Annotated in this window: 110 protein-coding genes and 3 tRNA genes (1 of these 113 only partly in view); 50 read left to right on the top strand and 63 right to left on the bottom strand. The window is 67.5% G+C overall.

Going from position 1 to position 110,769, the window contains the following annotated elements:
- From GV832_RS05420 to GV832_RS05400, 5 genes are all read left to right on the top strand, one after another.
- A protein-coding gene (locus GV832_RS05420; protein WP_168773817.1) for an amidase crosses the window boundary here: on the top strand, positions 1-309 show its end. It extends 1,101 nt beyond the left edge of the window; only the last 309 of its 1,410 coding nucleotides appear in the window; the start codon falls outside the window, past its left edge; the stop codon is at positions 307-309.
- 497 nt (positions 310-806) lie between these two features.
- Complete coding sequence (locus tag GV832_RS05415) at positions 807-1,988, top strand: 3-deoxy-D-manno-octulosonic acid transferase (protein WP_168773816.1); 1,182 nt, start codon at positions 807-809, stop codon at positions 1,986-1,988.
- A 96-nt stretch (positions 1,989-2,084) separates the two neighbouring features.
- Entirely contained in the window at positions 2,085-2,591 is a 507-nt protein-coding gene (locus GV832_RS05410; RefSeq protein ID WP_168773815.1) for an NUDIX hydrolase, read from the top strand.
- A 130-nt stretch (positions 2,592-2,721) separates the two neighbouring features.
- Entirely contained in the window at positions 2,722-3,129 is a 408-nt protein-coding gene (locus GV832_RS05405) for a DUF1178 family protein (protein WP_168773814.1), read from the top strand.
- Between the two features lie 162 nt (positions 3,130-3,291).
- Positions 3,292-3,495, top strand: a complete 204-nt coding sequence (locus GV832_RS05400) for a SlyX family protein (protein WP_168773813.1) — start codon at positions 3,292-3,294, stop codon at positions 3,493-3,495.
- A 346-nt stretch (positions 3,496-3,841) separates the two neighbouring features.
- Here GV832_RS05400 and putA read toward each other — a convergent pair whose 3' ends face one another.
- Positions 3,842-7,273, bottom strand: coding sequence for a bifunctional proline dehydrogenase/L-glutamate gamma-semialdehyde dehydrogenase PutA (putA, locus tag GV832_RS05395; RefSeq protein WP_227754252.1), 3,432 nt, complete (start codon positions 7,271-7,273; stop codon positions 3,842-3,844).
- A gap of 105 nt (positions 7,274-7,378) precedes the next feature.
- Here putA and GV832_RS05390 point away from each other — a divergent pair, with 105 nt between their 5' ends.
- Positions 7,379-7,825, top strand: a complete 447-nt coding sequence (locus GV832_RS05390; protein WP_168773811.1) for an Lrp/AsnC family transcriptional regulator — start codon at positions 7,379-7,381, stop codon at positions 7,823-7,825.
- A gap of 29 nt (positions 7,826-7,854) precedes the next feature.
- Here the strand turns inward: GV832_RS05390 and GV832_RS05385 are convergent, their stop codons facing one another.
- Together GV832_RS05385 and tal are read right to left on the bottom strand one after the other, a co-directional pair.
- Positions 7,855-8,301, bottom strand: a complete 447-nt coding sequence (locus tag GV832_RS05385) for a thiol-disulfide oxidoreductase DCC family protein (protein ID WP_168773810.1) — start codon at positions 8,299-8,301, stop codon at positions 7,855-7,857.
- 245 nt (positions 8,302-8,546) lie between these two features.
- Positions 8,547-9,485, bottom strand: coding sequence for a transaldolase (tal, locus tag GV832_RS05380; protein ID WP_168773809.1), 939 nt, complete (start codon positions 9,483-9,485; stop codon positions 8,547-8,549).
- 126 nt (positions 9,486-9,611) lie between these two features.
- Here tal and GV832_RS05375 point away from each other — a divergent pair, with 126 nt between their 5' ends.
- Entirely contained in the window at positions 9,612-10,409 is a 798-nt protein-coding gene (locus GV832_RS05375; RefSeq protein WP_168773808.1) for an alpha/beta fold hydrolase, read from the top strand.
- On the opposite strand, the gene GV832_RS05370 is transcribed toward GV832_RS05375, so the two are convergent.
- The 4 genes from GV832_RS05370 to GV832_RS05355 are packed head-to-tail and all read right to left on the bottom strand — an operon-like array spanning position 10,382 to position 14,266.
- Positions 10,382-11,266 carry an FAD:protein FMN transferase gene (locus tag GV832_RS05370; RefSeq protein WP_227754251.1) on the bottom strand — a complete coding sequence of 295 codons (885 nt, stop codon included), beginning with the start codon at positions 11,264-11,266 and terminating at the stop codon, positions 10,382-10,384. The two genes, GV832_RS05375 and GV832_RS05370, sit on opposite strands and share 28 nt — an antisense overlap.
- The gene (locus GV832_RS05365) at positions 11,247-13,373 is read right to left on the bottom strand and encodes a PepSY domain-containing protein (RefSeq protein WP_168773807.1); all 2,127 of its coding nucleotides are present in this window, start codon (positions 13,371-13,373) and stop codon (positions 11,247-11,249) included. The genes GV832_RS05370 and GV832_RS05365 overlap by 20 nt, the downstream gene beginning before the upstream one ends.
- A gap of 1 nt (position 13,374) precedes the next feature.
- Positions 13,375-13,851, bottom strand: a complete 477-nt coding sequence (locus GV832_RS05360; RefSeq protein WP_168773806.1) for a DUF2271 domain-containing protein — start codon at positions 13,849-13,851, stop codon at positions 13,375-13,377.
- 55 nt (positions 13,852-13,906) lie between these two features.
- Positions 13,907-14,266: a hypothetical protein gene (locus GV832_RS05355; protein WP_168773805.1), complete on the bottom strand. Its 360-nt coding sequence runs from the start codon at positions 14,264-14,266 to the stop codon at positions 13,907-13,909.
- A 131-nt stretch (positions 14,267-14,397) separates the two neighbouring features.
- Between GV832_RS05355 and GV832_RS05350 the strand changes: the two genes are divergently transcribed.
- Both GV832_RS05350 and GV832_RS05345 read left to right on the top strand, forming a co-directional pair.
- Complete coding sequence (locus GV832_RS05350; RefSeq protein ID WP_168773804.1) at positions 14,398-15,060, top strand: response regulator transcription factor; 663 nt, start codon at positions 14,398-14,400, stop codon at positions 15,058-15,060.
- Positions 15,057-16,373, top strand: a complete 1,317-nt coding sequence (locus GV832_RS05345) for an ATP-binding protein (RefSeq protein ID WP_168773803.1) — start codon at positions 15,057-15,059, stop codon at positions 16,371-16,373. Before GV832_RS05350 ends, GV832_RS05345 begins: the two co-directional genes overlap by 4 nt.
- Here the strand turns inward: GV832_RS05345 and GV832_RS05340 are convergent.
- From GV832_RS05340 to GV832_RS05310, 7 genes are all read right to left on the bottom strand, one after another.
- Complete coding sequence (locus GV832_RS05340; protein ID WP_168773802.1) at positions 16,370-18,814, bottom strand: calcium-binding protein; 2,445 nt, start codon at positions 18,812-18,814, stop codon at positions 16,370-16,372. The genes GV832_RS05345 and GV832_RS05340 overlap by 4 nt on opposite strands.
- A gap of 69 nt (positions 18,815-18,883) precedes the next feature.
- Entirely contained in the window at positions 18,884-20,500 is a 1,617-nt protein-coding gene (locus GV832_RS05335) for a flotillin family protein (RefSeq protein WP_168773961.1), read from the bottom strand.
- Positions 20,501-20,527: 27 nt separating this feature from the next.
- Positions 20,528-21,178, bottom strand: a complete 651-nt coding sequence (locus tag GV832_RS05330) for an OB-fold-containig protein (protein ID WP_227754250.1) — start codon at positions 21,176-21,178, stop codon at positions 20,528-20,530.
- A 131-nt stretch (positions 21,179-21,309) separates the two neighbouring features.
- A tRNA-Met gene (locus GV832_RS05325) sits at positions 21,310-21,386 on the bottom strand.
- A gap of 52 nt (positions 21,387-21,438) precedes the next feature.
- Entirely contained in the window at positions 21,439-23,913 is a 2,475-nt protein-coding gene (locus GV832_RS05320; RefSeq protein WP_168773801.1) for a beta strand repeat-containing protein, read from the bottom strand.
- Between the two features lie 103 nt (positions 23,914-24,016).
- Positions 24,017-26,008, bottom strand: coding sequence for a hydantoinase/oxoprolinase N-terminal domain-containing protein (locus tag GV832_RS05315; protein WP_168773800.1), 1,992 nt, complete (start codon positions 26,006-26,008; stop codon positions 24,017-24,019).
- Between the two features lie 458 nt (positions 26,009-26,466).
- Positions 26,467-27,423 carry an L-threonylcarbamoyladenylate synthase gene (locus GV832_RS05310; RefSeq protein WP_168773799.1) on the bottom strand — a complete coding sequence of 319 codons (957 nt, stop codon included), beginning with the start codon at positions 27,421-27,423 and terminating at the stop codon, positions 26,467-26,469.
- Between the two features lie 78 nt (positions 27,424-27,501).
- Between GV832_RS05310 and GV832_RS05305 the strand changes: the two genes are divergently transcribed.
- From GV832_RS05305 to GV832_RS05275, 7 genes are all read left to right on the top strand, one after another.
- On the top strand, positions 27,502-29,142 hold the full coding sequence (locus GV832_RS05305; RefSeq protein WP_168773798.1) for an acyl-CoA dehydrogenase family protein: 1,641 nt from the start codon (positions 27,502-27,504) through the stop codon (positions 29,140-29,142).
- 36 nt (positions 29,143-29,178) lie between these two features.
- Positions 29,179-30,168, top strand: coding sequence for an MBL fold metallo-hydrolase (locus GV832_RS05300; protein WP_168773797.1), 990 nt, complete (start codon positions 29,179-29,181; stop codon positions 30,166-30,168).
- 144 nt (positions 30,169-30,312) lie between these two features.
- Positions 30,313-30,447 carry an aa3-type cytochrome c oxidase subunit IV gene (locus GV832_RS05295; RefSeq protein ID WP_168773796.1) on the top strand — a complete coding sequence of 45 codons (135 nt, stop codon included), beginning with the start codon at positions 30,313-30,315 and terminating at the stop codon, positions 30,445-30,447.
- Between the two features lie 52 nt (positions 30,448-30,499).
- Positions 30,500-31,135 carry a hypothetical protein gene (locus GV832_RS05290; protein ID WP_168773795.1) on the top strand — a complete coding sequence of 212 codons (636 nt, stop codon included), beginning with the start codon at positions 30,500-30,502 and terminating at the stop codon, positions 31,133-31,135.
- Between the two features lie 5 nt (positions 31,136-31,140).
- Positions 31,141-31,701, top strand: a complete 561-nt coding sequence (gene mobA, locus GV832_RS05285) for a molybdenum cofactor guanylyltransferase MobA (RefSeq protein ID WP_168773794.1) — start codon at positions 31,141-31,143, stop codon at positions 31,699-31,701.
- Positions 31,698-32,480, top strand: coding sequence for a molybdopterin guanine dinucleotide synthesis (locus GV832_RS05280; RefSeq protein ID WP_168773793.1), 783 nt, complete (start codon positions 31,698-31,700; stop codon positions 32,478-32,480). The genes mobA and GV832_RS05280 overlap by 4 nt, the downstream gene beginning before the upstream one ends.
- Complete coding sequence (locus GV832_RS05275) at positions 32,477-33,058, top strand: GNAT family N-acetyltransferase (RefSeq protein ID WP_168773792.1); 582 nt, start codon at positions 32,477-32,479, stop codon at positions 33,056-33,058. Before GV832_RS05280 ends, GV832_RS05275 begins: the two co-directional genes overlap by 4 nt.
- Positions 33,059-33,180: 122 nt before the next feature.
- On the opposite strand, the gene dnaE is transcribed toward GV832_RS05275, so the two are convergent.
- Complete coding sequence (gene dnaE, locus GV832_RS05270; protein WP_168773791.1) at positions 33,181-36,612, bottom strand: DNA polymerase III subunit alpha; 3,432 nt, start codon at positions 36,610-36,612, stop codon at positions 33,181-33,183.
- 197 nt (positions 36,613-36,809) lie between these two features.
- Between dnaE and aroQ the strand changes: the two genes are divergently transcribed.
- The 3 genes from aroQ to GV832_RS05255 are packed head-to-tail and all read left to right on the top strand — an operon-like array spanning position 36,810 to position 39,369.
- Complete coding sequence (gene aroQ, locus GV832_RS05265) at positions 36,810-37,250, top strand: type II 3-dehydroquinate dehydratase (protein WP_168773790.1); 441 nt, start codon at positions 36,810-36,812, stop codon at positions 37,248-37,250.
- Positions 37,247-38,335 (top strand): AMP-binding protein, encoded by a 1,089-nt coding sequence (locus tag GV832_RS05260; protein ID WP_168773789.1) that lies wholly within the window; start codon positions 37,247-37,249, stop codon positions 38,333-38,335. Before aroQ ends, GV832_RS05260 begins: the two co-directional genes overlap by 4 nt.
- Complete coding sequence (locus tag GV832_RS05255; protein WP_168773788.1) at positions 38,332-39,369, top strand: thiolase family protein; 1,038 nt, start codon at positions 38,332-38,334, stop codon at positions 39,367-39,369. The genes GV832_RS05260 and GV832_RS05255 overlap by 4 nt, the downstream gene beginning before the upstream one ends.
- Here the strand turns inward: GV832_RS05255 and GV832_RS05250 are convergent.
- From GV832_RS05250 to GV832_RS05235, 4 genes are all read right to left on the bottom strand, one after another.
- Complete coding sequence (locus GV832_RS05250) at positions 39,360-39,923, bottom strand: biotin transporter BioY (protein WP_168773787.1); 564 nt, start codon at positions 39,921-39,923, stop codon at positions 39,360-39,362. The two genes, GV832_RS05255 and GV832_RS05250, sit on opposite strands and share 10 nt — an antisense overlap.
- 27 nt (positions 39,924-39,950) lie before the next feature.
- Positions 39,951-40,541, bottom strand: a complete 591-nt coding sequence (locus tag GV832_RS05245; protein WP_168773786.1) for an energy-coupling factor transporter transmembrane component T — start codon at positions 40,539-40,541, stop codon at positions 39,951-39,953.
- A complete protein-coding gene (locus GV832_RS05240) occupies positions 40,522-41,235 on the bottom strand; it encodes an energy-coupling factor ABC transporter ATP-binding protein (protein ID WP_168773785.1) in 714 nt (237 codons plus the stop codon). The genes GV832_RS05245 and GV832_RS05240 overlap by 20 nt, the downstream gene beginning before the upstream one ends.
- A gap of 195 nt (positions 41,236-41,430) precedes the next feature.
- A complete protein-coding gene (locus GV832_RS05235) occupies positions 41,431-41,745 on the bottom strand; it encodes a hypothetical protein (RefSeq protein WP_168773784.1) in 315 nt (104 codons plus the stop codon).
- Between the two features lie 258 nt (positions 41,746-42,003).
- Here GV832_RS05235 and GV832_RS05230 point away from each other — a divergent pair, with 258 nt between their 5' ends.
- The gene (locus GV832_RS05230; protein ID WP_168773783.1) at positions 42,004-42,792 is read left to right on the top strand and encodes an inositol monophosphatase family protein; all 789 of its coding nucleotides are present in this window, start codon (positions 42,004-42,006) and stop codon (positions 42,790-42,792) included.
- A 348-nt stretch (positions 42,793-43,140) separates the two neighbouring features.
- Here GV832_RS05230 and GV832_RS05225 read toward each other — a convergent pair whose 3' ends face one another.
- The 3 genes from GV832_RS05225 to GV832_RS05215 form a co-directional block, all read right to left on the bottom strand.
- Positions 43,141-43,962, bottom strand: a complete 822-nt coding sequence (locus GV832_RS05225) for a 4-(cytidine 5'-diphospho)-2-C-methyl-D-erythritol kinase (protein ID WP_168773782.1) — start codon at positions 43,960-43,962, stop codon at positions 43,141-43,143.
- Positions 43,952-45,673 carry a tetratricopeptide repeat protein gene (locus tag GV832_RS05220; RefSeq protein WP_168773781.1) on the bottom strand — a complete coding sequence of 574 codons (1,722 nt, stop codon included), beginning with the start codon at positions 45,671-45,673 and terminating at the stop codon, positions 43,952-43,954. Before GV832_RS05220 ends, GV832_RS05225 begins: the two co-directional genes overlap by 11 nt.
- A 194-nt stretch (positions 45,674-45,867) precedes the next feature.
- Complete coding sequence (locus GV832_RS05215; RefSeq protein WP_168773780.1) at positions 45,868-47,517, bottom strand: electron transfer flavoprotein-ubiquinone oxidoreductase; 1,650 nt, start codon at positions 47,515-47,517, stop codon at positions 45,868-45,870.
- A 239-nt stretch (positions 47,518-47,756) separates the two neighbouring features.
- On the opposite strand from GV832_RS05215, the gene greA reads away from it, so the two are divergent.
- Both greA and GV832_RS05205 read left to right on the top strand, forming a co-directional pair.
- Entirely contained in the window at positions 47,757-48,227 is a 471-nt protein-coding gene (gene greA, locus GV832_RS05210) for a transcription elongation factor GreA (RefSeq protein WP_168773779.1), read from the top strand.
- Positions 48,228-48,313: 86 nt separating this feature from the next.
- Positions 48,314-49,327, top strand: a complete 1,014-nt coding sequence (locus GV832_RS05205; RefSeq protein WP_227754249.1) for a hypothetical protein — start codon at positions 48,314-48,316, stop codon at positions 49,325-49,327.
- Between the two features lie 230 nt (positions 49,328-49,557).
- Here GV832_RS05205 and GV832_RS05200 read toward each other — a convergent pair whose 3' ends face one another.
- A complete protein-coding gene (locus GV832_RS05200) occupies positions 49,558-50,556 on the bottom strand; it encodes a polyprenyl synthetase family protein (protein ID WP_168773778.1) in 999 nt (332 codons plus the stop codon).
- A 56-nt stretch (positions 50,557-50,612) separates the two neighbouring features.
- Between GV832_RS05200 and GV832_RS05195 the strand changes: the two genes are divergently transcribed.
- The 3 genes from GV832_RS05195 (at position 50,613) to GV832_RS05185 (ending at position 51,849) form a co-directional block, all read left to right on the top strand.
- Positions 50,613-50,834, top strand: coding sequence for a putative signal transducing protein (locus GV832_RS05195; protein WP_168773777.1), 222 nt, complete (start codon positions 50,613-50,615; stop codon positions 50,832-50,834).
- Positions 50,831-51,574 carry a tRNA1(Val) (adenine(37)-N6)-methyltransferase gene (locus GV832_RS05190; protein WP_354001925.1) on the top strand — a complete coding sequence of 248 codons (744 nt, stop codon included), beginning with the start codon at positions 50,831-50,833 and terminating at the stop codon, positions 51,572-51,574. The genes GV832_RS05195 and GV832_RS05190 overlap by 4 nt, the downstream gene beginning before the upstream one ends.
- A 110-nt stretch (positions 51,575-51,684) precedes the next feature.
- Positions 51,685-51,849, top strand: coding sequence for a YdcH family protein (locus tag GV832_RS05185; protein ID WP_168773776.1), 165 nt, complete (start codon positions 51,685-51,687; stop codon positions 51,847-51,849).
- Between the two features lie 164 nt (positions 51,850-52,013).
- On the opposite strand, the gene yddG is transcribed toward GV832_RS05185, so the two are convergent.
- The 4 genes from yddG to GV832_RS05165 form a co-directional block, all read right to left on the bottom strand.
- Complete coding sequence (gene yddG, locus GV832_RS05180; RefSeq protein ID WP_168773775.1) at positions 52,014-52,865, bottom strand: aromatic amino acid exporter YddG; 852 nt, start codon at positions 52,863-52,865, stop codon at positions 52,014-52,016.
- Positions 52,866-53,277: 412 nt separating this feature from the next.
- Positions 53,278-54,003, bottom strand: a complete 726-nt coding sequence (gene phbB, locus GV832_RS05175; protein WP_168773774.1) for an acetoacetyl-CoA reductase — start codon at positions 54,001-54,003, stop codon at positions 53,278-53,280.
- Positions 54,004-54,110: 107 nt separating this feature from the next.
- Positions 54,111-55,286: an acetyl-CoA C-acetyltransferase gene (locus tag GV832_RS05170; protein WP_168773773.1), complete on the bottom strand. Its 1,176-nt coding sequence runs from the start codon at positions 55,284-55,286 to the stop codon at positions 54,111-54,113.
- A gap of 180 nt (positions 55,287-55,466) precedes the next feature.
- Entirely contained in the window at positions 55,467-56,297 is an 831-nt protein-coding gene (locus tag GV832_RS05165; protein ID WP_168773772.1) for an EAL domain-containing protein, read from the bottom strand.
- 132 nt (positions 56,298-56,429) lie between these two features.
- Between GV832_RS05165 and GV832_RS05160 the strand changes: the two genes are divergently transcribed.
- Positions 56,430-56,990, top strand: coding sequence for a DNA-3-methyladenine glycosylase I (locus GV832_RS05160; RefSeq protein WP_168773771.1), 561 nt, complete (start codon positions 56,430-56,432; stop codon positions 56,988-56,990).
- Between the two features lie 54 nt (positions 56,991-57,044).
- On the opposite strand, the gene zapE is transcribed toward GV832_RS05160, so the two are convergent.
- Entirely contained in the window at positions 57,045-58,133 is a 1,089-nt protein-coding gene (gene zapE, locus GV832_RS05155; RefSeq protein ID WP_168773770.1) for a cell division protein ZapE, read from the bottom strand.
- A 264-nt stretch (positions 58,134-58,397) separates the two neighbouring features.
- On the opposite strand from zapE, the gene GV832_RS05150 reads away from it, so the two are divergent.
- Complete coding sequence (locus tag GV832_RS05150) at positions 58,398-60,170, top strand: calcium-binding protein (RefSeq protein ID WP_168773769.1); 1,773 nt, start codon at positions 58,398-58,400, stop codon at positions 60,168-60,170.
- A gap of 35 nt (positions 60,171-60,205) precedes the next feature.
- On the opposite strand, the gene yghU is transcribed toward GV832_RS05150, so the two are convergent.
- Positions 60,206-61,045: a glutathione-dependent disulfide-bond oxidoreductase gene (gene yghU, locus GV832_RS05145; protein WP_168773768.1), complete on the bottom strand. Its 840-nt coding sequence runs from the start codon at positions 61,043-61,045 to the stop codon at positions 60,206-60,208.
- A gap of 126 nt (positions 61,046-61,171) precedes the next feature.
- On the opposite strand from yghU, the gene GV832_RS05140 reads away from it, so the two are divergent.
- Positions 61,172-61,480 carry a TFIIB-type zinc ribbon-containing protein gene (locus GV832_RS05140; RefSeq protein ID WP_168773767.1) on the top strand — a complete coding sequence of 103 codons (309 nt, stop codon included), beginning with the start codon at positions 61,172-61,174 and terminating at the stop codon, positions 61,478-61,480.
- 184 nt (positions 61,481-61,664) lie between these two features.
- On the opposite strand, the gene GV832_RS05135 is transcribed toward GV832_RS05140, so the two are convergent.
- Positions 61,665-62,921, bottom strand: a complete 1,257-nt coding sequence (locus tag GV832_RS05135) for a mandelate racemase/muconate lactonizing enzyme family protein (protein ID WP_168773766.1) — start codon at positions 62,919-62,921, stop codon at positions 61,665-61,667.
- Positions 62,922-63,122: 201 nt separating this feature from the next.
- Between GV832_RS05135 and GV832_RS05130 the strand changes: the two genes are divergently transcribed.
- The 4 genes from GV832_RS05130 to GV832_RS05115 all read left to right on the top strand — a co-directional run bounded on the left by GV832_RS05130 (position 63,123) and on the right by GV832_RS05115 (position 66,659).
- Positions 63,123-63,806, top strand: coding sequence for a DUF484 family protein (locus GV832_RS05130; RefSeq protein WP_168773765.1), 684 nt, complete (start codon positions 63,123-63,125; stop codon positions 63,804-63,806).
- Entirely contained in the window at positions 63,794-64,738 is a 945-nt protein-coding gene (locus tag GV832_RS05125) for a tyrosine recombinase XerC (protein WP_168773764.1), read from the top strand. Before GV832_RS05130 ends, GV832_RS05125 begins: the two co-directional genes overlap by 13 nt.
- Positions 64,739-65,175: 437 nt before the next feature.
- The gene (locus tag GV832_RS05120) at positions 65,176-65,901 is read left to right on the top strand and encodes an EF-hand domain-containing protein (RefSeq protein WP_168773763.1); all 726 of its coding nucleotides are present in this window, start codon (positions 65,176-65,178) and stop codon (positions 65,899-65,901) included.
- Positions 65,902-65,951: 50 nt separating this feature from the next.
- A complete protein-coding gene (locus tag GV832_RS05115; protein ID WP_168773762.1) occupies positions 65,952-66,659 on the top strand; it encodes a CDP-alcohol phosphatidyltransferase family protein in 708 nt (235 codons plus the stop codon).
- A gap of 30 nt (positions 66,660-66,689) precedes the next feature.
- Here the strand turns inward: GV832_RS05115 and GV832_RS05110 are convergent, their stop codons facing one another.
- Both GV832_RS05110 and GV832_RS05105 read right to left on the bottom strand, forming a co-directional pair.
- The gene (locus tag GV832_RS05110) at positions 66,690-67,298 is read right to left on the bottom strand and encodes an aminotransferase class IV (RefSeq protein WP_227754248.1); all 609 of its coding nucleotides are present in this window, start codon (positions 67,296-67,298) and stop codon (positions 66,690-66,692) included.
- Entirely contained in the window at positions 67,250-68,362 is a 1,113-nt protein-coding gene (locus GV832_RS05105) for an aminodeoxychorismate synthase component I (protein WP_168773761.1), read from the bottom strand. Before GV832_RS05105 ends, GV832_RS05110 begins: the two co-directional genes overlap by 49 nt.
- 246 nt (positions 68,363-68,608) lie before the next feature.
- On the opposite strand from GV832_RS05105, the gene GV832_RS05100 reads away from it, so the two are divergent.
- Complete coding sequence (locus GV832_RS05100) at positions 68,609-70,165, top strand: amino acid permease (protein ID WP_168773760.1); 1,557 nt, start codon at positions 68,609-68,611, stop codon at positions 70,163-70,165.
- Positions 70,166-70,458: 293 nt separating this feature from the next.
- Positions 70,459-73,785 carry a carbamoyl-phosphate synthase large subunit gene (carB, locus tag GV832_RS05095; RefSeq protein ID WP_168773759.1) on the top strand — a complete coding sequence of 1,109 codons (3,327 nt, stop codon included), beginning with the start codon at positions 70,459-70,461 and terminating at the stop codon, positions 73,783-73,785.
- A 24-nt stretch (positions 73,786-73,809) separates the two neighbouring features.
- Here carB and GV832_RS05090 read toward each other — a convergent pair whose 3' ends face one another.
- The 3 genes from GV832_RS05090 to GV832_RS05080 all read right to left on the bottom strand — a co-directional run bounded on the left by GV832_RS05090 (position 73,810) and on the right by GV832_RS05080 (position 75,175).
- Positions 73,810-74,343, bottom strand: coding sequence for an EF-hand domain-containing protein (locus GV832_RS05090; protein WP_168773758.1), 534 nt, complete (start codon positions 74,341-74,343; stop codon positions 73,810-73,812).
- A 122-nt stretch (positions 74,344-74,465) separates the two neighbouring features.
- The gene (locus tag GV832_RS05085) at positions 74,466-74,852 is read right to left on the bottom strand and encodes a hypothetical protein (RefSeq protein WP_168773757.1); all 387 of its coding nucleotides are present in this window, start codon (positions 74,850-74,852) and stop codon (positions 74,466-74,468) included.
- A gap of 71 nt (positions 74,853-74,923) precedes the next feature.
- A complete protein-coding gene (locus GV832_RS05080) occupies positions 74,924-75,175 on the bottom strand; it encodes a DUF6455 family protein (protein ID WP_168773756.1) in 252 nt (83 codons plus the stop codon).
- 109 nt (positions 75,176-75,284) lie between these two features.
- Here GV832_RS05080 and GV832_RS05075 point away from each other — a divergent pair, with 109 nt between their 5' ends.
- Positions 75,285-75,512, top strand: coding sequence for a DUF8831 family protein (locus GV832_RS05075; RefSeq protein ID WP_168773755.1), 228 nt, complete (start codon positions 75,285-75,287; stop codon positions 75,510-75,512).
- Positions 75,513-75,585: 73 nt separating this feature from the next.
- On the opposite strand, the gene GV832_RS05070 is transcribed toward GV832_RS05075, so the two are convergent.
- On the bottom strand, positions 75,586-76,311 hold the full coding sequence (locus GV832_RS05070; protein WP_168773754.1) for a response regulator: 726 nt from the start codon (positions 76,309-76,311) through the stop codon (positions 75,586-75,588).
- 102 nt (positions 76,312-76,413) lie between these two features.
- Between GV832_RS05070 and mce the strand changes: the two genes are divergently transcribed.
- On the top strand, positions 76,414-76,812 hold the full coding sequence (mce, locus tag GV832_RS05065; protein ID WP_168773753.1) for a methylmalonyl-CoA epimerase: 399 nt from the start codon (positions 76,414-76,416) through the stop codon (positions 76,810-76,812).
- Positions 76,809-77,102, top strand: coding sequence for a DUF1467 family protein (locus GV832_RS05060; protein WP_168773752.1), 294 nt, complete (start codon positions 76,809-76,811; stop codon positions 77,100-77,102). Before mce ends, GV832_RS05060 begins: the two co-directional genes overlap by 4 nt.
- Here the strand turns inward: GV832_RS05060 and GV832_RS05055 are convergent.
- Positions 77,068-77,754 (bottom strand): EI24 domain-containing protein, encoded by a 687-nt coding sequence (locus tag GV832_RS05055; RefSeq protein WP_354001924.1) that lies wholly within the window; start codon positions 77,752-77,754, stop codon positions 77,068-77,070. The genes GV832_RS05060 and GV832_RS05055 overlap by 35 nt on opposite strands.
- Complete coding sequence (locus GV832_RS05050; protein WP_168773751.1) at positions 77,751-78,308, bottom strand: nitroreductase family protein; 558 nt, start codon at positions 78,306-78,308, stop codon at positions 77,751-77,753. The genes GV832_RS05055 and GV832_RS05050 overlap by 4 nt, the downstream gene beginning before the upstream one ends.
- A 126-nt stretch (positions 78,309-78,434) precedes the next feature.
- On the opposite strand from GV832_RS05050, the gene GV832_RS05045 reads away from it, so the two are divergent.
- Positions 78,435-78,686: a DUF167 domain-containing protein gene (locus GV832_RS05045; RefSeq protein ID WP_168773750.1), complete on the top strand. Its 252-nt coding sequence runs from the start codon at positions 78,435-78,437 to the stop codon at positions 78,684-78,686.
- Between the two features lie 78 nt (positions 78,687-78,764).
- Here the strand turns inward: GV832_RS05045 and GV832_RS05040 are convergent, their stop codons facing one another.
- From GV832_RS05040 to GV832_RS05020, 5 genes are all read right to left on the bottom strand, one after another.
- Positions 78,765-79,472 (bottom strand): GNAT family N-acetyltransferase, encoded by a 708-nt coding sequence (locus tag GV832_RS05040; protein WP_168773749.1) that lies wholly within the window; start codon positions 79,470-79,472, stop codon positions 78,765-78,767.
- Between the two features lie 115 nt (positions 79,473-79,587).
- The gene (locus GV832_RS05035; protein ID WP_168773748.1) at positions 79,588-80,058 is read right to left on the bottom strand and encodes a DUF1993 family protein; all 471 of its coding nucleotides are present in this window, start codon (positions 80,056-80,058) and stop codon (positions 79,588-79,590) included.
- A 58-nt stretch (positions 80,059-80,116) separates the two neighbouring features.
- A complete protein-coding gene (locus GV832_RS05030) occupies positions 80,117-80,650 on the bottom strand; it encodes an RNA 2'-phosphotransferase (RefSeq protein WP_168773747.1) in 534 nt (177 codons plus the stop codon).
- Positions 80,651-80,654: 4 nt separating this feature from the next.
- Positions 80,655-82,433, bottom strand: coding sequence for an aspartate--tRNA ligase (gene aspS, locus GV832_RS05025; RefSeq protein ID WP_168773746.1), 1,779 nt, complete (start codon positions 82,431-82,433; stop codon positions 80,655-80,657).
- Positions 82,434-82,732: 299 nt separating this feature from the next.
- On the bottom strand, positions 82,733-83,935 hold the full coding sequence (locus tag GV832_RS05020; RefSeq protein ID WP_168773745.1) for a UbiH/UbiF/VisC/COQ6 family ubiquinone biosynthesis hydroxylase: 1,203 nt from the start codon (positions 83,933-83,935) through the stop codon (positions 82,733-82,735).
- A 369-nt stretch (positions 83,936-84,304) separates the two neighbouring features.
- Here GV832_RS05020 and GV832_RS05015 point away from each other — a divergent pair, with 369 nt between their 5' ends.
- A complete protein-coding gene (locus GV832_RS05015) occupies positions 84,305-84,685 on the top strand; it encodes a lysozyme inhibitor LprI family protein (protein ID WP_168773744.1) in 381 nt (126 codons plus the stop codon).
- A gap of 42 nt (positions 84,686-84,727) precedes the next feature.
- Here the strand turns inward: GV832_RS05015 and GV832_RS05010 are convergent, their stop codons facing one another.
- The 7 genes from GV832_RS05010 to bcoG form a co-directional block, all read right to left on the bottom strand.
- Entirely contained in the window at positions 84,728-85,516 is a 789-nt protein-coding gene (locus GV832_RS05010; RefSeq protein ID WP_227754247.1) for a carnitinyl-CoA dehydratase, read from the bottom strand.
- Complete coding sequence (locus tag GV832_RS05005) at positions 85,455-87,515, bottom strand: acetate--CoA ligase family protein (protein ID WP_168773742.1); 2,061 nt, start codon at positions 87,513-87,515, stop codon at positions 85,455-85,457. The genes GV832_RS05010 and GV832_RS05005 overlap by 62 nt, the downstream gene beginning before the upstream one ends.
- Before the next feature lie 418 nt (positions 87,516-87,933).
- Complete coding sequence (locus GV832_RS05000) at positions 87,934-89,097, bottom strand: acyl-CoA dehydrogenase family protein (protein ID WP_168773741.1); 1,164 nt, start codon at positions 89,095-89,097, stop codon at positions 87,934-87,936.
- Positions 89,098-89,104: 7 nt separating this feature from the next.
- Positions 89,105-89,857: an SDR family oxidoreductase gene (locus GV832_RS04995; protein ID WP_354001923.1), complete on the bottom strand. Its 753-nt coding sequence runs from the start codon at positions 89,855-89,857 to the stop codon at positions 89,105-89,107.
- On the bottom strand, positions 89,854-91,317 hold the full coding sequence (locus GV832_RS04990) for a carnitine 3-dehydrogenase (protein WP_168773740.1): 1,464 nt from the start codon (positions 91,315-91,317) through the stop codon (positions 89,854-89,856). The genes GV832_RS04995 and GV832_RS04990 overlap by 4 nt, the downstream gene beginning before the upstream one ends.
- Before the next feature lie 49 nt (positions 91,318-91,366).
- Complete coding sequence (locus GV832_RS04985) at positions 91,367-91,798, bottom strand: hypothetical protein (protein WP_168773739.1); 432 nt, start codon at positions 91,796-91,798, stop codon at positions 91,367-91,369.
- Complete coding sequence (gene bcoG / locus GV832_RS04980; protein WP_168773738.1) at positions 91,795-92,709, bottom strand: 3-dehydrocarnitine:acetyl-CoA trimethylamine transferase BcoG; 915 nt, start codon at positions 92,707-92,709, stop codon at positions 91,795-91,797. Before bcoG ends, GV832_RS04985 begins: the two co-directional genes overlap by 4 nt.
- A gap of 68 nt (positions 92,710-92,777) precedes the next feature.
- On the opposite strand from bcoG, the gene GV832_RS04975 reads away from it, so the two are divergent.
- Entirely contained in the window at positions 92,778-93,737 is a 960-nt protein-coding gene (locus GV832_RS04975) for a GlxA family transcriptional regulator (protein WP_168773737.1), read from the top strand.
- A gap of 63 nt (positions 93,738-93,800) precedes the next feature.
- Here GV832_RS04975 and GV832_RS04970 read toward each other — a convergent pair whose 3' ends face one another.
- Positions 93,801-94,082 carry a DUF1330 domain-containing protein gene (locus GV832_RS04970; protein WP_168773736.1) on the bottom strand — a complete coding sequence of 94 codons (282 nt, stop codon included), beginning with the start codon at positions 94,080-94,082 and terminating at the stop codon, positions 93,801-93,803.
- A complete protein-coding gene (locus GV832_RS04965; RefSeq protein WP_168773735.1) occupies positions 94,082-94,720 on the bottom strand; it encodes a GntR family transcriptional regulator in 639 nt (212 codons plus the stop codon). Before GV832_RS04965 ends, GV832_RS04970 begins: the two co-directional genes overlap by 1 nt.
- An 89-nt stretch (positions 94,721-94,809) precedes the next feature.
- On the opposite strand from GV832_RS04965, the gene GV832_RS04960 reads away from it, so the two are divergent.
- Genes GV832_RS04960 through GV832_RS04945 form a run of 4 tightly spaced genes read left to right on the top strand, consistent with a single transcriptional unit; the run spans position 94,810 to position 99,618 of the window.
- On the top strand, positions 94,810-95,409 hold the full coding sequence (locus GV832_RS04960) for an amino acid synthesis family protein (RefSeq protein ID WP_168773734.1): 600 nt from the start codon (positions 94,810-94,812) through the stop codon (positions 95,407-95,409).
- A complete protein-coding gene (locus GV832_RS04955) occupies positions 95,381-97,078 on the top strand; it encodes an alpha/beta fold hydrolase (protein WP_168773733.1) in 1,698 nt (565 codons plus the stop codon). The genes GV832_RS04960 and GV832_RS04955 overlap by 29 nt, the downstream gene beginning before the upstream one ends.
- Positions 97,075-98,109, top strand: coding sequence for an LLM class flavin-dependent oxidoreductase (locus tag GV832_RS04950; RefSeq protein WP_168773732.1), 1,035 nt, complete (start codon positions 97,075-97,077; stop codon positions 98,107-98,109). The genes GV832_RS04955 and GV832_RS04950 overlap by 4 nt, the downstream gene beginning before the upstream one ends.
- Before the next feature lie 45 nt (positions 98,110-98,154).
- Entirely contained in the window at positions 98,155-99,618 is a 1,464-nt protein-coding gene (locus GV832_RS04945; RefSeq protein WP_168773731.1) for an aldehyde dehydrogenase, read from the top strand.
- 96 nt (positions 99,619-99,714) lie between these two features.
- Here GV832_RS04945 and GV832_RS04940 read toward each other — a convergent pair whose 3' ends face one another.
- The 4 genes from GV832_RS04940 to rplU all read right to left on the bottom strand — a co-directional run bounded on the left by GV832_RS04940 (position 99,715) and on the right by rplU (position 101,559).
- Positions 99,715-100,227: a GNAT family N-acetyltransferase gene (locus GV832_RS04940; RefSeq protein ID WP_168773730.1), complete on the bottom strand. Its 513-nt coding sequence runs from the start codon at positions 100,225-100,227 to the stop codon at positions 99,715-99,717.
- The gene (locus tag GV832_RS04935) at positions 100,227-100,772 is read right to left on the bottom strand and encodes a GNAT family N-acetyltransferase (RefSeq protein WP_168773729.1); all 546 of its coding nucleotides are present in this window, start codon (positions 100,770-100,772) and stop codon (positions 100,227-100,229) included. The genes GV832_RS04940 and GV832_RS04935 overlap by 1 nt, the downstream gene beginning before the upstream one ends.
- A gap of 121 nt (positions 100,773-100,893) precedes the next feature.
- Entirely contained in the window at positions 100,894-101,163 is a 270-nt protein-coding gene (gene rpmA, locus GV832_RS04930; RefSeq protein ID WP_168773728.1) for a 50S ribosomal protein L27, read from the bottom strand.
- Between the two features lie 12 nt (positions 101,164-101,175).
- Positions 101,176-101,559, bottom strand: a complete 384-nt coding sequence (gene rplU / locus GV832_RS04925; RefSeq protein WP_168773727.1) for a 50S ribosomal protein L21 — start codon at positions 101,557-101,559, stop codon at positions 101,176-101,178.
- Between the two features lie 376 nt (positions 101,560-101,935).
- Here rplU and GV832_RS04920 point away from each other — a divergent pair.
- Together GV832_RS04920 and speD are read left to right on the top strand one after the other, a co-directional pair.
- Positions 101,936-102,025, top strand: a tRNA-Ser gene (locus tag GV832_RS04920).
- A 70-nt stretch (positions 102,026-102,095) separates the two neighbouring features.
- The gene (gene speD / locus GV832_RS04915; RefSeq protein WP_168773726.1) at positions 102,096-102,497 is read left to right on the top strand and encodes an adenosylmethionine decarboxylase; all 402 of its coding nucleotides are present in this window, start codon (positions 102,096-102,098) and stop codon (positions 102,495-102,497) included.
- On the opposite strand, the gene GV832_RS04910 is transcribed toward speD, so the two are convergent.
- The 6 genes from GV832_RS04910 to GV832_RS04885 form a co-directional block, all read right to left on the bottom strand.
- On the bottom strand, positions 102,490-104,043 hold the full coding sequence (locus GV832_RS04910) for a polyamine aminopropyltransferase (RefSeq protein ID WP_227754246.1): 1,554 nt from the start codon (positions 104,041-104,043) through the stop codon (positions 102,490-102,492). The genes speD and GV832_RS04910 overlap by 8 nt on opposite strands.
- Positions 104,040-104,261: a DUF350 domain-containing protein gene (locus GV832_RS04905; RefSeq protein WP_168773725.1), complete on the bottom strand. Its 222-nt coding sequence runs from the start codon at positions 104,259-104,261 to the stop codon at positions 104,040-104,042. Before GV832_RS04905 ends, GV832_RS04910 begins: the two co-directional genes overlap by 4 nt.
- 8 nt (positions 104,262-104,269) lie before the next feature.
- Positions 104,270-104,431: a hypothetical protein gene (locus GV832_RS04900; protein WP_168773724.1), complete on the bottom strand. Its 162-nt coding sequence runs from the start codon at positions 104,429-104,431 to the stop codon at positions 104,270-104,272.
- Positions 104,431-105,699 (bottom strand): DUF4178 domain-containing protein, encoded by a 1,269-nt coding sequence (locus GV832_RS04895; RefSeq protein ID WP_168773723.1) that lies wholly within the window; start codon positions 105,697-105,699, stop codon positions 104,431-104,433. The genes GV832_RS04900 and GV832_RS04895 overlap by 1 nt, the downstream gene beginning before the upstream one ends.
- Complete coding sequence (locus GV832_RS04890) at positions 105,696-106,295, bottom strand: DUF4178 domain-containing protein (protein WP_168773722.1); 600 nt, start codon at positions 106,293-106,295, stop codon at positions 105,696-105,698. The genes GV832_RS04895 and GV832_RS04890 overlap by 4 nt, the downstream gene beginning before the upstream one ends.
- A 76-nt stretch (positions 106,296-106,371) precedes the next feature.
- Positions 106,372-106,446, bottom strand: a tRNA-Thr gene (locus tag GV832_RS04885).
- A 322-nt stretch (positions 106,447-106,768) separates the two neighbouring features.
- On the opposite strand from GV832_RS04885, the gene murA reads away from it, so the two are divergent.
- The 4 genes from murA to GV832_RS04860 all read left to right on the top strand — a co-directional run bounded on the left by murA (position 106,769) and on the right by GV832_RS04860 (position 110,197).
- Positions 106,769-108,037: a UDP-N-acetylglucosamine 1-carboxyvinyltransferase gene (gene murA / locus GV832_RS04875; protein WP_168773720.1), complete on the top strand. Its 1,269-nt coding sequence runs from the start codon at positions 106,769-106,771 to the stop codon at positions 108,035-108,037.
- Entirely contained in the window at positions 108,034-108,504 is a 471-nt protein-coding gene (locus tag GV832_RS04870) for a DUF2948 family protein (protein ID WP_168773719.1), read from the top strand. The genes murA and GV832_RS04870 overlap by 4 nt, the downstream gene beginning before the upstream one ends.
- Before the next feature lie 113 nt (positions 108,505-108,617).
- Entirely contained in the window at positions 108,618-109,346 is a 729-nt protein-coding gene (locus GV832_RS04865) for an SDR family oxidoreductase (RefSeq protein WP_168773718.1), read from the top strand.
- An 8-nt stretch (positions 109,347-109,354) separates the two neighbouring features.
- Positions 109,355-110,197: a fumarylacetoacetate hydrolase family protein gene (locus GV832_RS04860; protein ID WP_168773717.1), complete on the top strand. Its 843-nt coding sequence runs from the start codon at positions 109,355-109,357 to the stop codon at positions 110,195-110,197.
- 71 nt (positions 110,198-110,268) lie between these two features.
- Here the strand turns inward: GV832_RS04860 and GV832_RS04855 are convergent, their stop codons facing one another.
- Positions 110,269-110,622 (bottom strand): hypothetical protein, encoded by a 354-nt coding sequence (locus GV832_RS04855; protein ID WP_168773716.1) that lies wholly within the window; start codon positions 110,620-110,622, stop codon positions 110,269-110,271.
- Positions 110,623-110,769: the final 147 nt, after the last annotated feature.

The raw sequence follows: 110,769 nt of genomic DNA, 5'->3' as shown, positions 1-110,769 counted from the left end.
CTGTTTGAACGCTTCGACGCGCTGGCCCTGCCGACTGCCCAGGTCTGGCCCTTTGCCGTCGATGTCAGATGGCCGACTGAGATCGCGGGCGCCCGGATGGACACCTATCACCGCTGGATGGAGGTGGTGATCCCGGTCTCGCTGGCAGGCCTGCCCTGCCTGTCGCTGCCGGTGGGCTTTGGGGCGCAGGGCCTGCCGATGGGGATGCAGCTGGCGGGGCCTATGGGGTCGGACGCGGCGGTGCTGGCCATGGGGCAGGCCTGGCACCTGGCGACGGATTGGCCGGGGCAACGGCCTCCGCTGCTGTGAGGTGGGGCTTTTGAGCGCTGACCTGAGAGCGCGGGTCCATGACCTTGCGCCCCTGGTTGATTGGCCTGATTGACTGCCCTGGTGACGTCCTGACCCGGTAACTTCCTGAAACGGTAGCTTCCCGACCCGGCAACCTCCTGGCCCGGCAAAGTCCTGCCCCGGTAGCTTCCTGACCCAGTCGCTTCTTGGCCTGTCAACGTCTTGACCCTGTGATTTCCCGTCCGATCACCTCTCGCCCCCGTCATCTCGATCCGCAGGACCTCCGGACCCTGCCTTCCCCAGCCCCTTGTCCCGCCAAGACCGTGCCGCCCGGGCCCGTGGTCCAGTCGGCGGGGCTGCGGCACGACGGAAAAGCGCGCCGGTGCAGTCGGCAGAGCCTAGGCGCCAACAGTCGGCAGGGCGCGGGCGCCAAGCTGGCGCAAAGGGTCCAGTCGGCAGCACCGCCCCCGGCGCCAAAGCGCATTCCCATGGCGCGCTTCCCGGGGTAAGCCTGCGCCATGACCCTCCTTCTCCGCCTCCTCCTCTGGACCGCGCCCCGGCTCATGCTGGGCCTGGCCCTCTGGCGGGCCCTGACCGGGCGCGAGACCTGGGCCGATTTCGCCGAGCGACGCGGCGCCGTTGGACCGAATGGCGCCATCTGGGTCCATGGCGCCTCGAATGGAGAGCTTACGTCGGCCCGCTGGGTCATCGAGGCCCTGGCCGCAGAGCATCCCGTCCATGTCACCGCCTCGACCGTCACCGGGCGCGCCCTGGTCCGGCAGAGCCTGCCCGGCGTCACGACCAGCCTCGCCCCCCTCGACCTTCCTGGGGCGCTCAGACGCTTCGGCCGCCCCAGGGCCTTCGTCAATCTCGAGGGAGAGTTCTGGCCCGCCCGCTTCCGCCACTTGCAGGGTCTGCCCATCGCCCTGGTGGGGGCGCGGATGTCCAGGCGCTCGGCGCGGTTCTGGGGCGGCGCAGGCGCCGGGTTCCTGAGCCATGTCACCCTGGCTTCGGCCCAGGATGCGGGGTCGGAGGCGCGGCTCAGGGCGCTTGGCGTTTCGGGCTGGCTGCCGCCCTGCGACCTCAAGGCCGAGGCCATGGCGCGCAGCCGCCTCGCCCCTCCCCGCCCCAGGGCCGAGCGCGCCGGGGTGCTTCTTGCGGCCTCGACCCATGCGGGCGAGGATGGGCCCCTGCTTGACGCCTTCATGGCCTCGGATTTCACCCTGCTGATCATCGCCCCTCGCCATCCAAGGCGCGGCGACGAGATCGCAAGCCTGATCGCTGCCCGGGGTCTGGCCTTCTCCCGGCGCTCGGCCGGGGCGGGAATCCCGCTGACGCCGGGCAAGCGGGTCTACCTGGCCGACACCCTGGGCGAGATGCCGCTTTGGTATGCGATGGCGGGGGCCTGTTTCGTCGGCGGCTCGCTGGTGGATAAGGGCGGCCATACGCCCTGGGAGCCCCTGGCCCATGGCGCGGCCATCCTGCACGGGCCGCATGTGGCGAATTTTGCCGCGACCTATGCGGGCCTCGACGCCGTCGGCGGGGCCAGGGTCTGGGGGCCCGAGGCGCTGAGGGGTCTGGATGGCGCGACGCAGGACCGCATGGCCGAAGCTGCACGCAGTTTGAGCACGACAGCGGGAGGAGAGGCGCTTTTGACCGCCCTGCGGGCCGCGATCCTGGGCCCGGAACGCAAAAAGTGACGCAAGCGGGCTTGCACAAGCGCGACAACCTGCCACAGTGACGACAGGGGCGCCGGACTGAGAAGCGCTCCATGTACAGTGCGATCGAGCAGCCTCATGTCCATTGCCTTTGACGAACCCGGTCCTCACCTGTCTCCCGTATCGCCTGCGGCGCTGGGGCAGATGGCGGCGCTGTGCTGGCGGCTGAAGAAGGGAAGGGTCGAGGTCCTGATGGTGACCTCGCGCGAGACGCGGCGCTGGGTGATCCCCAAGGGCTGGCCGATGGCGGGCCTCGCGCCCGAGGAGGTGGCCGCGCGCGAGGCCTGGGAAGAGGCCGGGGCGCTTGGCAAGGTCTCGGGCGATCCGCTGGGGCGTTTCGTCTATGACAAGGTGCTGAATGACCGCTCGGTCCGGTCTTGCTGCGTGACGGTCTATCCCCTGCGGCAGCGCGAGGTGAAGGCGCGCTGGCCCGAGCGCAAGGAGCGGCGGCGCAAGTGGTTCGGCGCCGAAGAGGCGGCGGGCCTGGTGGCCGAGGCGGGGCTGGCGGAGCTCCTCGTGGCCCTGGCCCAGGACCCCGGGCTTCTGGCCCCCGCGGCGCGGCATCGCAAGGGGCTCAAGGCCTGACGTCCGAGGCGGGGTCGGGTGGCCTTTCGGGTCGTGAAACTTTTCGGTAAACTCCATGTCTCATGCTGGGGCCATGGCGGAACCCTTGGCGCCATGCAGGGTGCAAACAGAAGTCGGGATTGGGTCGCAAATGATCCGTTACACGCTGAAATGCCCGAAGGGGCACGGGTTCGAAAGCTGGTTCCAGTCGGGCGAGGCCTTTGAGGGGCTGCGCCGGGCCGGGCATCTGTCCTGCCCGGACTGCGGCGCGACCGAGGTGGACAAGGCGCTGATGGCGCCTCAGGTGGCGCATGGCACGGCGCGGGCCGCCGACCTCGCCCAGCGCGAGGCCGCCCTGGCGGAGTTGCGCCGCAGGGTCGAGGAGAATTCGGAATATGTCGGCATGAATTTCGTGACCGAGGCGCGGGCCATGCATGCGGGCGATGCGCCCGAGCGGGCGATCTATGGCGAGGCGCGGCCCGAAGAGGCCATCGCGCTTCTGGAAGAGGGGGTCCCGGTGGCGCCCCTGCCGTTTTTGCCGACGCGCAAGACGAATTGAGGGATTGCGCCCGGCCTTCGGCCGGTCGCCCAGGGCGGGGGGGCTTGCAGCCCCCCCGCACCCCCCAGATCGGGGGGCTTTCGCCCCCCGAGCCCCCCAACCAAAGGGGCGCAGGCGCCCCTTTGGAAACCCCGTGGATATTCCTGGACCAATGAAGGACGGATGATGGAACGCCTGGATGCAATGGAAGAGCGAATGGCGCATCTGATCCGGGCGGTCGAAGACCTGTCCGATGTCGTCGCCGCCCAAGCCCGCGAGATCGACCGCCTGACGCGGCTCTCGACGCTTCTGGCCGAACGCGAGGCGGAACGGGAAGCCATGGGTCACGAGGCCCCCGCCGCCAATGTCCGCCCGCCGCATTGGTGAGCGCAGGGGCCCAGGTCGGGACATGGAGCCCTGCGCCCCGGGCCGCAATCTCTCCAGAGTGCCCCTTCCCCCGGGACCACGACCTGCCGATCCGCTGCGCCCCGGGTCGCAATCCCGCCGGGCAAGATCCTGGATCATGGGGCAGAGGACAGAGCCAAGGCGCATGACGAAGGCGCTTTGCTGTCCAGCGCCCTCCTCACGCCGATTGACTGCCCGGGGCCCTGTGACAACTGCGGCGTGACCATTCCCCCCGGATGAGCCCGAGACCCGAGACGGTTGGGCCGCAGGCCCAGAGGCGAGATGACCGCTTGCGGGCCCCCATGGGGCCCGCTCCGCTTGACGCCGCTCAGTCGCCCCCGACCTCCGCCAGAAGCTGCGCATTGCCGCCCGAGGCCGTGGTGTCGATGCAGATATGCCGCTCCTGCAGCACATGGCCAAGGTCGGGCGCCCCGGTGATCAGCGGCAGGATCGGTCCCTGCCGCGCGGCCAGGGCCTGGACATAGGCCCGGGCCTGGTCCGCCTCGCCCCACCACAGCGCGCCCGAAAAGCCCTCGAGCCGCTCCAGCGCCTTGGGCTCCAGCCCCTCCGCCGCGACGCCCCGCCCCCCCAAGGCCCCAACCGCCGCCACCTGGCCCGCCACATCCGGCCCCAAGCACAAAAGCGGAGCCCGCGCGATCAGCGTCAGGCGGTTCGACTCCCCCGTGGGTCCGGGAAGGTCCAGGGCGCGCAGGACCGCCGCCGCCACCTGCGCCGCGCTGGCCGCCAAAGAGCCCCCCGCCACGCGCGCGCCCCCCGCAGTCGGCAGGGCGCCGCTCGCCGCCTCGGGCGCCCCCCCCACAGTCGGCAGGGCCCCCGTCACGAAACGGCCCAGGTAATGCGGCCCGCCTGCCTTGGGACCGGTGCCCGAGAGCCCCTCGCCGCCGAAGGGCTGAGACCCCACCACCGCCCCGATCTGGTTGCGGTTCACATAGACATTGCCGACATGGACGTTTGAGACCACCTCTTGCACCCGGTCGTCGATCCGGGTGTGAAGACCGAAGGTCAGCCCATAACCCGTCGCATTGATCGAAGCGATGACCGCAGGGATCTCGCCCGCCTTGAAGGTCGCCACATGCAGGACGGGGCCGAAGATCTCGCGCGGCATCTGCGCGATGCCCTTGACCTTCAGGACCACCGGGGCCACGAAGCTCCCCCCTTTCGGCGCGGTAAGTTCGGCCAGGACCCGCCCCTCGTTGCGGGCCGCTGCGATGTAATCGGCAATCCCCTTCTGCGCCTCGGCATCGATCACCGGGCCGATATCGGTCTCGAGCCCCCAGGGGTTGCCCAAGGACAGGGTCTCCATCGCGCCCTGCAGCATGGTCAGGACATGGGGGGCGATATCCTCTTGCAGGTAAAGGCAGCGGAGCGCCGAGCACCTTTGACCGGCGCTCTGGAAGGCCGCAGCGATCACGTCGCGCACGGCCTGTTCGGGCAAGGCCGTCGAATCCACCAGCATGGCGTTCAAGCCCCCGGTCTCGGCGATGAGCGGCGCACCGGGGTCGAGATGCGCGGCCATGGACCGCCGGATCAACAGAGCCGTCTCGGTCGAGCCGGTGAAGGCCACGCCCTTCACCCGCGCATCCCGCGTGAGCGCCGCCCCCACCGCGCCATCGCCGGGCAGAAGCTGCAAGGCGGCCCTTGGCACCCCCGCCTGGTGCAAGAGGTCCACGGCCAGGGCCGCGATCAGCGGCGTCTGCTCGGCCGGCTTGGCCAGGACCGCGTTCCCCGAGGCCAAGGCCGCCGCCACCTGGCCCGTGAAGATCGCCAGCGGGAAGTTCCAGGGCGAGATGCAGGCGAAAACCCCGCGCGGGGTGCCTTGGGTTCCGCCTGCGTAATAGCGCAGGAAATCCACCGCCTCGCGCAGTTCAGCCACCGCATCGGGCAGGGTCTTGCCCGCCTCCCGCGCCAAAAGCGCGAAGATGGCGCCGAAATTCGCCTCGTAAAGGTCCGCGGCGCGGTTCAGGACCTCGGCGCGGTTGGGCGCGCCCCAGGGGGTGGCCGCCGTCAGCGCGGTCTCGACATCGGCCAGGGAGGCGGTCACGACATGGCCCGTCAGGCTCCCATCGGCGGAGTTGGGCACGCCCAGCCGCTTGTCCCCTTGCACGGCGCCCGCAAGGCGGGGGCCCGCCTCGAAGATCGTGGCGCGGAAGGGGGCGCGGGCAGCCTCGATGGCGGCCAGGTCGGTGGCATCGCTCAGGTCGAAGCCGCGCGAATTGCGGCGGGGGGCGAAGAGATCGGGGCCGGAGGTCACGGGCTGCTTGCGCGGGGTCTCCATCGCGGTCAGGGGGCAGGCTGCGACCTTTTCCGGCGGGATCTCGGCATTGACGATCTGGTTGACGAAGGAGGAATTGGCGCCGTTCTCCAACAGCCTGCGCACGAGATAGGCCAAAAGGTCGCGGTGGGCGCCCACCGGCGCATAGATCCGGCAGCGCGTGCCGCGTTCGGTCAGGACCAGGTCGTGGAGCCGCTCTCCCATGCCATGCAGGCGCTGGAACTCATAGGCGCCTTTCGGCAGGCCTTCCGCCATATGCAGGACGGCGGCGACGGTATGGGCATTGTGGGTGGCGAATTGCGGATAGATGCGGTCGGTCATTCCCAAGAGCTTGCGCGCATTGGCCATATAGGAGGCATCGGTAGCCTCCTTGCGCGTATAGACCGGGAAGGAGGTGAGGCCCATGACCTGCGCCCTTTTGATCTCGGCATCCCAATAGGCGCCTTTCACGAGGCGGACCATGATCTTGCGGTCAAGGCGCGTTGCGGTCTGGTAAAGCCAGTCGATCACCGCACCCGCGCGCCGCCCATAGGCCTGGACCACGACGCCAAACCCGTCCCAACCCTTCAGCGAGGGGTCCGAGAGCACCGCTTCGATGACCTCGAGCGAGAGGGTCAGGCGGTCGGCCTCCTCCGCGTCGATGTTCAGGCCGAGGCCTGCCGCCTTGGCGAGGCCCGCCAGCGAGGCGAGGCGGGGGACCAGCTCCTCCATCACCTGCGCGCGGCGGGCGACTTCATAGCGGGGGTGGAGCGCGGAGAGCTTGACCGAAATCCCCGGGTTGGTGCGGATGTCGCCATGGGTGGCGGCACGCGCAATGGCGGTGATCGCGGCGGAATAGGACAGGTGATAGCGGTGGGCATCGGCTTCGGTCCGCGCGGCCTCGCCCAGCATGTCGTAGCTGTAGGTGTAACCCTTGGATTCCAGCTCGCGGGCGCGGTCCATCGCGGCCTGGATCGTCTCGCCCAGGACAAAGGCGCGGCCCATCTCCTTCATGGCGCGCGAGACGGCGGTGCGGATCACGGGCTCGCCCAGGCGTTTCATCGCGCCCTTCAGATGGGCGACGATGCCGGGCTCGCGGTCCTCCAGCACCTTGCCGGTCAGCATCAGCGCCCAGGTCGAGGCGTTCACCAGCGAGGAGGAGGAGCGCCCCAGGTGGCGGCCCCAATCGGCCGGGGCGATCTTGTCCTCGATCAGGGCGTCCATCGTGGGGGCATCGGGGACGCGGAGAAGGGCCTCCGCGAGGCACATCAGCGCGATGCCCTCGTCGGTGGAAAGCCCATATTCGGCCAGGAAGACCTCCATCAGCCCGGGTTTCGCGCTGGAACGGATGCGGGCGACGAGGGCGGCGGCGTCCCTCGTGATGGCGGCGCGGGCGCCTGCGTCCAGCGCGGCGAGGGAGAGGTTCGCGGCGGTCAGGGTGGCTTCATCGGCCAGGGTGCCGTGGCGGAGGATGGTCAGGGCGTCCATGATGCTTCCCATGCTGTTTCAGCCAGTATATCAGGGAACATCCGGGCGATTTTCCCGGGCTGTGGGTTTTCGCAGGCCGTTTGGCCTGAAATGAGGGGTCATGACATGCCAAACGACCTGGACAGCTTTGACCTTGCCATCCTGGCCGTGCTGGAGGGCGAGGGGCGGCTCTCGGCCGCCGAGATCGGCGCGCGGGTGGGGCTCTCGAAAAGCCCGGTCCAGGCGCGGATCAAGCGGCTGGAGGCCTCGGGCGTGATCCGGGGCTATGGGGCGCGGCTCGACCGCGTGGCCATGGGGCAGGCCCATGTCGCTTTCGTCGAGGTCAGGCTGTCGGACACCCGCGAGGCGGCGCTCCAGGCCTTCAACCGCGCGGTGCTTGCGGTGCCCGAGGTCGAGGAATGCCACATGATCGCCAGCCGCTTCGACTATCTCTTGAAGGTGCGGACCAGCGACATCCAGGCCTATCGCCGGGTCCTGGGCGAGAGGATTTCCGCCCTGCCCCATGTGGCGGGGACCTCGACCTATGTGGCGATGGAGACGGTGAAGGACTAGACGCGGCGGGGTGAAGCCCGCCTGCCGCCTCAGCCCCGCAATATCCGCGCCTGGAGCCCCGGATCGGGCAGACCGCAGAGGTCGCCCCGCCCGAAGATCCTGTAGCGGTTTTGGGCGAGCCGCGCATAAAGCCAGTCGCGCGGGCGCTTGGGGATCAGCCGCAGGACCGAGGTCAGCCGGCCAAAGCCGCCGAAGCTCTCCCCGGCATGGATGACCGCGTCGAAATCGGCATGGGCGCGGCCCCGGTCGATGTAAAGCCAGGAGGAGGGGTCGCGCGGCTGGAACCCGTGGTGGCGCAAGAGCGCCGCGCCCAGCGGGCTCTGGACCGGGCAGATCCGCACCCGGCCCGAGCGGTCGAGCCGGTGGATCATCCGCGCGCCAAAGGAGCAGATGGCGCATTCGGCATCCATCACCGCAACGGGGACGGAATCGTCAAAGGCCGGAACCTCGGGGTCCTGGCGCCAGCTGTAATCCATCGCATCCCCCGTGCAGAGGTCCGGGACCCGCGCGCAGGTCCCGGAGCGGTCCGAACCTTGGACCCGGGGTCAGTCCTTGGGCTTGGAGGTCAGCTTGACCGCCGAGACCGCCGCCTTGGCCGCGACCTCTTTCTTGGGCTTCTTCACGTCCTTGCGCTTGTTCAGTCCCTTGGCCATCACACCCTCCTGGCGTTGCATTCCACACCCGCGACGGGCTGCCCCGGACTTGATCCGGGGCCTCCCTCTCAGGCCAGTTTCTCGGCGATCATCTTCTCCAGCTTGATCGCGTCAAGGTTGAAGTTGCGGATCCCCTCGGCGAGCTTCTCGGTGGCCATGGCGTCCTCGTTGTGCTCCCAGCGGAAGGCCTCTTCCGAGGTCGGCGCCGCTGCCGCCCCCGCCGCCCCGGCGGTCAGCTTGCGCGGCAGATCGCCCATGTCCTCACCCAGCTTCGCCAGAAGATCGGGCGAGATGGTCAGCCGGTCGCAGCCCGCCAGCGCCTCGATCTGGCCGGGGTTGCGGAAGCTTGCGCCCATGACCACGGTCGGGATGCCGTGCGCCTTGTAGTGATCATAGATGCGGCGCACCGACAGGACGCCCGGATCGGTCTCGGGCGTATAGGTCTGGCCGGTGGCCTTGGTGAACCAATCGGTGATCCGCCCGACGAAGGGCGAGATCAGGAAGGCGCCCGCGTCCGCACAGGCCTTGGCCTGGGCCATCGAGAACAAAAGCGTCAGGTTGCACTGGATGCCCGCCTTCTCCAGCTCGCGCGCGGCCTGGATGCCTTCCCAGGTCGAGGCCAGCTTGATCAGGATGCGGTCTTTGCCCACGCCCGCCTTGGCATAGGCCTCGATCAGCTGATGGGCCTTGGCGATGGAGGCCGCCTTGTCGAAGGAGAGGCGCGCATCGACTTCCGTCGAGACCCGGCCCGGGACGATGCCCGCAAGCTGGGTGCCGAGCGCGATGGTCAGGTCGAGGATGATGGCTTCGACCGGGTTGGCCACGCCCTTCAGACGCGCCACGGTCTCGGTCACGCGCTCGGCCATGGCGGGGCTTTGCACCGCCTTCAGCACGAGCGAGGGATTGGTGGTGCAGTCCTGGGGGGCCAGGCGGCGCACGGCGTCGATATCGCCGGTATCGGCGACCACGACGGTCATCTGGCGAAGTTGGTCAAGTTTGCTGGACATAGGTTCCTCCGACATAACGCTTTAACGTGGGCCGCGGTCTTTATGGGCCGATTTCGCCCCGGGGAAAAGCGGCAAAAGGCTTTTGCGGGGCCCGGACTGCGCTAGACTGGGCGAAAAGGAGAGGTCATGGAATTCACGACGGGCGGGGTCCGGCTGCATTACCGGGATGAGGGCGAGGGGCTGCCGGTTCTCTGCCTTGCGGGCCTGACGCGGGAGGGTCGGGATTTCGATACGCTCACGGGGCTGGGGCTGCGGCTGATCCGGCTGGACTCGCGGGGTCGGGGGCTGTCGGACTGGACCCCGCCCTATACGGTCCCGCAGGAGGCGGCGGATGCGGTGGCTTTGCTCGACCACCTGGGGATTGGACGCGCCCATGTCATCGGCGCCTCACGCGGGGGGCTTTTGGGGATGGTCATGGCGGCGCAGGGGCGGGTGGCGAGCCTCTGCCTCGTCGATATCGGGCCAGTGATCGAGCGGCAGGGCTTGGCGCGGATCGGGGATTACCTCGGCCGGACGCCCACGAGCCTCGAGGCTGCAGCGGAGGCCCTGTCGCGGGGCCCGGGGTTCTCCGATGTGCCCATGGCGCGCTGGCGGACGGAAGCCGAGCGGCTTTTCCTGCGGCCCGACGGGAGCCTGGGGCTGAACTATGACCCCGCCCTCCGCGAGGCCTTCCTCGCCGCTTTCGATGCCCCCCTGCCCGACCTCTGGCCACTTTACGACCTCCTGCCCGCCAACCTGGCGGTGATCCGGGGCGCGGGGTCGGATCTTCTGTCGGCGGAGACCCTTCTTGAGATGCAACGCCGCCGCCCCGACCTGATCGCGGCCGAGGTGCCGGGGCGCGGCCATATGCCCTTCCTCGACGAGCCCGAGGCCGTCGAGGCCCTGCGCCTCTGGCTTCAGGCGGCGAAGACCCCGGTCGCATAGGGCCTGGCCCCAAGGCTCAGGACCGAGACCCCGTTCAGCGCGGCCAGGGTCAGGGCGCGGTCTTGCGGCAGCACCATGAAGACCTTGGCCCAGGCATCGGCAGACATGCAGTCCTTGGCCAGCACCGTCACCTGGTCGGGCGGGTTCAGCAGGGGCGCCCCGGTGGCAGGGTCGATCAGATGCGACAGGCGGCGGCCCTGGACCGTGACGAAATGCCGATAGGTGCCCGAGGTTGCCACGGCGGCATCGGTCAGGCCCAAGAGCGAATGGGCGGCGCGGTGGCCCACGAGGGGGGCCTCGACGGCGACGGGGAAGGCGCGCGGACCGATGGCGCGCAGCTCTCCGTCGATGGCGAAAAGGCCCGAGGTCACGCCATGGGCCTTTGCCACCTCGGTCAGGCGGTCGACGCCATAGCCCTTGGCGATGCCGTTCAGATCGACCGAGAGGGGGGCGTGTTTCATCGCGCGGCCCCGGGCGGGGTCGAGCTCCAGAAGCTCATGGGCCGGGCTTCGGGCATGGCGGGCGGCGCGGATGGCCGCCTCGGAGGCCGCACCGGGCCCGAAGCCCCAGGCCGCCACCGCATCGCCGAGGCCGATGTCAAAGGCCCCACCGCTGGCGCGCCCGATGCCGAGCCCCGCCTCAAGCACGGTCATCAGATGCGCGGGCAGGTCCACCCAGACCCCGGGCGCGGCGGCGTTCAGCCGGCAGAGGTCGCTGTCCGCCCGCCAGAGCGACATCTGGGCATCGATCTCCTCCACCGCGGCTTGCAGGGCCTCCTGGGGCACGGGGTCCTGGGTCAGCGCCTGCCAGCGGGTGCCCATGGTCGCGCCGTTCGTCTTAATAGGTGTCTTCCGCATAACGGCCCTCCTTGGCCAGTCGGTCCAGCGTCAGGGGCGAGAGGATGTCGGAGAGCGTGGCGCGCACGCCTGCCCCCATCTCGCGCCCGCCGCAGACCATGATCCGGGCGCCCCTGGCCACCGCCTCGCGCAGGGCCTCGGCCTCGAGCCGCAGGGCGTCCTGGACGTAATGCGGGCGGTTGCCACGGGAAAAGGCCAGGTGCAGGCCGGTCAGGCGGCCCTGGGCCTGCCACTCGGCCAGGTCCTCGGCATAGTAGTAATCGCTGGCGGCATGGCGCATCCCGAAGAAGAGCCGCGCGGGCTGGCGGGCGCCCCTTATGATCCCGGCCAGGGGCCCGATCCCGGTGCCCGCGCCGATCAGGATCAAGGGGCGGTCCCCCGCATGGAAGGCCGGGTTCGGCCGGACAAAGGCGCGGACCTGGTCGCCGGGCTTCATGGCGTGAAGCTGGCCCGAACAAAGGCCGCCCTCATGCCTGCGGATGCAGATCTCCACGAAGCCATCCCGTGACCCCGAGGCCAGGGAATAGAAGCGCGGCACGGTCGAGCCCTCGGGGAGGATCCCCAAGAGGTCGCCGGGCTGGAACGCACCCTGCCCGGTCAGCCGAGCCCAAAGGCCCCGCTTGGGCGCAGCAAAGCGCAGGATGGCGGCGGGCATCTGCAAGTCGGCGCCATAGTCGCGGCGCGAGATCAGGGCCAGGCGGTCGGTGGCCGGCAAGGGGGCCTCGTGGTCAAGGCTCAGCTCCATCCCCAGGGCCGCTCCAAGGTCGCGGCCCCAGCGGGCGAAGTCCTGCGCCGATTGGCGGTCGACCGAGGCCAGGGGCATCAGGCGCGGCCAGCCCTTGGCATGGGCGGCGGCGGCCAGCTCTTCGGCAAAGGCGCAGAAGCGCGGGAAGGAGCGGTCGCCGAAGCCCAGGACGGCGAGGGGGATGGCTGGTGCCTTGGGCAGGGTCTTGATCCGCGAGAGGACATCCCCGGCAGAGGCGGGGGCCTCGCCGTCGCCATAGGTCGCGGTCAGGACCAGGAGGCGCTTGGCCTGGGGCCAGGTCTCGGGCGCGAAATCGGACAGCGGGGCCAGATGCGGCTGGCCGCCCTTGGCCCTCAGCGCCCGGGCGAGGGTCTGGGCGAAACCCCAGGTCGAGCCGCCCTCGGAGCCCACAAGGATGACCGTGTCGGCGGCCTGGGCCGAGGCAAAGCTCTGGCGGCGGCCCAGGCTGCGCATCAGGGCGCCCGAGACCGCGAGGAAGGGCGTCGTCAGGGCGGCCAGGCCCAGGACCAGCCCCAGGACGGCGGCGCCCTGCCCGGTGTGCAAGAGCTGCGCCCAGGCCGAGACACGGTCGGCCCAGGTCGGGGCCACCCAGGCCAGGGTCGCGCCCGTGCCCTGGTCGATATAGCCCGAACCCTCGGTCGTGGTCAGGGCAAAGGCGTCCTGCGCGTCACGCGGGAAGGTCAGGTCGCGCAATTGGCTGGCGGGGAAGTCCAGGGGCAGCGCCGCCCCGGTCAGGCCCGAGACCTGGGCCGGGAAATCCGGGCTTTCGGCAGCGGGCAAAAGGTCGAAGGTCGAGGCCGTCATCCAAAGCCCGGTCAGCGAGGAAAGGACCAGGGCCAGGGCCGCCGCACGGGCGACCTCGGCATGGGTCCGCGCCCAGCCCCGACCCTTTTGCGGCGCCAGCACCGCGCGCCAGCCCCCCGCCCGCCGCGCCAGGAGCCGCAGGCCGGTGGCCGACAGCCCCAGCATGGCCGCCGCCAGCACCGCCACCGCGATCCGCCCCGCATCGCCAAGGAACAGCGACCGGTGCAGGTTTTCCGCCCAGGTCACCCAGGCGCCTGGCGCGGGCACCGGGCTGCCCGCCCCGGTCACCGGATCCACCACCAGCGTCGCATCGGCGGTATAGGCCGTGACCCGCCCCGCAGCCGAGACGAGGATCTCTTCCACCCCCGGATTGGCGGCGGTGACCCGGGAGACGAGCTCTGCCGCCGTCATGTCCAGCCCCCCCGCCCCCCAGCTCTCCAGCGCCGGAAGGACGGAAAGCGCGGCGCCCGAAAGCGCCACGACCGTGAGGAAAAGGCCAAGGATCAGCCCGGTGAAGCGGTGCAGGGGGCGGGTCATGTCAGGACTTGTAGCTGAGCTTGGCGATATAGGTGCCGCCCTTGGCCGAAACCCCGGCGGCGGTCAGCGGAACGGCGATTTCGTCGGGGCTGTCGCGCATATGCTCGACGGCGGCATCGACATGCAGGACATAGCCCGCGTCAAACAGGCTGTCGGCCAGGTCCAGCGTCAGGGTCAGGGTCTGGCCCTGGCCGACCGAGGCGCCGGTGATGCCCGCGACCTCGGCCGGATCGCCGCCCGAGGCCTGTTCCCAGCCCGAGAGGTGGCGGTAATACTTCGACCGCCCCCCCGACATCCAGAGCGAGCCCATGTATTTGCCCGAGGCATCGGTGACATAGAAGGCCAGGTAAGCGCCGTCGCCGCCATAATTGGCCAGCTCGGTCGTCAGGGTGACCTGCCGGGCCTCGGCCAAGCCGGGCAGGACAAGGGCACCGGCAAGCGCGGTGGAGGCGGTGAGGACTTGGGAAAGCGTGGTCATGGCAAGCCTTTGGTTTTGGAAGGGCGCGCCGGGCTCATGTCCGGCGCGAAGAGGTTCAGTTCACCTGGGCCTTGGGTGCGGCGCCGTTGAAGAGCCCATTGGCGGGCGGCGAGGCGCTTTGGCCGGTCTGGCAGCGGCCATCGGCATCGGTCGCGCCCCGGCAACCGCCCTCTCCGTCGTCATCGTCGTCATCGTCATGGTCGCCGCGCTCATGGTCTTCGTGGTCGCCATGGCCGCGACGGTGGCTGAACCAGCCTTCGCCCTCGTCGTCGTCCTCGTCATAGTCGACGGCAACAAGCGGGGCCTCGGGCGCCGTCAGGTTGGGGGCGATGGGGGCCTGGGCCTGGGCGAGGCCCGCAAGGCCGAGGCTCAAGAGGGTCATGGCGGCCAGCAGGGCCTTGGACGTGGTCTTCATGGATCGTCTCCTTGGCTATCCGATGAGACCGATATGCGCCCGGGTTCTGACGACTTCCTGACGGGGCGCAAAAACCTGCTTCAGCTTTCCGTCAGCTTTGCCGCGCATTACACAGGGACAAAGGAGACCCCATGCGCATCCTCTTGATCGAAGACGACTCCGTCCTTGGTGCCGCCGTGCGCGACCAGATCGCCGCCGATGGCCATTCGGTCGATTGGGTCACCCGGCTGGACCTTGCGGGCGCCGCGATCCGGACGACGGGCTTCGACCTGGTGCTTTTGGACCTGATGCTGCCCGACGGGCGCGGCCTGCCCTTCCTGCGGTCACTTCGGGGGAGGGGCGATGTCACCCCGGTCATCATCCTGACCGCGCTGGACCAGGTCTCGGACCGGATCGAGGGGCTGAACGCGGGCGCCGATGACTACCTGGTCAAGCCCTTTGACCTGACCGAGCTTTCGGCCCGAATCGGATCGGTGGCAAGGCGCTATGCGGGCAACCCCAACCCGCTGATTTCGCTGGGCGGGCTGGAAATCGACCTCGCCGCCCGCAGCGTGACCCTGGGGGGGCGCCCCGTGACGCTGACCGCGCGGGAATGGGTGCTCTTCGAGGCCTTCCTTCAGCGCCCGGGCCAGGTCCTGTCCAAGGCGCAACTGGAAGAGCGGCTTTACACCTTCGGCGACGGGGTCGAAAGCAATGCGATCGAGGTCCATGTCTCGCGGCTGCGCAAGAAACTGGGCGCCTGGGCGATCAAGACCGAATGGGGCCTGGGATACCGTTTGGGGAAACCGTCATGACCTCGATCGAGCGGCGGCTTGCGCTGATCGTGGGGCTTGGGGCGACGCTCTTCTGGCTCTTGGCGGCGGGTCTGACGGCCGACCGCGTCAGCCGCGAGATCCGCACGCTGTTTGACGAAGACCTGCGCGCCACGGCCGAGCGCCTCTTGCCCCTGGCCAGCAGGGGCTTCGGCGAAAGGTCGCATGACGGCGAGGACGACGACCATGACGAGCGCCGCGAGGAGCATGACCGCGACCGCGACGATCTGCGCGCGGTCCAGGTCTTCGTCGTCCGCGACGGGGCGGGACAGGTCGTCCTGCGCTCGCCCGGGGGGACGGATGCGATCCTTCCCCCGGGCCTGGCGCCGGGCTTTTCCGACAGCGCCACGCATCGGCTTTACACGGCAGAGGGCGGCGGGCTGACGATTTCGGTGGCCGCTCCCCTGACCGGCCGGACGGCGCTGGTCCAGGCCTTGATGCTGCGCCTTGTCCTGCCCCTGGTCGTGCTTTTGCCGCTGAGCCTTTTGGGCATCGCCTGGGCGGTGCGGCGCGGCCTTTCGCCCCTGCGCGCCCTGCGGGCCGAGGTCGCGGCGCGCGGGGTGCAGGACCTCTCTCCCCTGCCCGAGACCGGGCTGCCCAGCGAGTTGCAGCCGATCACCCAGGCCCTGAACGGGCTTTTCACCCGGCTGGGCGCGGGGTTTGAGGCCGAGCGCAACTTCGCCTCCCATGCCGCCCACGAGCTGCGCACCCCGGTGGCGGGCGCCATCGCCCAGCTGCAACGCCTGCGCGCCGAGACGCCCGAGGCCGCCCCGCGCGCCGCCGAGATCGAGGCCACGCTGAAACGGCTGATGCGGACCTCCGAGAAGCTGATGCAGCTCGCGCGGGCCGAGGGCGGGCGGATGCGGGGTGCCTCCAGCGACATTCGCGCGGTTTTGCGGATCGTGGTGCAGGATGCCACGCGCGAGGGCGGCGACTGCCGCCTGGCCCTGCCCGAAGAGCCGGTCCTGTCGGTGATCGAGCCCGATGCCCTTGGCATCCTGGCCCGCAACCTCGTGGAAAACGCGCTCCGCCACGGCGCCCCGGATCAGCCGGTGACGGTCACGCTTTCGGCCAATCGCCTGACGGTGACCAATGCGGGGCCGGTGCTGTCGGCCACGGATATCGCGCGCCTCGGCCAAAGGTTCGAGAAGGGTGAGGGCAGCCAGGGCACGGGCCTTGGCCTCGCCATCGTGCGCACCATCGCCGAGCGTGCGGGGGCGGGCTTGAGCGTGACCTCTCCGGCCCCGGGGCGGGCGGATGGGGTCGAGGTCGCGCTGAGCCTGCCGGGGGCCTAGATCACGAAGAAATTGTCCGCGGTGATCTTGGGGGCGGCAACCATGCTGACCCAGGCGATGAGGAAGCCGTCATAGACCTGTCCCGAGCCATCGGGGTCATACCAGAGGCTCCCAGCCGCATAGTCGATGTAGAACCGGGTTCGGGCGGTGATATCCGGTGCTCCCGTGCGATGCGACACGAAGGCATCGGCGGCAAGCTCCCCCTCGGGCAGGTCAAAGGCACCATCCGCGCCCCCTTCGATCAGGAAGATGTCCGAACTGTCGCCCAAGGCCACGAAACTCGGCAGGTAATCGGCCACAAGATCGGCGCCCCAGAAGTAGAAGGCGTCATGCCCGCCACCGCCAAAGAGGCGGTCCGCCCCGGCTCCGCCGTCAAAGATATCGTCTCCGTCGCCGCCATAGAAGGTCTCGGCAATCGCATTGCCTGCAACCGTCGCCCCGACGCCCAGGGTCTCCACGGCTTCGATGCCCTCTTGCAGCTGGAAGAAGTCAGAAACCACGATGCGGATCCGGTCATCCGTTCCGCCGGTGTCGGAATAGACATCGTCGACACTGTCCAGCACGAAAGTGTCATTGCCCACCCCGCCGATCAGAACATCGTTGCCGAGGCCGCCGTCTAGGATATTCGAAACCTTCGAGGTCCCGTGCATCGTGTCATTGCCCGCGCCGCCCTCGACATTGAAGCCCCAGATCTCGTTGTCCAGCGCATTGCCATGCGCCTGGGCGATGCCGCCGGTCTGGACCATGTCCTCGATATTGTCCCAGAGGACGAAGTTCGCCGGGGCCCTGATGTGCAAGGTGTCGTGGCCGCCATCCGCGTTCTCGAAGGCACGCATGGCCGGGCTCGACCATGAGACGTAATAGGTATCGTCCCCCTCCCCGCCATACATGGCTTGGGCGTTGCTCAATGTGTCATTGCCCGCGCCCGAGGTGACGGACAGCGCCCTGGACCAGCCATTGCCGGTGAAATTGCCGCTGCCCGTATAGACCAGGTGCTCGATGTTCAGCGGCAGCATGACATAGGACAAGTCGGTGCGGAGCGTGTCGATACCCCCATTGGCATTCTCGAAGATCTCTGCCCTGGCGTCGTTGATGATATAGGTGTCATCGCCCAGGCCGCCGGTCAGGCTGTCCCGCGCGCCCTGCCCGTCCAGCGTGTCGTTCCCCACGCCGCCGGTGATCAGGTTGATCACCGAGGTCCCGGTCAGGCTGAGCCCGACGCTGCCCAGAGCAGCCAGGCTCTCGACATTGGGGATGTTGCGCAGGTCGATGCTGACCGTGGTATAGATCGTCTCACCGCCCCCGGCGGCGATCTCGATGATCTGGACCGAGGCATCCGAGATGTAATAGCGGTCGTTCCCTTCGCCGCCGACCAGCGTGTCGCGGCCGCTTCCTGCGACCAGCGTGTCACGGCCAAGGCCGCCGTCGATGTAGTCGTTGCCCGCCCCGCCGCGCAGGAGATCGTCGCCGCCCATGCCGAAAAGCCGGTCGTCCCCGGTGCCGCCATCCACCGCATCGAAGAGCCAGGCCCCGGTGAAGCTGTCATTGCCCGCGCCCAGCCGCCAGCAATCGGCCAGCTCGGGATTGGACGTGGAGAGTTCGGAATGCCAGGCCAGGTTCAGCGTCAGCAGCTCGATCACGTCATCGAAGGCCGAGAAGCTGATCTTGTCGTCGAAGCGCAGCGTCTCGATCCCGGTCAACAGGGGCAAGCCGAGATCCGCGCGCGAGGTGATATGCACCGGTGCCGCCAGGGGCTGCGGTGCGCTGGTCACGATCAGGACGTCATTGCCGCCCGCATCCGTCAGGGCGGCGAGCGTCTGGCCCAAGCCCACGACATAGGTATCGTCGCCAAGCCCGCCATCCAACGCATCCCGCCCCGCACCCGCTTGCAACAGGTCATTGCCCGCGCCGCCAGAAAGCGTGTCGTTGCCGATCCCGCCCTGCAGCGTGTCGTTCCCCTCCCCTCCGTCGATCAGGTCGTTGCCGTCGTCGCCCTGGGCCTGGTCATTGCCCGCGCCGCCATAAAGCCTGTCGCTGCCGATCCCGCCCGTGAGCGTGTCGTTGCCATCCCCGCCATGGATCAGGTCCGCGCCCGCCTCGCCCTGAAGCAGGTCCTCGCCCAGGCCGCCAAAGACCGTGTCCCTGCCCGCTCCGCCAAAGACCGTGTCCTTGCCGCTGCCCGTGTCCAGCCAGTCGTTGCCGCCAAGCGCAAGGACCCGGTCGAACTCGCCGCCGAAGGTCAGGTGCCAGCTGCCATTGGCCAAGGTGAAGGTGGTGACCTGCGAGGGGACGCGGGCCCCCAGGTTCGCGGCGCCGGGGGTGGTCAGGGTGATGGAGATCGGCACCCAGGGCGTGGCCAGGGAATGGACGATCCGGTCCCATGACAGGAATTCGGCCAGGGTCATCGTGACCGCAGCGCCATTGGTTTCCAAGATCGCCATCAAAAACTCCGCCACTCATATCCGGCCATTTGGCGCAGCCGCAGGGCCGGGGTCAAGCCCTGCCCCGGCTCAGGTCGACGGCGGTTGGGTGGGCTCGTCCAGAAGCCCCGTCAGGCCGTTGTCGAAGTTCAGCCCGATCTCTTCACCCAGCTTCTTCATCGCCGGAAGCTGCAGGGCCGCCCCCAGCATGGCGTCAAAGGCCTGGTTGACCGGCGCCTTGTGGCCCTCTCCGCCCGACGAGGCCCCACCCAGGCCCGAGACCTGGTTGATGCGGATCGACTGGATCTTTTCGGCCGGCTTCACCATCTCGGCCACGATCCTCGGCAGGGCTTCCAGACGGGCGACGGCCAGGCGCAGCGCGATGATCTCGGGCGAGAGGGTGTTTTCCGAATTGGCGAGCGCCTGCTTGCCCTCAGCCTCGGCCAGAAGGTCGGCCTTTTTCGCCGCCGCCCGGATGGTGATGGATTGCGCCTCGGCCTCGGCTTCGGAGAGACGCGCCTCGGCGCGGTCGGCGGCGACGGCCTTTTCGGTCTCGGCCTCCAGGCGCAGTCGCGTGGTCTCGCGTTCGGCCTCGCGGCGGGCCTGGATCAGGGCGATTTCCTTCTCCCGCTCGGCAGCGGCAACGGCACGCGCCGTCTCGATGGCTTCCGAGGCCTTGATCGCCTCGGCCCGCGCCGCATCGGCAGAGGCCCGGGCGCGGCTTTCGGCCTCGGACTTCTGGGCGATGACGATCTGGCGGTCCTGGTTGGCGACTTCGATCTCGCGTTCCTTGGTGATTTGCGCCTCTTCCATGGCGCGTTCGCGGGCGATTTCGGCCGACTTGATCTCTTGCTCGCGCAGGATGCGGGCGCGTTCCTTTTCCGATTCCGCCTGTTCGCGGGCGCGGGTGATCTGGCTGTCCTGCGCCGCCTTCATCTGCTCGATTTCCTGGGTGCGGGCGATGCGCGCCTCTTCCTCGTCGCGCACGATCTGCATTTTCAGCTTTTCCGCCTCCATCGCGGCGCGGCGCACAAAGACCTCGGCATCGGCGTCGATCTGGGCGCGTTCCTTCTTCGAGGTCGCAATGACCTCGGCCAGCTTGCGCATGCCGACCGCGTTGAAGGCGTTGTTTTCATCCAGGGCCGCAAAGGGCGTCTGGTCCAGGGCGGTCAGCGACACGCTTTCCAGCTCGAGCCCGTTCTTCAAGAGGTCATTCGAGACCGCATTCTGCACCTCTTGCACGAAATGGGTGCGGTTTTCGTGGAGTTCATCCATCGACATCCGCGCGGCCACGGCGCGCAAGCCGTCGATCAGCTTGCCTTCGATCATCTCGCGCAGCTGGTCGACGTTGAAGGTCCGGTCGCCCAGCGTCTGGGCCGCGCGGCTGATCCCGTCCTCGGTGGCCTGGACCGAGACGTAGAACTCGACCCCCACATCGACGCGCATCCGGTCCTTGGTGATCAGCGCGGCTTCGGCGGCGCGGTGAACCTCCAGCCGCAGGGTCTTCATGTTGACCTTGCTGATCTCATGCAGCAGAGGCAGGACGATGACGCCGCCGTCCATGATGACCCGCCGCCCGCCTGCGCCGGTCTTGACCAGGCTCATTTCCCGCGTGGCGCGGCGGTAGAGCCGCGCCAGGGTCAGGCCCAGAAGCAGGAAGAAACACAGGACGGCCAGGGCGATGATGGCAAGGCTTTCCAGGGGCATTGGCATGGGAATTCCGTTCCGAAAGGGTCAGGTTGTGGCGATGATGCGCAAGATGAAGCTGCCGTCGGGGGCGCGGCGGCGGATGGTCAGGACCTCGGCGCCCTCGGGGATCACGTCGTCCTCGCGATAGGGTTCGCAGCGCAGGTGATGGAGGTTGCCATGGCGGTCGCGCAGGCGGACCTCGGCGGCCTGGCCACGCCGCGCGGTGCCCTGGGTGACGATGCCGCGAAGCCCGCCCATGAACTGGGTCGAAGTGGCCGTGGTCTCGATGCGCGGGATCAGGCGGGCGAAGGCCCGGCCAAAGGCGCGGGCAAAGCCCAGGCCCGCGACCAGCGCCAGGGGAAGCGCCCCCCAAAGCGGCAGGGGCGCGGAGAGCGCGGCCGCCAGCGACTGGATCATCACGCCCGCAGCGCCAAAGCCCAGAAGCGCCGCCGCAAGCCAGATGATCAAGGGCGCGCCACGCAGGCCGAAGCCATCGGGGGCCAACTCGGTCTCGGGCCCGCCCGCCAGAAGCGCGTCGATATCGGGCTCGGCATCCAGCCCCGGGTCAAGATCGACCTCGGGCGCATCCGACCCGATCAGCGAGCCGCCCAACAAGAGCGCAACGAGCTCCAGAAGCACCAGTCCAGCAAGCAGGACGAAGGCGAAGGTAAAGGGAAGAAATGCCGTTGAGAGCAAGGGATACCGAACTTTCGAGGGGGGTCTGACCCCTTGGGTGAAAGTGGCAATCAATTCCGCTGCGGTCAAGGACTGCGCAAAAGAGAATTGGACAGCCCCCGGAATGGGACGCTTGCGCGAAGATGGAATGATGGTGGCGAGGGGGGGACTCGAACCCCCGACCCTGCGATTATGAGTCGCATGCTCTAACCAACTGAGCTACCTAGCCACTGGGGCGCCTGATACGGCCCCCCCCAGCCAGCGTCAAGAGGGGAAACGCATCAGTCGAAAATCTGGACATTGACGATCTGGTTCGCCGTCACCCCCTGGACGATGCCCAGGAGCCGGATCGTATCCCCCCCCTCCAGGAGCCCGTCGCCGTCGTCGATCCAGTGATAGATCCCGGTCCGTCGCACCGCCGAAGTCTCGGCATTCGAGATGAAGAGGATCGCCGTCGAGCCGGGCGCCGAACCCGTGACGGAAAAGTTGTCCGCGTTGAAGGTGAAGAGATCGGCCATCGAGACGAAATTGTCGGCCAGGATCGTGTCGGCCGATCCCGTGTCGCTTTCAAAGAGGAAGACCGCCGCGGAAGAGGGGTTCCAGGCCCCGTTGGCGGCCACCCGCGTGACACCGCCCGCATTCAGCCCAAGGTCGCTGCGATCGAAGACGAAGAAATCCCTGGCCGGGTCGAAGAACATGATCTTGTCCGCCTGGGCCTCGGTCACGATGCCGGGGTCGAGGTCGGCGGTGCCGTCATTGGCCGAGGTATAGATGACCGTGTTGATGCTTTCGGTGAAGGAGGTGGCAAGATCCAGGATGTCGCCCCCGGCCCCGCCGGTATAGCTGTCGCGGCCAGCGTCGCCGAAAAGGCTGTCATTGCCTGCGCCGCCCAGAAGCGTGTCGTCGCCGTCAAAGCCGCGCAGCGTGTCCGCCCCTCCGCCGCCGTTCAAGAGATCGTTGCCCGCAGCGCCGTTGAAGAAATCGTTGCCCGCCCCGCCCAGCATCGTGTCCTTGCCGGAAAAGCCGGAACTGCCGACATTGACCACCAAGCGGCGGCTTCCGGTCACCAGGGAGCCGTCGATCAGCGTGTCCCCGCTGGAGCTGAGCCCGGTGATCCACAGATCGCCCCGCAGCCCGTCGCGGTCGCCATCGGCAAAGCCCACGACCTGGTCGTCCAGCCGCAGGACGCCCTGGCTGTAAGAGGTGAGGTTGAAGTTGATCCGGTCGATGCCGCCCACTTCATAGGGGGCGAGGTCCAGCTCGAAGAAGCCCGCCCCCTCTGCCCCATTGCCCAGAACCAGCACGTCATTCTCGGTGTCGAAGATGTCGTTGACCGCATTTCCGCCGATGAAGCCCAGGGCCTGGTTGCCCAGGCTTCCAAGACTGGCGGCGCGGATTTCGAAGATATCCGCCCCGGTCCCCCCGATCATGGCCTGGCCCTGGCCCCAGACCCGGAAGATATCGGCCCCGGCATTGCCGAAGATCTGCGCGAAACGGGCGCGGGAGGAGATGTCGTCGGCCACACTCGAACCCTGGATCTCGGTGATGCTGTCATTGCCGATCAGCGTGGTGGCATAGTTCAGGTTCAATGCCTCGACCCCGACGACAGTGCCTGATTGGGTCATGTCGAGGACCCCGCCCGAGAGCAGGCCGATGCGGTCATAGCCCCGCCCGCCCGAGATCATCGCTCCGCCCATCAGGTGGATGACCGTGACCCCGACCAAATCGGCACCGCCGCCCATGTCGACCACCTGGCCCGAAGCGCCAAGGAACACGGTGTCGGTGAAGCGGCTGCCCTGGACCACGGTTGCGGCGTTGTTGCTGAGGTTGAAGGAACCGCCGTTGCGCAGGACGATGTCGGTCTGGTTGGCCCCGAAGATGACGGTGCTGGAGGTGTTGCCCGAACCATCGCCCACCACGACCCGCTCGAAGCCGGTCACGATGGCCCCGCTGCGCAGGTTGAAGTTGCCGCCGCCCTCCAGCACCAGGACATCGCGGTTGACTTGCCCCCCGCCGTTCAGGAAGGCGCCCGCCAGGGTGGTGGAGGTCACCCTCACCTCGTCATCGCCAAGGTCGGCATGGACGGTCTGGCCTGCGGCGCCCAGGGTGATCACGTCGCGCGCGACCGAGCCCTCCAGGCTTTGCCCCACCTCTGCCGCCATCGTCAGCGTCGTGGCCTTGGAGAGGATGACCTCTTCGAAACCCGCATAGGAGGCGACATTCCAGGCCCCGCCCGCCAGGATCTCCAGCCGGTCGTCGCCGATCCCGCCCCGCAGCGTCCCGCCCGATGCCGCGATATTGCCCAGGCGCAGGATGTCGTCGCCCTCGCCCAGGTCGCCGAAGATCGCGGCCGAGGCCTCGATGATCTCGCGCCCCTGGCCGCCCGTCACCGTGTCTCCGCCCCCGAAGGCGCGGTAGGTCACCACCATGGGGCCGGTCGAAAAGATCGAGACCGCGTTGCCGATGTCATTGCCCTGGATGGTGAAGCGGCCCCCGTTGGCCGCCAGGAAGACCGTGTCCAGCGTCAGGTCATTGCCCGCGGCCGAAAGATTGATCTGCTCGAGCCCGGATTTGTTGGCCAAGAGCGCGGCGGTCACCGTGCCCGCCGATGTCAGGCGCAGGATATCCCCCGAGCCGGCGCCGCCATCCACCGTATCGCTGCCCGACAGGTTGGCGAAGCTGAAGTTGAACGTATCGGCGACGTCGGCCGCGCCGACGAAATTGTCCGTATTGGCCGTTCCCGTGAACACCGTCATGCCTTGGCTCCAATTGCTGAAGCTGCCGGAATACGTCCGGGATGGACCCGGGGCAGCATCACGTCAGGCTGAGGCCAAGGCGGTTTTCTGTCAATGCCCCGCTTCAGGCCCCATGCGCCACGCGGGGCCGGCCCGAGGCGGTGACGGTGATGGCGGCCTCGATGAACATGGGATGCCCCTCGACCACGGCTTCGCGGATGTCGCGTTGGGCGGTGACGCGCAGGTCTTCGGCCCCTGCGGCCCGAGCGCGGGTGGCGGCCTCGGCGCGCAGGGCGGTCTCCAAGGCGTCCAGCGCCGTGTCGCGGTCATGGAAGACGCTCAGGCCCGAGGGCAGATGGGCGACGAAGCGGCCCTCTCCGGGGGAGGTCACGATGCCTTGCGCCTTTTGGGAGACCTGGCCCACCACCGCGCCGATGGCATTGGCGACGCCCGCATGTTCGGGCAGGATCATCGGGCAGCCCAGCACATCCCCCACCGCGCCGTAATAGCTGGGGGCCGAGGCGCCAAGGCCGATGACCGGCACCGAGAGCGAGAGCCGCAGGTCCAAGACGCCCTTGTGGCCTTTCAGCGCCGCACGGGCGAGGGGATGGGTCACCGCCGTCTCGGGCAGACCATCTTCGCCGAAAGCGGCCTCCAAGAGGCAATCGACGGTCTGGGCGGTCAGTTGGTCGATCACCGCTTGCGCGAGCGTCGCCCCATCCGCCGCGATCCGGTCGCCCGAACCGCCCCGGCGCCGCGCCAGAAGCCGCAAGGCCTTTTCCGCCGCCGTGGCGTCCCAGGCGTCGAGCCGCCCCAAAACGTGGCTGGCATCCGACGGCGTCACGCCCGAGAGCATCACCAGCCCCCGCGCCACCAGCCGCTCCATCGCCGCAGCCTCGAGCCTGGACGAGAGCGCCTGGGCCTGGGGCATGGGCTGGGTGATGCGGGAGAGCACAGCGGCCTCGCGGGGGGTGAGGCCCTCGGTGCTGGTCGACATGGGGATGACGAAGCGGCCGTCGAACTCTCCGGCCGTGTCGGTGGAAAGCCAGCGGTCCAGCGCGGCATGGACCATGGCGCCATGGGTCGTGGCCAGGAGGCTCACCGGGATCAGGCGGCGCGGGCCGAGGCGGAGCCCCGCCTGCAGGCCCTCGGTGATCGGATGGACCTCCGAATCGCCGCCAAGGCCCGTGGTGCGCATGGCCACCGCCTCGACCATGGTGCGGAAGCCGCCAACACGGGCGCCCTCGGGGTCGATCTCGGGCAGGCCATTTCGCAAAAGCGCCACATCGGTCGTCGTGCCGCCGATGTCCGAGACCAGCGCATCCTGGGCCTGGGTCAGCCAGCGGGCGCCGACGATCGAGGCGGCGGGGCCGGAGAGGATGGTCTCAATCGGCCGCTCGCGGACCTGGGCGGCCGAGATCAGCGCGCCGTCGCCGCGCACGACCATCAGGGGGGCGGTGATGCCCGCGCTCGCGATATGCCGCTCGCAGGCCGAGACGAGGCGGTCGATCATCCCGATGAGCCTTGCGTTCAAGACCGCCGTCAGGGCGCGCTTTGGTCCGTTCAGCTTGGCGGAAAGTTCGTGGGAGCAGGTGACGGGGCGGCCCGTCACACGGCGGATCAGGTCGCGGGCGGCGATCTCATGGTCGGTGTTGCGGGTGGCGAAACGGGCGGCCACGGCAAAGCCCATGACCTCGGGGCCCAGGGCCGCGACCTGGGTCTCCAGCGTGGCAAGGTCCAGGGGCGCAAGCTCGGTGCCCGCATGGGAATGGCCGCCTGCCAGTTGCAGGACCGGGTCGCCCTTCAAGGCCTCGGTCAGGCCGGATCGGCCAAGGTCGTCCGCATCGAAGCCGATGAAGATCAGCGCGACCCGGCCCCCCTGCCCCTCCACCAGCGCATTGGTGGCCAGCGTGGTCGAGAGCGAGACCATCGAGACCTCGCCCGGCGCGATCCCGGCGGAGGCAAGTGCCGCATCGACGGCCAGGCCTATCCCCTCGGCCAGGTCATGGCGCGTGGTCAGCGACTTGGCCTTGCCCAGGACCTTGGAGGCTTCCTCGTCCAGGATCACCGCATCGGTATAGGTGCCACCGGTATCGACGCCGAGGAAATAGGCCATGACTGCTCCATGCGCTGGTTCGGGGGGAGTTTTAGGGCGAAGGGGGGCGGGGGAACAGGTCGAAAGCGACAAGTTGCGGCGCGGGCGGGCCAAGGGGGAGGGTTTCCTGGGCGGGCGGGTCTCTTGCGGCAAGCCCGGGAGGGTTTCACACCCTCCCGGACCCTCCCGTGGGATATTTGGACCAATGTGAAAGCGAAAAGGGGGCTGGGGCGGAGAGGGGGACTTTGGCGGAAAGCCCGGGAGGGTTTCACACCCTCCCGGACCCTCCCGTGGAGTATTTGGGCCAAGGTGAAAGGGGAAGAAGGGGCGCGCTTCTGCGGGTGAGGCTTGCTGGGCCTTGAGCGGGGTGAATGGACGGGCGGAAGAGGCTGCACCTTTTGGCAGGATTGCTGGCGCGGTTGCGGGTCACCCGTCCCGGGGTTCGGCGCGGCCCCGTAGCCCGGGGTATACCCCGGGGCCTAGGGTCGAGGCGCGGCGGCGCGGGCCAGGCGGTCGTTGATGGCGCGGCCGAGACCCTGATCGGGGATCGGGGCCACGGTGATCGGGCGACCCTGGGCCAGGCGGTCGGCCTCGCGCAGGAAGTGAAAGAGGTTGGCGGCGGCCTCGGTCAGGTCGGCCCTGGGGGAGAGGTTGAGGGTGACCTCGCCGGGGGGCATGTCAGGGCGCGTCTCCGGGCCGAAGCCGATATGGACGGCGCCCGGGGTCGTGGCGTTCAGCGTGATCGGCGCCTCGGGGGCATAGTGGCTCTCCAGCTGGCCCGGCGCATTGGGCAGCGTGGTCTTTTTCGGGCGGGCGAGGGGGCCCACCAGGGCCTCGATCGCCTCGACCGCCAGCCCACCGGGGCGCAGGAGGGTGATCTCTTCGAAGACCCCCAGGATCGTGCTTTCAACCCCCACGGCGCAGGCCCCGTCGTCGATCACCGCCGCGATCCGCCCCGAAAGCCCCGCCAGAACATGCGCGGCCCGCGTGGGCGAGACCTTGCCCGAGGGATTGGCCGAGGGCGCGGCCACCGGACGCCCGAGCGCCGCGATCAGCGCCCGGGCCGTGGGATGAGCGGGAAAGCGCAAGGCCACAGTCGGCAGGTCTGCGGTCACCAGGGGAGAGACCCGCCCCACAGTCGGCAGGACCAGCGTCAGGGGGCCGGGCCAGAATTCCCGCGCCAGGGCCAGGGCGCGGGCGTCGAAACGGGCGATCTCTTCGGCCATCTCCAGCGAGGAGACATGCGCGATCAAGGGGTTGAAGCGCGGGCGTCCCTTGGCGGCGAAGATCCCCGCCACGGCCAGGTCATTGGTCGCATCCGCCCCGAGCCCATAGACCGTCTCGGTCGGGAAGGCCACCAGCTGACCCTCGGCCAGAAGCCGGGCCGCCTCGGCGATCCCCGGGGCATCTGGTCGCAGGGTTCGGGTCGCATTCATCTGACGCAGCGTCTTCCTTGTGGGCGGGATCGGTCCTATGGCTGATGGGATTACCGCGCCATGAGGGGGATTGGAAGCATGGGATATCGAGCGCCTTTGGAGGACCACCGGCTCTTGATGCAGATGCTGGGCTTTGGCGAGCTCGCAAAAGGGCGCTTTGCCGAGGCCACGGCCGAGACCGCCGAGGCCGTCCTGACCGAGGCCGCGCGGCTCTCCGAAGAGATCCTCGCGCCCCTGAACCGTGCGGGCGACCTGCATCCTGCCCGGCTGGAGAACGGCGTGGTCCGCACCTCGCCCGGTTTTGCCGAGGGCTTCCGGGCCCTGGCCCAGGGCGGCTGGATCGGGATTGCCGCCGACCCCGTCCATGGTGGCATGGGCCTGCCGATGACCCTGGCCACTGCGGTCAACGAATTCACCGGCTCGGCCTGCCTGGCCTTGCAGCTCAATCCCCTGATGACGCAAGGACAAATCGAGGCGCTGGAGCATCACGCCAGCCCCGAGATCCAGGGCCTGTATATCCCCAGGCTCATCTCGGGCGACTGGACCGCCACGATGAACCTGACCGAGGCCCAGGCGGGCTCGGATGTGGGCGCGCTGCGGACCAGGGCGGAGCCCCTGGGCGACGGGACCTATGCCGTGACGGGTGAGAAGATCTTCATCACCTGGGCCGACAATGACTTTGCGAGCAACATCTGCCACCTGGTCCTCGCCCGCCTGCCCGATGCCGCTCCGGGGACCAAGGGCATCTCGCTCTTCATGGTGCCCAAGGTGATCCCGAACCCCGACGGCTCCCTGGGCGCGCGCAATGCCCTGCGCGTCGTCCGGCTGGAGCACAAGCTCGGCCTCCATGGCTCGCCCACCGCTGTCATGGCCTTTGACGGCGCCAAGGGCTGGATGATCGGTGAGCCCGGAAAGGGCATGGCCGCCATGTTCACCATGATGAACAACGCGCGGCTTGGGGTCGGCGTCCAGGGCGTCTCGGTGGCCGAGGCCGCCTGCCAGATGGCCGAGGACTGGGCCCGCGCCCGGGTCCAGGGCCGCACGGCCTATGGTGACGCCACGATCATCGGCCACCCCGATGTCCGCCGCATGCTGGCGGAGATGCGGGCCGAGACCTTTTCGGCCCGCGCCATCGCCTTGGCCTGCGCCATGGCCATCGACCGCGCCAAGCTCGGCGACAGCCCCGCCCGCGCGGCCTTCCTGACGCCCATCGCCAAGGCCTATGGCACGGAAACCGGCCACCATGTCGCGCAACTGGGCATCCAGGTCCATGGCGGCATGGGCTTCATCGAGGAGACCGGCGCGGCGCAACTGGCCCGCGATATCCGCGTGACGCTGATCTACGAGGGCACCAACGGCATCCAGGCGCTCGACCTCGTGGGGCGCAAGATGATGGACGAGGGCGCCGAGGCCCTCTCGCTCATCGCCGAGATGCGCGCCTCGGGCCATGCGGCGCTGACCCCGGCGCTGGAGGCCCTGGAGGCCGCCACCCACCACCTGCTGGCCCAATCCCCCCTGGACCGGGCCGGAGCGGCCACGGCCTATCTGCGCGCCTATGCCCAGGTCCTGGGGGCCTATTACCACCTTCAGGCGGCGGCCCTGGACCCCTCCCGCGCGGGCCTCGCGCGCTTTGTCACGGGCCGCCTTCTGCCCCGCCATGCGGCCTTCCTGGCCGAGGCGCGGGTGGGCTCTGCCGATCTTGACCCTTTCCCCGGCTGACCGGACGTGGCAGCGTCTGGCCAACTGGAGCCTGCCATGATCACCTATCCCTACGATGCGCCCGAGGGCTTTGCCGCCGTCGAGGTCGCCCCCGGCATCCGCTGGCTGCGCCTGCCGCTCCCCTGGGCGCTGGACCATGTGAATGCCTATGCGCTGGAGGACGCCCATGGCTGGACCCTGGTCGATACGGGCATCGATTCGAAACGGATGCGGGCGCATTGGCAGGGGATCCTGACCGTGACCCTGGGCGGCAAGCCCGTGACGCGCCTCATCGCCACCCATCACCACCCCGACCACATCGGCCTTGCCGGCTGGTTCCAGGGCCAGGAGGTCGAGCTTCTGACCTCGCGCACCGCCTGGCTTTACGCCCGGATGCTCACGCTGGACACCCAGCGCGACCTCTCGCCCGAGAGCCTGACCTTCCAGGCCCGCGCCGGGGTCGATCCCTCCACCCGCGGCGACCGTTTCGCCTTTTCCGATGTCGTGGCGCCCATGCCCCTGGGCTTCACAAGGCTGGAGGAGGGTGACTGGATCACGGCAGGCGGGCGGCGCTGGCAGGTGCGGCTGGGCCAGGGCCATGCGCCCGACCATGTGACGCTGTGGTCTGACGATGTGGTGATCATGGGCGACCAGGTCCTGCCCTCGATCTCGCCCAATATCGGCGTCTATCCGACCGAGCCCGAGGCCGACCCCCTGGGCGAATACCTCTCCACCCTTCAGCGGTTCGCGCCGCTCGCGGGGGATCAGCTGATCCTGCCCGGCCACCAGCGCCCGTTTTACGGCCTTGCCCCCCGGATCGAGGCCCTGATCGCGGAACACGAGGCGGGCCTCGACCGCCTCGCCGCCCATCTTTCGACCCCCCGCACCGCCGTTGGCTGCTTCCCCGCGCTTTACCGGCGCGAGATCACCCCGGGCGAGTTCGGGCTGGCCCTGGCCGAGACCCTGGCCCATCTGAACCGCCTTCGCGTCCTGGGCCGTGCCCAGCGGCGCCTGGGTCCGGATGGCGCCTTCGCCTGGTCGGCCTGATCCGACATATGCCTGTCGCATCGGCGCGTTACTTCTGCCCATGCCGAGGCGCCGAAGTGAACAGACCCCCGTGACAGGCCGCACCTTATCGGCTAGAGCCAATCCGAAGGCGGAAAGCGCCAGAACCAAGGGAAGGACCGAGAGATGAGCGACCACGTTCCGGGCAAGATGGACATCCGCGCACAGGAAAAGACCTTTGCGGGCTTCATCAAGATGATCATCTGGGGTTGTGTCGCCGTGACCCTGACCCTGATCGTGATGGCCCTGGCCAACGCCTGAGCCTCGCGGCCCCGCCCGGGGCCTGTCCTTTCCCCTCTCCGAAGGTTCCGCGATGTTGCGCCGCCTGATGCTCCTGGCCTTCGTGGCCCTGGTCTCCGCCTGCACGGCCGATCACAAATGGGCCAGCGATGCCGAGGTCGCGGCCGCCCGCCATGTCGCAGCCCCGCCCGCGACCGTGACGCTGATCACCTCGGTCAACAACCGCTCGGGCGAGGGCGCGCATTCCGGCCTCTTGATCTCGGGCAGCGAGCGGGTGCTTTATGACCCGGCCGGGTCCTGGACCCTGCCCGCCCCCTGGGCGCCCGAACGGGAAGACCTGCATTACGGCATGAACGACGCGGCCCTGGCCTCTTACATGACCTATCAAAGCGGCGAGATGTTCCGCGCCGTGGTCCAGACCGTCGAGGTCCCCGTCGAGGTCGCCGATGCCGTCATCGCGGCGGCGGTCCGCGAGGGCTCGGCCGGCAAGGCCTTCTGCGCCAATTCCATCGCCAGCGTGCTGCGCGATGTCCCGGGCTTCGAAGCGGTCAAGTCCACGATGTTCCCCAAGGCCCTCTCGCGCAGCTTTGCCGAGGTGCCCGGCGTCTCCGAGACGATCCATGCCGAGACCGGGGGCCGCGTGCGTCAGATCCCGGTGGCCACGGGCACCGGCATCCTGGCGCAGACCTGGGCCCGGGTCGGCTCCTGAGCCCCATGCGGATCGCGGGCCTCATCCTGGCGGGGGGGGAAAGCCGCAGGATGGGCCGCGACAAGGCCCTGGTGACCCTTGCGGGGCTGCCGATGATCGCCCATGTGATTGCGCGCCTCGACCCCCAGGTCGGGGCGCTGGCCATTTCGGCCAATGGCGACCCCGCGCGCTTTGCGGCTTTCGGCCTGCCGGTCCTGCCTGACGATGCGCCGATGGGTCCGCTCTCCGGCATCCTCGCCGGGCTGATCTGGGCCCGGTCGCAGGGCTTCACCGCCCTGGTCAGCGCGCCCTGCGACGGGCCGATCTTCCCGGGCGACCTCGTCCCGCGCCTGTGCCTGGCGTCCGAGGGCCACAACGGCGCCCTGGCCACGACGGAGGAGCTGCACCCGACCTGGGGCCTCTGGCCCGTCTCCCGGACCGAGGCCCTGGCCGCCTTCCTCGCCTCGGGCGCCAAGCCTCGCCTGCGCGATTTCGCTTCGGACGCGGGCCTGGCGCGCTGGCCCGAGGGCAGCTTTGCCAATGCCAACCGGCCCGAGGACCTCGGGCCCTTGGGCGCGCTGCTATGACCTTCGACCGCGTCATCGTGGTGGATTGGTCGGCGGCCAGCCGCCCCCACCCCACCCCGCGCAAGGATGCGGTCTGGATCGGCGTGACCGATGGCAAGACCGAGGCGCAAGAGTTCCACTCCACCCGCGCCAGCGCCGAGACCCGGTTGCAGGCGCTTGTGGCCGAGGGGCGCCGCGACCTCATCGGCTTTGACTTCCCCTTCGGCGCCCCCCTCGGCCTCGCCCATCGCCTGACGGGCACGGAAACGGCGCCCGCGCTTTGGGCCTGGCTGGCCGCGCGCATCACCGACGGGCCAAGGAACGCCAACAACCGCTTTCAGGTCGCGGCCGAGATGAACCGGACCCTCGGCGCCCCGGCCTTCTGGGGGCGCCCCGCGACCTGGGACATCGCGGGCCTCCCCACAAGGAAGCTCTGCGATTACAAGACCCTGGGCCTGGACGAGCACCGCGCCTGCGAGAAGAAATGGCCCGGCACCCAGCCCTTCTGGAAGCTCTTGGGCGCTGGCTCCGTCGGCTCCCAGGCCCTGATGGGCCTGCCCGTGATCCACCGCCTCTCCCAGTTGCCCGGCGTCACCGCCTGGCCCTGGGACGCCACGGGCCGCGTGGTCCTGGCCGAGGTCTGGCCCTCGGTCCTGGCCCCAAAGGTGCGCGCCGAGGCCGACCCGATCCCCGACCGCGCCCAGGTGAAGCTTCTGGCAAGGGCGCTCTGGGCCATGGGTGCGCTTCCGTCAGCGCCCTCGGATGCCGAGGGCTGGATTCTGACCCCGGGGCGCCCATGAGCGCCCATCTGCAACTGGGCCTGCCCTCCGCGCTCCGCCCCCAGGCGGCGGCGCTTTACTGGCAGGCCTTCGGGGCCAAGCTTGGCCGCGTCATGGGGCCCGAGCGCCGGGCGCTGGCCTACCTGGAACGGGTGATCCGCGAGGACCATGTCATCGTGGCGATCGACGGCGACCGGCTTCTGGGCCTGGCAGGCTTCCGCACCCCCCAGGGCAGCTTCGCCGTGGGCGAGCCCGCCGACCTGGTCGCCATCTACGGCAAATGGGGCGGCGCCTGGCGCGGCGCCCTGATGCGCCACCTTTCCTCCGAGGTCGACAATGTCAATTTCCTGCTCGACGGGCTCTGCGTGGCCGAGGGCCACCGCAGCCAGGGCCTCGGCGGCGCGCTGATGGGCGCCATCGCCGCCGAGGCGCGCCTGCGCGGCTATCCCGGCGTAAGGCTGGATGTGATCACGGAAAACACCCGCGCCCGCGCGCTTTACACCCGCCTCGGCTATGCCGAGACCAAGACCCAGGGCATCGGCCTCCTGCGCCCCTTCTTCGGCTTCTCCGCCGCCGTCACCATGGTGCGGCAGCTTTAGGCCCGAGGCCAGGGGCGAGACCCCTAACCTGAAGCCGGTTGGCGGAAGGCCAGAGGCAAGACCAAAACCTGAAGCCGGTTGGCCGCAGGCCAGAGGCGAGGCAAAATCTTGCGAAGCTCCGCTTAATTCAGGTCTTCCACCATGACGACACCCTGCATCGCCTTGATCGCCCCCTTGATCTGCGGCGTCACCGGGAATTGCCCCGGCAGGACCACATCGACCTCGTCCCCCTCGGGCCCGGGAACACACAGCGTCACCGAGGCCTTGGACCGCCCCTCGACCTTGGCCAGGAGGCTGGCCAGCGAGCCCACCGCCTCCACCTGGTTCAGATGCACCCGGATCGCCTGGGCGCCTGCGGCCTCCGCCACCCGCTCCACCGGCTCCGCGCCGCGACACAACAGCTTCAGGGTCTCCCCCTCCAGCGTCGCCTCGACGGTCAGGACGACATTGCGACCCGGCTCCAGGTTGTCCCGCGCGGCCTCCAGAGTGTCCGAAAACACCGTCACCTCGTAAAGCCCCGTGGGATCGGACAGGGACACGAAGGCAAAGCGGTTGCCCCGCGCCGATTTGCGTTCCTGCTTGGCACTGACCGAGCCCGCGATCTTGGCCACCATGGGGCCGCGCTCGGCCTCCCGCGTGATCTCGGTCAGGGTCTTGACCTGCTTGCGCCGCAGCGCCGGCATGTAATCGTCCAGCGGATGGCCCGAGAGATAGAAGCCCACCGCCTGGTGTTCATGGCCCAGGCGCTCGATGGGTTGCCAGTCATCGCGCCCCATCAGCCGCGGCTCGGGGATATCCGAGCCCGCCTCGCCGAACAGCGAGACCTGGTTGGACGCGCTCGCCTCATGCACCGCCGCCGAATAGGCCACCAGCGCATCGAGGCTCTCGAAGACCCGCGCCCGGTTGGGGTCCAGCGCGTCAAAGGCCCCGGCCCGCGCCAGCATCTCCAGGGGCCGCTTGCCCACCCGTTTCAGATCCACCCGCCGCGCAAAGTCGTAAAGCGTCGCAAAGGGCTTGTTCCCGCGCGCGGTGACGATCATCTCCATCGCCTCGACGCCCACGTTCTTCAAGGCGCCCAAAGCATAGACGACCTGACCGTCCCGGACCGTGAACTTGGCCAGCGAGGCATTGACCGAAGGCGCCACCGTCTTGATCCCCAGCTTGTCGACCTCGCGCTTGTAGACGGCGAGCTTGTCGGTCAGATGGATATCGCAGTTCATGACGGCCGCCATGAACTCGACCGGGTAATTGGCCTTCAGGTAAGCGGTCTGGTAAGACACCACCGCATAGGCCGCCGCATGGCTCTTGTTGAAACCATAGTTGGCGAATTTCTCCAGCAGGTCAAAGACTTCGCCCGCCTTCTTGACATCGATGCCATGGGTCTTGGCCGCCCCTTCGATGAACTTGGGCCGCTCCTTCGCCATTTCCTCGGCGATCTTCTTGCCCATGGCCCGGCGCAAGAGGTCGGCGCCGCCCAAGGAATAGCCCGCCATGACCTGGGCGATCTGCATCACCTGTTCCTGGTAGACGATGATGCCTTGGGTCTCTTTCAGGATCGGGTCGATGGTCGGATGCAAGGACTCGAGGTCCCGCAGCCCGTTCTTCACCTCGCAATAGACCGGGATATTCTCCATGGGGCCGGGGCGATACAGGGCCACCAGCGCCACGATATCTTCGATGCAGGTGGGCTTCATGCGCCGCAGCGCATCCATCATGCCGGTGGATTCGACCTGGAAGACCGCCACCGTCTTGGCCGAGGCGTAAAGCTCATAGGTCGGCTTGTCGTCCAGGGGAATCAGGCTGATATCCACCTCGACCCCGCGCAGCCGCAACAGGTCCAGCGCGTTCTGGATCACCGTCAGGGTCTTGAGCCCGAGGAAGTCGAACTTCACCAGGCCCGCCGCCTCCACCCATTTCATGTTGAACTGGGTGGCGGGCATGTCCGAGCGCGGGTCCTGATACAGAGGCACCAGCTGATCCAGCGGCCGGTCGCCGATCACCACGCCCGCGGCATGGGTCGAGGCATTGCGGTAAAGCCCCTCGATCTGCTCGGCATAGTTCAGAAGCCGCCCCACGATCTCTTCCTTCGCCGCCTCGCGCAGGCGCGGCTCATCGGCGAGCGCCTTGGTGATAGAGACGGGCTTCACCCCCTCCAGCGGGATCATCTTCGACAGGCGATCGACCTGGCCGTAAGACATCTGCAAGACCCGGCCCACATCGCGCACGGCGGCCTTGGAGAGCAGGGCGCCGAAGGTGATGATCTGCGCCACCTTGTCGCGACCGTATTTCTCCTGGACATAGCGGATCACCTCTTCGCGGCGGTCCATGCAGAAGTCGATGTCGAAGTCGGGCATCGAGACCCGTTCGGGGTTCAGGAAGCGTTCGAACAGAAGGGCGTAGCGCAGGGGATCAAGGTCGGTGATGGTCAGGACATAGGCCACAAGGCTGCCCGCCCCCGAGCCCCGCCCCGGCCCCACCGGGATGTTGTTCTGCTTGGCCCATTTGATGAAATCGGCCACGATGAGGAAGTAACCCGGAAAGCCCATCTTCTCGATGATGCCAAGCTCGAAGCGCAGGCGCTCTTCATAGACCTCGACCGGGGCGGCATGGGGAATGACCTTCAGACGGGCCGCAAGCCCCTCCCAGGCCTGGCGGCGCAGTTCTTCCACCTCGTCATCGGCGAATTTCGGCAGGATCGGCTTGCGCTTGGACGCGGCATAGGCGCAGCGGCGGGCGATTTCGACGGTGTTCTCCAAGGCTTCGGGCAGGTCGGCGAAAAGCGCCGCCATCTCGGCCTCGGACTTGAAATAGTGCTGCGGGGTCAGACGGCGGCGGGGCTGCGGCTGGTCCAGGTAGGCGCCCTCGGCAATGCAGATCAGCGCGTCATGGGCCTCGTACATGTCGGCCTTCGGGAAATAGACATCGTTGGTCGCCACCAGAGGCAGGCCAAGATCATAGGCCAGCGCGATCAACCCGGCCTCGGAGCCCGCCTCGGCCTGGGTCAGGGCCCCGCCCTCGCCCGGATGTCGTTGCAGCTCGATGTAAAGCCGGTCGCCAAAGGCGCGGCCCAGGCGTTCGGCCAGGGCGCGCGCCTTGGGCATGTGGCCCGCGCAGATCAGCTGCCCCAAGGGCCCCTCGGCCCCGCCGGTCAGCGCGATGATGCCCGTGGCATTGGCCTCAAGGTCTTCCAGCGTCACCTGCGGCAACTGCCCCCCCTTGTCGACGTAAAGACAGGTGTTGAGCCGCATGAGCCCCATATACCCCGCCTCGTTCTGGGCCAGGAGAACCATGGGCGCCGGAGGCCGCGCCTTTTCGCCCGGCGCCGGGGTCTCGCAGGCGACCGAGATCTGGATGCCGACGATGGGCTGCACGCCCTCGCCCATGGCGGTCACGCTGAACTCCAGCGCGGCGAACATGGCATTGGTGTCGGTGATGGCGATGGCGGGCATGTCCATCGCCTTGGCCATCTTGATCAGTTTCTTGACGGGAACCGCGCCTTCCAGGAGGGAGTGCTCGGTATGGGTGCGCAGATGGATGAATCGGGGGGCTGACATGGGTCCGACCCTAGCGCTGGCGAGGGCCGGGGGAAAGCCCCGGGGTATACCCCGGGCTACGCAAGCGCCACCAAAGCGGCAACCAGGGCCCCGCGCCGCGCGCGACCGGGACAGGGGGAAGCGCTCTCGCCCCGCCGCGTAGCCCGGGGTATACCCCGGGGCTTGCTGCGCCTGGCGCGGGCGGCTAGGCTGACCCCATGAAACCGATCTTCCTCCTCAATGGCCCGAACCTGAACCTGCTTGGCCAGCGCCAGCCCGAGATCTATGGGCGCGAGACCCTGGCCGATGTCGAGGCGCTTTGCACGCGGCTGGCGCAAAGCCTGGGGCATGAGCTGCGCTGTCACCAGTCCAACCACGAAGGCGCCCTGGTCGACCTGATCCAGGAAGCGCGGGTCGAGGGCTCGGCCATCATCATCAACCCCGGGGCCTATTCGCATACCTCCGTGGCGATCCTCGATGCGCTGAATGCTTTCGATGGGCCGGTGATCGAGGTCCATATCTCGAACATCCACAAGCGCGAGACCTTCCGGCATCATTCCTTCGTCTCCTCCCGCGCCGATGGGGTGATCGCGGGCTGCGGGACGCAGGGCTATATCATGGCGCTGCACCGGCTGGCGCATCTCCTGTCGGCCAAGTGAGCTTTCGCTGGCACAAGCAGGCCAGGCTCTTTGCGGGGGCGGAACTGCGCCCCCTTGGGTCCATCGCCGGAGCCCTGCCCGATGAGCCGCAGTCACTCTGCCATATCGGCGCCGAGGATTTCCGCATCGGCGGTGAGGGCGCGCCCATCGGGTTCGAGACCCTGACCGGTGGCACTTCCGGCGCCCCCCGCCGCATCCGCCGCACGGCCGAGAGCTGGCACGCCTCCTTCGCCGTCAATGCCGGGCTCTTTGGCATCGGACCGGGGGTCAGGACCGCGATCCTGGGGCGGCTTGTCCATTCGCTGGCGCTTTATGGCGCGCTGGAGAGCCTGCACCTCGGGGCCGCGCTGCATGTCCTGTCGCATCTGTCCCCCCGGGCGCAGGGGGCGGCGCTGGCCGGGATCGACCTGCTTTACGCCACGCCCGCCCAGTTGCGGCTGATCCTCGAGGCGCCGGGGCCGGAGCTTGGCCTGCGGACCCTGCTCGTGGGCGGGTCGAAACTGGACCCGGGCTTGCGGGCGCGCTGGCGCGAGAGGGCTCCTGCCTGCGTCCTCCACGAGTTCTACGGCGCCTCCGAGGCCTCCTTCATCACGCTGTCGGATGCCCAGACGCCCGAAGACTCGGTGGGGCGACCCTATCCCGGGGTCTCGTTGCGCATCGAAGACGGCGAGATCTGGGTCAAAAGCCGCTATCTCTTTACGGCCTATGCCTCTGATCCCGGCCCCGCGCGCTGGCACGGCGACTGGCTGGCCCTGGGCGAGCGGGGCCAGATGCGCGACGGCTTCCTTTACCTGCAAGGCCGCATGTCGCGCATGGTCAAGGTGGCCGACCAGGCGGTCTATCCCGAAGAGATCGAGGCCTTCCTTCAGGCCCTGCCCGGCGTCTCCCGCGCGGCGGTCACGCCCCTGCCCGATCCCTTGCGGGGCGCGCGGCTGGTGGCCCATGTCGTGGCCGAGCCCAGCGACGCCGCGCTTTTGACGGCGCTGCGCCAGGCCTTTGGCCCTCTGAAAGCCCCGCGCGAGATCCGCAGGCCCGCCACCTGGCCGCTGCTGCCCTCCGGCAAGACGGATCTGGGGGCGCTATGAGCTGGATCATCGCCGCCCGCCGCAGCCCGGTTGCGCCCTCTGGCGGGGCGCTGGCGGGGCTCTTGCCGCACGAACTGGCCGCCCCGGTGATCCGCGCGGCGCTGGAGGATGCGGGCATCGCCGCGGCAGAGGTCGACGAGTTGATCCTGTCCAATGCCCTGGGCGGCGGCGGCAATCCGGCGCGGATGGCCTCCCTGGCCGCTGGCCTGCCCGAGCGGGTGGGCGGCCTTTCCATCGACCGGCAATGCGTGGGCGGGCTGGATGCGATCCTCCTGGCCGATGCCCTGGTGCGCGCCGGCGCCCGGATCGTGGTGGCGGGCGGGGCCGAGAGCCACTCCCGCCGGCCCCATCGCCTGACGCGGCCCGGGGGGGTGGAATATGACCGCCCCGCCTTCTCGCCCTTCCCTTCCCGGGACCCTGACATGGCCGAGGCTGCCGCGCGGCTGGCGGCACAAATGGGCTATGGCCGGGAGACCTTGGACGCCTATGCGGTGGCCAGCCATGCCAAGGCCCTGGCTCACCCGCCAAGCGGTCTGTTGGCGATGGAGGGCCTTGACCGCGACGCCTTCACCCGCGCCCTGACGCCTGCGCTTGCGGCACGGGCCAAGGCGATCCATGGTCCGATCTCGGCGGCCAATGCGGCGGTTTCGGCGGATGGAGCAGCCTTTGTCGTCGTCTCACGCGATCCCATCGGGCCGCGTCCCGTGCGGCTGGTGGGCGGGGTCACCTTGGGCGCCGCGCCCGAAGACCCGGGGCTGGCGCCCTTGGCGGCCATCGCGGCGCTGGGGCCGCAGCGGCTGGACCGGATCGAGCTGATGGAGGCTTATGCGGCCCAGGCCATGGCGACCATCGAAAAGGCCGGGTTTGACCCCGGCCTTGTGAACCCCCAGGGCGGCGCCTTGGCGCGCGGCCATCCGATCGGCGCCTCGGGCGCGGTGCTGGCCGTCAGCCTCTATCACGGGCTGGAGGGCCTGGGTCTTGCGGCCATCGCGGCGGCCGGGGGCCTTGGGACGGCGCTGCTGTTTCAGAACTGAGCGGAAGCAGGCTCTTTCGCGCCCGCCACCAGGCCCGGACGCGCGCGGGCCAGCGCCGTGGTCACCAGGGCCGCCACCGCCGCCTTGATCACGTCACCCGGCACGAAGACCATGGCCGACCAGAAGGCCTCGGTCAGCGACAGGCCCGCCTTGGCCGCGATCCCCGGGATGCCGAAGAGATAGAGCGTGACGATCCCGCCAAAGACGGCGGCGTTGAAGGTCGCGACGGTCGAGACCTGCTTGCTCCAGGTCATCAGCCAGCCGGTGACGAAGGCCGCGACGGGAAAGCCCAGGAAAAAGCCCACCGAGGGCGAGGCGAGGGCGGCAAAGCCATTGCGGCCCCCGGCCAGGATCGGCAGGCCCAGAAGCGCCAGGGCCATGAAGAGAAGGACGGCCAGCGCCCCGCTGCGCGCGCCAAGCACCGTGCCGCAAAGCATCACGCCCAGGGTTTGCGCGGTGATCGGGACACCGAAGCCCATGTCGATCTTGGGAACAAAGCCCAGGGCCGCGATCAGGGCGGCAAAAAGGGCGATGCGGGCGAGGCTGCGTTCCATGGGGCTCTCCTGTTTGCCGTCGCTGGCTTAGCCGACCCCGCCCCTCGCGCGCAAGGCCTCTGCGACATGTTCGGCATCGTCCAGCGCCGCAAGGGTCACGGCAAAGACCAGCGCCCAGCCGATGCGGCGGCGCGAGCGGGCGGCCCAGGCCTGGGACAATTGCTCGGCCCGCAGCGACAGGACGGGGAGGAAGCGGATCATCAGCGCCATGGCAAGGGCCAGCCTTGCGGGCGGAACCAGGGGGGAAAGCGGCCGGGCCAGCCAGAGGAAGACCGCCTGCATGTCGGAAAGCCGGGTCGTCATCGTCACGAGGTTGGCCGCACCAAGCGCCGCGACCATCCGCAGGACGGCAATGACACCGGGCTCCGGCGTTCCCCGGAAGCCGTGCCAGGCCAGGATGACTGCGCCCACCCACAAAAGCGGCCGCAAGAGCCTGAGCCAGTCGCCGACCAGCCCCAGGGCTGTCGCCAGGGCCAGGGGCAAGGCCAGGCCAAGGGCGGTCAGGGTCACTCCCGGCAGGGCAAAGAGGATCAATGTGAAGAGGACGAGAAGCCCGAGCTTGACCCCGGCAGGCCAGTCATGCGCCCAGGTCTGGCGGCTAGAGGTCAGTGTCAGCATCGACCGCCCCCCGGCGCGCCATCTCGGCGCCGAATTCCGGCAGGACCTGGTCGGGCGCCCCATCGGCCCGCAGCCTGCCCTCCTCGAGCCACAGGACCCGCTGGCAGGCCTGAACCGCCTCGGGCGCATGGGAGATGGTGACCAGCCGCTGCGGCAGGGCGTCGAGCCTGCGGCGCAGGCGCGCCTGGGTGGGCAGGTCCAGCGCCGCGAAGGGCTCGTCCAGGAGGAGCCAGCGCGGCTGCATCAAGAGGACCGAGAGGAGGCAAAGATACTGCCGCTGGCCTTGCGAGAGGCTGTGGGTGGGCGCGTTCTCCCAATGCGCCCGGCCCTCGGCGGCAAGGGCGGCACGGGCGCGGGTCAGGGCCTGGGGTTTCGGGATGCCCTGCTGGATCAGGCCGAAAGCCAGTTCCTCGATCACGGTGGGGAAAAGGATCTGGTGGTCGGGGTTCTGGAACAGGATGCCCAGGGCCCCAAGCATGGCCTTGCGGTCGGAGGGCCTGGCGCCCTCGACCCTGAGGCTGCCGGAGGTCGGCGCCACAAGCCCCGCGATCAGCCGCAAAAGCGAGGTCTTGCCCGATCCGTTGCGGCCAATGAGCCCGATCCGCGGCTCGGTCAGATGCAGGGTGATCCCGGCCAGGACCGGCTTGCCCTGGAGGGTCAGGCTGACGTCTTGCAGGTGGATGCCGCTTTCCATGGGCCCCGGGTTAACGGGAAAAGGGCCCGGGGTCAAAGGGAGAGGGGGCGGGGCGGGGGCGGCAAACTTTCGCAGAAAACGCCGGGGAGGGGGGCGGATTTCCGGCGAGACTCCGATCTGGCGCGGGCGCAGAGTCCCCGCGGCGAACCGGTTTGGAGGAGGCCCGAGTTCTCGTGAAGATTCGGGTGCCCCACCTCACATCGCGCAGGCGCAGGCCTCGGCCAGGCGCTGGAAGCTCTCGGCCGTCAGGGCAACCCGGTCAAAGGGCTGGTGACCGGTGATCGGCGCGCGGGCGCCCTCGGCCAGGAAGCCCCTGTCCGCGATGGCAGCGGCCAGGGCATGGAGTTCGACAAGGGCCGGGGCGGGGCCCTGGGGCAGGCGCCCGGCCAGGGCTACGGCAAGCTGGTTGAAGATCTGCGGCTCGACCTCGGCCCTTGCATGGCTGCGCCGCGAGACCCTGGCCCAAAGGCTGGTCAGTTCCGTGAAATCCTGAAGCGCGGGCTCGGCCATGGCTCACCCTAGGCCGCAAGACGCCCGCCGCCAATCCGCCCAAATGGCGCCACAGTTTTTCCATAATCGCACCAATCGCCAACCGACCCGCGCGTCGACCGGGCGCCAGGAAAGGGGTGGCGGCTTTTTCGGCACAACCCTTGCGCGGGCCAAGCGGTTTACCGCCTCCGCAGCTTCTTGCCCTGCCCCCTTTCCTTTCTGCCCATTCCCCTGTATGGCCCCATCGTTCCACGAGATGCCCAATCAAAAAGGTGCCCGATGCAAGGCAGCGCCAATATCAACCTGATGATCAAGGCCGCCCGAAAGGCAGGCCGCTCGCTGGTCAAGGATTTCCGCGAGGTCGAGAACCTCCAGGTCTCGACCAAGGGGCCGGGGGAATTCGTCTCCAAGGCCGACCGCGAGGCGGAGCGGATCATCCGCGAGGACCTGATGGAGGCGCGGCCGAATTACGGCTGGGTGGGCGAGGAATCGGCGCCCGTCGAGGGCACGGACCCGACGCGGCGCTGGATCGTCGATCCGCTGGACGGGACGACGAACTTCCTGCACGGCCTGCCGCATTGGGCGATTTCCATCGCGCTCGAGCACAAGGGCGAGATCGTCGCGGGCGTCATCTTCGACGCGGCCAAGGACGAGATGTTCTGGGCCGAAAAGGGCTCGGGCGCCTGGATGAACGACCGGCGCCTGCGGGTCTCGGGGCGCAAGTCGATGGCCGAGGCGGTGTTTGCGACCTCGGTGCCCGCGATCTCCAAGCGCACCCTGCCCGGCACGATCGCCGATTTCGCCCGGCTGATGCCGCAGGTGGCGGGGGTGCGCGAATGGGGCGCGGCGGCGCTGGACCTGGCCTATGTCGCGGCGGGGCGTTTCGACGGCTTCTGGGAGCGCGAGCTGAAGATCTGGGACATGGCGGCGGGGCTCTTGCTGGTCAAGGAAGCCGGTGGTTTCGTCGAGAGCATCCGCGAGGGCATGGCGCCTTTCGAACATGGGTCCGTGCTGTGCGCCAATGGCGAGATCTTCGACAGCTTCGCCAAGGTGATCCGCAACGACTGAGGCCATTGGCAGGTCAGAAGCGCGCCGGTTCCGCAAGGGGCCGGCGCTTTGCTTTGGTGGCACGGGGAACCAAAGGAGCGGCTGCGCCGCATTCCTTTGCCTCGCCTCTGGGGCTGAAGCCCCAACCGGCTCGAGATTTGGAACCTGCGCCCCAGGCCCATGCCGCGCTGCCCTTTTGCCCAGGCTTGGGGCCTCCTCCCAGGCGCAAGGGGCCAAGGGACCGCCACCACAGTCGGCGGAGCCCAAGTTTCCGGAAAGAGCGCAACCCTGCAGTCGGCAGGGCCCTCCCGCAGTCGGCAGGGCCCAAGCCTCCACGGGCGCGCTGACCTTGCAGTCGGCAGGGCCTGCTCAGGACAGCGCCGCCGCCCTCACCCACCAACCGGGGCGGGTCAGGGACAGGGCTGCGGACTTTGCCGCCTCCGCCTCGGCGAAAAGCCCAAAGCAGGTGGCGCCTGAACCCGACATGCGCGCCAGAAGACAGCCCTCTTGCGCGGTGAGCGCGGCCAGCACCTCGGAAATCCCGGGCCGCAGGCGCAGGGCGGCAGGCTCCAGGTCGTTGCGCGTCCTCGCCAGCCAGGCGGCCAGCGCAGCCACATCGACGAAGCGGGGGATACCGGCCAGGGGCGGGTTCTCGCGCGAGGTCAGGGCGCGGAAGACCTCGGGCGTCGATATGCCGAAGCCCGGGTTCACCAGGACCAGATGCGCGGGGGGAAGGGTCACCGGGGTCAGGTCCTCGCCAATGCCGCGCATCCGTGCGGGGCTTCCCGCCAGGCAGACAGGCACATCGGCGCCGAGGCCCAGGACCGCGCCCGCTTCGGGCAGCGGAACGCCGTGGAGCTCGGCCAGGGCCAGGAGCGTCGCCGCCGCATCGGCCGACCCCCCGCCGATGCCCGAGGCCAGGGGCAAGTGTTTCTCCAGCACGATGGCCGCCGAAGGCATCAGCCGGGCAGCGCGCAGGACCAGGTTGTCCTCTCCCGCCGTCAGGCCCGCGCCCATCGGGCCCGTGACTTTCAGCGACAGGTCTTCGGCACGTGCGACGCGGATCACATCCCCGACCTCGGCGAAGCAGACCAGCGAATCGAGCAGGTGATAGCCATCCCCCCGCCGCCCCGTCACATGCAGCGCCAGGTTGATCTTGGCCCGCGCCAGGCGCGAAACCTCAGCCGCCATTCTTGGCTTCATCCGCCATGACCGCATCGAGCCCCTTTTCCAGCTTCAGCCGGATCCGCGCCGCATCCTTCTCGGTCGGAGAAAACGACAGCGCCCGGTGCCATTGATACTCGGCCTCGCGCTTGCGCCCCACCATCCAGTAGATGTCGCCCAGGTGATCGGTCACCACCGGATCGACCGGCATCAGCAAAGAGGCCGCCTCTTGCGGCACCACGGCCTTGTCATATTGCCCGAGCCGGAAATAGGCCCAGGCCAGGCTGTCGAGGATATAGCCCTGGTCCGGCGCGGCCCGAACCGCGCGGCGCAGCATGTCCAAAGCGCGGTCCAGGTTCTCGCCCCGGTCGACCCAGGAATAACCCAGCTCGTTCAAGAGGCGCGGCTCGTCGGGGGCGAGCGTCAGGGCGAACTCCAGGTCCTTTTCGGCCGAGGCCCAGTCGCCCTCGACCTGCGCACAGCCCGCGCGGCGGTAGTAAAGCGGCCAGTCGCCGGGGCCGGGTTCTGCCAAGGTGGCAATCGCATCGCCATAGGCCAGGATGGCCAGGTCGCATTTCTCCTGTGCCCGCAGCGCATCGCCCAAGGAGGCCAGGATCGTCCGATCGGCCGGGTGGCGCTTGGAGAGCGCGGTCAGAAGCTCCACCGCCTGTTCGGGGCGCTTGGCCTGGATCGCGGCATTGGCCTGACCCAGGACGGCCGAGATCGCGGCCGGGTCGTTTTCGGGCACGGCGGCAAAGGCCTCGATGGCCAGGTCATGCTGGCCCATCTCGTCCAGGATGCGGGCCACCATCAACTGCGCCTCGACATGGTCGGGGCGCAGGCCCGCCGCGATGCGGGCCGACAGCAAGGGCGAGAGAAGGTCGTTCTCGTCGGTGGTCAGCGTGGCCCAGGTGAAGAAAGCCTCGGCCAGGCCCTCACGCGCATTGCGGGCGATGTCGAAGGGGATGGGCTCTCCGGCCGCTGCCCGGCGGCGCAGGTCTTCCATGCCGGGATCGAGCACCAGGCCGAAGCGCTTGTCGATCAGCGCCACGGCCTCCGGCCCGCGCTCGAGCTGGCTCAGGACCTGGACCTGGGCGATGATGCCACGCCGCAGGCCGGAGACTCCCTCGGCCCCGGGGTCGGAGAAGAGCTTCTGCGCGCCCTCGAAATCGCCGGTCTGTGCGAGCGCCAGGGCCTTGTGATAGAGCCACATCGCCGTGGGACCACCGCTTTCGGCGATCATCTTGTCGAAAGTGACCGAGGCTTCGGACATCTTGCCCTCGCCCACCTTTGCCCAGGCGCCGATCAGCAGGTCAAGAAGCGGGAAGATCTGCCGCCCCTTGTCCTGCTCGGTCAGCATCTGGCGGTAATCGTCCTTCATCGCCAGGTCAGCCAGGTAAGCCAGGTTGGTGATCTGGCTTTGATGGCCCGCCTTTTCCATCGCCTGGGCATAGGCGCCCGCCTGATCGAGGTGGCCCATGGCGAGCTCTGCCGCGATGGCGCTTTCCAAAAGGTCGGGGTTGGCCGGGTCGGCGGCAATTGCCGCACGGAACCATTCGACGGCGGCCGGGAAATCGTCCTGCGACATGGCCGAGCGCGCGGCGAGATAGGCCCCGGCGCCGCCCCGGTCGGGGCCCGGGGTCTGGGCCAGGGCGCTGCCCGCCCAGACGCCATGCGCGCCAAGCGCCAAGGCCAGGACGGAGGCAAGGTGAAAGGCGCGGCGCGGGGTAAGCGGCATCGGGGTCTCCTCCATGGGCTCAGGCTAGAGGGCGGCGCGGCAGGTTGCAAGGAAGGGCCCGGGGGTTGCGCCCCCGGGCCAGCGGAATTCCCTGCAAATTTCGGTGACCGGGGCGCGAGCGCGCCGGCCGGTTACATGTTGGGCCCAAGCGGGCTTGCCCCGCTCACATGTTGGGCCCGAGCGGGCTTGCCCGCTCACATGTTCGGGTAATTCGGGCCGCCGCCGCCCTGGGGCGTGGTCCAGGTGATGTTCTGCGACGGGTCCTTGATGTCGCAGGTCTTGCAATGGACGCAGTTCTGGAAGTTGATCTGGAAGCGCGGGTCGCGGCCCTCTTCGCGCACCACCTCGTAGACCCCGGCCGGGCAATAACGCTGCGCCGGTTCGTCGTATTCGGGCAGGTTCACGCGGATCGGGATCGAGGCGTCCTTCAGCTTCAGATGGGCGGGCTGATCGGCGTCATGGTTGGTGGCCGAGAAGGCGATGTTGGTCAGCCGGTCGAAGGAGAGGACGCCATCGGGCTTGGGGTAATCGATCGGCTTGAACTTCGAAGCCTTGCCGGTCGCCTGGGCATCGGTCTTGCCGTGCTTCAGCGTGCCGAAGATCGTCAGGCCGAAAGTATTGGCCCACATGTCGGCGCCGCCGCCGAAGAGCGAGGCCACCAGGCCATAGCGGCTCCAGAGCGGCTTGACGTTGCGGACCTTCTTCAGGTCTTTCCCGATGGCGCCACCCCGGACATCGGCCTCGTAAGAGGTCAGCTCATCCCCCCGACGGCCCGCCTTGATCGCATCATGGGCCGCCTCGGCCGCAGCCTTGCCCGAGAGCATGGCATTGTGGTTGCCCTTGATGCGGGGCACGTTCACCAGACCCGCCGTGCAGCCCAGAAGCGCCACGCCCGGGGCCACCATCTTGGGGATCGACTGGTAACCGCCCTCCGAGATCGCCCTTGCGCCATAGGCCACCCTTTTGCCGCCCTTCAGGAGGTCGGCGACCATCGGGTGATGCTTGAAACGCTGGAACTCCATGTAAGGATAGAGATGCGGGTTCTCATAGTTCAGGTGGACGACGAAACCGACGTAAACCTGATTGTTTTCGAGATGATAGATGAAGGAGCCGCCGCCTGCATTGCTCCCCAAAGGCCAGCCCATCGTATGGGTCACGCGGCCCTCGTGATGCTTGGCGGGGTCGATCTGCCAGATCTCCTTCATGCCAAGGCCGAATTTTTGCGGGGAATGGCCCTTGGAGAGGTCATATTTCGTGATAACCTCTTTCGCCAGCGACCCGCGCACGCCCTCCGAGAGGAAGACATATTTCCCCGCCAGGACCATGCCAGGCTCGTAAGACGGCCCCGGGGTGCCATCGGGGTTCTTGCCGAACTCGCCCGCGACCACGCCGCGCACCTCGCCCGAGGGCCCATAGACCAGCTCCGAGGCCGACATGCCCGGGAAGATCTCGACGCCCAAGCCCTCGGCCACGCCCGCCATCCAGCGGCAGACATTGGCCATCGAGACGATGTAATTGCCGTGGTTGTTCATCAGGGGCGGCATGGGCCAATTCGGGATGCGCATCTGACCGGCCGGCCCGAGGATATAGAAGTTGTCCTCCTTGACCTCGGTCTTGATCGGCGCCCCCATGCTCCGCCAGTCGGGCAGCAGGGCGTCCAGCCCCGAGGGGTCCAGGACCGCGCCCGAGAGGATATGGGCGCCAACCTCGGAGCCCTTTTCCAGGATCACCACCGACAGATCGGGATCAAGCTGCTTGAGCCTGATCGCGGCGGACAGGCCCGAAGGCCCGGCGCCCACGATGACCACGTCATATTCCATCTCTTCACGAACGATCTCGGTCATCCCGGCCCCCTTCTGTTTTGCTTTTCCTTGCCGCAAGCGCAGCATGAGGTCAACGCCCGACGCAAGGAAACAGCCTGTCATGGCAGGGCAAACGCAAGAATCTATCGCTGCCCCGACCGGCTTCCGCCTATTCGCGCCTTCCCTCTTGCATTTCAGCCCCATCCTGCCTTTAAAGGGGGCAATCGCAAGGTCATGGCCCGGTCAGGGCTGTGACCTTGTTCTTTGCGAAAAGCAGGCTGATGGAAAAGATCCCGATGACGCGCGGCGGCTATGACGCGCTGGACGACGAGTTGAAGAATCTGAAGTCGGTGGAGCGTCCTGCCGTCATCCGCGCCATTGCCGAGGCGCGCGAACATGGCGACCTGTCGGAAAACGCCGAATACCATGCCGCCCGCGAGAAGCAGAGCTTCGTCGAGGGCCGGATCAAGGAGCTGGAATCGATCCTCGGCCGCGCCGAGGTCATCGACCCCGCCAAGATGTCGGGCACGGTGAAATTCGGCGCCACGGTGACCCTGGCCGACGAGGATTCGGGCGAGGAAAAGACCTACCAGATCGTGGGCGAGGTCGAGGCCGACCTGGAACGCGGCCTGTTGAACATCCGCTCTCCGCTGGCCCGGGCCCTGATCGGCAAGGACGAAGGCGATTCGGTCGAGGTCAAGACGCCCGGCGGCCAGAAGAGCTATGAAGTCCTGAGCATCCGCTACATCTGAGGGCCAGGGGTCCGCGGTCAGGCCCTTTGGGGGCCCGGATCGCGGGCCGGGACCTGTGACAGGCATCTGACGAGGCGGGCGGGACCATGGCCGAGACGACACGCGACGAAGAGGACCTGAGCCTGCGGCCCGAGGTTGGCGGCGCGCAGCGGCCTGGCCCTGCGCGGCCGCAGGCGCCTGCGGTCTCGCCCGCGGCCTATCTGCTGGCCCTGGGACTTTCGGTGGCATGGATCCTGCTGGGCGTCTTCGTCTGGTATGGCACGGCGCCCGAGGGCCTGGTTGCGCGCGGCCTCGCCCTGGTCTCGGTCGTGGTGCCGGTCGCGATGATCTGGGTCCTTGCGCTCTCGCTGGACCAGGTGCGGCTCTTGCGCGCCGAACGCGAGCGGTTGCAGATGGTCATGGACCAGATGCGCCTGCAAGCCGCCAATGCCCCCGCGCCCCGAACCGCGGCGCCCCCTGCCGCGGCGGCGCCCGCAGCCCAAGCCCGGGCGATCCCCGTGCCCGCCCCCCCGGCTCAACCCGAGGAAGCGCCGCGCCTGACCTTTCAGAGCCGCCGCGAAGGCAGCGCCCAACCGCGCTTCGAAGAGCAACCGGGTCTGGGCCTCGATGCGCCCGAGGACATGGGCGCGCCCCTGGGGATGGAGGATTTCCTGCGCGCGATCCATTTCCCCGACGGCCCCGAGGATGTGAAGGCCTTTGCCGCGCTGAAACTGGCCCTGGCCGACCGGCTGACCTCCAAGCTGATCCAGGCCTCGCAGGATGTGCTGAACCTCCTGGCCGAGGACGGGATCTACATGGACGACCTCGCCCCGGACCGCGCGAAGCCTGAACTTTGGCGCAAGTTCGCGGCCGGAGAGCGCGGGCGGGCGATTGCGGCGCTGGGTGGAATCCGGGACCGGTCCTGCCTGGCCCTGACGGCGGCGCGGATGCGGGAAGACGAGATCTTCCGCGACGTGGCGCACCATTTCCTGCGCAGCTTCGACAAGGCTTTCGTGGCGATGGAGCCCAAGGCGAGCGATGCCCAGCTCTCGGCCCTGTCCGATACCAGGACCGCGCGGGCCTTCATGCTCTTCGGTCGCGTGACCGGAACCTTCGACTGAAGGAGCGGCTGACGCCGCAAGCCTTTGCCTCGCCTCTGGGCCTGGCGGCCCAACCGGCTTCGGGCCTGGGCGGCAAGGTGCCACCAAGTGCGGCGAGCGCCGGGTCTTGCAGTCGGCAGAGCCGTGCCATGGCCCTTTGCGCCCGGGTGCAGTCGGCAGGGCCCATCCTGGCAGTCGGCAGGGCCGGGCCCGAAAGCGGTCTGCCCGGGGGCAGTCGGCGGAGCCCCCCCTCAGTTCAACCGGCTCACCACGTAATCCGCCAGGTCCGACAGAATGGCGCGCAACGGGTGATCGGGGAGAAGCGAAAGCGCCGCACGCGCCTTGGCGGCCCAGGCGAAAGCGTCAGCCCGCGCCGCCTCGAGCGCGCCGCTGGAGGTCAAGAGCGCCAGCGCCCGTTCCAGGTCGCCGTCCCGTTGGTCGCCCTTCTCGATCACCCGGACCCAGAAGGTGCGCTCTTCGGCCGAGGCGCGGGCCACGGCCTTGATCACCGGCAGGGTCACCTTGCGCTCGCGGAAATCATCGCCGGTGTTCTTGCCGATCACAGCCGAGCTGCCGCCGTAATCCAGAAGGTCATCGGCGATCTGGAAGGCCACCCCAAGCGCGTCACCATAGTCGAAGAGCGCCTTGACCTCCGCCTCCGGCGCGCCCGCGATCACGCCCCCCGCCTCGGTCGCGGCCGAGAACAGCGCCGCCGTCTTGCCGCGCACCACTTGCAGATAGATCCCCTCGTCGGTCTTCAGATCCTGGGCGGCGGTCAATTGCAGGACCTCGCCCTCGGCTATCGTGGCGCTGGCATTGGCGAGGATGTCGAGCACCCGCAAGGACCCGGTTTCCACCATCAACTGAAAGCTGCGGGCGAAGAGATAGTCGCCCACCAGGACCGAGGACTTGTTGTCCCACAGGAGGTTGGCCGTCGGCCGCCCGCGCCGCTGGGTGCTTTCATCGACCACGTCATCATGGAGAAGCGTCGCGGTATGGATGAACTCCACCGTGGCCGCCAGCTTGACATGGTCGCCCCCCTGGTAACCGCAGAGCCGGGCCGCGGCCAGGGTCAGCATCGGCCGCAGCCGCTTGCCCCCGGCTTCGACCAGGTGAGCGGTCACCTCGGGGATGCGGGGCGCATGACGGCTGGCCATGCGCTCGCGGATCAGGGCGTTGACCGCCTCCATGTCAGCTGCGAGGTGGGCGGCCAGGGCATCCTGGGGTTTCAGCGCGGCGGTCACGTTCATCCTTACACCTCGACGGGCCCTCGACGGGCGGGCGCTTGCGGGTTAACCATCGGATCATGCGGCTTCTTGTCTCGACCACAGACCCCACGCTGATCCCCTTCGCGCAGGCATTGCTTGCGGGCGAGGATATAGCGGCCTTTGAGCTGGACGTCCACATGAGCGTCTTCACGGGTTCGAGCTTCCTCTTGCCGCGCCGCTTGATGGTGGCCGAGCGGGATTACTTCGTCGCCCGCGCGGTCCTGGTCGACAATGATTTCCCGGCCGAGGCGCTGAAGTGAGCCTGACCCATGATGCCTTTCTTTGCGGCCGCCTGCATCTGTGGCAGCCGGAAAAGGGCTACCGCGCGGCCAATGATGCCGTGCTTCTGGCGGCGGCCTGCCCGGCCGAACCGGGGCAAAGCGTCTTGGACCTCGGCTGCGGGGCGGGGGCGGCCTCCTTGTGCCTTGGCGCGCGGGTGCCGGGGCTTTTGCAGGCGGGGCTGGAGCTGCAGGAGGATTACGCGGCGTTGGCCCGGCGCAATGCCACCGAGAACGGCATGGCGCTGGAGGTGGTGACCGGAGACCTGACGGAGATGCCGCCGAGCCTCCGGCGCGGCTTTGACCATGTCATCGCCAACCCGCCCTTCTATCCGCGCGGCGGCACGCAATCGCCGGTCACGGGCCGCGACATTGCGCTGCGCGCCGAGATCGGGCTTGCGCCCTGGGTCGAGGCTGCGGCGCGGCGGCTGGAGCCCGGGGGCTGGCTGACGATGATCTTTTCGACCGAGGGCCTGCCGGAAGTGCTTGGCAGCCTTGGGAAACTCGGCTCGGCCCGGCTCTTGCCGCTTTTGCCGCGCGAGGGGCGGGAGGCGAAACGTCTGATCCTGCGGGCGCGGAAGGGCGGGCGGGCGGGGTTCCGGATGCTGGCGCCCCTGGTCCTGCACCGGGGCGCGGCGCATGAGGGCGACCGCGAGGGCTATACGCCGCGCGCCAACGAAATCCTGCGCATGGGCGCCGGGCTCTTGGCGGAATTTGGCTGATTAACGCGCTCTTTACTCAACTTTCGGCAGAGTAACCGTGAAGTTTTGATGACAGACTCGGATTTTCATGGCTCACTGGGGTCCTGAGCAACCAGAATGAGGAGAAGTCCATGTCCGTTGCCTCGCATATCGCCGAGCTGAAGCGGAAGCACGAAAACCTCTCGACCGCGGTGGAGGTGGCCCAGCGGAGCCCCGGCACCAGCGATCTGGACATCGCCGAGATGAAAAAGCAGAAGCTGAAGATCAAAGAGGAGATCACGCGGCTGTCGCAATAAGGCGCAGGACCCGCCGATCGTGCCCGATGCGGGCTTGCGATGGCTTGGGGTCCGTTCCAGCGAAGATGCGAAAGGGCGGCCCCCGGGTCGCCCTTTTTCATTCTGGGCCCTGCCGACTGCCCCCGCAGCGCCTCCGCCCTGCCCCGGCCCTGCCGACTGCGGGGTCAGGCGCGGGCGGCCAGGCCCGCCCCGGCGGTGATCAAAAGCGCAGAGAGGCCAAGGCTGATGGTGGGCTCGGCCCCGCCGGTGGCCACCAGGATCAACGTCGAGAGGAGAGGGGCTGCGTAAGAGAGCGTGCCCAGGAGCTGGATGTCGCCGCGTTTCATCCCGATGTCCCAGGTGAAGAAGGCGAGCCCCACAGGACCGAGGCCCAGGGCCGCGACCGAGAGCCAGCCCTGCCCCGTCGCGGGCCAGGCGGTGGTCTCGAGCCCCAGGTGACACAGCGCCGACAGGAGGGCGGTGGCCAGGCAATAGAGGGTGACGGCCTCGGTCGGGACTTCTCCGAGGCGGCGGGAGAGGATGGAATAGCCGGCCCAGGTCAGGGCGCAAAGGAAGGCCAGCGCCATGCCGAGCCCGGCTCCGGGTCCCGTTGCGGCGCCGCGTCCGAGGACGATAAGCGCAGCGCCCGCAAAGGCCACGGCGGCGCCGACCAGGTGGAGCGGGCGCAGGCGCTCTCCGGGCAGGAGGCCGGAGAAGAGGACAATGAAGAGCGGCCAGAGATAGGCGATGAGGCTGGTCTGGGCATAGGGCGCCAGGCGGAAGGCGGTGAAATAGATCAGGTGATAGCCGAAAAGCCCAAGCGTGCCAAAGGCATAGACCTTCCAGGAGACGCCCCTCAGGCGGCCAAAGCCACCTGTGGCAGCCATCCAGATCAGGCCGATGAGCCCACCCAGGCCAAAGCAGATCGCGTTCAGTTGCAAGGGCGGCACGGGGGCTGTGCCGATCGTCAGGGCCGCAAGCGCACCCCACATCAGAACGGCGGTGAACCCAATCCAGGTGGCTCTTGTCTTGGTCATTTGGCTATTGAGCCGAAGTTTCGCCATGACGCAAGGTGAGGCGGGGGCTCATGCCACTTGTTTCTCGAACCCGTGGCGAAACAAATGGCATACCCCCGCCCCCCCGCCTCAAGAGGGCCGGGGGCCCCCTTGAGAAACCCTCGTCAGTCTTGGCCAGAATGAAGGACAAAAGGCGTCCCGATCCGGGCGACTCTTTCATTTTTTCTGGTCAAAAATATCCACGGGGTTTCCAAAGGGGAGCGTGCTCCCCTTTGGGCGGGGGGTTCGGGGGGCGCCCCTGCCGCGCAAGGCGTTGCGCGGCGTTCTTCGCTGAAAACCTTCCACTGGAAGGTTTTCCGGGCGCTCATCACCCCCGGCGTCCTCCTGGAGGCTTCGCTGGCATTTCATGCCTGCAAAACCTCCCGGACCCCGCTCAGACGAAGAACTGCCCGCCGTTGGCCGAGATGGTCGAGCCGGTGATGAAGCCCGCGTCTTCCGAGGCCAGGAAGACCACGATCCGCGCGATCTCTTCCGGTTCACCCAGGCGGCCGACGGGGATCTGCGGGATGATGCGCTCGGCCAGGACCTTCTCGTCGATGGCCTTCACCATCTCGGTCGCGATATAGCCCGGGCAGATCGCGTTGACGGTTATCCCCGCCCTTGCGCCCTCTTGCGCCAGCGCCTTGGTGAAGCCCAGGTCCCCCGCCTTGGCGGCCGAGTAATTCGCCTGGCCCGCCTGACCCTTTTGACCGTTTATGGACGAGATATTGACCACCCGCCCGAACTTGCGATCCCGCATCCCCGACCACAGCGGATGGGTCATGTTGAAGACGCCCGACAGGTTGGTGTCGATGACCTCTTTCCACTGCTGCGGGGTCATCTTGTGGAACATCGCGTCGCGCGTGATGCCCGCATTGTTCACCAGGACCGAAACCGGGCCCAGCTCGGCCTCGACCTGGGCGATCCCCGCCTTGCAGGCGTCGTAATCGGCGACCGACCACTTGTAGGTCTTGATCCCGGTCTCGGCGGTGAACTTCGCCGCCGCCTCGTCATTGCCCGCGTAATTCGCGGCGACCGTATAGCCCGCCGCCTTCAACGCCACCGAGATCGCCGCGCCGATCCCGCGCGAGCCTCCCGTCACCAGAGCCACTTTCGACATGTCATCCTCCCTCTACAGGAAATCAGTTACAAGAATTCAGGCCCCTTGCGCAACTTTATTGCGCAAGGGGAGATGTGACAGATTTTCGCACCCGAAATTCGGAAAGGTCAGAGACCCTCGAGGCACATGGCAACGCCCATGCCGCCGCCGATGCACAAAGTGGCGAGGCCCTTCTTGGCGCCGCGACGCTTCATCTCGTGGATCAGCGTGTTCAGGATCCGGGCGCCCGAAGCCCCGATCGGGTGGCCGATGGCGATGGCGCCGCCGTTCACGTTCACCACATCCGGGTTCCAGCCCATGTCCTTGTTGACCGCGCAGGCCTGGGCCGCGAAGGCCTCGTTGGCTTCGACCAGGTCGAGGTCGGCGGCGTTCCAGCCCGCCTTGGTCAGCGCCTTGCGGCTTGCGAAGATCGGGCCCACGCCCATGATCGCGGGGTCCAGGCCAGCCGTCGCATAGGAGGCGATGCGGGCGAGCGGCTTCAGGCCCCGGCGCGCAGCCTCGGCCTCGGACATCAGCAAAACCGCCGCCGCGCCGTCGTTCAGACCGGAGGCATTGCCGGCCGTCACCGAGCCATCCTTGGCGAAGGCCGGGCGCAGCTTGGACATCGACTCCAGCGTCGCGCCATGGCGAATGTATTCATCGGCATCCACCGTCACATCGCCCTTGCGGGTCTTGATCAGGAAGGGGACGATTTCCTCGACGAAGCGGCCGGCCTTCTGCGCGGCCTCGGCCTTGTTCTGCGAGGCCAGGGCGAAGAGGTCCTGCGCCTCGCGGGAGATCTCCCACTGCTTGGCGACATTCTCGGCGGTGATGCCCATGTGATAGCCGTTGAAGGCGTCCCACAGACCGTCGCGGATCATCGAGTCGATGAAGTTCAGGTCGCCCATCTTCTGGCCCGCGCGCAGATGCGCGACATGGGGGGAGAGGCTCATGTTTTCCTGGCCACCGGCCACCACGATCCCGGCATCGCCCAGCTGCACATGCTGCGCGCCCAGGGCCACCGCCCGAAGGCCCGAGCCACAAACCTGGTTCAGACCCCAGGCCGAGGCCTCCTTGTTCAGACCGGCCTTGATCGCGGCTTGCCGCGCCGGGTTCTGCCCCTGACCGGCGGTCAGCACCTGGCCCAGGATCGTCTCTTCGACCTCGGCCTTCTCGATACCCGCCCGCGCCACGACGGCCTCGATCACCGCGGCCCCCAGATCATGCGCCGGAGTGGCGGCAAAAGCCCCGTTGAAGCTGCCGACAGCGGTCCGCGCCGCCGAAACGATCACGACATTGGTCATGGTATCCTCGCCTTTTCCATCCTGGCGCGGCTGGCTCCTCCATGCCGCTCTGCAGCATGGCCTAGACGGAACAGGGTTAAAAATCAACTTTTGCTTGGGGCCGGGCTATGGCCAGATTGCCGCAGCGTCATGCACGAAGCGCAAACCCTGTCATGTCAGCGCAAGGGTCAGGACTGGGGTTCAGGCCAGCTTCCGCGCGGCGAGGTCCGGCGCCCAGGGCGGCTGGACCGAGGGCGCGCCGAAGAGGAAGCCCTGCATGCAGTCGACCCCCAGCTCTTGCAGGCAGGCGGCTTCCTCGGGCGATTCCACGGCCTCGGCCACGGTAAACATCTCGAAATGCTTGCCGATTGACACCATGGCGGCCATCAGCGCCCGGTTGTCGGGGTCGCGGTGGATGCGGCGGGCGAATTGGCCGTCGATCTTCAGGATGTCAAAGAAGAAGTCCTTGAAGTAGCGGATCGCGGTGTTTCCGGCGCCGAAATCGTCCAGGGCAAAGGCCACGCCCTTGCGCTGGTAATCCTCCATGAAGGCCACGACCAATTCGGGCACGGTCATGGCCGAGCTTTCGGTGATTTCGAGAATCAGGCGTTCGCCCACGGTCGGGCCCGCATCGATCCCGGCATTCAGCACCCGCAGCCAGCGCGGATAGCCGATCGACCGCGCCGACATGTTGATCGACAGCCGCAGGTCGGGATGCAGAGCCAGTTCGCGCAGGCCCAGTTCCAGCGCGGCGCAGTCGATCTCGCGGCCAAGCTGATGCGCCTCGACCACGGGCATGAATTCCCCGGCCGGGATGATGCGGCCATTGGGTTCCAGCACGCGGATCAGGCCTTCGTGAAAGGCCACGCGGGAGGGGTCGCGCGACAGGACCACGGGCTGATAGGCCAGGGCCACGCGGCGAAGGCGGATCGCCTCTTCCACCATGACCATGGTCTCACGCTCGGCCATCGAGACGGCCACGCCCAGGGGGCTGTCGAACCCCGATCCATTGCTGATGTCCGTCAGTTTCATCGCGTCCCTCTTGCGCCACAAGCGCGTTGGACCTTATCACGCTGCCTTGGTCATCTGCGCAATCTCTGCGACATTCGTAAATGGCCGGTGAATTTCCGGTTTTATGCAAAATACGAAACAATAAGGCCCAGGATGTCCCTGCCCCAAGACCTGAACCGCTGCCCCTGGTGCGGAAGTGACCCGCTGTACATGGCCTATCACGACCAGGAATGGGGCGTGGCGGAATACGACCCACGCGCCTTGTGGGAGAAGCTGATCCTGGACGGGTTCCAGGCCGGGCTCTCCTGGATCACGATCCTGCGCAAGCGCGAGGCTTTCCGCGCCGAGTTCGAGGGCTTCGACCCGGCCCGCATCGCCCAATGGGAGGAGGCCCGGATCGAGCGCGCCTTGCAGAACCCCGGCATCGTGCGCCATCGCGGCAAGATCGCGGGCGCGGTCAAGAACGCCCGCGCCTATCTGGATATCCCCGATTTCGCCGCCTTCTGCTGGCGCCATGTGGGCGGCAAACCCCTGGTGAACCGCCCCGCGACCCATGGCGATATCCCGACGGAGTCCGAGATCTCCCGTGCCCTGTCGCGCGATCTGAAGAAGGCGGGCTTCACCTTCGTGGGGCCCACCATCGTCTATGCCTGGATGCAGGCCTGCGGGCTGATCGACGACCACCTCGTCACCTGTCACAAGTCGCGACGGTAGGGGAGGCCCCCGGGCGCGGGTGGGTGGGTGGGGCGACCGGGGGCCTCCCCGGGGTCAGTCCTGGCGATCCGCGCCCCACTCCGCCCCCTGCATCTCGCGCAGACGGCTTGCCGTGCGGGCGAATTCGAAGGACCCCGTGCCCTCGAGGTAAAGCCGCTCCGGCTCATCGGCGGCCGAGGCGATGAGCCGCACCTTGCCCTCATACAAAGCGTCCACCAGGGTCACGAAGCGCTTGGCCTCGTTGTAGTTCGAGGCCGAGAGCTGCGGGATATCCTCCAGCACCAGGACCCGCACGGCCTGGGCCAGGGCCAGGTAATCGCCCGGCCCCAGCGGCCGCCCGCAGAGCTCCCAGAACGAGGCCCGCGCCGCGCCATTGGCAAAGCGCGACAGCTCCAACTGCCGGCCATTGACGGCCAGGACCAGGGGCCCGACCTCGGCCCCCCGCGTCAGGTCGGCCCAGATCGCTGCGATCTCGCCCCGTGTGGCCCCTGCGGGGTGGAAATAGACCTGAGCCCCCGCCAGCCGGTTCTGGCGGTAGTCATGCGGGCTGTCGAGCTCCATGACCTCGAACCGCTCGCGCAGCATGGCGATGAAGGGCAGGAAGAGCGCCCGGTTCAGCCCGTTCTTGTACAACTCCTCCGGCGCGCGGTTCGAGGTCACGACAATGACCACACCCCCCGCCAGAAGCTTCTCGAACAAGCGGCCCACGACCATGGCATCGGCGATATCGGTGATCTGCATCTCGTCGAAGGCCAAAAGCCGGATGTCGGCCACGAGGGCTGCGGCAAAGGGCTCCAGCGCGTCCTCGATGTTCTTTTGCCGGGCGATATGCATGGCCTTGTGGGCCTCTTGCATGAAGGCATGGAAATGCACGCGCCGCTTTGCGCCAAGGTCGGTCGCGTTGAAGAAAAGGTCCATCATCATGGACTTGCCGCGCCCGACCCCGCCCCAAAGGTAGACGCCCTTCGGCGGCTTTGGAGCCCGCGAAAACAGCGCCTTCAGCCCGGATTTGCGCGGCCCGTGCTCTTCCAGCCAGGCGCGCAAGGGCTCCAGCGCGCCAGCCAGCGCGGCTTGCAGCGCGTCGGGCTTGATGTCGCCCCGCGCCACGCGGTCGGAGAGGATCTCGGGCAAGGTCTGTCGCATACCGTCGCATACCAAATCGGTCCGGGGCTGGAAAGCCACCCTGACCGGGCCAGGGCAAGGGCCCGCTGGGACAAACTGCGGCAAATCCACCCAAAATCCCAGCTAAATCCCTCGCGAATCCCAACCAAATCCGCCTCAAATCCGCGTCAAACCCCGGGCAGATTCTGAACCGATTCCAAGGCCAATCCCCGGGGGGATAAAGGAAATCCTAGGCCCGGGATGGGATGCCCAAGGATGCGGAAGCCCCCCTTGCCGGAGCATCGGATGTCCTCCTTCGTCATATCCACCAACACGACCTCGGGCCAGGTGCTGGCGGGCGGCGAGTTCGGCATGGTCGCGGCCTCGGGCTCGATCCTGGCCACCACTGGCTCCAGCGTCACCATGACCGGCACCGCAACCCTGATCGCCTATGGCGCCATCGCCGCCACCACGGCCAGCCCGCTTCTGCTGAACGCCGTCAGCTCGACCTCGGTCACCGTGGCCTCGACGGGCTCGGTCATCGCGGCCGGGATCAACCTGCCCGCGATCTCGGGCAGTTTCTCGGGCAATTTCGCCCTGGCTAATGCGGGCCATATCAGCGGAGGCCAGGCGGTGACGCTCTCTGCCGCCGCGACCGGCAGCCAGATCAACATCGGCAATACGGGGCTCTTGCAGGGCCTGGGCAACACGGCGGGGGCGGCGCTGTCGCTGGCCCTGAACACGACCTCGCGCGCGATCATCACCAACAATGGCACGCTGTCGACCGCAGGCACCGGGGCCACGATCCTGGTCACCGGCAATGGCGCGGTCAACCTGACCAACACGGGCAACCTCTTGAATGCCTCGATCCTGGAGGCCGCCATCCAGGTGGACGGAGCGCTGACCTTGCGCAACTCTGGCCTGATCGAGGGCAATGTTACGGCCACGCTGTCGGGCAATATTTTCAACTCGGGCACGATCAACGGCAATATCCGCCTGAACTCCAACAACGACGTGGTGCGGGTCAGCGGGGTGGTCATGGGCGATGTGACGCTGGGCAACGGCGTCAATGTCTTTTGGCAGACCGGAGGCCGGGTCATGGGCTCGGTCTTCGGCGGGGCGGGGGCGGATACCTATCATGTCGACCGCACCGATACGGTGATCGTCGACACGGCCGGGGGATATGACTGGATCTGGGCCTCGTGCAACTTCCGCCTGGCCAATGGGATCGAGAAGCTGACCCTGATCGGCGCCACGGGGATGCTGGGGATCGGCAATGGAATGGACAATTGGCTGATCGGCGATTCGGGCGACGACATCCTGCGCGGGCTTGCGGGCAATGACAGCCTGGAGGGTGGGGTGGGCGCCAACCGGCTCCAGGGCGGGATGGGCAACGATTCGCTGCGCGCAGGCGAGGGCGAGGACCTTTTGAACGGCGGCTCGGGCGATGACGTGATCTTTGCGGGCTATGGCAATGACACGATGATGGGGGGGCTCGGCATCGATACGCTGCGCTTTGACCTGATCACCGACCCGGCCGGGGTGGTGGCCAACCTGGCCACCCTGTCCATCATCTACAAGGATGTGGGGCTCCTGACGGTCTCGGGTTTCGAGAACCTGTCGGGCGGGGCGCAGAACGACCAGTTGACCGGAGACAGCTTCGACAATGTGCTCACCGGCCTCGGAGGGGCGGATGTTCTGTCGGGCGGGGCGGGCAATGACACGCTGAACGGGGGCGCGCGGGCCGATACGATGGAGGGGGGGGCGGGTGCCGACCTTTTCGTCTTTGCGGCCTTCACCGATTCCAACACGGCCCTCGGCATCGACCGGATCAATGGGTTCGTCGCGGGCGAAGACCGGATCGACCTTTCCGCCATCGACCCAGTGGCGGGGGGGGCGGATGATGCCTTTGCCTGGCGCGGTCAAGCGGCTTTCACCGGCACCCAGGCCGAGATCCGCTGGTTCCAGGACGCGGGCAATACCGTGATCGAGATCCGCCGCGCCGGGGTCGTGGTCAATGACATGCAGATCGTGCTGGGCGGCCTGGTCACGCTGTCGGCCAGCGACTTCGTCCTTTAGGGCCCGCCACCAGGCAGCGGGCCCCGAGGGTCAGATCACAGCTTGCCCGCGAAATCGGCGGGCGAGTGGCGCTCGGGCACCTGGCCTTCGTCGCCCCAGTTCTTGTTGACCATGCGGCCCCGGATCACCCCCGGCCGCGCGCTCAGCTGCTCGGCCCAGCGCTTGACATTGGTATAGGCGGCCGCGTCGAGGAACTCACCCGCGCGGGGATAGGACTTGTCGAGCGCGAGGTTGCCATACCAGGGCAGGATCGCCATGTCGGCGATGGAGTAGTCGCCCGCGACGAATTCGTTCTCGGCCAGGTGGCGGTCCAGCACATCCATCTGGCGCTTGGATTCCATGGCATAGCGGTTGATCGCATATTCGATCTTTTCCGGCGCATAGGCGAAGAAATGGCCAAAGCCGCCGCCGAGGAAAGGGGCCGAGCCCATCTGCCACATCAGCCAGTTGAAGGTCTCGGTCCGCTTCGGCCCCGATACGGGCAGGAAGGCGCCGAATTTCTCGGCCAGGTGGACCAGGATCGAGCCGCTTTCGAAGACCCGCAGCGGCTCGGGGCCCGAGAGGTCCAAAAGTGCGGGGATCTTGGAATTGGGGTTCACCTCCACGAAGCCCGACCCAAACTGGTCGCCCTTCGAGATCGAGATCAGCCAGGCGTCGTATTCCGCCGCAAAGCCCGCCTCGATCAGCTCTTCGAAGAGGATGGTGACCTTGACGCCATTCGGCGTGGCCAGGGAGTAAAGTTGGAAGGGATGGGCGCCGCGCGGCAACTCGGCGTCATGCGTGGCGCCTGCGATGGGACGGTTCAGCGAGGCGAACTGCCCGCCGTTCGGCTTGTCCCAGGTCCAGACTTTCGGCGGCGTATAGGTCTCGGTCATGGCGGCTCCTATGGGCGGAAACATGCTTGAAAGGGGTAGGCTTCGCTCACGATGAGTTCAATGGGTCTTGCAGTGCAATTCCGCCATCCCATCTGTGCATGAGTGAAGCAAAGGAGGATAGGTTCGATGAAATGTCCCGTGGACAACGAGACCCTGGTGATGGCCGACCGTTCGGGGGTCGAGATCGACTATTGCCCGAAATGCCGGGGCGTCTGGCTGGATCGCGGCGAGCTGGACAAGATCATCGAACGCGCGGCAGGCCCGGCGGTCGCGGCCCCTCCGCCCCCGCCGCCGCAGGCCGCCCAGCCGGTCTATCGCGAAGAGCGCCGGGATGAGCGCTATGAAAAGGACCGCTACGAGAAGGATCGCTACGACGATCGCTATCACGGCAAGCGCAAGCGCGAGAGCTTCCTGGGCGAGCTTTTCGACTTCTGAAGGCGCTCCGCCGACTGCACCGCCGCGCATCCCGTCAGGGGCGGCCCTGCCGACTGCAAGGACGGCGCCGGGGGACCGGGGCCCCAAGTCGGCAGGGCTTCGGTCGGCCGGACAGGTTGCGCTCGCAGTCGGCAGGGCCTATCCCACAGTCGGCGGGGCGACGCCAAAGGCCTCGCCGTCCGGGTCAGTCGGCAGGGCCTTGCTTCGGGTTATCGGCCGGAGCCCCGCCTTCAAACCTGTTGCCGTGGCGATAGTCGCAGGCTGCCTCCTGCATCTGCAGGTGCAGGCCGGTCCCCTTGTATTCATGCCCCCGCGCCAGGTCCTCGTCGAAGTCGATGCCAAGCCCCGGGCCCTCGGGCGGCAGGATATAGCCGTCCTCCCATTTCAGTGAATGCTTGATCAGCGCCAGGTGGAAGGCGCCCCCGGTCTGGATCGTCTCGGCCATCAAGAGGTTCGGGATCGAGACCGCCAGATGGATATTCGCCGCCCATTCCACCGGCCCGGCATAAAGATGCGGCGCCATCTCGGCGTTGAAGATCTCGGCGATGGCGGAGAGCTTCTTGGCCTCGAGGATCCCCCCCAGCCGCCCCAGCGCCGGTTGCAGGATCTTGACCCCGCCCGCGCGGAGCAGGGTCCCGAACTCGGCCTTGGTCGTCAGACGCTCGCCCGTGGCCAGGGGAATGCGGATATGGCGCGCGACCTCGGCAAATTCCAGAAGGTTGTCGGGCGGGATCGGCTCTTCGTACCAAAGGGGATTATAGGGCTCGAGCGCCTGGCCCATGCGGATCGCGCCCGGGGTGGTGAACTGGCCATGGGTGCCGAAGAGCAAATCCGCCTTGTCGCCCACCGCTGCCCGTATCTTCCGGCAGAACTCGACGCTGCGGGAGATATCCGACATGGCCGGCTCATGCCCGCCCCGGATCGTATAGGGGCCCGCAGGGTCGAATTTCACCGCCGTGAAGCCCTGTTTCACCGCCCTTGCCGCCGCCTCGGCCGTCATGTCGGCATTGACCCAGAACTCGGCCGCATCCTCGCCGGGCTCGGGGTAGAGATAGGTGTAGGACCGCACCCGCTTATTCATCCGCCCGCCCAAGAGAGCCCAGACCGGACGGTTCCGCGCCTTGCCGAGGATGTCCCAGCAGGCGATCTCCAGCCCCGAGAAGGCGCCCATCACCGTGGGGTCGGGGCGCTGGGTGAAGCCGCTGGAATAGACGCGGCGATACATCAGCTCGATGTTTTCGGGGTTCTCCCCCGCCATGTGGCGGTCAAAGACGTCCTCGATCACCGCCTTCATCGCCTTGGGGCCCACGGTCGAGGCATAGCACTCGCCATAGCCCGTGATCCCGTCATCGGTGGTCAGCTTGGTGAATATCCAATAGCGCCCGCCCCAACCGGGCGCGGGGGGCGCCACGACGAAGATTTCCAGGTCTTTCAGTTTCATCCGCGCCTCCCGAGGTTTCCCCAAGCCTAAGGCGCCAAGCCCCGCCCCCCTTGGCGATCCGCGACACCCCATGTCGCAAACCGGCAAGGCCCTGTGGCGCCTTGGACTCACCCCGGGCTTTCCCGCATTTTCCGCCGCGACAGCGCCGGAAAAGCGCCTATACTGCGCGCCAAACGGCCAGCAGAGCCGCAAAGAGGCACCATGATCGACCCCGACACCCGAGACCGCATTCTCGCCTCGCCCGAGGCATTGTTGGAAGACCGCGACGTCATGCAGGCGCTGATCGGCGCCAATGACCGGGCGGCGGGCACCAATGTCGTCGACCTGCGGGGGCTCGCGATGGAGCGGCTGAACCAGAAGCTCGACCGGCTGGAGGACACCCATCGCACGGTGATCGCGGCGGCCTATGAGAACCTGGCGGGGACGAACCAGGTCCACCGCGCCATCCTGCAGCTTCTGGAGCCCGTGGATTTCCCGGGCTTTCTCGCCACCCTGACCGGGACCGTGGCCCAGACCCTGCGGGTCGAGGCGGTGCGGCTGATCCTGGAGACCCGCTCGGAGGGTCCGGTGCCCGAGCCGGTCTCGGGCGCGATCCTGGCGGTGCGGCCGGGCTTCGTGAACGACTACCTGACGCGGGGGCGCGCCATGGCGCGGCCCGTGATGCTGCGCCAGACCCTGCCCGACCCGGGCGGCATCTATGGCGAGGCGGGCGACTGGGTCCGGTCCGAGGCGCTCTTGCGGCTTGACCTGGGCGAGGGGCGGCTGCCCGGCCTTCTCGCGCTTGGCGCCGAGGACCCGCACCAGTTCAAACCCACCCATGGCACGGACCTGCTGGCCTTCTTCGGCGGCGTGTTTGAAAGGGTGATGCGGAAATGGCTGGCCTAGATCTCCAAGGCTCCGAGGTTCAGGCTTCCGAGGGCCAGCAGGCGGCCCTGGCGCGCTGGCTGGATCACCTGAGCGCCGTCAAGGGCGCCTCGCCGCGCACCTGTGCGGCCTATGCGACCGACCTGCGGCGCTTCCTGGGGTTCCTGGCGGGCTATCGCGGCGGGGCCGAGGGGGTGAAGGTCCTGGCCACCGTCTCCCAGACCGACCTGCGGGCCTGGATGGCCTATGAGCGCGACAGGGGCCTGTCGCCAAGGTCGCTGGCGCGGGCGCTGTCTTCGGTGCGCAACTTCATGCGCTGGCTGGCCGATCGCGACGAGATCGACCCGACGGTGGTTCTGTCCGCCCGGGGGCCGAAATACCTGCGCAAGCTGCCGCGCCCGCTGTCGGTGGATGGGGCGCAAGAGGTCATCGCCGATATGGGCGAGGCGCGTGAAGGCTGGATCGGGGCGCGGGACCTGGCAGTAACGACGCTGCTTTACGCCTGCGGCTTGCGGATCTCCGAGGCGCTTGGCCTGACGGGTCAGGCCCATCCCCTGCCCGACGTCCTGCGCATCAAGGGCAAGGGCGGGAAAGAGCGGCTGGTGCCCGTCCTGCCCGTGGCCCGCGAGGCCGTGGCCGATTACGTCCGGCAATGCCCCTACCCGGTCGAGCGCGACGCGCCGCTCTTTCGCGGGGCAAGGGGAGGCGCGCTGAACCCGCGCCTCATCGCCCGCGCGATGGAGGCGGCACGGCTGCGCCTCGGCCTGCCCTCGACCGCGACGCCCCATGCCCTGCGCCATTCCTTTGCAACCCATCTCCTGGCGGCTGGGGGCGATTTGCGCGCGATCCAGGAGCTGCTGGGCCATGCCTCCCTCTCGACCACCCAGGCCTATACGGCGGTCGATGCGGCGCGGCTGATGGAGGTCTATGCGGCCTCCCATCCCAGGGCCTGAGGGGGGCTCTGCCGACTGCAAGGGCGCGGCCTTGGGGGCCCAAGCCCGGCCCTGCCGACTGTGGGACCTTGGCGGGTGGCACGGTGTCTGCGGCGTCACGGGACAGGGATGGTTGGGGGGCGGCGGCGAGACAGCGTTCGGGAAGCTGCCGCAGCGGCGGCCCGATCCGCCCCTAGTGCTCCTCGCGGCCGGCCCTGCCTGGCGCGACTCATAGCCGGAGGGCCTGCGCGATGGGACTTTCAATGCGGACCAGCTTGCGGCGGGAGTCTCGGCCGGGCGGGATATGGTCTGAGGGGCTTTGGGTGATTCTTCCGGGCGTTAGCGCATTTCGTGGCCTTCAGGGGTGAAAGGATTGCATTTTAAGTATTCAACTTGGCGGCTTAGGGCTTTGTAAACCAGCCTGTGGAAAAGTGATTGTCAGCCCGCCTCAAACGGGCATGGTCCAGAAAGGAACGGTCATGATCTCTGCCCTGTCCGGTGCCGGAAGCCGCGCGCTTCTGTCGCTGTTCGGAAGGCCGAAGTCGCAAGCCCCGGCCGATGAAATCAGCCCGGTCGCTTCGCGCCAGGCTTCCTCCAATGCCCCGCCCGACACCGCCCGCGGTGCCTCGCCCGAAAGCCTTTTCGCGGCCCTGGTCGATCAGACCGGCGCGCCCGCCGACCTCTCGTCCCGCGCCATCTCGGCGCTGGATCGCGACGGGAGCGGCACGCTCAGCGCGGCCGAACTGTCGCAGGCCTTCCAGGCCGTGGCCAGCAACGGCACTTATTCTGGCGTCGCGGGCCTTGTTTCCAGCATCGTCGCACGGGTCGATGGCGACGGCGATGGTGCGATCTCGGCCAACGAGCTGACGACGGCCGTCGCGGGCCTGACCTCGGCCGCCCGGCCCATGGACGACCGTTTCAACGGCCTCCTGGATCAGGTCATGGCCCAACTCGACGCCGACGGCAACAGCACGCTCTCACGGGCCGAGGTTGCTTCGGCCCTGGGCCTGGGCTCCGGTGGCCTGCCCGGTGCGGACATCGGCATCGTGGCCCGGCCCGAAACCGCGCCGAAATCGATGTACGAGGCGATCTTCTCGATGCGCGTCAATCCCGAGGGCGGCGCCTCCTCCGAGCAAGAGCGTGAGGCCATAGCCGCCCGTCTGCGCGCCACCTTGATGGGCTGATCTGCGGCTGAAAGCTTGCATTGCGCCGGTTTTGCGGGCATCAGGCGGCTATGTCGATGCGCATGAAAGCCCTGCTTGTCCATCTCTTGACCGCCACGGGCGCGGTCCTCTCGATGCTGGCCATGCTGGCCGCGGTCGAGGGGCAATGGAGCATGATGTTCCTTTGGCTGCTCGTCGCGCTGATCGTCGACGGGGTCGATGGGCCCCTGGCGCGGCGCTATGACGTCAAGACCAACTGGCCGATCCATGACGGCGAGCTGATGGACCTGATCGTCGACTACCTGACCTATGTCTTCATCCCGGCCTATGCGCTTTGGGCCAAGGGGATGCTGCAAGGCCCGCTGGGCGCCCTGGCCCTGGGTGCGCTGATCTATGGCTCGGTCATCTACTTTGCCGACACCCGCATGAAGACCAAGGACAAGAGCTTTGCGGGCTTCCCCGCCTGCTGGAACATGGTCGTCCTGGTGCTGTTCGCGCTGAACCCCGGGCCGAATGTCGTCCTGGCGGTGATCGTGCTTTTGACGGTGGCGATGTTCCTGAACCTCAAGTTCATCCACCCGACCCGGACCCCGCGCTGGCATCCCTTGAACCTCTCGGTCTCGATCCTCTGGCTGGTGACGGCGGCACAATCCGCCTGGGTCGAGTTCAACGAGGGCGGGATCGTGCATTACCTGCTGCTCGGCTCATCGCTTTACCTCTGCCTCGCAGGCATCGCCCAGCAGATCCTGCCGCAGAAATCGATCGACCGGATCGTCTGAGACAGGACTGACAAGGGCCCGGGGCGGGTTTCAGCCCGCCTGTCCGGCCAGCCGCGCCGGGATCAGCCCGCGCAGCGCATTGCCCACCCAGAGCCGCACCCGCCCCAGGTCCTCCACCCGCAAGACCTCCTCCGGGACACTAAGCTCGGCCCGCAGGACCCCCTCCAGCAACCCGCAAGACAGGGGCGGCGTGCGCATCCCCTGCCCCCGGTCGAAGAAGACCGAGGTGATCGTCCCCTCGCAGACCTCGCCCCTTGCGTTCACCATCAGGGCCTCGTCCCAGGTCATCCCCGCCCGCGCCGCCTCGTAATCGGCCCGCTGGTTGGTCTTGAACCGCCGCAATGGCCCATCTTGCAAGACCACCGAAGAGACCCCGACCACCCATTCCGCCTTGGCATCTGGCAGGGCAAAGACCTCCGCCACAGCCTCCCCCGAGGCCCCGACCAGCAGCCGCACCCGCGCCGGAGCCTCGGGCGCAGGCAACGCCACCTGGGGCGCGCGCCAACCAAAAGCCCGCGCCGAACGGCTCAGCCGCGCCATGTGCAAGGCCAGCCGGGGGTAGCCAGCCCCATCCCAAAGCATGGTCTCGATCAGCCGCAGCCCGGGGTCACGAGCCCGTTCAGATAGCGCGCTTTCCAATGCGCCTCCTCCCATTCGCCCTCTGCGGTCGAATCCTGCACCACACCGCCGCCGACGTTCAGCCTTATCTGGTCGCCGGTCAATTGCAGGGTCCGGATCGCCACGTTGAAACACGAGGCCCCATCCGGGCCCATCCAGCCGATCGCCCCGCAATAGGGGCCGCGGCCATGGGGCTCGACCTCGGCGATGATCTCCATGGCGCGGATCTTCGGCGCCCCGGTGATCGAGCCGCAGGGGAAAAGCGCCTCCATCAGGCGGCTCATGGAGGGCGGCTCGACCAGGTCGCCCACGACACGCGAGATCATCTGGTGGACCGTCGCATAGGCCTCGACGGCGAAGAGTTGCGGCACGCGGACCGAGCCCACCCGGGCGATGCGGCTGATGTCGTTCCTCAGCAGATCCACGATCATCAGGTTTTCCGCCCGGCCCTTTTCGCTGGACCGCAGCTCCTCGGCCAGCTCCATGTCGCGCATCGGGTCAGGGTCGCGCGGCGCCGTGCCCTTCATCGGCCGGCTCTCGATCCTGCCGCCCGCATCGGTCTTCAGGAACAATTCCGGAGACCGCGAGACCAGGACCGGCACCCCCGGCAGCGCGCAATAGGCGCCGTAACCCACGGCCTGGGAGCGCAGGGCGGCGTAGAGCTCCAGCGCCGTGCCCTCCAGCAAGCGGCTCTCCATCGGGAAGGTCAGGTTGATCTGGTAGCAGTCGCCCGAGGCGATATAGGCCTTCACCTTGGCCATGGCCGCCGCGTAATCGGGCCAGGAGACCAGGGGCCGGGGCGCCGTGATCCGCACCCGCCCGGAACTGGGGCTCACGGCCGGGCGCGGCGCGTCATAGACCCCGAAAGCCAGCAAGGGACCATCCACCGCCAGCCGGGCGAGCTTGGGCTCCAGCGCGAAACCCGCCTCATAGGCGATCCAGCCCGCGACCCATTTCCCCCGCGCCCGCGCCGCATCCAGCGCCGCGAGGGCTGGGCGCAGCTCCTCGGGGCGCCGGGCCACGATCAGCTCTGACGCATGTTCGAACTGCACCGGCCCGCCCGGACCATGTTCCAAAAGGATCATCGCATTCTCCATCGCCCCAGACCTAGAGCGCCAGCCTCCGCGATGCCAGTGCGGAAAAGCCTGGTTTGCACCGGAAAACGACCCTTTGGCCCCGGGAAAGCCACAGGGGTCTGACATAGGCCTGTAAATTTTTATTCAGTGCTGGACAGATTGAAAATTCGTGGCTTCACTGGGTCCAGGGCAGACAAAATGTCGCAGGCCCAAACCAAGCCGCAGTCAAAGCGGCAATAAATACATGGAGGGACCATGGCGGACGACTATTCCGACCACGAGAAGCACGAGGACATGAAGGTCCTCCACGGCATGGGCTATGCGCAGGAACTGTCGCGGTCGATGTCGAAGTTTTCCAATTTCGCGATCTCCTTCTCGATCATCTGCATCCTGTCGGGCGGGATCAACTCCTTCGCCCAGGCGATTTCCTCGGTGGGTGGCGCGGGCGCGGGCATCGGCTGGATCGTGGGCTGCCTTCTGTCGGGCATGTTCGCCCTGTCGATGGCGCAGATCGCTTCGGCCTTCCCGACGGCGGGCGGGCTCTATCACTGGGGCTCGATCCTCGGCAACCGCTTCGTGGGCTGGATCACGGCCTGGCTGAACCTTCTGGGCCTGATCACGGTTCTGGGGGCCATCAACATCGGGACGGCCTATTTCTTTGCGGGCACCTTCGGGCCGATGTTCGGCTTTACCGGCACCGATGGCCAGGTCGTGGCCTTCGTGGCCGTGATCACCATCGTCCAGGCGATCTTCAACCATGTCGGCATCAAGGCCACGACCTTCCTGACCGATGTCTCGGGCTATGTGATCTTCGTGACGACCGCCGTGCTGGTGGTGGCTTGCCTCTACTTCGCGCCCGCCATCGACATCTCGCGGCTCTGGACCTTCACCAACTATTCGGGTGAAGCGGGCGGTGGGGTTTTCCCGGCAAGCGACAACATGGGCTATCTCTTCCTGCTGTGCCTGCTTCTGCCGGTCTATACGATCACCGGCTATGACGCCTCGGCCCATACCTCCGAAGAGACCAAGAACGCCGCCCATTCGGTTCCGGCCGGGATCATCTCCTCGGTCTTCTGGGCCTCGCTGATCGGCTGGGTCATGATCTGCTCGATCACCCTGGCGATCCCGGACATGAACGTGGCCGCGGGCCAGGGCTGGGCGATGTTCTTCGAGACGATGAACGCCGTCCTGCCTGCCGGGCTGAAGAATGTCATCTACCTGGGCATCTTCATCACCCAGCTGATGTGCGGCCTGGCCACGGTGACTTCGGCCAGCCGGATGCTCTTCGCCTTCTCGCGCGATGGCGGCATGCCGGTGGGTTCCAAGGCGCTGGCGACCGTGTCGGCCAAGTACCGCACGCCGGTCAATGCGATCTGGACCTCGACCGTGCTCTGCATCCTTTACGTGGTGCTGGCTCTGTCGATCAAGCTGGATGGGACCTCGATCTATGTGATCGTGGTGAACTCGACCCTGGTCTTCCTGTTCCTGTCCTTCTCGGTGCCGCTGGTGGCGGGGATGCTGGCTTACGGCGGGCCGAAGTGGCCGCAGCCCGGCCCCTGGGCGATGAGCACCGGGGTCTACAAGCTGGTCACCGTCCTGTCGGTGGTCGGCATGGCGGTGATCCTCTTCATCGCCGTGGCGCCGCCGAACGAGCGCGTGCTTTACGTCGTCCTGGGCTTCCTGGTGCTGGCCATGGTGCTTTGGGTCGCGGTCGAGAACCGCCGCTTCGAGGGCCCGCCGACGGGCGACCGCATCGCCAAGCGCAAGGCGGCCATCGCGGCGGCCGAAGCGGCGGTGGGCGAAAAACTCTAAGCTGACAGTGAAGATTGCCAAGGGCCGGGGTCACTCCCGGCCCTTATCCATGGAAGCGGCGCCCCGGCCTTGCGTCTGGCCCCACCCTTGGCCTTGCGCCGCGCGTCCCGCTGGACCTCTCGCCCCGCCGTCCCGGAGACCTGCGCGCCAGACGCAACGGCACCAGGCGGCGCAAGCCCGCCGGGTCGGGCCAGACGACCGGCCGGGGCGCCGCCACCGATTCCGCCTTGCGCCGCGCCGCATTCCGCCTATAACCCCGCCAGTTTGCCCAGGCCCGCCCTCAGGAGATAGACATGCCCAAGAGAACCGATATCAAATCCATCATGATCATCGGGGCCGGGCCCATCGTCATCGGGCAGGCTTGCGAATTCGACTACTCCGGCGCCCAGGCCTGCAAGGCCCTGCGGGAAGAGGGCTACCGGGTCATCCTGGTCAACTCGAACCCCGCCACGATCATGACCGATCCGGGGCTCGCCGATGCCACCTATATCGAACCCATCACCCCCGAAGTCGTGGCCAAGATCATCGAGAAAGAGCGCCCCGACGCGCTCTTGCCCACCATGGGCGGCCAGACGGGTCTGAACACCGCTTTGGCACTGGATGACCTCGGCGTGTTGGAAAAGTTCAAGGTTGAGCTCATCGGAGCCAAGCGCCATGCCATCGAAATGGCAGAAGATCGCAAGCTCTTCCGCGAGGCCATGGACCGCATCGGCCTCGAAAACCCCAAGGCGACCATCATCGCGGCCCCCAAGGTGAACGGCAAATACGACATCGCGGCGGGCCTGCGCGAGGCCATGGCGGCCATCGAATATGTGGGCCTGCCCGCCATCATCCGCCCCGCCTTCACGCTCGGCGGCACCGGCGGCGGCGTGGCTTACAACCGCGACGACTATGAGGCCATCGTGAAATCGGGGCTCGAGGCCTCGCCCGTCGCCCAGGTCCTGATCGACGAAAGCCTCTTGGGCTGGAAGGAATACGAGATGGAGGTCGTCCGCGACAAGGCGGACAATGCAATCATCGTCTGCTCCATCGAGAATATTGACCCGATGGGCGTCCATACCGGCGACTCGATCACCGTGGCCCCTGCCCTGACGCTGACCGACAAGGAATACCAGATCATGCGCAACGGCTCGATCGCCGTGCTGCGCGAGATCGGGGTGGAGACCGGCGGATCGAACGTGCAATGGGCGATCAACCCTGCCGATGGGCGCATGGTCGTCATCGAAATGAACCCGCGCGTCTCGCGGTCCTCGGCCCTGGCCTCCAAGGCCACCGGCTTCCCCATCGCCAAGATCGCCGCGAAGCTGGCCATCGGCTACACGCTCGACGAACTCGACAACGACATCACCAAGGTGACGCCCGCCTCCTTCGAGCCCTCCATCGACTATGTCGTCACCAAGATTCCGCGTTTCGCCTTCGAGAAATTCCCCGGATCGGAGAACAACCTGACCACCGCCATGAAATCGGTGGGCGAGGTCATGGCGATTGGCCGCACGATCCATGAGAGCCTCCAAAAGGCGCTGGCCTCCCTGGAAACCGGCCTGAGTGGCTTCGACGAAATCGCCATCCCCGGCGCGCCTGACCGTGCCGCCATCACCATGGCGCTGTCCAAGGCGACCCCCGACCGGCTCCGCGTCATCGCCCAGGCCATGCGCCACGGGCTGAGCAATGACGACATCCAGGCCATCACCGCCTTCGACCCCTGGTTCCTCGCCCGCATCCGCGAGATCATCGAGGCCGAGGCCGAAATCCGCAAGCAGGGCCTCCCGGTCGAGGCTGCGGGCCTGCGCAAGCTGAAAATGATGGGCTTCACCGACAAGCGCCTCGCGACCCTGACGGGCCGCGACGAGGCGCAGGTCCGCCGCGCCCGCCGCAACCTGGGCGTCACGGCAGTCTTCAAGCGCATCGACACCTGCGCCGCCGAGTTCGAGGCCCAGACGCCTTACATGTATTCCACCTACGAAGTCCCCGCGATGGGCGATGTGGAATGCGAGGCCCGGCCCTCGGCTGCCAAAAAGGTCGTCATCCTCGGCGGCGGTCCGAACCGGATCGGCCAGGGGATCGAGTTCGACTATTGCTGCTGCCATGCCTGCTATGCCCTGACCGATGCGGGCTATGAAACCATCATGGTCAACTGCAACCCCGAGACGGTTTCGACCGACTATGACACCTCGGACCGTCTGTATTTCGAACCGCTGACCCTGGAGCATGTCCTTGAAATCCTTCGGGTCGAGCAGGAAAACGGCACGCTGCACGGCGTCATCGTCCAGTTCGGCGGCCAGACGCCCCTGAAGCTCGCCCAGGCGCTGGCGGATGAGGGCATCCCGATCCTCGGCACCACGCCCGACGCCATTGATCTCGCCGAAGACCGCGAGCGCTTCCAGCGTCTGTTGCAGGACCTAGGCCTCAAGCAGCCCCACAACGGCACGGCGCGGAGCCGTGACGAGGCCTTTGCCGTGGCCAAGGATGTCGGCTATCCGCTGGTGATCCGGCCCTCCTTCGTGCTGGGTGGCCGCGCCATGGAGATCGTCCGCGACGACGCCCAGCTGGAGCGCTATATCTCCACCGCCGTGCAGGTTTCGGGCGACAGCCCGGTCCTCTTGGACAGCTATCTCTCGGGCGCCATCGAGGTGGACGTGGACGCGCTTTGTGACGGTGAAAACGTCCATGTCGCGGGAATCATGGAACATATCGAGGAGGCGGGCGTCCATTCGGGCGATAGCGCCTGCTGCCTGCCACCCCATAGCCTTTCGGCCGAGACGGTCGCCGAGCTGAAGCGTCAGACCGTTGTCATGGCCCGTGCGCTGCATGTCGTGGGCCTGATGAACGTGCAGTTTGCGATCAAGGACAGCGTGATCTTCGTCCTCGAGGTCAACCCCCGCGCCTCGCGCACCGTGCCCTTCGTGGCCAAGGCGACGGACTCGGCCATTGCCTCCATCGCCGCCCGGCTGATGGCGGGTGAGCCCCTGTCGAACTTCCCCGAACGCGCGCCCTATCCGCAGGGCGTGGGGCCGGACAGCCCGCTGCCCTTGGCCAATCCGATGACGCTGGCCAACCCGCAGACGCCCTGGTTCTCGGTCAAGGAAGCCGTCCTGCCCTTCGCCCGCTTCCCCGGCGTCGACCCGGTCCTGGGGCCGGAAATGCGCTCGACCGGCGAGGTCATGGGCTGGGACCGCACCTTTGCCCTGGCCTTCCTCAAGGCGCAGATGGGCGCAGGCGTGACCCTGCCCGAGACGGGGCGCGTCTTCCTCTCGATCAAGGATGCCGACAAGTCCGACGCCCTGGCCCAGGCCGCGCGGGACCTGGTGGCGATGGGCTTCGAGATCGTGGCAACCCGGGGCACCGGCGCCTGGCTTGGCGGTCTGGGCATTCCGGCCACGGCTGTCGCCAAGGTCTATGAGGGCCGTCCGAACATCGTGGACCGGCTGAAGAACGGCGATATCGCCGTGGTGATGAACACGACCGAGGGGACGCAGGCCATCAACGACAGCCGCGACATCCGGCGGTCGGCCCTGATGGACAAGATCCCCTATTTCACCACTGCCGCCGCCTCGATTTCGGTCGTCGCCGCCATGAAGGCGCGGGGCGAGGGCTATGGCGTGCGCACGCTTCAAGGGTAAGAGGGGGCCCGAAGGCCCCCTCCCTCAGGCCGCGCAAAGTGCCGCGGCCTGGTCGATCCTTTCCTGGACCTTCTGGTCCAGGAGCAGGTCGAACAGCAATTCCTGCAAAGGTTTGGACGTCTTGTCCCGCATGAAATCAGCGATTTCCCCGGAGCTGATCTGCTCGTCGAGATCCTTGTCGCCCAATGTGATGATATGCTCGGCCAGACGCTCGGCCGAGGGCGGGGGCAGCGCGGCGACGATGGCATGCCCCCCGGCCAAAATCGCCCCCGCGCGGATCGTGGCATCGCCATCGGGTTCCAGCGCGCCGATGATCGTCTCGACCATCTGCTGAAGGCTCTCTCCACGGTCCGGCTCCATCTCGTCCCACAGGCCGTTTGCCAGCTCTGCAAGGCCGAGTTTGCCGTCTTGGTCACTGTCCAGCTTGGACATGGCATCGGCGAAGGACTCCTCGCCCAAGAGCGCGGCGAAACGCGACAGCGACCCGGCGTCAGGCGACGGCAGGGGCGCAGCGCGGGCCGCTTCATTGACGAGGGCCGCTCCGACAGCGGGTATCATGAAACCGTCCTTCTGGATGACGCCATGTCTCAGGTCAGCGCCATCTTGAAAGGGTTTGGTTTAGAAAGCCTTGGAGAAGGACGGAAGACCGCCAAGAATCTCCGACCGATTTTCGCCAAGTTTCAGAGATCACCGCCCCGGGCCCAAATCCGCAGCGCCTCGATGCGCTGCATGGTGGGGGCCATGGCCGCGGGGCGGTCGAGCGGCCCCGCGCCGGGCCAGGCGCCCTTGCGGCGGAAATGCACGATCTCGGTGACCACTTTCGACCCGGTGTTCATCAAGGGACCAAAGGCCGCGAAGACGACGAAGATGAAGAGCGTGGCCCCCGTGGCGCCGAAAACCGGGTCCAGCAGCGGCGTCTTGACGAGAAAGACCAAGATCGCGGCCAGGATCGGCCCATAGCCGATGACCAAGGCCCCGCGTAAGGGGCCCAACCGCATCGCAAGATCATACAGTGCCAGATAAAACCGGGCGATCCCGCGCCCCAGGCCCATGCCCAAACCTTGCATCCCGTTCCTCCCCTTTGCGCCATTCTGCGCCAGGCCCAAGTGCCGGGGCAAGGCCCGAAACGTCGCAGGCCTCAGGGTTGCAGGGCGTGAAGGGCCCTTGCATTGGGGCAGAAGGTGGGGAGGTCCTTGCTGTCCAGCGTCACGGCGAGCCATGAGGTGCAGCGCTGGGACTGGTCGCAAGCCTCGCAGCGTTCGACGAGGTCGGCCAGCTCTGCCCGGCTCAGCCAGCCCTCGACGACGGCGCCCACGAGGTCGAGCCCGACCGAGCGCGCCATGCCCCGCGTCAGCGCCCAGGCGCGCGGAGCCTCGATATAGCCCATCATTCGATCCTCCAACGTGGTCTGCCGCAAGTGTGCGCCCATGGAAGGGGCCCGCCTTGATCTGGATCAAGCCCCCCTTTTCCCCGCGCCAAGGGCGGCCTATGCTGGGTCCATGTTTACCATCGAGCACGAATTCGACCACACCGCCATCACGCTGATCGACGAGGGCGAGGAGCCCCGCGCCGAGGATGCCGTGATCCTGGCCTTTGAAGACTGCGTCGTCGTCGAGCAGATCGACCCGATGCTGGACGAGCCGGTGCGGGTCACCTTCTCGCTCTCGCAGATCCGCGACCTGATGGCTGCCCTGAACCTGCCGGAAGGGGTTTACCCGAAGAAATAGGGCCGCGCGCGTCGTGGTTGCGACGCGGGATCGGGCCGGGACACCGGCTCTGGATCAGCAAGACCGCCGGACCCTAGCCGCCAAAGGCCGGGCCGCTGCTTTTCAGCCGGGCCAGGAGCGCGTTGCGCAGCGAGGTCAGGTCGGACTTCCCCGCGCTCAACGCCTCCAGCGCCGCATCGCCCGAATCGACCGCGAGCCCATGGACAAAGCCCGCGACATAGGCCTCCCCCTCGGGGCCAGGCAGGTGGTCGAGCATGTCGACCGCATGGACCAGGTCGTCGCGCAGTGCCAGGCGGTCGGGCACCACCCCTTCCCCCCCCGAGGCCAGGCGCCCGGCGCGATCGGGGAAAAGCCGCTGCAAGAGGCTTGCGAAATCCTTCAAACCGGAGATGGGCTTTTCCAGGAAGGCATCCGCCCCCTCGGCCAAGGCCGTCTCGCGCAGGTCGCCATCGCCCGAAATCGCGATGATCGCGGGCCGGGGCTGGCGCGAGGCCAGTTGGTTGATCAACGCCTCCCCCCGCCCGTCGGGGAGGCCCAGGTCGACGATGGCCACATCGGGCCGATACAGCCGCAAATGCGCCGCCGCCGTCTGCAAACTGTCGGCCCGCCGCAGTCGCGCCCCCAGCTTGCGACAGATCAGCCGCAGCGATTCGGAGGCGAAGCGGCTGTCTTCGACCGCCAGGATCGTCACCCCGCGCAAAGGAAGGTCGCCCATGTCTTCGGACATCAGGTTGATGGGCAGTTCCGGCAGTTCCAAGGTCGACAGATGCGGCATGACATTCCCCCAGATTCCCTTCACCAGACCACATCATCCCTAAGCGTGCGTTAATGCCGCACTGGACAGAGCGAAAACCGCCCCGCATAACCCCTAAAAATTCATCAACACCGCAGGGAGCTCCAGATGATCGGTCGCCTAAACCATGTCGCCATCGCCGTCCCCGACCTGGCCGCCGCCGCCGCGCAATATGCGGGCGCCCTGGGGGCCGATGTCGCCCCGCCGCAGGACGAGCCCGCCCATGGCGTGACGGTGGTCTTCATCACCCTGCCCAATACCAAGATCGAACTTCTGACCCCCCTGGGCGACAAATCTCCCATCGCGGGCTTCCTGGAAAAGAACCCCTCGGGCGGCATCCACCATATCTGCTACGAGGTGGTGGACATTCAGGCCGCCCGTGCCAAATTGGTGGCAGAGGGCGCGCGGGTCCTGGGCGAGCCCAGGATCGGGGCCCATGGCAAGCCGGTGATCTTCTTGCACCCCAAGGATTTCAACGGCACCCTGATCGAGTTGGAGCAAGCATGACCATCACTGGCGCCCTGGTGCTGTTTTCCGTCACCTGGTTCATGGTCTTCCTCTGCATCCTGCCGACGCGGCAGGTCAGCCAGGCCGATGCCGGAGAGATCGTGCCGGGCTCTGCGCGCTCGGCCCCGGTCGATCCGCAGATCGGCCGCAAGGCCAAGCTCACGACCTGGATCACCCTGGTCGTCTGGGGTCTGATGTGCGGCGTCATCATGTCCGAGGTCATCTCGATCCGGGACACGGATTACTTCGGCCTGCTCAACTATTTCTCAGGCCTTGAAAGAGGTGAGTGAAGGTCGCGGCGCCCAGCACCGGGATGAAGAGGCTGACCAGGGGCAAGGACAGGGGCGCGGCCATCAGGGTCCCCGCGATCCAAAGCTTGCCCCGGTGACGTGAGGCCAGCGCCACGGCCTGGTCGCGGGGCAAGTGACGGCGCGCGGCCATCAGGAAATACTCCCGCCCCAGAAGCCAGCCGTTGACCGCCCAAAAGAGCATCGGCCCCAGCGGCCCCAGGACGAAGGACAGCGCCAGGGCCACCAGGTTGACCGCGACCATGACCGCGAAAAGCAGGGCGGAATCGGCGATGCCCTCGGCCAGGGGCAGGGGTTTGCCGACCTGGCCCGGGTAATGGCTGGCCTCGACCGCATCGGCGACCTCGTCGAGGAAGATGGCCGAGAAGGCAGCCGCCACCGGCACCATCAGGAAGACCGAGGCCACCAGCATGGCCACCGCCACACCGATGGCAGCGGCGATACCGAGGCCTCCCACCGTGCCGATGAAGGGCAAGGAGACGCTGCCGGGCAGGATCATCTCGACCAAGATGCCAAGCGCCAGTCCGATGGCGATGAGCAGGCCCAAGGACAGGCCGACCCCGCGCCACAAGACGCGCATGAAGCGCGGGTCCGACATCTGGCCAAGCGCGGCGAAGAAGGCCTGGAAGATCACGCCCGCCACTCCACCACGCGAGAGAGGTCCGGGCGCGGGCGGTCCGGCGCCTCGGGGCCGGGCGTGCCGATATGGATCAGGCCCGCGACCTCTTCGCCCTCGGTGCAGCCCAGGGCGCGCGCGGCCCAGGCCTTGTCATGGGCAGGCCAGCCGGTCAGCCAGCAGGCGCCCCAACCGCTCGCCTCGGCCGCATTGACCAGGTTCATGCAAAGCGCATGGGCCGAGGCGCGCTGTTCGACCTCGGGCACCTTGGGCGAGGGTTTGGGAGAGGAGATCACCGCCACGGCCAGCTGGGAGCTCTGGTAGATGGCGCTGCCCTTGGCGCCGGCCTCGGCATCGGGGGCAAGCTCGGCCGCGATATCACCCAGGGCGCGCAGGGCGCTGCCGGTCAGGACGACCAGCCGCCAGGGCTCCAGCTTGCCATGGTCGGGCACGCGCAGAGCGGCTTGCAGGATGGGCTCCAGCGCCTGCCGCGAGGGGACGGGCCCCTTGGGGTCGAAGAACTTGGCGGGATGGGAGCGGCGGCGGGCGAGGAAGTCGAAGGCGGCGGTCATCGGGTCTCCTTGGGGCTGACGGGCTTGACGCGGTGGCAGACTGCGGCCAAGCCTGTCTCTCATACGACGGGACGCAGGGGTTCCGTCTCGAAATATGCGCGACGGGACAAGAGGAAAAGGGCTGCGATGAAGAAAGGCGCCTGGGCAGAGCGGGCGGTGGCGGGCGCGGTCTTCGTCACCCATGTGACGCCACGGGCGCGGCGCAATGAACTGACCGATGGCGCGCCGATCAAGGCCGAGGTCACGGCCCCGCCCGAGGATGGCCGCGCCAATGCGGCGGTGGGGGAATTGCTGGCCCAGGCGCTTGGCGTGGCCAAAAGCCGCCTGACGCTGATCAAGGGCGCGACCTCGCGCGACAAGGTCTTCCGCCTGGACTGAAACGATTTTGCGCAGCAAAATCGCCCCCTCCGGGAGAGGGCGATTTTTCTTTGAAAAATTGGCCCTCTCCCGGACAGGTTACAGGGCCGGATCGGACGAGACCCTGACCAGCCGCGTCAGATCGCCCAGGCTTTCCTTCTGCCGCCCCTCGGCGTCGAAATTGGCGGGTGAGAGCCAGACCCGCCAGGCCTCTTTCAGCGCGGGCCAGTCCTGGTCGATCACCGCAAACCAGGCCGTATCCCGGTTGCGCCCCTTGTAGACCGTGGCCTGCCGGAAGATCCCCTCATAAGAGAACCCCAGCCTTTGCGCCGCCCGCCGCGAGGGGATGTTCAGCGCATCGCATTTCCACTCGTAACGCCGATAGCCGTTGCGGAAGGCCCAATCCATCATCAGATACATCGCCTCGGACGAGGCCCTTGACCCCGCGATCTCGGGGGCGAGGTTGATATGGCCGACCTCGATCGACCCCGACCCCGGCGTGATCCGCAGGTAAGAGGCCACCCCGCCGCAGGCCCCGGTCATACGGTTGCGCAGCACATAGAAGAGCGGGTCGCTGCCCGTGGCGGTCTCCTTGGCCCAGCGGTGATAGGCGCTGGCCGAGGAGAAGGGGCCGTAAGGCAGGTAATCCCAGACTTGCTCCGCCGAAGAATAGGCGCGGAAGAGGTCGGCCGCATGGGCATCGGGGTCCATGCGTTCAAGCTGGACCCAGGTCCCGGTCAGGGTCTCTCCGACCGGCGCCTGGGGCGGGGTCCAATTGGGGAGCGGAAAGCCGAAGGTCTTGGTCATCGCGGCACCTTGAAGCGGAGTTTCGCCAAAGACTGCGCCGGAGCGCGGCCCTCTGCAAGTGGGGTTTGATCAAAAACCTCCCAAAGCCATGGGGGACTGGGTCGGAGGCGCCCTCCTAGAAGTGGAAATCGGCGGGATAGGCGTGGAACCCGTCGAAATCCGCCTTTCCCAGGGGGACGCCCGCGCCACGCAGGGCCGCATAGCCCATGGTCATGTGAAAGAAGAAATTCGGCAGGCCGTAGAGGTAAAGGAACTCCTCGGCACCTTGATCCAGCTCGGCGAAACCGGCCCTGTGCTGGATGCGGCGGGTCTCGGCGCCGATGAACTCTTCGGGCCGCATGGCGCCCAGGGTCGCCCGCACGACGGCCAGGCGCGGCGAGAGCGCGCGCGGCAGGTCCGGCATCTCGCGCCCCGCCAAGGGGCAGGCCACCCGCAGCGCAAAGCCCGCCGCAGTGGCGAAGTGCTGACCCGCCGGGAAACTGTCGGCAATCCGCGCCTCCAAGGCCTCGGGATGCCCCTCGGCCATCTCCTGCGCCCGGGCGAGGTAGTGGCGAAAGACCGGGACGGAGGCGGTGTAAAGCGACATGGGACCCCGAAGGAAAACGGGGCGAGAGTGGCCCCGTTTCATCGGTTTGGCAAGCGGCCTAGGTCCGGGAAAGGCCGGAGGGCGGCACGGGACCCGTCAGCCAGACGCGATTTTCCGAGAGATAGAAGGGCTGCCCGCCCCGATGCAAGACCCCCGCGGCAACCGCCAGGACCACGGGTCGCCCATGTCGCCCCCCCACCTGCCGCGCGGTCTCGGCATCAAGGGAGAGGTGGACATGCTGGCGCTCCATCGGCCGCAGCCCCTCGGCGAGGATGGCGGCCAAGCTGGCCTCGGAGGTTCCGTGGTAAAGAACCTCGGGCGGCGAAAGGGGGACAAGCCCCAGGTCGACCGCAACCGAATGGCCCTGGTTGGCGCGGATGAAGCCGCCATCCTCCGAGATCGCAAAGCGCTGCTTGCCGCTGTCGCGGACGATGGCCTCCAGGGCTTCGCGGTCGGGGATGAGTGGGGTGGCGGCCAGAAGGGCCGGGATCTCGACCCAGCCCTGGGCATCCATCGCAAGCCCCGCGCTGGCGGGGTCATGGCGCAGGACGAAAGACAGCCACTTGCTGGCCCCAACGTTTTCCTGCGCCATGGCCTCAGTCCTTCGGGATCACGCGCAGGCGGAGTTCCCGCAACTGCTCGTTCAAGGGCTCAGACGGCGCCCCCATCAAGAGGTCCTCCGCCCGCTGGTTCATCGGGAACATGATGACCTCGCGGATGTTCATCTCATCGGCCAAAAGCATCACGGCCCGGTCGATCCCCATGGCGCAGCCACCGTGGGGCGGGGCGCCGTATTTGAAGGCCTTGACCATGCCGCCAAAGCGCTTGTCCACCTCGGAGTTCGGGTAACCCGCGAGTTCAAAGGCCTTGTACATGATCTCCGGCTTGTGGTTGCGGATGCCGCCCGAGATGAGCTCATAGCCGTTGCAGGCCAGGTCATACTGATAGGCATAGACCTGCAAGGGATCGCCGTTCAGCGCCTCCAAGCCCCCCTGCGGCATCGAGAAGGGGTTGTGGCTGAAGTCAATCTTGCCCTCGTCGGTCTTCTCATACATCGGGAAATCGACGATCCAGGCGAAGCGGAAAGTATCGGTCTCCGAGAGCCCCAATTCCCTCCCGATTTCATTCCGAGCACGGCCTGCCACGGCCTGGAAGGCCTCGGGCTTGCCGCCGAGGAAGAAGGCGGCATCGCCCATGCCCAGACCCAGTTGCTGCCGGATCGCTTCGGTCCGCTCGGGCCCGATGTTCTTGGCGAGCGGACCGGCGGCCTCCATGCCCGAGCCATCTTCCGCCTCGCGCCAGAAGATATAGCCCATGCCCGGCAGACCCTCTTTCTGGGCAAAGGCGTTCATCCGGTCGCAGAACTTGCGCGAACCGCCCTTCGGCGCCGGAATGGCGCGGATCTCGGTGCCTTCCTGCTCCAACAGTTTGGCGAAAACGGCAAAGCCCGAGCCGCGGAAATGCTCCGAGACCACCTGCATCTTGATCGGGTTGCGCAGGTCGGGCTTGTCCGAACCATACCACAGGAGCGCATCGTTATAGCGGATGCGCGGCCAGTCGGTGGCGGTCTTGCAGTCCGGGCGGAACTTCTCGAAGAGGCCCTGGATCACCGGCTGAACGGCGGCAAAGACATCCTCCTGCTCGACGAAGGACATCTCGACATCGAGCTGATAGAAGTCGGTCGGAGACCGATCCGCGCGGGGGTCTTCATCCCGGAAACAGGGCGCGATCTGGAAGTAACGGTCAAAGCCCGCCACCATGATCAGCTGCTTGAACTGCTGCGGCGCCTGGGGCAGCGCATAGAACTTGCCGGGGTGCAGACGCGAGGGCACCAGGAAGTCGCGCGCGCCCTCGGGGGAGGAGGCCGTGATGATCGGCGTCTGGAACTCGTTGAAGCCCTGGTCCCACATGGCATTGCGCAGATGGCGCACGACGTTTGACCGCAGCATCATGTTCTTGTGCAGCTTCTCGCGGCGCAGGTCGAGGAAGCGATAGGTCAGGCGGGTTTCCTCGGGATATTCGACATCGCCAAAGACCGGCAGAGGCAGCTCCTGCGCCTCGCCCAGGACCTTCAGCCCCGTGGCATAGACCTCGATCTCGCCGGTGGGCAGCTTGGGGTTCACGAGGGCCGCATCGCGCGCCTTCACCCGGCCGTCGATCTGCACGACCCATTCCGAGCGGACCTTCTCGATCTCGGCAAAGGCAGGGCTGTCGCTGTCGGCCAGCACTTGCGTGATGCCGTAATGATCGCGCAGGTCGATGAAGAGAACCCCGCCGTGGTCGCGGACCCGGTGGACCCAGCCCGACAGGCGGACGGTCTGCCCCACATGGGCGGTGTTCAAGGCGGCGCAGGTGTGGCTGCGATAGGCGTGCATGGGCATCCCCTTTGCGAGGCATGAGATTTGGCCCCCGATAGACCCAAGGCCAAGGGGGAAGTCAAGCCCGCGCCCTTTCATACTTGCCCAAATATCCCCGCCGGAGGCTCTGACCGGAGTCCTCGCGGCAAGGTCGCCGAAGGGGCGCTGCCCCTTCACCCCGGGATATTTGCGCCAGTATGAAAGAGAAGGGGCGCTGCTTTCAATTTGGCTCAAGTATCCCCGCCGGAGGCTCCGACCGCAGTCTTTGCGGCAGGGCTCAGACGCTCCGCGGGGGATATTTGGACCAAGTTGAAAGCCTAAAGCCCCTGCCCGGCCATGAGCTTCGGGAGCCGACCCGAGAGCCCCGCCGCTTGACGCAGAAAGCCGCGCTTCACGCCGGGAAGGGCGTTGATCAGCCCCATGCCAAGGTCACGGATCGCCCTCAGCCCGCTGTTTTCATTCGAGAAGAGCCGGTTGATCCCATCCATTCCAAGCGCCAGGGTCGTCGTGTCGAAGCGGCGCCAGTGCTCGTAGCGCTCCAGCACGTCGAGCGCCCCGATATCCTCGCCGCGCCTCTTGGCCTCGACCAGGACCTCGGCCAGGGCCGCCACGTCCCGGAGGCCCAGGTTCAGGCCCTGGCCCGCGATCGGATGGACGCCATGGGCGGCGTCGCCCACCAGGGCGAGGCGCGGTTTGACCCAATGCTCGGCCAGGGTCAGGGTCAGGGGATAGGTAAAGCGCGCGCCTGCGAGGCGGATCGGGCCGAGGAAGTCGCCAAAGCGGGGGCGGAGCGCGGTCATGAAGCCTTCGTCGTCAAGGGCCGCGATCCGGTCGGCCTCGGCCTCGCGTTCGGACCAGACGATGGAGGAGACATGCCCGCCCGCGAGCGGCAGGATGGCCAAGGGCCCGCCGCCCATGAAGAATTGATGCGCCACGCCGTTGTGGGGCTTTTCATGCGCGATGGCGGCGACCAGGGCGGTCTGGTGATAGCTCCAGCCCTGCCGCTTGATCCCGGCCCTTTGCGCCGTGCCTGAGGCGCGGCCATCGCAGCCCGCAACGACCGCTCCGGTCAGCCTGCGGCCCGAGGCGAGCTCCACCCAGCCCTCGCCCTGGGCCGTGACCGTCTCTGCGGGCAGATGGGTGATCAGGGGGTGTTGCAAGGCGGCGAGGAAGGCCGCGTAGAGGTGGCGGTCCTCGACCATGTAGCCGGCCGGGCCCTCCTCGAGCTCGGCCCCGTCGAAGCGGAGCGCGAAGGGCGAGGCGCCGTCGAAGGCGCGTCCATCGGAGGCCACGACCTTGAGGATCGGCTGCGCGGTCAGGCCCTTCCAGACACCGACGGCGGCCAGGAGGCGCTGAGAGGCGAGCGAGAGCGCATAGGAGCGCCCGTCGAAGCCCGCCTCGGCCCGGGCCTGCGGTTGGCGCGCATCGATCACGACAGAGGAAAGCCCCCCCTGTGCCAGGGCCAGCGCCAGGGCCGGCCCGTTGAGCCCGCCTCCCACGATCAGAACATCGGCATCCATGTCGCACCTCTTTCAAGAGGCAATCTAGGGCAAAGGGGGGCGGCTCGCCAGTGGACGGACTGTCCCATCTTGGGAGAGGAGGCGGCCGTCGGGGGCATCGAGCCCCCTCCGCCCGCGTTGCCACGGGAGGGGGAGGGGGCCGCGCCAGGCAAGCAACCGGTCCAGTTTGCCGATGGGGCGGACGTTGTCTCCCCTCCATGTCTTACCGCCATGGCGCCCGGCCAAGTCCGCCCGCGAAGTGCCCCTGAAGACGCCCCCCCCATGACTATGCCCTGCCCCATCGCGCATGGACTTGCCAGGACCCTGGTGCCCGGCCGCTCTGGCCTTGTCCAATGCGCCATGCCAAACAGCGGCAGAGGAGACCACCGCATGACCCGATTCCTGGCCGCCCTGGCCCTTGCCCTGACCCCGACCTCTGCCTTGGCCTTGACCGAGGACGAATGCATGGCCCTTCACCCCGAAATCACCTCGGCGGTCGAGATGGTCGATTGCACGATGGAAACCGAAGCCGGGGAGAAGGCCCTGGCCGAGGCCTTGACCTCCCTGCGTGCGGTGCTGCCCGAGGATCTATGGGCGCAGCAAGAGGCGGCACAGGCCGCCTGGTCGGCCTGGCGCGACGCGGAATGTGCCTTCGAGGCGGCCCCCTATCCGGGCAGCGGCGGCACTGGGGTCGAGATCCAGTGCCGCGCCAACCTGACCCTGGCGCGTCGGCAGCAGCTTGTGGACGCGGCCGAGCTCTGGAAGCCCTAGGGGCCTTCTTTCCGGGGCCCCGGTTACCCAAGTGGCCGGGGCTTACTTGCCCTTCCAGACCGGATCGCGCTTTTCGGCAAAGGCGCGGGCCCCTTCGAGCTGGTCTTCGCTGGAATAGAGCCTGTCCACAGTCGGCATCTGCCTTTTGGTCACCCGGTTCAGGGCGTCCTGGAAGCGCAAGGCCTCGGCCTCCCGCACGACCTCCTTGATCGCGGCATAGACCAGCGGCGGGCCGCTTTCCAGGAGCCGCGCCAGGTCCCAGGCCTTCGAGAGCAGGGTCTCGGGGGTGGTGATCTCCTTGACGATGCCCCAGCGGTGGGCCTCTTCGGCGTCGAACCAGCGGCCGGTCAGAAGCAGGTCCATGGCGACGTGATAGGGGATGCGCTTCGGGAGCTTGATCGAGGCCGCATCGGCCACGGTGCCCGAACGGATCTCCGGCAGGGCGAAGGTCGCGTTGTCGGAGCAGAGGATCAGGTCGGCGGAGAGCGCAAGCTCCAGGCCCCCGCCGCAGCAGATGCCGTTGACGGCGGCGATGACCGGCTTGTTGAGGTTCGGAAGCTCTTGCAGGCCGCCGAAGCCGCCCACGCCATAGTCCCCGTCGACCGCATCGCCTCCGGCGGCGGCTTTCAAGTCCCAGCCGGGGCAGAAGAATTTCTCGCCCGCCGCCCGCAGGATGCAGACCCTCAGGCTGTCATCGTCGCGGAAGTCGCGGAAGGTCAGCCCCATGATCCGCGAGGTCGCGAGGTCAATGGCATTGGCCTTGGGGCGGTCAAGCGTCACCTCCAGGATGGCGCCCTCGCGCCTGGTCTTGATCGGGCCTTCTGTGCGCATTTCCATGGGGTAAGCCTTTCCTGACAAGGGCATCGACGGCAATGGCGCCTTGGGCCCTCACCATCACCGGGTTGATTTCGATTTCTTCGAGGGAGAGGTCCTCGGCCATCCGCCCCGCCAGGGCCAGGGCCACATCGGCCAGCGCGCCGACATCGGCGCGGGCGCGGCCACGATAGCCGTCCAAGAGCGGCCAAAGCCTGAGGCGACGCAGGGCGGAGAGGATATCCTCCTTGGTGGCCGGGCAGACCAGCGTCACCGTATCGGCCAGGACCTCGGCGGTCACCCCGCCCATGCCAAGCGTCAGCGTCACGCCGTAAACCGGATCGCGGCGCAGACCCAGCAGGATTTCAGCGACCACCCCCGTCACCATCTCTTCGACGAGATAGCCCGTAGCCCCCGCCATCTCGGCCTGGCCGTCGAGGCTGGAAAGCCCCAGCCGCACCGCCCCGGCCTCGGTCTTGTGGGCGAAACCCAGGCCTTTCAAAGCGTAGGGTGCGCTTAAGCGCACCGCCCCCGCCCGGACCTCGTCCCAGGTGCCGCTGATCGCGCGGGGCACGGGCACCCCCGCCTCGGCCAAAAGCGCCTTGCCCTCGGCCTCGGTCAGAAGGCGCGTCTCGCGCGGCGGCAAGGCCGCCAGTGGCCTCCAGCCGGGCGCGCCCTGGGGCGTCTGCGCGGCCTTGATCGCGGCCAGGGCGGTCTCGAGCCCCATCAGCGTGACGACGCCCTGATCCATCAGGGCCTGCGCCCGGGCCTCGCCGAAGTTCTCGGCCATCGAGGCGACGGGGAAGGCCGGGTGTCCGCTGGTCCTCTGCGCCGCGACGATGGCATCGAGCGCGGGCTGATAGCCCGAAGGGTCGCAGCGGTCGTCGCGCGGCGGGTCGATGATGTAAAGCCCCGCGTCATAGGCCTCCAGCATCGCCGTGAAGACCTCGGTGGTCTTGGGTCCATCGCCCCAGATGAAGGTGTGATAATCCAAGGGGTTGGAGATCGTGGGGATCTCGCCCAGCACGGCAAAGAGCCGGTCATGGGTCTCTTGCGGCACCTTTGGGAAGTCGATGCCATAGGGCGCGGCGAGGTCGGCCACCAGCCCCGCCTCACCGCCCGAACAGGACAGCGAGCAGATGCGCCGCCCCAGCCCCGGCCCATGGACATGGAAGATCTTCAGCGTCTCGATCAGTTCCGAGGGCGTGTTGACCTCGGCCACCCCGATGCGCGCCAAAAAGGCGCTGGAGGCCGCCCCGCCCCCCGCCAAGGAGGCCGTGTGACTGGCCGCAGCCGTCCGGCTGAGCTCGGTCTTGCCCGACTTGATCGCGACGATCCCCTTGCCAAGGGCGCGCGCCTTTTCAGAGAGCGCCGCAAAGGCCGGCGCATCGTCGATCCCCTCGATATAGAGGCCCACGGCGGTCACCCTTGGGTCATCCAACAAAGCCCCGGTCAGCTCCGCCAGCCCCACGACCGCGGCATTGCCCAGACAGGCGACATAGGCCACCGGCAAAGCGCGTTTCTGCATGCCAAGGTTGATGACGATGTTGGAAGATTGGCTGACCAGCGCCACCCCCTTCTCCACCCGAACCCCGCCATGCTGATCGGGCCAGAGAAGCGCGCCATCGAGGTAGTTGATGACGCCGTAGCAATTGGGCCCGAGGATCGGCATCTCCCCCGCCGCCTCGACCAGACGGGATTGCAGCTCCGGCTCCCCCGCCTCGGTCCAGCCAGAGGCAAAGCAGATCGCCCCGCCCGCGCCCATGGCGGCCAGCTCGCGCACCACGTCGATGGTCGCAAAGCGGTTGACGCCGATGAAAGTCGCATCCGGGACGCCGGGCAGGTCGGCCAAGGAGGCATAGGCCTTGAGCCCGCCGATCTCGGGTTTGGAGGGATGAACCGGCCAGACCGGCCCGTCAAAGCCCATCTTGCGGCATTGCTCGATGACATTCAGCGCCCAGCCCGCGCCAAGGACGGCGATGGATTTGGGGCGGAGGAGGCGGGAAAGGGAGGTCATGGCGTTGCTCCGGCGGCGAGAGCCGGGGGCGCTGCCCCCGGACCCCCGGGATATTTATGAAAAGATGAACAGGACGGTGCTCGGCCTTTTGACCATGGGAGCGAGATTGGCATGCCTTCTTTTCGGCAGGCGGCGCGGAGAGGCCGGAGAGACAATTGCGTGACGCGGCAGCGCATGGAGCCGCGTTCAGGATATGCCTGCGCGGAGCATTTGACCCGTCGTCGATCAACCTCGTGACGCCCTGTCCCGAGCCAACGGGACAGGGAATCTTCACCTTTTGCCGTCATCGGGATCCCTCCCTGTTCGGCTTCGCCAGCTTCGGACAAGATGGTTAACATTTGGTTTCATCTTTTCACAAATATCCCGGGGGGTGAGCCCGAAGGGCGAGGGGGGCAGCGCCCCCCTTTGGCGGGTTGGATTACGCCCCCAGGGGCCGCAACAGCTCGCGGCTGATGATGTGGCGCTGGATTTCCGAGGTGCCCTCCCAGATGCGCTCGACGCGTGAGTCGCGCCAGATGCGCTCCAGGGGCAGTTCATCCATCAGCCCCATACCGCCGTGGATCTGGATGGCCTCGTCGGCGATCATCGCCAGGACCTCGGTGGCCTTGAGCTTGGCCATCGACATATCGGCCTCGGTCACCGTGCCCTGGTCGTATTTCCAGGCGGCCTCGCGGGTCAGGAGTTCGGCCGCCTTCAGCTCCATCGCCATGTCGGCGAGCTTGAAGCTGATGCCCTGGAACTTGCCGATCTGCTGGCCGAATTGCTTGCGTTCGGCCGCATAGCTCAGCGCATGGCCGAGCGCGCGCTCGGCGCGGCCAAGGCAGGTGGAGGCCACTTGCAGGCGGGTCGCGCCCAGCCAGGAATTGGCGACCTCGAAGCCCTTGTGGACCTCGCCGAGGATCTGGCGCTTGTTCACGCGGCAGTCGTCGAACTCCAGCACGGCGTTGGTGTAACCCCGGTGCGAGACGTTGCGGTAGCCGTCGCGCACCGTGAAACCCGGAGTGCCCTTGTCAACGAAGAAGGCGGTGATCTTCTTCTTGGGGCCGCGCGGAGTGTCCTCTTCTCCCGTCGCCACGAAGACGATGGCAAAGCCCGCCATATCGGCATGGGAGATGAAATGCTTCGTCCCGTTCAGGATCCAGTCGTCGCCATCCTGGCGCGCCGTGGCCTTCATGCCGCGCAGGTCGGAGCCCGCGCCTGGCTCCGTCATGGCGAGGCAATCCCAGGTCTCGCCCCGGATACAGGGCATCAGATACTGTTCTCTCTGCTCGGCATTCCCCGCCAAGAGGATGTTCGAGGGCCGCGCCACGCAGGTCCAGTGCAGGGCGTAATTCGCCCGCCCCAGTTCCTTTTCATACAAGAGCCAGGTCAGGGTATCGAGCCCCGCGCCGCCGACCTCCTCGGGCATGTTGGCGGCGTAAAGCCCTGCCGCCATGGCCTTCTTCTGGATCTCGCGGATCAGCTCCAGGGGCAGGTGGTTTGACCGCTCCACCGCCTGTTCATGCGGGTAAAGCTCGGTCTCGACGAAAGCCCGCGTGGTTTCGACGATCATCTTCTGCTCTTCGGTCAGTCCGAAATCCATCTTGTCCTCACGGGTCTACGTTATAGGTCATGCCATCCACCGCCAGCGCCTGGCCCGAGACCATGCGCGCAGCCGGAGAGGCCAGGAAGACGGCCATCGCCGCCACGTCTTCGGGGTCAGAGAGCCGCTTCAAGGCCGTGCCGGAGGCATAGCCCTGGCGCACGGCCTCCGGCGTCATGCCCTTGGCCTCAGCCTCGGCCTCGATCACACGGTCGATGCGGGGGCCATTGACGGACCCCGGACAGATCGCATTGGCGCGGATGCCGAAGGGGCCAAGCTCCATCGCCACAGTCTTCATCAGCCCGATCACCCCCCATTTCGCGGCCACATAGGGCGCGCGGAAGGGCGTGCCATAGAGGCCGGAGGTCGAGGAGGTGAAGATCATCACCCCCTCCCCCGCCGGTTTCATCAGCCGCGCGCCGTATTTGGCCGCGATCATGGCGCCATCCAAGTTCACGGCCAGGCATTGGTGCCAGGCGCCCAGGTCCATGTCCTCGATGGCAGAGGTCGGCCCCTTGATCCCGGCATTGGCGCAGAGCACGTCAAGTCCGCCCCACTCCGCCGCGATGCGGTCAAAGAGCCCCGCCATGGCGGCCTCGTCCGAGGCATCCACCACATCGCCCCTGATCCCCTCGGGCAAGGCCGCGATCTGCGAACGGTCCACATCGGTCACCCAGACGCCATAGCCCTCGGCGGCGAAGGCTTGCGCCATCACCAGCCCGATGCCATTCGCGCCTGCGGTGATCAGGACGCGCTTCACTTCTTCTGCCCCACGGCGCGGCCTGCGCCTTCGGGCAGGGCCAGCCCCGCGTGACCCTCGGCGATGGCCTTCAGATTGGCCCAAACCTCCGGCGAGGCGGCCACGGTTTTCCCCGCCGCCATATCGACATGCAGGCAGAGCTGTTCCACGGTCGCCACGACCTCATCGCCCTTCATGATCCGCACGAAGGACCGGAAGCGCTTTTCATCGGCCGAGATGATCTGGATCGTGCCCACCAGACGATCCCCCAACTTGGCCTCGCCCAAGTGGCGGATATGGGTCTCGGCGGAGTAATAGGAGTGCCCACCCGCGACGTAATCCATCCCCGCGCCGATCAGGCGGAGGAAGGCATCCACCGTCTCGGAGTTCGCAAAGTAATAGCGGCTTTCGGTCATATGGCCGTTGTAGTCGATCCAGCCGGGCAGAACCTGCATATGGGCCATGGTCAGCGGCTCGGCCTTGGGCGCCGTATCGGTCTGGGCGTGGAAGACAGCCGCCCTTGCCGCGTCGTGGTCGCGCAGCACCTTGCCCGCGCCCCAGTTCCGCTCTTTCAGCGCGCGCAGGAAGCCCACGAGGTTCTGATCCCGGATGCGCTCCAGCTCGCGGATGCCATAGGCCCCGGATTGCGCATCGGACTGGTTGGCAACGAGGTCCACCAGCTCATCGTTGAACTCGGGGACGTCCATCAGCTTGGTCCAGGGCCATTTCAGCGCCGGGCCAAATTGCGCCATGAAGTGCCGCATCCCGGCCTCGCCGCCCGCCACGCGGTAGGTCTCGAACAGCCCCATCTGCCCCCAGCGCAGGCCAAAGCCCATGCGGATCGCCTCGTCGATTTCCGACGTGGTGGCGATGCCGTCCTTCAGCATCCACAGCGCCTCGCGCCAGACGGCCTCGAGGAAGCGGTTGCCGATGAAGGCGTCGATCTCCTTGCGGATCACCAGGGGATACATGCCGATGTCGCGCATGATCTGGGCGGTGCGCTCGACGGTCTCGGTGGTGTTGCGGGGGCTCCCGGAGACCTCGGAGAGCGGCAGGAGGTAAACCGGGTTGAACGGGTGGGCCACGATGATGTTTTCGGGCGCCGGAGAGCCCTCTTGCAGGTCAGAGGCCTTGAAGCCCGAAGTGGAGGACCCGATCAGCACCCCCGGATTGGCCTGCTGAAGTTGCGCGTAGACCTTCTTCTTCAGCTCGATCCGTTCCGAGACCGACTCCTGCACATATTCCGAGCCCTGGACCGCATCGAAGATCGTGTCGTGGAAGGAGAGCTTGCCCTCCACCGGCATCGGCACATCGCTGAGCGCCGGAAGCGCGAGGCGGGCGTTGGACAAGACCGCATTGATCTTGCGCTCTGCCTGCGGATCGGGGTCGAAGACCTGCACGTTCCAGCCATTGAGCAAGAACCGCGCCGCCCAGCCCCCGCCGATAACGCCGCCGCCGATGATGGTTGCTGTTCTGGTCATGTCGTCGTCCTTGATCCTCGCGCCCTAGCGCAGTTCGTTTGTCGGCGGGTTACTCGATGTATCCGCCCGTTACTCTGCCGTTTTCATCCAGCATGTCGCCGCCAAGTTCCGACTGCCGACAGGTCCGCGTTTCGGCATCGCAAGCCCCCCGGCAGTCCGTGGACTTGCTGCACGCCTTGCCGACATCGGCATAGGGAAAAATGCAACCGGCTTCATAGATGTGGCTTCCCGGGAAAATCGGATACGAAGCCGACGCCGAGACATAGACATTGCCGCCGTCGGCCTTGCACTTGGCCTGTTCGACCTCAGAAGTGTCGATCTTGCGCCATAAGCAGGTGTCGGGTCCTCCGCCAGGCGTCAGCTCATGTGTATCGCAGGTTGCGCTTTGGAAGACCTGACCCTTCGGCGTCACCCAGGTCTGCTGAACGCCACAAGCGACAACCAGGGCGGCAAGGGCGAGTAGAGCGAACCAAACTCTCACTTCCCCACCGGCGCCCGCTTCTCCAGCTTCAGCTTGGCCCGCACCTCTGCCGGCGTGATCACCCGCGCCCCGAGGTTCGAGATCACCGTCACCGCCCGCTCCACCAGCTGCGCATTGGTCGCCAGGACCCCCTTGTCGAGCCAGAGGTTGTCCTCCAGCCCCACCCGCACATTGCCGCCCGCCAGAACGGAGGCCGCGACATAGGGCATCTGGTGCCGCCCCAGGGCAAAGGCGCTGAAGGTCCAGCCCGCAGGCACATTCGCCACCATGGCCATGAAGGTATGCAAGTCATCCGGAGCGCCCCACGGAACGCCCATGCAGAGCTGCACCAGCACCGGGTCGGGGATTACGCCCTCACTGGCCAGCTGCTTGGCGAGCCAGAGATGGCCGGTGTCAAAGGCCTCGATCTCGATGCGCACCCCCGCCGCCGTCATCCGCTTGGCCATATCCCGCAGCATCCCGGGCGTGTTGACCATCACGTAATCGGCCTCGTTGAAATTCATCGTGCCGCAATCGAGCGTGCAGATCTCGGGCCGGCATTCGACCACATGCGCCACCCGTTCCGTCGCCCCCGCCATATCCGACCGAGGCCCGATGCGGCCCATGTCCTCGGTGCCCTCGAAATAGATGTCGCCGCCCATCCCCGCCGTCAGGTTCAAGACCACATCCGTCCCCGAATCACGAATGCGCTCCGTCACCTCGCGATACAAAGCCAGCTCGCGCGAGGGCTTGCCGGTTTCCGGATCGCGCACATGGCAATGGACCACCGCCGCCCCCGCCTTGGCCGCCGCAATCGCGCTTTCGGCGATCTGGGCGGGCGAGCGCGGCACATGCGGAGAGCGGTCCTGCGTGCCGCCCGATCCGGTCACGGCACAGGTGATGAAGACTTCGCGATTCATGGTCAGCGGCATGATGGGACTCCCTTTGATGCCACCATAACGCCCTTGGCAAGGCGCGCTTGACGATTTACGCAAGTTTCATGTCGATTTCCGCACCAATCTTCGCCCCTGCCCGCAGCCCCCTGACACTGGCGCTCCTGGTCCTGCCGCAGGCGTCGATCCTCGAGGTCGCCTCGACGCTCGACCCCTTGCGCTCGGCCAACCGGCACCTGGGGCATGAGGCCTATCGCTGGCGCGTCGTGACGCCCGATGGCGCCGCAGCACCCTTGACCTGCGGGCTGGAACTCCCCTCCCACGGGCCGCTGACCGCCGCCGAGGGCGCCGATGCGCTGATCGCCATCGTGGGCTTCCGACAGTCCGAGGTCGCCACGCCGCAGCTGATCCGCGACCTGAACCGCCTCGCCCCGCGCTTCCAGGCCGTCGGCGGCATCGACGCCGGGCCCTGGGTCCTCGCACGGGCGGGGCTCTTGAACGGCTACCGGGCGACGGTCCATTGGGAGGATCTCGAGGACTTCGCCGCCGCCCACCCCCAGATCGACACGCAGCCCGATCGCTGGATCATCGACCGCAACCGCTTCACCGCGGGCGGAGCCGCCCCCGCCGCCGATCTCATGCTGCACCTGATCGCCCAGCGCCATGGGCAGGCCCTGGCCCGCCAGGTCGCCCAAAGCTTCCTGACCACGCCGCGCCCGGGTCACGAGCCGCAGGTCCTGGCCCCGGCGCCCGCCCTCCTCGACCCGCGCGTCGCCGCCGCCATCGCCCGGATGGAGACCCGCCTCGACGCGCCCGAGACCGCAGCCCAGACCGCACGCGCCGTGGGCCTCTCGCCGCGCAGGCTCGAGACGCTGTTTGCCCAAGGGCTCCAGACCACCCCCGCCGCCCATGCGCTGTCCCTGCGCCTGGCCGCCGCCCGGCGCCTCGTGACCGACACGCGCCACCCGCTGGCCGAAATCGCTCTGCGCACGGGCTTCTCCAGCCCCTCCGCCCTGTCGCGCGCCTTCAAGGCGAAATATGGCACCAGCCCAAGCGCCCTGCGCTGAAAACCTTTCAACTTGGCACAAATATCCCGGGGGTGAGGCCGCAGGCCGAGGGGGCAGCGCCCCCTAGACCCCCTCCACCAAGACGACGGCCACCTCTGCCGCGCCCAAACGCGCCGCCCGCGCCGCCTGGTATTCCGCGCTGTCATAACAGGCCCTTGCGGCCTCCAGCGAGGGAAACTCGATCACGACGTGCCGAGGCGCCTCCGGCCCCTCCAGCACCTCGCCGGGCCCGCGCGCCAGGAACCGCGCGCCATGGGCCGCAAAGGCCGCAGGCGCCAGGGCCTGATAGGCCTTGTAGGCCTCGGCATCCGTCACCGTCACATGGGCAATCCAATAGGCCGCCATCACGCCTCCAATATCTTGCGCGCGATCTGGGCCGCCTCGGTCAGATGGGCGCGCACCGCCGCCTCTGCCCCCGGCCCATCCCCCGCGACCACGGCTTCCGCAATCCGCGTCATCCGGGACAGCCCCGAGACCTTGCGGTCGCTGGCCGCCAGCGTCAGAGCCCGCAGACGCGAGATCCGCCCGTTCAAGCGGCTGACAATCTCCCAGGCGATGTCATGGCCCGCCGCCTTGAAGATCACCTCGTAGAACCGCGCCGTGGCCTCCAAGGCGCCGTCGCCGCCGATCTGGCCCAGGGCCGCCCGCAGATCGGCCCGCACCGTGTCATCCGCCCGCCCCGCACATTCCCGCGCGGCATGGGCCTCCAGCATCAACCGGATGTCGTAGATCTGCCGCGCCTGGGCCCAGTCGAGCCGCGCCACCATGGGCCCCCGCGTGCCCTCTTCCACCAGCCCCTCGGCCTCGAGGATGCGGATCACCTCGCGCACCACCGACCGGGAAACCCCCAAAAGGTCGCAGAGGTTGCGCTCCACCAGCCGCTCACCGCTGGCAAAACGGCCCGAGACGATGGCGGCGCGCAGCCGCTCCAGCACCACATCCCGCAGTCGCGCCGGGGCTTCGATCTTCAAATCGCTGTCCATCGCCCGAGCCTATCCGCAGGCCAGGCCAGAATCAAGGTTGACATTCCGTCTTATGGTATACCAAACTCAGCGAAAGCCTGGAGAGTCCCATGACCCTGATCCGCAAGACGCACCTTCAAATCGAAACCACCCTGGTCGAGGGCGGGAAATCGGCCGAGCAGCCGCTGAAGCTCATCGCCGCTGCCGCCGTCATCAAGAACCCCTGGGCGGGTCGCGGCTTCGTCGAGGACCTCAAGCCCGAGATCTGGAAGGTCGCCCCGATCCTGGGCGAGACCCTGACCGCCATGATCCTTGACGCGGCCGGAGGCGGCGACAAGGTCGAGGGCTATGGCAAGGCTGCCGTCGTGGGTCTGGATGGCGAGGTCGAACATGCCTCGGCGCTCATCCACACCCTGCGCTTCGGCAATCACTACCGCCAGGCCGTCGGCGCCAAGACCTACCTGGCCTTCACCAACACCCGCGGGCCCGCCAATTGCCCCATCATGATCCCCCTGATGGACAAGAACGACGAGGGCCGCCGGTCCCACTACCTGACCATCCAGTTCGCCCTCCCCGATGCCCCCGCCGCCGACGAGATCGTGGTGGCCTTGGGCGCCTCGATCGGAGGCCGTCCGCATCACCGCATCGGCGACCGTTACCAAGACCTGAAAGACCTCGGCCATGATGTCAAAAACCCTGCCGGGGTCTGAAACCCTCACCTGGATCGAGGCAGGGGCTGGAGAACCGCTCCTCCTCCTCCACGGTGTCGGCATGTGCGCCGAGGCCTGGGGGCCGCAGATCGAGGCGCTGAGCCAAACCCACCGCGTCATCGCGCTGAACATGCCGGGCCATGGATCCAGCCTGCTGCCGGACGGCGCGCTTTTGCCCGATTACGTGGCCTGGGCCGCGAGGGCCATCGACAGCCTCGGCCTGCAAAAAGTCTCCGTCGCGGGCCATTCCATGGGCGCCCTGATCGCGCTTGGCCTGGCCGTCGAGCATCCCGCCAAGATCGCCCGCGTGGCGCTGTTGAACGCCGTCCACCGCCGCGACCCCGCCGCCCGCGCCGCCGTCCTGGCGCGCGCCGAGGCCATCGCGGAGGGTGAATTCGACCTCGACACCCCCCTGAACCGCTGGTTCGAGCCCGGCGACCCCGCCCGCGCCCTGGTGGCAGGCTGGCTGCAAAATGTCGACCGCAAGGGCTATGCCATGGCCTACCGCGCTTTTGCCCTGGGCGATTCCACCCATGCCGAGGGCCTGGCAAAGCTCCATTGCCCCGCGCTTTTCCTGACGGCGGATGGCGATCCGAACTCCACCCCCGCCATGGCCGAGGCCATGTCCAAGGCCGCCCCCGATGGCCGCGTCCTTGTCATCCCCGGACATCGGCATATGGTTTCCCTGACCGCACCCAAAGCCGTGAGCGCCGCCCTTCGGGATTGGCTGAAACGGCCCGCCAAAGGACAGGACCAGATGACCCAGGACCAACGCCGCGCCCTGCGTGACGCTTTCGGCACTTTCATGACCGGCGTGACCGTCGTCACCACCATGGATGCCACAGGCAAGCCCGTGGGCTTCACCGCCAACAGCTTCTCCTCGGTGTCGCTGGATCCGCCCCTGCTTCTGGTGTCGCTGGCCAAATCCTCCTCGAACTACAAGACCTTCACCGAAGGCGCCCATTTCGCCATCAACATCCTGGCGGAAGATCAGCGCGACATCTCGACCACTTTCGCCAGGCCTGTGGCCGACCGCTTCGCCACCGTGGCCTGGCATGCCGCGCCCCAGGCCTCGCCCATCCTGGAAGGCGTCGCGGCCTGGTTCGACTGCACCACCCACCAGGTCGTGGACGCGGGCGACCATGCGCTCTTGATCGGGCGCATCGACAGCTTTGCCTCCACCGCCGCCCCGGGGCTTGGCTATTACCGGGGCAGCTATTTCACCGCCACGGCGGCGGTCCGCACCGGGCCCGAGGTCGTGGTCTCTGCCGTGATCGAGCAGAACGGCGCGGTCCTTCTGGTCGATGACGGCCTGGGCGGCCTGACGCTGCCCACCGCCAAGGTCGGCGCCAAGGGGGCCTCGGCCACCGTCTGCGACCTGATCGAGGCGCTTGGCCTGACCGCCGCCCCGGGCTTCATCTACTCGGTCTTCGAGGATGTCGCCCGCAGCCACCAGCACATCGCCTTCCACTGCCCCTGTTCGGGCGGCACCCCCACCCGTGGCGCCTTCGTCGAGCTCTCCCCCGCGAGCCTGACCGACGTCACCGACCAGGCGCTCCGCACCATGCTGGAGCGCCTCTCCGAGGAATCCGCGCAAGGCAACTACGGCATCTATTTCGGCAACCAGACCCAGGGCCGCGTCGCCCGGGTATCAGGAGAGACCCCATGAAATTCTCGCTCTTCGTCCATATGGAGCGGATCGACCCGGCCCAATCCGAGGTCCAGCTCTACGAGGAAATGGTGGAACTGTGCCGCATCGCCGACGAGGGCGGCTTTCACGCCATCTGGACGGGCGAGCATCACGGCATGGCCTTCACCATCGCGCCCAATCCCTTGTTGAACCTGGTGGACCTGGCGCGGCGGACCAAGAATGTGCGCCTTGGCACCGGCACGGTGATCGCCCCCTTCTGGCATCCGATCAAGCTGGCCGGAGAGGCCGCGATGGCCGATATCATCAGCGGTGGCCGGATCGACCTTGGCGTGGCGCGCGGGGCCTATGGCTTTGAATATGAACGGGTTTCGCCCGGCCTGGACGCCTGGACGGCGGGCCAGAAGATGCGCGAGATGATCCCGGCGCTGAAGGGGCTCTGGGCGGGGGATTACGCCCATGACGGCCAGTTCTGGAAATTCCCGAAAACCACCTCCTGCCCTCGGCCCCAACAGGCCGAGCTGCCGATCTGGGTGGCCGCACGCGACCCGAACTCCCACGAATTCGCCGTGGCCAATGGCTGCAACGTCCAGGTGACGCCGATGGCCCTGGGCGACGATGAGGTCCAGAGCCTCATGGACAAGTTCAACGCCGCCTGCGCCAAGTTCCCCGAGCAGCCCCGCCCCAAGATCATGTGCCTGCGCCACACCTATGTGGCCGACAGCGAAGAGGACGCGATGGAAGGCGCCCGCGAGCTTTCCGTCTTCTTCAACTACTTCGCCGCCTGGTTCCGCAACGACCGCCCCATCGACGGCGGTCTGATCGCCGAGATGTCGGCGGCGGAGATGGAGGCCTTCCCGCAATATGCGCCGGAGGTCCTGCGCAAGAACCACATCGTGGGCCAGGCGCCCGAGGTGATCGAGCGGGTGAAAAGCTACGAGGCCATGGGTTACGACGAGTTCTCGATCTGGATCGACTCGATGATGCCCTTTGAGCGGAAAAAGGCCTCGCTGGAGCGGTTCATCAAGGACGTGATGCCCGCCTTCTCGTAAGCCCCGGGGTATACCCCGGGCTACGCGGCTGAACTGGAGCAATAGATGGACGAATTCCACCTCTATATCGACGGCGCCTTCGTCCCGGGGGCGGCGACCTTCCCCTCGCTCGACCCCGCCACGGGTGAGCCTTGGGCCCTGATGCCCGAGGCCCGCGCCCCGCAGGTCAACGCCGCCGTCGAGGCCGCCCATCGCGCCTTCCACGGGCCCTGGTCGCGGCTGACGGCCTCCCAGCGCGGCAAGCTGCTGTTCAAGCTCGCCGACCTGGTCCAGGCCGCCGCCCCGCGCCTGGCCCAACTGGAGACCCGCGACACCGGCAAGATCATCCGCGAGACCTCCGCCCAGATCGCCTATGTGGCCGATTACTACCGCTATTACGCGGGCCTCGCCGACAAGATCGAGGGCGCCCATCTGCCCATCGACAAGCCCGACATGGAGGTCTGGACCCGCCGCGAGCCCCTGGGCGTCGTGGCCGCCATCGTGCCCTGGAACTCGCAGCTTTTCCTGTCGGCGGTCAAACTCGGCCCCGCGCTGGCGGCTGGCTGCACCGTGGTGGTCAAGGCCTCCGAGGACGGCCCCGCCCCCCTGCTGGAGTTCGCCAAACTCATCCACGAGGCAGGCTTCCCCCCCGGCGTGGTCAATATCCTCACCGGCTTTGGCCCCGACTGCGGCCATATCCTGACCACCCATCCCAAGGTCGCCCATATCGCCTTCACCGGGGGCCCCGGCACCGCCCGCGCCGTGGTGCGGAACTCGGCCGAGAACCTGGCCTCGACCTCGCTGGAACTGGGCGGCAAATCGCCCTTCATCGTCTTCGAGGACGCCGACCTCGACTCCGCCGCCAATGCCCAGGTCTCGGGCATCTTCGCCGCCACCGGTCAATCCTGCGTGGCAGGCTCCCGCCTGATCATCCAGGCCAGCGCCAAGGACGCCTTCCTCGCCAAGCTCAAAGCCAAGGCCGAGGCGATCCGCATCGCCTCCCCGCAGGAGATGACCACCGAAGTCGGCCCCCTCTGCACCCAGCGCCAGCGCGACCATATCGAGGCGCTGATCGAAGCCTCGGTCACCGCAGGCGCGACACTCATCACCGGAGGCGCCCCGCTCCCCGGCCCCGGCTTCTATTTCCCGCCCACGATCCTCGATTGCAGCACGGCCCCCGATGCCCCCGCCATCAAGGACGAGTTCTTCGGCCCCGTCCTCTCGGTCGTCAGCTTCGACACCGAGGAAGAGGCCCTCGCAATCGCCAACGACACCGCCTACGGCCTGGCCTCCGGCGTCTTCACGGCCTCCCTCACCCGCGCCCACCGCATGATAAGGGGCATCCGGGCGGGCGTCGTCTGGGTCAACACCTACCGCGCGGTCTCTCCCATCGCGCCCTTCGGCGGTCACGGGCTTTCCGGCCATGGGCGAGAGGGCGGCCTCGCCGCCGCGCTGGACTACACGACCACGAAAACCGTCTGGCTGCGCACCTCGGACGACCCGATCCCCGATCCCTTCGTGATGCGCTAGGCTTTCATACTGACCCAAGTATCCCGGGGGTGAGGGGGCAGCGCCCCCTCTCTGCCCGCACCGCAAGAGCCCACCCGGGGCCTCCGGCGGGAGTATTCAAGCCAAATTGAAAGCAGAAAGTCGGAAGGCCCTTTCGGTCAGACCAAGCGTCACATGCGCCCGGTCCTGCCCCAACGCGCGGCAGAACTTCACATCCCGCCCGGTCTCGGCGAAACCCAGCTTGCCCAATACCCGGGCCGAGCGCTGGTTGCCCTCGAAATAGCCCGAGACCAGGTCGCCCCCTCCCGCCGCGAAATGCGCGGCGAGGACCGCGCCGGCCGCCTCGGTCGCAATCCCGCGCCCATGGGCCGAGGGCATGAGCCAATAGCCGAGCGCCGCATTCTCCAACCCGACGATGCCCGCGAAGACGCCGGCCTCCTCGATGGTCCAGGTCCTGCCGGGCCGCGCGATCTCGGTCACGAAGTGCTCGAAATCCTGCGGCCCATAGGGATGGGGCACGACCGACAGCCAGCCCGAGACGGCGAGGTCGTTCAACCCCGCCACCACCGGCGCCTGGTCCTGCGGCGCAACGGGCCGCAAGGTCAGGCGCGGGGTGACGATGCGTTCCATCACGGTTTGCAGATATAGGTCCAGGTCGGCACGCGCGCCCCGCGTGCGACCGAGTAAGTCTCTGCATCGCCAAGATATTCGAAGCCGCAATTGGTCAGGACACGGGCGGAACCCGGGTTGTCCTGGAAGACCTCGGCAAAGATCGTGCGGTTCTTCTGCGGGTTCGCCGTGACCAGGGCCCGCACGGCCTCCGACGCGATGCCGGTGTTCCAGAAGGCGGGCGCGACCCAATAGCCGATCTCGCTTTGCCCCCGGTCGAAGCGGCTTTCGTCCATGCGTTTCAGCGAGATCACGCCCAGCACCTCGGCCAGGCCGGATTCGGCGCCATCCATGACCCAGACATCTTCGTCCGTGGCCTTGGCCGCGCGGGCGACAAAGGCCTCCGCCGCGCCGGGTGGCAGCGGATGGGGGATCGAGCGCGTCGCCTCGGCCACCCTGCGGTCCCCCGCGTAAAGCGCGAAGAGCCCGGCGTCCGAGCGCCGCACCGGCCGCAGGCAGAACCGCCCCGCCGGGATCGTCTGGGTCATGGTCAATTCGATGTTCATGGCTTCCTCCTCGAAGCGCATGGGGCCCCTTGGCCTGAAGATGGGAACCGGGAACCCGAAAAACCACGGGGGACCGGCGTTTGCCGATCCCCCGTTTACACGACTTATGTAAAGGTTCGGCTTACTCGGCCGCTTCGGCCACCGGGAGCACCGAGATGAAGGTGCGGCCCTTGAAACCCTTCTTGAAGGTCACCTTGCCATCGACGACCGCGAAGATCGTGTGGTCGGTGCCCATGCCAACGCCCTCACCGGGGAACCACTTGGTCCCGCGCTGACGGACGATGATGTTGCCCGGGATGGCCGACTGGCCGCCATAGAGCTTGACGCCAAGGCGACGGCCCGCGGAGTCACGACCGTTGCGCGAAGAGCCGCCTGCTTTTTTGTGTGCCATGGGAGGATCTCCTTACGCGTTATGGGCGGCGCGGCGGGCGGCCGCGGTGCCGGTTGCGGCGGTCACACCGGTGGCATCGCCACCCGAGGCCAGGACTTCGGTCACGCGGACGAGGGTCCACTGCTGACGGTGGCCCTTGGTGCGCTGCGACGAGTGCTTGCGGCGACGCTTGACGAAGTGGATCGTCTTTTCGCCCTTGATCTGGTCGATGACCTCGGCCTGGACGGCAGCGCCAGCCACGAGCGGCGCACCGACGACCGTGGACTCACCGCCCACCATCAGGATTTCGTTGAACTGGATCTTTTCACCAGCGATGGCGGCAAGCTTTTCGACACGCAGGACATCGCCCGCGCGCACCTTGTATTGCTTGCCACCGGTCTTGAGGACGGCGAACATGGTCTTCCCTTTTCAGTTCCGCGCCCTTCGGTCCCCGTTTCCGGGCGTTGCCGGGGTTTCCCCCACCTTCGGACTGCGCGCCCCGCTTGGAGCGACAAAACAAAATACCCGGGTGACGACTCGTGTCCTCCGGGTGGCGCCTTATGGTCCAATCCGGCCCGGGAAGTCAAGCGCAACAGCATCCCCTGCGCCCGGGCCGCTCCGGGCTCGACCCGGAGCCTCACCCGGGGGGGCAGGAGGCCCCGGGTCAAGCCCGGGGCAGCCCTGGCCCGGCGGAAAGCCTCGCGCAAAAAATCCATCCCGGAGGCGAAAAGGGGGCTTGCGCCGGGCGGAAGGCTTCGGTAATTCACCGCCCCATAGATGACCCCTAGGCCTTGGAGAGGTGACGGAGTGGTCGATCGTGGCGGTCTCGAAAACCGTTGTAGGTTTGCGCCTACCGTGGGTTCGAATCCCACCCTCTCCGCCAGCCATCCCCCCGTGACAGATGTGTATTCCCAAGGGCTTGCCCTTCGGCGGGAATTCGTGACACTGGCCGCATGACACAGGATTTCCTCCCCGGCTGGCATCTGCTTCTGGACATGCATGGCGCGCGGCATCTGCAGGATGCCGAAGCGCTTGAGGCGGTCTTGCGGGCCGCGGCCAAGGCTGCGGGAGCGCGGGTGCTTTCGGCCCATATGCATGGCTTCCCCGGGCGCGGAGGGGTCACCGGGGTGGTCCTCCTCGCCGAAAGCCATATCTCGATCCACACCTGGCCCGAGCTGGACTACGCCGCGCTCGATATCTTCATGTGCGGTTCGGCCGATGTCGAGGCCGCCGCCCGGGTGCTGGAAAAGGCGCTGGAGCCCCGAATCTGCAAGGTCACCCGGACGGCCCGGGGTCAGACCGGCGCGGCCGCAGGGCGCTCAGAGGGGCTGTCCTTGGCGCCAGGGCCTATTTGAACCACTCATCCCAGCCCGCGTTGTAATAGCCGATCAGCGCATGGCTCTGGATCGAGTTGATTTCGGCGGGCATATCCGCGCTGTCGGGGGCAAAGACCTGGGCCTGCTCCCAGGTCTCTTGCGTCAGATAGCGCAGCCCCTGCGGCAGGCGCAGCGCCCGGTCCGAGGGCTCACGGAACCCCGCCATCACGAAGCCCCAGTCGCCGAAGCTCGGCACCCAGACGTGATAGGGCAGCGTCCAGAGCCCCTCTCCGGGCGCCATTGGATTGCGGGTGGCCTCGATCGTATGGGCCACCGACCAGAAGCCCTGCCGCGCAAAGAGGGGCGAGCCCGATTGCACGACGATCAGCCCCTGGGCCGAGAGGCGCTGGACCATCAGGGCATAGAACTCGGCCGAATAGAGCTTGGAGAGCGCAATCGACTTGGGGTCCGGCAGGTCGGCGATGATGATGTCGTAACTCTCTGTGGCGGTCTCGAGGAACTTCCAGGCGTCCTGGTTGATCACCCTCAGGCGCGGGTCGTTCAGCGCGCCGCCATTCAGCGCGACCAGGTCGGGGTGAGAGCGAAAGAGCTCCGTCACCCCGGGGTCGAGGTCGACGAGCGTCACGCTTTCGACCCCATGGCGAAAGACCTCCCTCGCGGCCAGGCCATCGCCGCCGCCCAGGATCAGCACATGGGCGGCGCGCGGCGCCAAGCCCATGACCGGCTGCACCAGGGTCTCGTGGTAGCGATACTCGTCCTGGCTGTCGAACTGGATCGAGTTGTCCAGGAAAAGCCGCGTGCGGTCGCGGAACCGCGTCAGGGTGATATGCTGATAGGCGGTGTCCTGCGACAGGATCACGTCATCCTCGAAAAGGCTCGCCTCGCTGACCGCCACCAGCCGCTCCGAGCCCACCAGCGCCGCCAGGGTCACGACCAGCGCCAGGCCCCAGGCCGCCAGCGTCCCCCGCGTCGCGGCTTGCGGGAAAAGCCACAGCGACAGGCCCGCCACCAGCAGGTTCAAGACCCCGAAGGACAGGCTCGCCGACATCAGCCCCAGATGCGGCACGATCAGGAGCGGGAACATCAGCGAGGCCGCCAGCGCGCCGACATAGTCAAAGCTCAGCACGTTTTCGAAGCGGAACTCGGGCAGGCCGATTTCCTTCAAGAGCCGCGCGATCAGCGGCAGCTCCATCCCCGCAAGCGTTCCCACCACGATCAGGTTCAGGGTCAGGGGAATGCCGACCTCGCCCATCATCGCATAGGAAAAGAACAGGATCGGCGCCATGAAGCCGCCGAAGAGGCCCAAGGCAATCTGCGCCCAGACGAAACCTGCGACCGTGTCGGCCACAAAGCGCGAGACCCAGGCGCCCAGCCCCATGGCGGCCAGGTAAAGCCCGATGACGAAGGAAAACTGCCGGACGCTGTCGCCCAAAAGGTAGCTCGACAGCGTCGCCCCGATCAGCTCGTAGATCAGCCCCGCCAGGGCGACGAGGAAGGTCGCCGCCAGAAGCCAGACCTCGCGCTGGCCGGTGCCTTGACGGATCATCGGGCCTTGACGGATCATGAGGAATGCAGCACGGCCGCGATGATGATGGACAGCGACAGGAAGACCGCGCCGATCAGGACCGAGAGCGCGACGTTCTGGTCATGCTCGATCTCGCGGATGACCGAAAAGGGCGCAAGCTTGGTGATCAGCCACCAGCAGACCCCCATGAGCCCCACGCCGAGCGCGGTGTAGAATATGGTGCTGACGACTTCGGCCAGGTGGATCGCTGCAAACATGGGGGCCCCTATTTGACGGATGAGTTTGAGAAGGTGTTGCCGCCGCTTCCGGTGCGGAGGGATCGGTCAAGGTCGCTGCTTTCGCCGCCCACCCCGTTGACCGACAGCCACCAGGCCCCCGAAAGGGTGCCTGCCGTGGCGATGATCATGACAAGGCGGAAGAGGTTCATCAGTCGTCGCTCCAGTCACTGCCCCGCCAGCGGGCGCGGTTGTGCAGCCAGTCCCGGATCAGGGGCAGCCCTGCCATCAGCGCCGAGAGGACCAGCGCCATCAGCATCCACATGCTGGCCGCGCGGCCCTCGTAGACGGTCAGCGAGGGCCGCGACAGGCTGGGCCCGCCCGCACCCTCGCCCGCGCCGCCCTCGGGGACCGAAAGGCTCAGGCCGTAATCCCCCGCCTCGGTCGGGCGGAAGTAGATGGAGGTAACCTGGCTGCCCTCGCTCCAGCTCTCGCCATCCTCGATGCCCGCGTAATAGCCGACCTCACGGGCGTTTTGAAAGAGAACGGTGCCGGAGGGGTCGGTGACCTCCGTCTCGATCCCGGCCCAGGCGTTGTAAACATCGGTGCGGATGCGCAGTTCGACCACGCCGGTCGTGGTGGTGATGGGCAACTCCGCCTCGACCTCAAGCCCGCCCGCCTTGGGCAGGACACGTGGCTCGACCCAGTTGCCCTGGCTTTGCAGCACGCCCCAGGCCAAGGTCGCCACGAGGGTCGCCACCGCGCCCAAGCCCGACAGGAAGCGCTCATCCCGCCAGACCCTGCGCGGTTGCAGCGGATGCACCCGCAAGGGCGCCGCAGCCTTGATCCCGAAACTCGCCCAGGTCTCGGCCTGGGGCGGATAGGTCGAGATCTCGACCTCGCGCTCGGGTCCCTGGTCCAGCGTCAGCATGGCGTCCGTCGACATGAAGGACAGCGTCTTGGACCGGTCCCCCACCATGACGGCCCAGGAGAACTCCCCCTCGGCGAAGGTCACCTTGGCGTCTGTGGTCTCGTAGTAGCGGTAACTCTGGCCTCGGGCTGCGATCTCGGGCGGCTTTTCCGCCGTTTCGATGCCGCGTTCGGTCATCCAGGTCGGAGACATCGCCCCCCGCCAGGCGCGCGAAAAGATCAGGTGGCCCTCTTCCAGCGTCAGCCAGGCATAGCCATGGCTGGGGGAGTAAAGCTGGTGGTCGGTCCAGGTCCAGCGCTTGGCCTCGCTCCAGCCCAGGATGCCGATGACCACCCAGTCGACGCCCTGGATGCGGCCCTTGTCGCCCAGCTTCAAGGGCGTATCGGGGCGCGGCAGTTCGGCATGGGTCTTCAAGAGCCGGAAGTTGTCCACCGCATCCAGCGCCGAGCCGCAATGGGTGCAGACCTGGATGACGACGCGCCCGCCGCCCAGGGCCTTCAGCCCCACGCCACAATTGGGGCAAGCGACCTCTGCGACCTCGGCCCTCATTTCGCCCCCAGGTCAAAAGGGTCGATCCAGGGCCCGCAGAACCAGGCATGGCCGCCGGGCCAGAACTCGCCCGACAGGATGCGGCCGTCACCGGAGGAGGCGTTGAGAAAGGTGAACTGGTCGCCCAGCACGAAGACTTCCGGAAGCTGGCCGCGAAAGGCCAGGCAGGTCGCGGTTTCGGCCTCGGTCACCGTCCAGTCGCGGTCGTCGAAGGCGATGACGGCGCTGCGCTCACGCGGGGCGGCTGGCAAAGAGGCCGCCGCGACCGGGCGTTGCAGCGCGATGTCGCCCTCATCGACCGAGATCCAGGCGCCCTTGCCCAGGTCGTCCAGCGCCCAGAACTCGTCCCAGGCGCCCCGCCCATAGGAAAAGCGCACGACGCCCACCGGCAGGAAGCGGCCTTGAAGCGTCTGGACCGGCTGCATCAGCCGCACCAGCCCAGGCGCATCGTGAAAGACCCCCGCGCTGCCCGCAGCCGCAAAGACCGCGTCGCGCAGGATATGGGCCGTGCCGCAATGGGCGCAATTGACCATGCGCGACCAGCCGAAAGCCTCGCCCAGGTCTGCCCCGCATGTCATGCAATTGCGCCGTTCCATGGCGTGAAAATGCGACCAATGCCGCGTCGTGGCAAGGAAAATGCCGCGCCGCCAGAGAATTTGCGAAGGGGGAGGATGGTGCTGCAAGAGAGGATTGAACTCTCGACCTCTCCCTTACCAAGGGAGTGCTCTACCACTGAGCTACTGCAGCGCCGGGTGACGTTTCGGCGGTCTTTTCAACCGTCTCATCGTCGGTGGCGGCTGATTAGACGCAAAGCCGCCGGGGTGCAAGAGGCAAAATTGCGGGAACTGGACCCCTCGACCGGGTTGCGATAGAACGCGGCCCATGACCCGCGATCCCGCCCCTCGATCCCTCTCGCCCAAAGCCGCCCGTGACCAACGGCTCAAGGCGGCGCTGAAGGCCAATATGGGCCGACGCAAGGCGCAGACCCGCGCCAGGGCCGAGGCACAGGACCCGGAAGACCAAACGCAAACCGGGGGCGAGACCCCCAAAGAAAAAGAGTGAGGCAGGCATGGATTCGATTCTCGTTCGCGGCAATGGGCCGCTGAGTGGCCAAATTCCGATCGCGGGCGCCAAGAACGCCTGCCTGACGCTGATGCCCGCCACGCTTCTCTCGGAAGAGCCGCTGACGCTGACCAATGCGCCGCGCCTGTCCGACATCGCCACCATGACCCAGCTGCTGCAAAGCCTGGGCGCCGAGGTTGCGGGGCTGCAACAGGGCCAGGTCCTGGCCATGTCCTCGCACCGGATTTCCAACCACACGGCGGATTATGACATCGTCCGCAAGATGCGCGCCTCGATCCTGGTTCTGGGGCCAATGCTGGCGCGCGATGGCCATGCCGTGGTCTCCTTGCCCGGCGGCTGCGCCATCGGCGCCCGGCCCGTGGACCTGCACCAGCGCGCGATGGAGGCCCTGGGGGCCGAGATCGAGCTGAAGGAGGGCTATCTCCATGCCCGCGCGCCCGGTGGGCGGCTGAAAGGGGCGACGATCACTTTCCCCTTCGTCTCGGTCGGCGCGACGGAGAACGCCCTTATGGCCGCGACGCTCGCCAAGGGAACGACGGTGATCGAGAACGCCGCGCGCGAGCCCGAGATCGTCGACCTCGCCAAATGCCTGCGGTCCATGGGCGCGCAGATCGAGGGTGAGGGGACGAGCACGATCACGATACAAGGTGTCGACCGCCTGCATGGGGCTACGCACCCCGTGGTCACGGATCGCATCGAACTGGGCACCTATATGCTGGTCCCCGCGATTTGCGGCGGCGAGGTCGAGTGCCTGGGTGGTCGGCTCGACCTCGTGGGCTCCTTTGCCGAAAAGCTGGATGCGGCGGGGGTCTCGGTGGCCGAGACCGAACGCGGGCTGAAGGTCTCGCGCCGGGGCGACCGGGTGCGGGCGGTGGATGTGGTGACCGAGCCCTTCCCAGGCTTCCCCACCGACCTTCAGGCCCAGATGATGGCGCTTCTTTGCACTGCCGAGGGGACTTCGGTGCTTGAGGAACGCATCTTCGAGAATCGCTTCATGCATGCGCCGGAACTGACCCGGATGGGCGCCAAGATCGAGGTCCATGGCGGCACGGCCACGGTCCATGGCGTGGCCAAGCTGAAGGGCGCCCGGGTCATGGCCACCGACCTGCGCGCCTCGGTCAGCCTGATCCTCGCGGCCCTTGCGGCCGAGGGCGAGACGGTGGTCTCCCGCGTTTATCACCTCGATCGCGGCTATGAAAAGGTCGAGGAAAAGCTGCGCGCCTGTGGCGCCCAGATCGAGCGGATCGCCGGATGAGCGACGCAAGGTTCGAGGATGGCGAAGAGGCCCCCCTGCGCCTGATGGCGCAGGAGGCGGGCGACCTCGGCGTCATGGCGGCCCTGGTGCAGGACGCGGTTCTGCCCGCCTCGGACATGACCTGGTCGCGGCGCCAGCACCGCTTTGCGCTTCTCTTGAACCGCTTCCGCCACGAAGACCGCGCCGCCGCCCTGCGCGAGGGGCGGCCCTTCGAGCGGGTCCGCAGCCTTCTGGTCTTTGACAATGTGCTGGCCGTGCGCGCGCAAGGCATTTCGCGCGACCCCGATGTCGTGGTCTCGCTGCTGGAGATCGCCTTCACGCCCCTGGAAGAGGGCGCGGGCCTGGTGCGGCTCGTCTTCGCGGGCGACGGCGCGGTCGAGCTTTCGGTCGATGCGCTGGAGGTCGTGCTGACCGATGTCTCTCGCCCCTACAAGGCGGTCTCGGGCAAGGCGCCCAGCCACGACTGAGTCTCATGACAATTCCGGTCTCTGCCCCCGGCGGGTTTTCCGGGGGACTGGGTCGTTTTGCTGTTCCCTAAACTAACATGTCAGTTTAAACGGGTGGCAACACGGAGGATCGCATGGGACGTCTGGCAGGCAAGAAGGCATTGGTGACGGCGGCGGGGCAAGGCATCGGGCGGGCCTCGGCGCTGGCCATGATCCGCGAGGGGGCGGAGGTGATTGCCACCGACATCAACGCCTCGGCGCTGGAGGGGTTGGGCTGCGAGACGAGGGTGCTGAACGTGCGCGACCCTCAGGCGGTTTCGCAGGCAGCGGCCGAGATCGGCGCGGTCGATGTGCTCTTCAACTGCGCGGGTTTCGTGGCGGCGGGGACGATCCTGGATTGTGACGAGGACCAGTGGGCCTTCTCCCTCGATCTGAACATGACGGCCATGTACCGGATGTGCAAAGCGTTTTTGCCGCCGATGATCGCGGCCGGCGGGGGGAGCATCATCAACATGGCCTCGGTCGCGGGATCGGTCCTCGCGGCGCCGAACCGCTTCGTTTACGGGGCGACCAAGGCCGGGGTGATCGGCCTGACCAAGTCGATCGCCGCCGATTTCATCGACAAAGGCATCCGCGCCAATGCGATCTGCCCCGGCACGGTCGAGAGCCCCTCGCTGGATCAGCGCCTGCGCGACACCGGCGATTACGAGGCGGCCAAGGCGGCCTTCATCGCCCGCCAACCGATTGGACGGATTGGCAAACCCGAAGAAATCGCCGCCTTGGTGGTCTATCTCGCCAGCGACGAATCCAGCTATACGACCGGGGTCGCTCACGTGATCGACGGCGGTTGGGCCAATATATAGGAGCCATCATGAAACTTCTGCGCCATGGCCCCCGGGGGGCCGAACGTCCCGGGATGCTGCATTCCGACGGCACGATCCGCGATCTGACGGGGCTGGTGCCCGATATCGGGGGGGCGGTGATCAGCGACACCGGGCTTGCCATGCTGCGGGGGATCGACCCCGCGACCCTGCCGGTGGTCGATGCCTCGACCCGGCTTGGGGCTTGCGTGGCGGGGACGGGGAAGTTCATCTGCATCGGGCTCAACTATGCCGATCACGCCGCGGAATCGGGGATGCAGGTCCCGCCCGAGCCGGTGATCTTCATGAAGGCGACCAGCGCCATCTGCGGGCCGAATGATCCGATCGTGATCCCCCGGGGCTCGGCAAAGACCGACTGGGAGGTCGAGCTGGGCGTGATCATCGGCAAGACGGCCAAGTACGTCTCCGAGGCCGATGCGATGGACTATGTCGCGGGCTATGCCGTCACGAATGACGTCTCGGAGCGGGCCTTTCAGACCGAGCGGTCGGGGCAATGGACCAAGGGGAAGAGCTGCGACAACTTCGGGCAGCTCGGGCCCTGGCTGGTCACGCGCGACGAGGTCGCGGATCCCCAGGATCTGAAGATGTGGCTGACGGTGGACGGGCAGAAGATGCAGGACGGCTCGACCCGGACCATGGTCTACGGCGTGCGGTTCCTGGTCCATTACCTGAGCCAGTTCATGAGCCTCCATCCGGGCGACGTGATCTCGACCGGGACCCCGCCGGGGGTGGGGCTGGGGATGAAGCCGCCTCGGTATCTGAAGGCGGGGGAGGTCGTCGAGCTGGGGATCGAGGGGCTGGGAAGCCAGCGCCAGGATGTGATCGCGGACTGATCTTGCACGCGTGCAAGATTGGGTAAGCGGTTGATATTACGGGGTGAAGGCTTCCGGCGTTAAGGAAGCCTTCATTCTTTTTCGGGGGTGGGAGAGGCGCCCGGGGCCTGGGGGGCGGAGTCAGGGGCCTCTTCGGTGGAGAGACGAGCGAGGAGGGCTTGGGCGTCGGTCAGGAAGTTTGCGAGCTCATCAGCCTTCGTCAAGAACACGGTCTCTCGAAGATGACGTTCTGCAACCGTGATCTGTAGAACAGCTGCCTTTGCTGCCGCTTGGTCATTGCGCTCAATGGCAAGGAGCACTTTCGCCCAACCTTGATTTCCCGAAACCCACCCCCAATCTAAAGGAAATTGGTCCTGCGACCGAACTTCCAGGATTCGCTCAAACTCTTCGATTGCTTTAATCAGGCTTTCTCTGTCCCGGTTCAAGCGCCCCCTTTCCATCATGGCTCTAGGGTCAGGACCCATTGATCACGCTCTAAGACCGTGATTCACGGTCGGCCAGGAGACCTGATTTATGAGCAACTTGTTCTGGCTGACCGAAGCCCAGATGGACCGGCTTCGGCCCTTCTTTCC

Source organism: Stagnihabitans tardus (genome assembly GCF_009925085.1).
GTDB lineage: Bacteria > Pseudomonadota > Alphaproteobacteria > Rhodobacterales > Rhodobacteraceae > Stagnihabitans > Stagnihabitans tardus.
This window is presented reverse-complemented; position numbering and strand designations above follow the sequence as displayed.

Bases quoted from the DNA above. Each gene is read 5' to 3' on its own strand.
- GV832_RS04960 (WP_168773734.1), top strand. From the start codon at position 94,810: ATGACCCTGATCCGCAAGACGCACCTTCAAATCGAAACCACCCTGGTC.
- GV832_RS05160 (WP_168773771.1), top strand. From the start codon at position 56,430: ATGTCCCTGCCCCAAGACCTGAACCGCTGCCCCTGGTGCGGAAGTGAC.
- phbB (WP_168773774.1), bottom strand. From the start codon at position 54,003: ATGTCGAAAGTGGCTCTGGTGACGGGAGGCTCGCGCGGGATCGGCGCG.
- GV832_RS05220 (WP_168773781.1), bottom strand. From the start codon at position 45,673: ATGCCGCTTACCCCGCGCCGCGCCTTTCACCTTGCCTCCGTCCTGGCC.
- GV832_RS05205 (WP_227754249.1), top strand. From the start codon at position 48,314: ATGGCCGAGACGACACGCGACGAAGAGGACCTGAGCCTGCGGCCCGAG.
- greA (WP_168773779.1), top strand. From the start codon at position 47,757: ATGGAAAAGATCCCGATGACGCGCGGCGGCTATGACGCGCTGGACGAC.
- GV832_RS05385 (WP_168773810.1), bottom strand. From the start codon at position 8,301: ATGGATTACAGCTGGCGCCAGGACCCCGAGGTTCCGGCCTTTGACGAT.
- GV832_RS05275 (WP_168773792.1), top strand. From the start codon at position 32,477: ATGAGCGCCCATCTGCAACTGGGCCTGCCCTCCGCGCTCCGCCCCCAG.
- GV832_RS05310 (WP_168773799.1), bottom strand. From the start codon at position 27,423: ATGAATGCGACCCGAACCCTGCGACCAGATGCCCCGGGGATCGCCGAG.
- GV832_RS04890 (WP_168773722.1), bottom strand. From the start codon at position 106,295: ATGGAACGGCGCAATTGCATGACATGCGGGGCAGACCTGGGCGAGGCT.
- GV832_RS05280 (WP_168773793.1), top strand. From the start codon at position 31,698: ATGACCTTCGACCGCGTCATCGTGGTGGATTGGTCGGCGGCCAGCCGC.
- yddG (WP_168773775.1), bottom strand. From the start codon at position 52,865: ATGACCAAGACAAGAGCCACCTGGATTGGGTTCACCGCCGTTCTGATG.
- GV832_RS05090 (WP_168773758.1), bottom strand. From the start codon at position 74,343: ATGATACCCGCTGTCGGAGCGGCCCTCGTCAATGAAGCGGCCCGCGCT.
- GV832_RS05020 (WP_168773745.1), bottom strand. From the start codon at position 83,935: ATGGATGCCGATGTTCTGATCGTGGGAGGCGGGCTCAACGGGCCGGCC.
- GV832_RS04860 (WP_168773717.1), top strand. From the start codon at position 109,355: ATGAAACTTCTGCGCCATGGCCCCCGGGGGGCCGAACGTCCCGGGATG.
- GV832_RS05000 (WP_168773741.1), bottom strand. From the start codon at position 89,097: ATGGATTTCGGACTGACCGAAGAGCAGAAGATGATCGTCGAAACCACG.
- GV832_RS05405 (WP_168773814.1), top strand. From the start codon at position 2,722: ATGATCCGTTACACGCTGAAATGCCCGAAGGGGCACGGGTTCGAAAGC.
- speD (WP_168773726.1), top strand. From the start codon at position 102,096: ATGACACAGGATTTCCTCCCCGGCTGGCATCTGCTTCTGGACATGCAT.
- dnaE (WP_168773791.1), bottom strand. From the start codon at position 36,612: ATGTCAGCCCCCCGATTCATCCATCTGCGCACCCATACCGAGCACTCC.
- GV832_RS04950 (WP_168773732.1), top strand. From the start codon at position 97,075: ATGAAATTCTCGCTCTTCGTCCATATGGAGCGGATCGACCCGGCCCAA.
- GV832_RS05165 (WP_168773772.1), bottom strand. From the start codon at position 56,297: ATGAAACTGACGGACATCAGCAATGGATCGGGGTTCGACAGCCCCCTG.
- GV832_RS05075 (WP_168773755.1), top strand. From the start codon at position 75,285: ATGTTTACCATCGAGCACGAATTCGACCACACCGCCATCACGCTGATC.
- GV832_RS05185 (WP_168773776.1), top strand. From the start codon at position 51,685: ATGTCCGTTGCCTCGCATATCGCCGAGCTGAAGCGGAAGCACGAAAAC.
- rpmA (WP_168773728.1), bottom strand. From the start codon at position 101,163: ATGGCACACAAAAAAGCAGGCGGCTCTTCGCGCAACGGTCGTGACTCC.
- GV832_RS05030 (WP_168773747.1), bottom strand. From the start codon at position 80,650: ATGGCGCAGGAAAACGTTGGGGCCAGCAAGTGGCTGTCTTTCGTCCTG.
- GV832_RS05080 (WP_168773756.1), bottom strand. From the start codon at position 75,175: ATGATGGGCTATATCGAGGCTCCGCGCGCCTGGGCGCTGACGCGGGGC.
- putA (WP_227754252.1), bottom strand. From the start codon at position 7,273: ATGGACGCCCTGACCATCCTCCGCCACGGCACCCTGGCCGATGAAGCC.
- aspS (WP_168773746.1), bottom strand. From the start codon at position 82,433: ATGCACGCCTATCGCAGCCACACCTGCGCCGCCTTGAACACCGCCCAT.
- GV832_RS05410 (WP_168773815.1), top strand. From the start codon at position 2,085: ATGTCCATTGCCTTTGACGAACCCGGTCCTCACCTGTCTCCCGTATCG.
- GV832_RS05290 (WP_168773795.1), top strand. From the start codon at position 30,500: ATGTTGCGCCGCCTGATGCTCCTGGCCTTCGTGGCCCTGGTCTCCGCC.
- rplU (WP_168773727.1), bottom strand. From the start codon at position 101,559: ATGTTCGCCGTCCTCAAGACCGGTGGCAAGCAATACAAGGTGCGCGCG.
- GV832_RS05170 (WP_168773773.1), bottom strand. From the start codon at position 55,286: ATGACCAATGTCGTGATCGTTTCGGCGGCGCGGACCGCTGTCGGCAGC.
- GV832_RS05400 (WP_168773813.1), top strand. From the start codon at position 3,292: ATGATGGAACGCCTGGATGCAATGGAAGAGCGAATGGCGCATCTGATC.
- mobA (WP_168773794.1), top strand. From the start codon at position 31,141: ATGCGGATCGCGGGCCTCATCCTGGCGGGGGGGGAAAGCCGCAGGATG.
- GV832_RS04865 (WP_168773718.1), top strand. From the start codon at position 108,618: ATGGGACGTCTGGCAGGCAAGAAGGCATTGGTGACGGCGGCGGGGCAA.
- GV832_RS05140 (WP_168773767.1), top strand. From the start codon at position 61,172: ATGAAATGTCCCGTGGACAACGAGACCCTGGTGATGGCCGACCGTTCG.
- GV832_RS04905 (WP_168773725.1), bottom strand. From the start codon at position 104,261: ATGTTTGCAGCGATCCACCTGGCCGAAGTCGTCAGCACCATATTCTAC.
- GV832_RS05320 (WP_168773801.1), bottom strand. From the start codon at position 23,913: ATGACGGTGTTCACGGGAACGGCCAATACGGACAATTTCGTCGGCGCG.
- carB (WP_168773759.1), top strand. From the start codon at position 70,459: ATGCCCAAGAGAACCGATATCAAATCCATCATGATCATCGGGGCCGGG.
- GV832_RS05255 (WP_168773788.1), top strand. From the start codon at position 38,332: ATGAGCTGGATCATCGCCGCCCGCCGCAGCCCGGTTGCGCCCTCTGGC.
- GV832_RS05295 (WP_168773796.1), top strand. From the start codon at position 30,313: ATGAGCGACCACGTTCCGGGCAAGATGGACATCCGCGCACAGGAAAAG.
- GV832_RS05125 (WP_168773764.1), top strand. From the start codon at position 63,794: ATGGCTGGCCTAGATCTCCAAGGCTCCGAGGTTCAGGCTTCCGAGGGC.
- GV832_RS04975 (WP_168773737.1), top strand. From the start codon at position 92,778: ATGTCGATTTCCGCACCAATCTTCGCCCCTGCCCGCAGCCCCCTGACA.
- GV832_RS05135 (WP_168773766.1), bottom strand. From the start codon at position 62,921: ATGAAACTGAAAGACCTGGAAATCTTCGTCGTGGCGCCCCCCGCGCCC.
- GV832_RS05360 (WP_168773806.1), bottom strand. From the start codon at position 13,851: ATGACCACGCTTTCCCAAGTCCTCACCGCCTCCACCGCGCTTGCCGGT.
- tal (WP_168773809.1), bottom strand. From the start codon at position 9,485: ATGTCCAGCAAACTTGACCAACTTCGCCAGATGACCGTCGTGGTCGCC.
- GV832_RS05015 (WP_168773744.1), top strand. From the start codon at position 84,305: ATGACCCGATTCCTGGCCGCCCTGGCCCTTGCCCTGACCCCGACCTCT.
- GV832_RS04935 (WP_168773729.1), bottom strand. From the start codon at position 100,772: ATGAACATCGAATTGACCATGACCCAGACGATCCCGGCGGGGCGGTTC.
- GV832_RS05370 (WP_227754251.1), bottom strand. From the start codon at position 11,266: ATGCGGAAGACACCTATTAAGACGAACGGCGCGACCATGGGCACCCGC.
- GV832_RS04965 (WP_168773735.1), bottom strand. From the start codon at position 94,720: ATGGACAGCGATTTGAAGATCGAAGCCCCGGCGCGACTGCGGGATGTG.
- GV832_RS05085 (WP_168773757.1), bottom strand. From the start codon at position 74,852: ATGCAAGGTTTGGGCATGGGCCTGGGGCGCGGGATCGCCCGGTTTTAT.
- GV832_RS05035 (WP_168773748.1), bottom strand. From the start codon at position 80,058: ATGTCGCTTTACACCGCCTCCGTCCCGGTCTTTCGCCACTACCTCGCC.
- zapE (WP_168773770.1), bottom strand. From the start codon at position 58,133: ATGCGACAGACCTTGCCCGAGATCCTCTCCGACCGCGTGGCGCGGGGC.
- GV832_RS05240 (WP_168773785.1), bottom strand. From the start codon at position 41,235: ATGGAAAGCGGCATCCACCTGCAAGACGTCAGCCTGACCCTCCAGGGC.
- mce (WP_168773753.1), top strand. From the start codon at position 76,414: ATGATCGGTCGCCTAAACCATGTCGCCATCGCCGTCCCCGACCTGGCC.
- GV832_RS05350 (WP_168773804.1), top strand. From the start codon at position 14,398: ATGCGCATCCTCTTGATCGAAGACGACTCCGTCCTTGGTGCCGCCGTG.
- GV832_RS05115 (WP_168773762.1), top strand. From the start codon at position 65,952: ATGTCGATGCGCATGAAAGCCCTGCTTGTCCATCTCTTGACCGCCACG.
- aroQ (WP_168773790.1), top strand. From the start codon at position 36,810: ATGAAACCGATCTTCCTCCTCAATGGCCCGAACCTGAACCTGCTTGGC.
- GV832_RS05335 (WP_168773961.1), bottom strand. From the start codon at position 20,500: ATGCCCCTGGAAAGCCTTGCCATCATCGCCCTGGCCGTCCTGTGTTTC.
- GV832_RS05230 (WP_168773783.1), top strand. From the start codon at position 42,004: ATGCAAGGCAGCGCCAATATCAACCTGATGATCAAGGCCGCCCGAAAG.
- GV832_RS05300 (WP_168773797.1), top strand. From the start codon at position 29,179: ATGATCACCTATCCCTACGATGCGCCCGAGGGCTTTGCCGCCGTCGAG.
- GV832_RS05355 (WP_168773805.1), bottom strand. From the start codon at position 14,266: ATGAAGACCACGTCCAAGGCCCTGCTGGCCGCCATGACCCTCTTGAGC.
- GV832_RS05130 (WP_168773765.1), top strand. From the start codon at position 63,123: ATGATCGACCCCGACACCCGAGACCGCATTCTCGCCTCGCCCGAGGCA.
- GV832_RS05225 (WP_168773782.1), bottom strand. From the start codon at position 43,962: ATGGCGGCTGAGGTTTCGCGCCTGGCGCGGGCCAAGATCAACCTGGCG.
- GV832_RS05040 (WP_168773749.1), bottom strand. From the start codon at position 79,472: ATGACCAAGACCTTCGGCTTTCCGCTCCCCAATTGGACCCCGCCCCAG.
- GV832_RS05245 (WP_168773786.1), bottom strand. From the start codon at position 40,541: ATGCTGACACTGACCTCTAGCCGCCAGACCTGGGCGCATGACTGGCCT.
- bcoG (WP_168773738.1), bottom strand. From the start codon at position 92,709: ATGCCGCTGACCATGAATCGCGAAGTCTTCATCACCTGTGCCGTGACC.
- GV832_RS05150 (WP_168773769.1), top strand. From the start codon at position 58,398: ATGTCCTCCTTCGTCATATCCACCAACACGACCTCGGGCCAGGTGCTG.
- GV832_RS04945 (WP_168773731.1), top strand. From the start codon at position 98,155: ATGGACGAATTCCACCTCTATATCGACGGCGCCTTCGTCCCGGGGGCG.
- GV832_RS05345 (WP_168773803.1), top strand. From the start codon at position 15,057: ATGACCTCGATCGAGCGGCGGCTTGCGCTGATCGTGGGGCTTGGGGCG.
- GV832_RS05415 (WP_168773816.1), top strand. From the start codon at position 807: ATGACCCTCCTTCTCCGCCTCCTCCTCTGGACCGCGCCCCGGCTCATG.
- GV832_RS04870 (WP_168773719.1), top strand. From the start codon at position 108,034: ATGAGCGACGCAAGGTTCGAGGATGGCGAAGAGGCCCCCCTGCGCCTG.
- GV832_RS05010 (WP_227754247.1), bottom strand. From the start codon at position 85,516: ATGCGCACAGAAGGCCCGATCAAGACCAGGCGCGAGGGCGCCATCCTG.
- murA (WP_168773720.1), top strand. From the start codon at position 106,769: ATGGATTCGATTCTCGTTCGCGGCAATGGGCCGCTGAGTGGCCAAATT.
- GV832_RS05215 (WP_168773780.1), bottom strand. From the start codon at position 47,517: ATGACCGAGATCGTTCGTGAAGAGATGGAATATGACGTGGTCATCGTG.
- GV832_RS05005 (WP_168773742.1), bottom strand. From the start codon at position 87,515: ATGACCTCCCTTTCCCGCCTCCTCCGCCCCAAATCCATCGCCGTCCTT.
- GV832_RS05340 (WP_168773802.1), bottom strand. From the start codon at position 18,814: ATGGCGATCTTGGAAACCAATGGCGCTGCGGTCACGATGACCCTGGCC.
- GV832_RS05060 (WP_168773752.1), top strand. From the start codon at position 76,809: ATGACCATCACTGGCGCCCTGGTGCTGTTTTCCGTCACCTGGTTCATG.
- GV832_RS05315 (WP_168773800.1), bottom strand. From the start codon at position 26,008: ATGGCCTATTTCCTCGGCGTCGATACCGGTGGCACCTATACCGATGCG.
- GV832_RS04895 (WP_168773723.1), bottom strand. From the start codon at position 105,699: ATGAGGGCCGAGGTCGCAGAGGTCGCTTGCCCCAATTGTGGCGTGGGG.
- GV832_RS05305 (WP_168773798.1), top strand. From the start codon at position 27,502: ATGGGATATCGAGCGCCTTTGGAGGACCACCGGCTCTTGATGCAGATG.
- GV832_RS04990 (WP_168773740.1), bottom strand. From the start codon at position 91,317: ATGACCAGAACAGCAACCATCATCGGCGGCGGCGTTATCGGCGGGGGC.
- GV832_RS05105 (WP_168773761.1), bottom strand. From the start codon at position 68,362: ATGATCCTTTTGGAACATGGTCCGGGCGGGCCGGTGCAGTTCGAACAT.
- yghU (WP_168773768.1), bottom strand. From the start codon at position 61,045: ATGACCGAGACCTATACGCCGCCGAAAGTCTGGACCTGGGACAAGCCG.
- GV832_RS04910 (WP_227754246.1), bottom strand. From the start codon at position 104,043: ATGATCCGTCAAGGCCCGATGATCCGTCAAGGCACCGGCCAGCGCGAG.
- GV832_RS05390 (WP_168773811.1), top strand. From the start codon at position 7,379: ATGCCAAACGACCTGGACAGCTTTGACCTTGCCATCCTGGCCGTGCTG.
- GV832_RS05100 (WP_168773760.1), top strand. From the start codon at position 68,609: ATGGCGGACGACTATTCCGACCACGAGAAGCACGAGGACATGAAGGTC.
- GV832_RS04940 (WP_168773730.1), bottom strand. From the start codon at position 100,227: ATGGAACGCATCGTCACCCCGCGCCTGACCTTGCGGCCCGTTGCGCCG.
- GV832_RS05235 (WP_168773784.1), bottom strand. From the start codon at position 41,745: ATGGCCGAGCCCGCGCTTCAGGATTTCACGGAACTGACCAGCCTTTGG.
- GV832_RS05250 (WP_168773787.1), bottom strand. From the start codon at position 39,923: ATGGAACGCAGCCTCGCCCGCATCGCCCTTTTTGCCGCCCTGATCGCG.
- GV832_RS05050 (WP_168773751.1), bottom strand. From the start codon at position 78,308: ATGACCGCCGCCTTCGACTTCCTCGCCCGCCGCCGCTCCCATCCCGCC.
- GV832_RS05200 (WP_168773778.1), bottom strand. From the start codon at position 50,556: ATGAACGTGACCGCCGCGCTGAAACCCCAGGATGCCCTGGCCGCCCAC.
- GV832_RS05365 (WP_168773807.1), bottom strand. From the start codon at position 13,373: ATGACCCGCCCCCTGCACCGCTTCACCGGGCTGATCCTTGGCCTTTTC.
- GV832_RS05195 (WP_168773777.1), top strand. From the start codon at position 50,613: ATGCGGCTTCTTGTCTCGACCACAGACCCCACGCTGATCCCCTTCGCG.
- GV832_RS04970 (WP_168773736.1), bottom strand. From the start codon at position 94,082: ATGGCGGCCTATTGGATTGCCCATGTGACGGTGACGGATGCCGAGGCC.
- GV832_RS05375 (WP_168773808.1), top strand. From the start codon at position 9,612: ATGGAATTCACGACGGGCGGGGTCCGGCTGCATTACCGGGATGAGGGC.
- GV832_RS05120 (WP_168773763.1), top strand. From the start codon at position 65,176: ATGGTCCAGAAAGGAACGGTCATGATCTCTGCCCTGTCCGGTGCCGGA.
- GV832_RS04955 (WP_168773733.1), top strand. From the start codon at position 95,381: ATGATGTCAAAAACCCTGCCGGGGTCTGAAACCCTCACCTGGATCGAG.
- GV832_RS04900 (WP_168773724.1), bottom strand. From the start codon at position 104,431: ATGAACCTCTTCCGCCTTGTCATGATCATCGCCACGGCAGGCACCCTT.
- GV832_RS05045 (WP_168773750.1), top strand. From the start codon at position 78,435: ATGAAGAAAGGCGCCTGGGCAGAGCGGGCGGTGGCGGGCGCGGTCTTC.